Raw genomic sequence first — 114672 nt, 5'->3', positions numbered from 1 at the left:
CGCGCGCAACTCCGGCAGCCCGTTCAGCCCACCGTAGTTCCGCAGGTCGGTCCCATCGGCCGCGACCGGTTCCCCCTCCAGCCCCAGCACTCCATTCGCCGTATCCAGTTGCTTCGGCGAAGGCTTCCCGCGGGTGAGATCGAGCTTCAGCCCCTTCGCCACCAACGCCTCATAGTCCTGCCGGGCACGGTCACGCTGGGCGGTCAACTCTTCGACACTCACGGGGGAGTCCTTTCACGGTGCTAGGTGTTAGGCCCCAGCCTAGTGATCACCCGACCGCGTGCAGAAACAGGGAGTGGTCAGCGGCCGCCGCGGCCACACTTCGGGTACCTGGGGTCCCAGGGCGGGCAGGTCGGGAATCCGGGCGGCGGCTTGATCGTCGGCGGCGTACCCGGCGGTGGCGGGGTGATCGGCGGCGTGGGGACCGTCGGCGGCGCCTTGCTGCCGTTGGACAGCACCAGCGTCACCGTCGCACCCTCGGGCGCACCGTCCTCCTGCCGTGGCGTGGTGGACGCGACCGTGCCCGCCGGCGCGTCCGAGTCCACCGGGGTCGGAGAGATCGCGGCCTTGAAGCCCATCGACAGCAGCTTGGCCGTGGCGTCCACCGGGGTCATGCCCTTCAGGTACGGCAGGTCCTTCACGTTGCCGCGGATCGTCTTGTCGTCCGGCTGGACGAACTTGCTGCTCGGCAGTCCGTGCAGCGCCAGCTGCATCGCGGTCTCCCAGATCGGGCCGGCGGTGCCCGAACCGGACGCGTCACGCATCTTCTCGCCGTTGAGGGTCTGACCGATCAGATCCTTGTACGGCGGGTTGGCGTCGGCCACCACCGACGCGGCGGCCAGCTTGGACGAGTAGCCGGCGAACCAGACCGCGAAGTTGTTGTTGATCGTTCCGGTCTTGCCACCCAGGTCGCTCTTGCCGAACTTCAGCTTGCCGCCGGTGCCGCCCGGCTCCATCACCTTGTTCAGCACGTAGTTGACGCCGTCCGCGACCGTCGGCGAGAGCGCCCGGTGACAGTTCGGACCCGGCGTGGGAACGGGCTTGCCCTTGTTGGAGATCGAGGTGACGATCTGCGGCTTGCAGTACATCCCGCGGGCCGCGAACGTCGCGTACGCGTTCGAGAGCATCAGCGGCGTGATGTAGCCGACCGACCCGAGCGTGAACGAGACCACCTGCTCCAGCGGCTTCATCGTCTGGGCGTCGTACATGCCGAGCTTCGAGGCGATCGTGGCGATCGGGCAGAGACCGATCTGCTCGGACAGCTGCAGGAAGTAGGTGTTGGTCGAGGCTCGGGCCGCGTCGATCATCGACGGGTCGGCGATCGTCTTGGTGGAGTTCTTCGGGGTGTAGTCGTCATCGGAAGTGACCCCGGTGCAGGTGCTGAACTTCTTGCCGCTCAGGGGGAGAGTCTGCGGCGAGTTGATCCGGTAGGTGAGCGGCACGCCCTTGCCGATCGCGGCGGCGATCGTGAAGGCCTTCATCGTCGAGCCGTTCTGGAACCCGCCGTACCCACCGGCGTAGGACTTCTCGACGTTGTAGTTGTACGACGTCTGGCCCTTCTTGCTGCCGTAGCTCCGACTCTGCGCCATCGCCTTCACCAGGCCCGTGCCCGGCTCGACCATCGTGATCGCCGCGACCGCCTGGTCGCTGGGCTTGGAGTGCTTCTTGATCGAGGACTCGGCCGCCGCCTGGATCTTCGGGTCGAGCGAGGTGCGGATCACCAGGCCCGCGGTCTCGATGTAGTTCTCCGCGTCTTCCGGGGTCTTGCCGAAGGCCGGGTTGTCCTTGAGCTGGGCGACGACGTAGTCGCAGTAGAACGGGTACCTGGAGTTCGCGCAACCGCTCGGCACGTTGATGACCTTGGCCGGATTGATCACCGGCGTCTTGATCGCGTCCTGGGCCTGCTTGGCCGTGATGACGTTGAGCTCCTGCATCCGGCGCAGCACGACATCGCGACGTTCCTTGGCCCGCCCCGCGTGGTCGATCGGGTTGTAGCCGGTCGGGTTCTTCACCAGGCCGGCCAGCATCGCCGCCTGCGGCAGCGTCAGTTTGGCCGCGTGGACGCCGAAGTAGTGCATGGCCGCCGCGTCGATGCCGTAGGAGCGGTCGCCGAAGAAGGCCAGGTTCAGGTACCGGTTGAGGATCTCGTCCTTGGAGTACTGCTTCTCGACCGCGATGGCGTAGCGCAGTTCGGCGATCTTGCGCTCGTACGTCTCGGCGGTGGCCGCCTTGACCTCCTCCGGCGTGCGCGCCTTGTTGATCAGGGTCAGCTTCACGTACTGCTGGGTGATGCTGGAGCCACCTTGCTGGACGCCGCCGGACGACTGGTTGCGCAGCATGGCGCGCAGGGTGCCCTTCGCGTCCAGGGCGCCGTGCTGGTAGAACCGGTCGTCCTCGATCGCGACGATCGCCTGGAGCATGACCGGGCTGATCTGCTTCAGCGTGACCGGGGTCCGGTTCTCCTGGTACAGCGTGGCGATCGTCGTACCGTCGGCCGCCTGGATGATCGTCTTCTGCGCCAGCGGCTCCGTCTTCAGGTCCTGGGGCAGGTACTGCACGGTGTCGTGGGCCTTCGCTGTGGTCACCCCGGCCAGACCCGCCAGGGGGAGCGCCAGGCCGGCGACGAGAGCTCCCGCCAGCGCACTCACCACGAGGAAAACGAACACCGACTGAACGACGTTGGGCCGTCGAGCCCGCTCGCCTTTGTGCATGGTCCGGCAGATTACGGCAGGAGAGGGGTTTCCGGGACCCTTTTCGTTACGGAATTTACACATCCACGCGGCGATCTCACCAGCTGTGACGACGCGCTCACTCCGCGGCGATCACTCCGGGCCCTGCGGGCACCACGGCGTGGCGTGCGTCACGGCTCAGCCGGTGGGTCAGTAGCCGGTGGGTGGGCGGGGTGTGTAGGCCGACTCCAGGGTGGTGAGCTCCTCCGGGGTGAGGGTGATGTCGAGGGCGGCGACGGCGTCGGCGAGATGGTTCGGTTTGGTGGGGCCGACGATGGGAGCGGCGACGACCGGGTTGTGCAGGACCCAGGCGAGCGCGACCTGCGCCATCGGGACGCCGCGGGTCTCGGCGACCGCCTGGACGGCGTCGGCGATGGGCTCGTCGTTGGCGGCGACGAAGCGCTGTGCGACGAGCGGGTCGGTGTCGCCGCGACGAGTCTGGATGCCCCACGGCCGGGCGAGGCGGCCCTTGGCGAGTGGGCTCCACGGGATGCTGCCGACGCCCTGGTCGGCGAGCAGGCCGAACATCTCGCGTTCCTCTTCGCGCTGCATCAGGCTGTACTGGTTCTGCATCGAGACGAACCGGGTCCAGCCGTGCAGGTCGGCCGCGTGCTGCAGCTTCGCGAACTGCCAGGCCCACATGGACGACGCGCCGAGATACCGCGCCTTGCCGGCCCTGACGACGTCGTGCAGTGCCTCCATCGTCTCCTCGACCGGGACATCCGGGTCGAAACGGTGGATCTGGTACAGGTCGACGTACTCGGTCCCGAGCCGGGTGAGCGAAGCGTCGATCTGTTCGAGGATCGCCTTGCGGGACAGGCCGGATCCGCCCGGGCCGTCGTGCATCCGGAAGTGCACCTTGGTGGCCAGTACGACGTCCTCGCGCCGGCTGTACTTGGTGATCGCCCGGCCGACGATCTCCTCGGAGCTGCCGTACCCGTACACGTTGGCGGTGTCCCAGAACGTGATGCCGAGCTCGACCGCCTGCCGGAAGATCGGCTCAGCCGCGGCGTCGTCCAACGCCCACTCGCTGAACCCTCGCGAGGTGTCCCCGAAACTCATGCACCCCAAGGCGATCCGGCTGACCTTGAGCCCTGACTTGCCCAGACGTGTGTACTCCATCAGCTTGTTTCTTCCTTCAGTCGCGGGGGAGGAGGCGCAACGTCACCGGCGCGACGCCGGGACCGACCACGGCGCCCACGGGACCGGGGCCGTAGCGGTCGTACTTCGCGTGGTAGGCGTTGTCGATGCGCGCGTGGTCGTCCGCGGCGGCGTCGGCGAATGTCACATCCCGTTCGACACCACCGGCCTTGATGCGGCCGGTACCGCTGGCTTTCGCGCGCCGGTACCAGGGGGTGCCGGCACTTTCCATCGACCGGATGTAGATGTCGTCGCCGGCCCGGACCATCCAGATCGTCACGTAAGGCCGGAGTGTGCCGTCCGTGCGGTACGACGAGACGCGGAGCTCGGTCGCATCGCCGATGCGCTGCAGTTCCTCGGCTGTCCAGGTCGTCATGACTCGAACACCTCACGGGCGATGGTGATCGCGGACATAGCCTTGGGCCAGCCGGCGTAGAAGGCGAGGTGGATGATGACCTCCTTGAGTTCGGTCTCGGTCAGCCCGTTCTGCTTCGCCCGAGCCAGGTGGCCGCGGAGCTGTTCGGTGTTCCCGCCGCTGATGAGACTCGCGACGGTGATCAGGCTACGGTCGCGCGGGGACAGTTCGGTGCGCTCCCAGACATCACCGAACAGGACCTCGTCGGTGAGCGCGACGAGCTTCGGCGCGAAGTCGCCGATCATCCTCTGTGCAGGCGTGGGTTCGGTCATGAGCGGACCAGCACTTTCAGCGCCTTGCGGTCGTCCATGGCGCGGTAGCCGTCGGGGACGTCGGTGAGGTCGATGGTGCGGTCGAAGACCTTGCCGGGGTCGACCTTCCCCTCGAGTACGCCGGGCAGGAGAGGCTCGATGTATGCGCGCGCCGGGGCGGGGCCGCCGGTAAGGGTGATGTTGGGACCGAAGAGGCTGGGGAAGCCCACCGGTGCGTCGAGGTACTGCGGGACCCCGACGCGGCTGATCACGCCACCCGCACGGACGACGCCGATGGCCTGTTCGTACGCCGGCATGTGGCCGACGGCCTCCAGGACGACATGGGTGCCGTCGCCGCCGGTGAGCTCGCGGACCTTGGCGATGCCCTCCTCGCCGCGCTCGGCGACCACGTCGGTCGCGCCGAACTCGAGGCCGAGATCCGTGCGGACCTTGTGCCGGCCCATCAGAATGATGCGCTCGGCCCCGAGTTGCCTCGCCGACAGGACAGCCATCAGACCGACCGCTCCGTCACCGATCACGGTGACGGAGGTCCCTGCAGACACGCCACCCTTGAACGCCGCGTGGTAGCCGGTGCCGTAAACATCGGACAGGGTCAGCAGGGACGGGACCAACGCGGAGTCCTCACCCACTGGCACCTTCACCAGCGTGCCGTCGGCGAGCGGTACCCGGACGGCCTCGGCCTGGCCGCCGTACACGCCGTTCGCGTTCCAGAAGCCGCCGTGCCGGCAGGAGGTCTGCAGGCCCTCGCGGCAGAAGTCGCACGTGCCGTCGGACCAGGCGAACGGCGCGATGACGAAGTCGCCCGCGCGGACCGTCGTCACCTCACCGCCGACGTCCTCGACCACGCCGACGAACTCGTGGCCCATCGACTTCCCCTCCGGCGTCGCGGGCAGGTTGTGATACGGGTGCAGGTCGCTGCCACAGATGCAGGACCTGACCACCCGCACCAGGGCGTCCGTGGGTTGCTGGATCACCGGATCCGGTACGTCGATGACCCGCACGTCTCCGGCGCCGTACATGTAAGTCGCTCGCATGGTCTCAGTAAAGGTCACGTTCCAGCCGCGCGGGAGTCACTGCGGATCCAGGTAATGCCAGTGCCTCCCTCCTCCCGGCGACGGTCCGTAACCTTGGCGGCATGGACCACCGAGCCGAGATCAAGGAGTTCCTCAGCTCCCGGCGTGCACGCCTGACCCCGGAGCAGGCCGGCCTGCCCGTGTACGGCGGCAACCGCCGGGTGAAGGGGTTACGGCGGGAAGAGGTGGCGCTGCTGGCCGGTGTCTCGGTGGATTACTACGTCCGGATCGAGCGGGGGCACTTGGCCGGTGCGTCCGAGAGTGTTCTCGAGGCGCTCGCCCGCGCGCTGCAACTCGACGATGCCGAGCGAGCCCATCTGTTCACCCTCGCCCGCGAGTCCGACCCCAGTCCCACGGTCCGGCGGCGTGCGGCGACGAAGGGGGTGCGGCCGGCGATCCAGCAGGTCCTGGACGCGATCACCGACGCGCCGGCCTGGATCCGCAACGGACGCCACGACCTGCTGGCTGCGAACCCGATGGCGCAGGCCCTCTACGCGCCGATGCTCGCCGACCCACGCCGCCCGGCGAACACCGCCCGGTTCGTCTACCTCGACCCGGCGTCGAAGGAGTTCTTCGCCGACTGGGAGCGCGCGGCCGACGACATCGCGGCGATCCTGCGGTTGGAGGCCGGCCGTAACCCGCACGACAAGGCGCTGACCGAGCTCATCGGCGAGCTGTCGACCCGGAGCGAGACCTTCCGGACCCGGTGGGCCGCGCACAACGTCCGCTTCCACCGGACCGGCAAGAAGAAGCTGCACCATCCCGTCGTCGGTGACCTCGACCTCGACTTCGAGGCGATGGAGTTCCCGTCCGACCCGGGCCTGATCCTGCTCGTCTACACCGCGCCGGCCGGTACGCCGACCGCGGACGCGCTCAAGCTGCTGGCCAGCTGGGCCGCCACCCAGGATCGGCCCACCGAAATCGTTGCTCAAGACAAGGAATAGCTGTGCAGATCCTCCCCAAGACCCCCACCGCCAAAGGCCCCGCCGAGTGGTTCACCGGTGACGTCTGGTTCGACGTCGTGATCCGCGGCGAGGCGCCGTCCCGGGTGCGGGTCAACACCGTCCGGTTCGCGCCCTGTGCCCGGACCGCCTGGCACCGGCACACGAACGGCCAGACCCTCCACGTCACCGATGGCGTCGGCCTGATCCAGTCCCGCGGTGGCGAGGTCACCCTGATCCGCCCCGGTGACGTGATCTACACCCCGCCGGGAGAGTGGCACTGGCACGGCGGTGCCCCGGACAACTTCATGGTCCACACCGCTATCTGGGAAGGCACCGGCTCCGACGAACCGGAGACGGAGTGGGGCGACCACGTCACGGACGCGGAGTACGTCGTACCTGCGTGAGCACCTCCGGGAGGTCACCGGAGCTGAGGATGCCGAGGCGTTTGGTGGCGCGGCTGACCGCGACGTAGAGGTCGGAGAGGCCGCGGTCGGACTCGGTGATGATGCCGGCCGGGTCGGCGATCAGCACGGCGTCGAACTCGAGGCCCTTGGACTGGAGTACGTCGAGGAGCGCGACGTCCGCGTCGAGGACGGACGGATCGTGGCCGTGGGCAACATCCGTGAGTACGGCGGCCAACTCGTCGTACCGGGGCGCAGGCACGATGACGGCGAGACGGCCGTCGTGGATCGACTCGCGTTCGGCCTTGATCGCGGTGATCAGTGCATCGGTGAACTTCTCGGCAGACACGCTCCGGGTCCACGGCTCGATACCCGTCTCGCGCACCGAGGCCGGTGGCTGCAGGGACGGGTCGATCGCGGCGAGGACGTCGGCCGCGACGGTCATGATCTCCGCGGGCGTGCGGTAGTTGACGGTCAGCTCGGCGCTGCGCCACCGCCGCGGCGCGTACTTGTCGAGCAGGTCGGCCCACGACCGCACGCCCGCCGCCGACCCGGTCTGGGCGATGTCGCCGACCAGTGTCATCGAGCGACGCGGGCAACGGCGCATCAGCATCCGCCAGTCCAGCTCGGACAGCTCCTGCGCCTCGTCGACGATCACATGCCCGAACACCCAGGTGCGATCGGAGGCCGCGCGCTCCGCCAGGGTGACCGGGTTCTCGATCAGCTGGGTCCGGCGGGCGACCAGATCGGCGAACTGCTCGATCTCCCACGGCATGATCTCGATCCGCTCCGCGGTCAGCTCGATGGCGACGACGCCGCGGGCGTACTCCCGGTTGGCCGCCTCGGCAGCGTCCGCATCGGAAGCCTGACGGTTGCGTGCGGCAACAGTTGCGTCGGTGTCACCGAGCAGCTCGGCCGCTTCGTCGAGCAGCGCGACATCGGACGCCGTCCAGTCCGCGTCCAGCGGCCGGAGCACTGCGGCGCGTTCCTCGTCGGTGAGGTGCGGTGCCGCCGCGGCCAGTCGCTCGGGTGAGGAGAACAGCACCGAGACGAGGAGTTGCGGAGTGAGCTCGGGCCAGAGGCGGTCGAGCAGCGCCTGGACCCGGTCGTCCTCGGTCAGTTCCTTGCGGATGTCCTCGATGTCCTCCGCGCCGACGTACTGGCGTCCGAGCCGGTCGACGATCTGGTTGGTGAACGTCTTGAGGATCCGCCCGACGAAGATCCCGCGCGCCTGGTTGTACGGCTCGTCCGACTCCCGGGCCTTGGTCTGCGCCTTGCGTACGACGTCCGGCCGCAGCACGAGCTCGTGCTGGTCGACCTTGAGCCTGATCGGCGCGCCCGGGACCAGCTGGAAGCCGCGGACCGCCTGCGCGAGGACGTCGGCCAAGGCCACGCCACCTTTGATCCGGGCGGCCGCCGGCGACTCCGGCGCCGTCGCCACCACACCCGGGTACAGCTCACTGATCGTCGCCAGCACGACGCCGGTCTCGCCGAGTGAGGGCAGCACCTGGTCGATGTAGCGCAGGAAGGTGCTGTTCGGCCCGACCACCAGTACGCCGCTGCGCGCAAGCTGCTCGCGATACGTGTAGAGCAGGTACGCCGCCCGGTGCAGCGCGACCACGGTCTTGCCGGTGCCCGGACCACCTTGGACGACGAGGACGCCAGGGAGTCCGGAGCGGATGATTTCGTCCTGCTCGGACTGGATCGTCGCGACGATCTCGTTCATCCGGCCGGTGCGGCTCGCGCCGAGCGACGACAGCAGCGCGGCCTCGCCGATCAGGGTGCTGCGCTCGGCGTCACCGAGCGCAGCGAGGGCGAGGACGTCGTCGTCCACGCCGGCCACCGTCCGGCCGTGCAGCCGGATGTGCCGCCGCCGCTTGACGCCCAGCGGGTCGGCCGACGTGGCGCGGTAGAAGACCTGCGCGACCGGCGTCCGCCAGTCGATCAGGATCGGGTCGTAGTTCTCGTCGAACAATCCGATCCGGCCGATGTGGAACCGGTCGCCGGCGGTTTCGTCGATCCGCCCGAAACACAATCCGCGCTCCACCGACGACAATTGGGAGAGTCGGCCGGAGAACAAGTCCGTGAACGATTCGCGCTCCGTGTAGGCCTGATTGTTCTGCGTGGTTTCCTCGCCTTGGACGCGGTGCAGTTCCGCCCGGGCCCGCTCCCGCAGCACGTCGAGCCGGTCGTACATCGCCGTCACCAGGCCTTGTTCGGCGGCGATCTCGCGCCCCAGCACCTGATCCGTCATCCTGCCCCCGATTCGTGATTGCAGAATCCCCGAATTCCTGATAATCTGTTGCCAGATGCCTTTCCAGGGCATCTTTTTTGTTTTACGCCACAAAACACTCAACGGTAGCGAATTCCGTCGCCACGGGCAATGCCCGCCGATGTGGAACGACCGTTTCACAGCAGGCTCACAGGGAAGCCGAAGGTTGTGCTCAGACGGCCACTCGACACTGGGGTGGACCCGCCACATCCCAGGAGCCGCCATGATCGAGACACCCGTCCTCGTGCTGCCAGGACGACGGGCTCGCAACGACGGTGCGGTGCGGCTCGGCGCCCTCGCCGTGCTGTGGCTGAGCCTGTTGCTGGTCAGCTACTGGTGGGTGGCCGGCGGCGGGGTGCAGGAGCTGGGCGGCTGGGCCACCGGGCTCACCTCGCTGGGCCGGCTGACCGGGTTGGTGGCCGCGGTGCTGCTGCTGGCCCAGGTGGTCCTGATGGCCCGTGTGCCGATGCTCGAGGCCGCGTTCGGCCAGGACCGCCTGGCGCGCATTCACCGGCTGGTGGGATTCACGTCGTTCAATCTGATGCTGGCGCATCTTGTCACGATCACCTGGGGGTACGCCGCGGGGGAGTTGGGCAGGACACCCGCGATGCTGTGGGATCTGACCGTCGACTATCCCGGCATGCTGCTGGCGGTCGGTGGCACGGTCTGCCTGTGTCTGAGCGTGGTGACGAGTATCAAGGCCGCGCGACGGCGGATCCGCTACGAGTCATGGCACCTCCTGCACTTGTATGCCTATCTCGGGGTCGGACTCGCGCTTCCGCACCAGCTCTGGACGGGCCAGGAGTTCCTGTCGTCGACCGGCCGGACCGTGTTCTGGTGGACGGCCTGGGCGGTCGCGGCAGCGACGATCCTCGTCTACCGGGTCGGTGTGCCGATCCGGCGCAACGTACGGCACGGGTTGCGCGTGACAGCCGTCGTACCGGAGGCCGATCGCGTGGTTTCGGTGTACGTCGCGGGCCGGCGACTGGACCGGCTGCGAGCCGAGGCCGGGCAGTTCTTCCATTGGCGGTTCCTCGGCCGGCCCGGCTGGACGCGGGCCAACCCGTACTCCTTGTCGGCCGCGCCGGACGGGCGCGGTCTGCGCATCACCGTCCAGGAGGCAGGTGACGGCAGCGCGGCACTCCGCGCGGTGCGGCCCGGCACCCGCGTCTTTGTCGAGGGTCCGTACGGGCGTTTGAGTCCGCGAGCCCGGACCGAGCGGAAGATCGCCCTGATCGGCGCCGGCGTCGGCATCACGCCGCTGCGAGCTCTCGCCGAGGGTCTGAGCTACGCCCCGCGCGACGCGATCCTGGTCCAGCGGTACACCGACGAGCCGTTGTTCTCCTCTGAGTTCCAGGCACTGCGCCACCAGCGCGGTCTCGACCTGCTGACAGTGCCCGGCCATCGTCGGCGCACCGACTCGTGGCTTGGCCCGGGAATCGACGACCTCGACGACCTGCAGGCCCTGCTGTCCTGGATCCCCGACATCGCCGAACGCGACGTCTACCTGTGCGGCCCCGACAACTGGACCCAATTGGTGAAACGCACGCTCGCCGCCGCCGGCCTCCCGCCCGAACGCCTCCATCTCGAATCCTTCAGTTGGTGACCCTGTGAAACGCATCGTCTTCTGGTTCCTCGGTACGGCGTCTGTTGTCGTACTGCTGTTCGGCTACCACACCTCGACCTCCGGCCCGCAGGCCGTGGCGCGGCCGATCGGTAGCGGCTCGGTGAGCAGCACGCCGACGCCCAGCCCGGCGGCCGGTGCCGGGTCCGGCGGTGATGGGACCGACACCGGCGGCACGCCCTCGCCGTCGGCAACGCCTTCGTCGTCCTCGTCCACGGTCACCGGTGACGTCGCCTCGACGCAGTGGGGACCCGTCCAGGTCCAGCTCACTCTGCAGAGCGGGAAGATCACCGACGTCAGCGTCCTGCAGTACCCGAACGGGAATCACCGTGACGCCGAGATCAACGGGTATGCGTTGCCGATCCTGATCGACGAGACCAAGCAGGCGCAGAGCGCGCAGATCGACATGGTCAGCGGCGCGACGGTCACCAGTGACGGCTACATCCGTTCCCTGCAAAGCGCTTTGGACCAGGCGAAATGACCACCAGCCGGTACGTCGACCACGTGATGGGGATGCCGATCAGCCTGGCCTTGCGCGGCCGCCACACCGACGACGACTCGGCCGCGCGGGCGTGGTCCGGCGCGCTCGACATCCTCCACGCAGCCGACCGCATCTTCAGCACCTACCGCACGGACTCGTACATTTCCCGCCTCAACCGCGGCGAGCTGGCCGTCGCGGACTGTCCGCCCGAGGTCGCCGAAGTCCTCGAGCTGGGCGAACGCGCCCGACTGGAGTCCGGCGGTGCGTTCGACGTACGGCGCGAGCACGGATTGGACCCGAGTGGGGTGGTGAAGGGATGGGCGGTCGAACGCGCCGCGCACGCCTTCGACCAGTTGCCGGACACGGACTACTGCCTCTCCGCCGGCGGTGACATGACGTGTCACGTCGCCACGCCGGACGCGCCCGCTTGGCGGATCGGCATCGAGGATCCGCACGACCCGGACAAAGTGGCCGCTGTCGTCCCGATTCGCAACGGTGCGATCGCCACCTCCGCGCTGCACCGGCGCGGCGACCACATCACCGACGCTCGCACCGGCGCGACGCCGACCACGCTGGCCTCGGTCACCGTCATCTACCCGACCCTCACCCAAGCCGACATCGACGCCACCGCGGCCTTCGCCCTGGGGCCTGACGCACTGACCTGGCTCCGGTCCCGCCCCCGGCGTACTGGCCTGGTGATCCTCAGCGACGGCACGCGCCGGCTCTACGGCGACAGCACCCGGGAGATCACCTCGTCGACCATGCCGCGCGGAATAGGGCGGTGGGCAACGAAGCGACGGTAGAAGAACGGGCTGGTGAGCAGATCCGTAGTGAGCTCGGGATCGGTGTCGGCGCCGAGCTCACCGCGCTCGCGGCCGCGTTTCAGGACGGCGAGAAGTGGTTCGCGGCGGCGGTTGGTCAGGTCGGTGTGGAGGCGGGACAAGGCCGGATCGCGTTCGGCCGCGTCGATGAAGGCGGCGAGCAGTCGCGGGAATGCGGTGTGCTCGAGCATCGCGACGAATGCCGTCAGGATCTCGGCGACATCGCTCGTCACCCGGCCGGTGTCGGGCTGCGGGAACGGCCGGAAGGTGGCGTCCATCGCGTCGATCAGCAGCGCGCCGGTGGTCGGCCAGCGCCGGTACAGCGTCGCCTTGCTCGCCCCGGCCCGCCGCGCGACCGCCTCCATCGTGAAGCCGGCCAGGCCGGACTCGTCGAGCACCTCGAGCGCGGCCGCGAGCACCCGTTGCCGGGCGCCGTCGCCGCGGGACGCAGCTGCCATTGATCCACCTCCATCGAAACGCTATCGTATCGATAGATAAGAGTACGGGATCGTTTCGATAGCTGGTGATCCGATGAGGAGAACTGCGTACTGGGTCGCCACCGCGATCGTGGTGACGGAGAGCGCCGTCGGCGGCACGATGGACCTGCTGCGGCTGGCGCCGTTCTACCCGATGATGATCGATCTCGGGTATCCGAGCTACTTCGCCACCATTCTCGGGACGGCGAAGCTCGCCGCCGCGGTCGTGCTGCTCGCGCCCCGGCTGCCGCGGCTGAAGGAATGGGCGTACGCGGGCGTGATGATCAACATGACCGGCGCGGCGGCGTCGAACGCCGCCGTGCACCAGTTCACCGCGATGATCGCGCCTGCCGCGTTCGCCGTCCTGACGCTGACGTCCTGGGCCCTCCGGCCCAGGACGAGGCGGTTGTAGCTACTTGCTGAAGCCGGCGGTCAGGCCGCTGAGCAGTTGCCGACGGAAGACGGCGTACAGGATGACGATCGGCAGAGTGGTGAGCACGACCGAGGCGAGCACCGCCGGGACGTTCACGCTGAACTGGCCCTGGAAGGTCCACAGTGCGAGCGGAAGTGTCCGCTTCTCCGGGCTCTGGGTCAGGATCAGGGGAAGCAGGAAGCCGTTCCAGACCGCGAGGCCGTTGTAGATGCCGACGGTGACGAGGGCCGGCCGGGTGAGCGGCAGCGCGAGTGTCCGCAGCATTCCCCACTCGGTGGCGCCGTCGACCCGCATCGACTCGAACAGTTCCTTCGGTACGTCCCGGATGAAGTTGGTCAGCACCAGCACGGACAGCGGGATCGCGAACGCGATCGACGGCAGGATCAGCGCGATCAGGCTGTCGTAGAGGTGCATCTTGATGATCAGCAGGTAGACCGGGATGATGGTCGCCTGCAGCGGGATCGCGAGGCCCATCAGGAACAACCCGTTCGTCGCCCCCAGGAACCGGCTGCCCGCACCGCGGACGATCGCGTACGCCGCCATGAACGCGATCGCGCCCGCCGGGATCACGGTGCCGGCGGCAACGATCACGCTGTTCACGAAGTACCGCGGGAAATCGGACTCGATCACCAGTCGGTAGTTGGCGAGCGTCGGCTCCGTCGGCAGTGAGAGCGGGTTGTGGGTGAAGTACACGGTCTGGTCTTTGAAGCTGGTGACGACGATCCAGTACAGCGGGATCATCACGACCAGGAGCCACAGCCAGCCCGCGATCCCGCCGAGCCAGTTCATCTGGCGCAGCTTTCGCCCGGCCGGAGCGCCACCGCGCCCGGCCGGTCGCGCCGTCGCCCGCGTTTCCCCGATCACCACGGCCATGTCACATTCCTTCCAACTGGCTGGCCGTCGTGCTGCCGCCGAGTCTGCGGAGCAGCAGCGCCAGGAGCAGGCCCAGGACGACGATAACGACCGCGATCACGCTGGCCAGACCCATCTGGTTGGACATGAACCCCTGCTGGTACATGAGCAGCGCCAGTACCCGGGTCGAGTCGCCCGGTCCACCGGCGGTCAGCACGAAGATCAGGTCGAAGAAGGTCAGCGAACCGACCACCATCAGTGTCGACGACGTGATGATCGTGTACTTCAGCTGCGGCACGGTGATGCTGAAGAACTGCCGCACCCGCCCCGCGCCGTCGATCGCGGCCGCCTCGTACATCGAGACCGGGATCTGCCGGACGCCGCCTTGGTAGATGAGCGAGTGGAACGGGATGAACTGCCAGGACACGATGAAGATGATCACGGCGATGGCGAGGTTGGCCTGGCCGAGCCAGTCCTGGGTCAGGAAGCCGAGGTGCAGCCCCGGGCCGAGGCCGAAGTTCGGGTCGAGCAGCGCCTTGTAGGTGATCGCGATCGCCGCCGAGCTGAGCAGCAGCGGGATGAAGAACAGGACGGCGAGGAACGCGCGGTACCGCTGCCGGCCGGCCAGGAACACCCCGAGCAGCAGGCTCATCGGGGTCTGGACCAGCCAGGACAGGATCATGATCTCGAAGGTCACCCACAGCGCGTGGTACAGCCCCGGATCCCTGAGCGCGACCTGCCAGTTCGCCACGCCGGCGGGATGGATCGGGCCGAGTCCGTCCCACTTGGTGAAGCTCAGCACGAACACACCGACCAGGGGGACGACGCCGAACACCACGAACATCACCAGGGCCGGCAGCACCATCCAGGCGACCGGACCGCTCCGCCCGACGCGGGTCGAGCCGGAGTGAAACGACAGGCGGCGGCCAGTCGACGATGCGACGGGCGGAGCGGTCACGGTCATGGGATCTCCGAGCCTTGATCGAGGAGCGCAGGCGCGGTCAAGAGCACACTCACTGGCCGATCACCGCGTTCATGTTGTCGGCGAACTGCTGCGGGGAGATCGACAGCTGGAACAGCTTGGCGATGTTGTCGAGCAGCGTCTCGGCCTGGGTCGGGCTGAGCGCCTGGTCCCAGGACTGGGCGAAGGTCTTCGCGTTCGCCGAGGTGTCGTAGACGAAGTTCAGCCAGTCCTTGTCGTTCGTGTCGGTGATCGAGGCGAGCCTGTCCTTCGAGTTCTTCGCGACCGCGATGTTGCCCGACTTCACCCACGCGTCGACCGAGTCTTTGTCGAGGGTGTTGTTGGCCAGGAACTTCTTCGCGTTGTCCTTGTCGGCCTGGCTGGCCTTGGAGGAGATCGACAGGTACTGGCCCGGGTTGCCGACGGTGTCGGTCGGGTCGCCCTTGCCGCCGTCGTACGGCGGGAAGTTCATGTAGCCGAGGTGCCCACCGGTCACGAAGTCGCCACCAGAGGCCTTCATGTTCCCGTAGGTCCAGGCGCCGTGCAGCATCATCGCGGCCTTGCCGGTGTAGAGCAGGGCCTGGTCGGCGTTGGAGTCGGCGGTGATCGAGGAGAAGCCCTTGATGAAGCCGTTCGCCTTGATCAGGTTCTGCATCTCTTCGAGCGCCTTCAGCGCGGACGGGTCGGACCAGCCGTTCGCCTTGCCCTCGTAGATGCTCTGGAAGACCTCACTCCCGCCGATCCGGTCGAACAGGAACTCCAGCCACATCATGTTGGTCCAGCGCGACTGCCCGCCGAGCGAGAACGGCGCGATGCCCTTGTCGTTGAACTTGGGCACCAGGTTCATGATGTCCTGCCACGACTTCGGGGGCTCGGCGCCGACCTTCTCGAACGAGCGCTTGTCGTAGAACAGCACGATCGGTGTGACGGTCTCGACCGGCATCGCGTAGATCTTGCTGCCGACGGTGGCCGCGCCGAACGCGGACGGGAAGATCGAGTTCTTCAGGTCGGCGTTGTCACCGAACCAGCCGGTGAGGTCCTCGACCTGGTTGGCGTCGACGTAGGACTTCAGGCCGCCGCCGCCCCAGCCCCAGATCAGCGTCGGGCCCTGGCCGGCGCCGATGGCGGTCTTGATCTTCTGCTTGAAGGCGTCGTTCTGGAACTCGGTGGTCTTGATCGTGCTGCTCGAGTTCGCGTCGTTGAACCGCTTGACCTGAGCCTCCCGGATCGCCTGCTGCGGCTGACCGGTCAGGAACCAGTACGTCGTCGTCCCGCTGCCGGCGGCCGCGCCGCCGGTGGTCGAACCGGACGTGCTCTTCGGGCCGGAGCTGCCGCACGCGGCGAGACCGGCCGCCAGTGCGCCGCCACCGACCAGGCCGAGGAAGGTACGCCGAGATGTCGTCATGGGATCCACTGTGATCTCCGTACTCCGTGCTGCCCCCACAGGTTGCGGAAGCACCTGTCGATATGACTTGTTTTCGAAACATAGATTTCGGAGATACTGCTGTCAAGACTTGAACTAGTGGCACTCGGGGGTCACAGTGAGGTCACGGATTCGCTTGTGGTCACAGGAGAATCACGAAAGCCGCCGCGGACCGCAACCAGCAGCCGTAATCGTCGAAAGTTTTCGATACTTTGTCACCATGCCGAGTTCTGATTTAGGGAGAACTTCTTGTCCACCTCGAGTGATCGGCCGTGGCGCGATCCCGCGCTGTCCGCCGCCCGGCGCGCCGACCTGCTGCTGCAGGCGATGACGCTGGAGGAGAAGATCGCCCAGCTGGGGAGCCGCTGGGCCGGCAACGACATGGCCGACACCGAGCTGCCCGCGGACGAAACGATCAACGTCGCGCCGATGGAGGATGTGTTCGCCACCGGCGCCTCGCTGTCGCTGGCCGAGGCGAGCCGCGACGGCCTCGGTCACCTGACCCGGGTCTGGGGCAGCGTCCCGCTGTCCGTCGAGGAGGGTGTGGCCGAGCTGATCCGTCAGCATGAGGTCGTCCTGAAGGACTCCCGGCTCGGCGTCCCGGCCCTCGTCCACGAGGAGTGCCTGACCGGCTTCACGACGTACGGCGCGACCGTCTACCCGGCGTCGATCGCGTGGGGTGCGACTTTCGATCCCGGACTGGTCGAGCGGATGGCCGCCGCGATCGGGCGGGACATGGCCGCGGTCGGCGTACACCAAGGGTTGTCGCCGGTGCTGGACGTGGTCCGCGACTATCGCTGGGGTCGCGTGGAGGAGACGATCGGCGAGGATCCGTATCTGGTCGCGCTGCTGGGTTCGGCGTACGTCCGGGGCCTGCAGAGTGCGGGCGTGCTGGCGACGCTGAAGCACTTCGCCGGTTACTCTGCGTCCCGGGCCGGGCGCAACCACGGGCCGGTGTCGATGGGCCGGCGCGAGTTGCTCGACATCATCCTGCCGACGTTCGAGACCGCGATCGCGACCGCCGGCGCCGCCTCGGTGATGAGTTCGTACGCCGATGTCGACGGGCTGCCCGCGAGTGCGGATCCGTGGCTGTTCGGCGACGTACTGCGTGACGAGTGGGGGTTCGGCGGCACGGTCGTGTCGGACTACTGGGCGGTGCCGTTCCTCGCCTCGATGCATCGGGTCGCGGCCGACAACGCCGATGCGGGCGTGCTGGCGCTGACCACCGGCACCGATGTCGAACTGCCGGACACGATCGGCTTCGCCGGACTGCTCGACAAGGTGAAGTCGGGGGATGTGTCCGAGGACCTGATCGATCGCGCGGCGCGGCGACTGCTGCTGCAGAAGATCGAGCTGGGTCTGCTCGATCCGGGGTGGACTCCGGAGGGTTCGGTCCGTACCGGCGAGGTCGACCTCGACTCGGCGGAGAACCGGGCCATCGCGCGGGAGCTCGCGGAGAAGTCCGTCGTGCTGCTCGACGCCGGCTCGGCGTTGCCGCTGTCGCGCGAGCTGACGAAGGTCGCGGTGGTCGGTCCGTGCGCGGCCGACGCGCGCACGCTGATGGGGTGCTACGCGTTCCCGAACCATGTCCTGCCGCGGTATCCCGACCGCGATCTCGGCATCCAGGTGACCACCCCGTTCGATGCCCTGCGCAACGAACTGTCCGGCGTGGATCTCCTGCATGTGAAGGGCTGCGAGGTCATGGGCGAGGACCGCTCCGGCTTCACGGCGGCGGTCGAGGCGGCGCGTGCCGCGGACCTTTGCGTCGCGTACGTCGGCGACCTGTCCGGACTGTTCGGCCACGGCACCTCGGGCGAAGGGTGTGACGCCGAGGACCTGCGGCTGCCCGGGGTCCAGGCCGACATGCTCGACGCGCTGCTCGACAGCGGCACACCGGTCGTGGTCGTGGTGGTCTCGGGTCGTCCCTATTCGCTCGGCGGGATCGCGGATCGGGTCGCCGGCCTGGTGCAGGCGTTCATTCCCGGCCAGGAGGGTGCCGGCGCGATGGCCGGCGTCCTCAGTGGGCGGATCGTGCCGAGTGGCAAGCTGCCGGTGCAGATCCCACGGCACGTCGGTGGGCAGCCCGGTACCTACTTGCAGCCGGCTCTCGGCAGCGTGGAGAGTGCCGGCATCAGCGGCCTCGAGGTCCGGCCACTGTTCCCCTTCGGGTACGGCGCGTCGTACACGAGTTTCGCGGTGGACGATCTGCGGTTGAGTGCGACCGAGATCGGGAACGACGGCGAGTTCACCGCGACGGTGCGGGTGCGAAACACCGGTGAACGCGCCGGCGACGAGGTCGTCCAGCTGTATCTGCGCGATGTGGTGGCGCGGGTGGCGCGGCCGTTGAAGTTGCTGACCGGGTTCTCGCGGGTGTCGCTGGAGCCGGGGGCCGCGGCCGACGTGACGTTCCGGGTGCATGCCGATCGGACGGCGTACACGGGTCCCGACCTGCGGCGGATCGTCGAGCCCGGAGACTTCGAAGTGATGCTCGGCACGTCGTCTCTGGACCTGCCGTGTCGTGCCACGGTCCGGATCACCGGGGATGTGAGGGTGGTCGGGCACCAGCGTGTGCTGACGACGCCGGTGACGGTCCAGGATCCCGGAGGAGGGTGATGAGATGTCGCGGTTGAAGGGTCGCGTCACCCTGGCGACGGTGGCGGACACGGCCGGCGTCTCGGTGGCGACGGTCTCCAAGGTGCTGAACGGTCGCAGCGACGTCGCGCCGGCCACCCGGGCGCGGGTGCAGGAGATCCTGGAGCGGCACGGGTACGTCGGCCGCCGGCCGAACCCGGTCCAGCGCGACACCGTCGAGTTGTTCTACCAGGGCGTTGTCAACGCGTACTCGGTCGAGGTGATCCAGGGCGTGGTCGAGGCCGGTCAGGCGGCCGGTGTGGATGTCATCCTCAACGCACACCCGCGGCATCCGCGGACGTCGAACGTCGGCCGGGCGGCCCGGTGGATCCGGGAACTGATCGGCAACCGCCGCCGCGCCGCGATCGGCATCACCAGCGAACTGTCCGCCGCGGACCTGGCCGCGCTGTCGCGGGCCCGGCTGCCGCTCGTCGTGGTGGACCCGATGAACATCGCGCAGCCCGATGTGACCAGCGTCGGCTCGACCAACTTCGCCGGCGGCATGGCCGCGACGCAGTACCTGCTGTCGCTCGGGCACCGGCGGATCGGCTACGTCGGCGGTCCGCCGACCTCGGGCTGCAACCAAGCCCGGATGAGCGGCTTCCGCAGCGCCATGGAGGCGGTCGGCGCGTCCGTGCCGGCCGAGCACATCTGGTTGCAGGACTTCCTGTACGACGATGGCCTGGCCGGCGGCTGTGCGCTCCTCGATCTGCCGGACCGGCCGTCCGCGATCTTCGCGGGGAGCGACGAGGTGGCGCTCGGGATTCTGGAGGCGGCTCGAGCGCGCGGTCTGCGCGTCCCCGAGGATCTCAGCGTGGTGGGCTTCGACGACACCGAGGTAGCCCGCCTCGCGTCACCGCCGCTGACCACCGTGAAGCAGCCCCTCCGCGAGATGGGCGCCGTCGCCCTCCGCACCGCCCTCCAACTCGCCGCCGGCGAAAAGGTCGCCTCCCACCACGTAGAACTCGCCACCTCCCTGATCATCCGCGGCTCGGCCGCCCCCATCCACATCTCCTCCGTCGCCGCCTCCTGACTCATTCCCTCCGGTCGGCGAGCGCCTTCGTGGCGAACAGGGCAGCGATCAGGATGGCCACGGCCAAGCCGGTCAGGAGCGTGAGCGGTACGGCGGTGCCCCCCGGCGTGCGTCCATCCGACAGGAGGGTCATCAGGGGACGGATCGGGGAGATCCAGCGGAGCAGGAGGACGGCGAGGATTGCGGCGGCCGCGGTCAGCATCGCGATGCCGATGCGGGGGATGACCAGGCGCGAGCAGAGCAGTCCGATGGCGATCCCGATCATCGCCGCTGCGAGTTGGGCGGCCGCGCCGACCACGAGATCGCCGGCCGTGAAGACATGCTTCCCGGTGACGATCGGGTAGACGATGCCGACCACGAGCAGCGGGACGCACCAGGTCAGGACGACGGTGACAGTGATCACGAGGACGCGCAGGGAGCTGCCGATCATGACCAGGGTGATCTTGTGCTGGGTCGGGTCCTCGTGGTTGACGAGACTCACCGTCAGCCAGGTCGTGCAGACCAGCATCGCGAGCACGCAGAACGCGTACGACGACTGGAGTGGTCCGTTGTCGGACGTCGTACCGACGGCCATTGCGGCGAGGAAGATCAGCGTCGGGGGCAGGTAGCGCTGGGAGAGCAGGACGCTGGCCATGAGGTAGCGGTAGAGAGCGGTCACTCGGGCTTCACCTGCCGGACCGTGGTGACCGACCAGCCGTGGTTGAGCGCAGTCAGCAGGGCCGCGTCGTGGCGGCCGGTCGGCAGCATCAACGTGACGCCGGTGTCGTGGCGGCGTACCTCGAGGACGTCTGGCTGCCGGGTCCAGTCGAGCTCGGCCCCGGCGATCAGGGAGATCTCGGTCAGCATGGCCGGTGGCGCGCCTTCGGTGGCGTGAAGCTGTCCGTTGCGGAGTTCGCAGACTCGGGTCGCGGTGGAGCGGACGACCAGGTCGGAGTGCTCGGTGAAGGCGACCGCAGCACCCTGCTCGCCGGTCTCGGTGAGGAGCTCGCGCAGTGTCGCGTGAGCGGCGGAGTCGAGTCCGGACCAGGGTTCGTCGAGGACGAGGAGTTGCGGTGGGTCGAGCAGTGCCTGGGCCAGCGCGACCTTCTGCGCGTTGCCCTTGGACAACTTCCGCATCGGCGTGTCCGCGCCACCCGACAGCGCGAGCCGATCCAGCAGTTCGCCGGCCCGGTCCCGGGCCACCCGGTCGCTGAGGCCGCGGATCCGTCCCATGTGCCGCAGGTACGCCGAAGCCGACAAGCGATCGTGCGACGCGAACACGTCGGGCACGTAGCTCACGACCCGCGCAGTGCGCCGGACCGTGCCCGTCGATGGACGGGACAGGCCGACCATCAGCTTGAGCACGGTGGACTTCCCCGAGCCGTTGGCGCCGACCAGTGCGAGCAGCTCACCCGCGTTCACCCGCAGGTCGACGTCCGCCAGGATCTCCCGCCGGCCGTACCGCTTGGACACCTTCCGGAGCCGTACTACTTCCATGCGGCGAGCCTATCCATGCGTTGGGGGTCATCACGCGTGCCAGCGGGCGGGTGAGGACCGCGGAAGCCAGGAGCGAGGCGGCGGCGAAGGCGGTGATGGCCGGTGCCGCGGAGGTCAGGTCGGCGAGGGCGCCGGCCAGGATCGCGAAGACGCCGAAGGCGGTCATCCGGAGCGCGGACTCCAGGCCGAGGACCTGGCCACGGAGATCGGACGGGGTGAGGTCGACCAGCACCTCCTGCTGGGACAAGGACGCCGAATAGCCGCTGCTGCCGACCGCGACGAGCACAGCCAGGACCGCGATCGGCAGGTCGAAGGCGAAGCCGAGGAACGGCACGGCCAGCAGGAACCGCAGCCAGCGGCCTGCGAGCCGGCGGCCGGTGCGGGTGAGGAACCGCCCGGCGACGAGATCGCCGGTCATCATGCCGGCAGCGCCGGCCGCCAGCAGCCAGCCGGCGCGCGGACCGGCGTACGGGACGAAGAGGGCCTCGCAGCCGACCATCAGGCCGTTGGGGATGGACAGTGCCAGGAGCAGCGGGCGAGTTCTCGCCTGGCCGAGCAGACGACGGTTGCCGCGCCAGGTCTCGCCGAGGCCGGTCCGCGCGACTCGCCGGGGCGCGCGGTTGCGCAGCCCGAAGCGGAGCACCGGAACGGTCAGGGCGGAGAAGCCGGTCGCCAGCCAGAGCACCGCCGACGGACTGATTGCCTGAAGCAACAGTCCGGCGATGCCGAAGCCGGCGATCTGCATCGCGCCGACGGACAGGTTCATCGCCGAGCGACCGAGGATGAACTGGTCCTCGCCGACCACCTCGCCGAGCAGGCCCCAGCGGACGCCGGAGCCGATCGACAGTCCGTAGGCAACCGCGAGCGCGAGCAGGAGCCGGAGTCCCGGGGAGAGATCCAGGGCAGCCTGGGCGCAGATCGCGACCGTGGAGAGTCCGGCGAGCAGGGTGAGCACCCGGCGCGGCCGGGCGGTGTCGGCCGCCGACATCAGCGTGGAGACGCCGAGGACCTGGGCGAGCGACGGGCCGAACATGATCATCGCCGCCAGCAGCGCGGACCCGGTGGTGGCGTCGACCATGATCGCGAGCGTGAGGCTGGTCATCGTCGACGCCGCGTTGCCGAGGGCACTGCCGATCCACAGATTGCGGAACTCGCGATTGGCGAAGATCGCCGCATAGGTGCTCATCCACGTCCTCGCTTCGCTCCGGGCGCGGATGAGACACGAGATGCGCTGTGCTTGATGATGAACTCGCTTCGCTCCTTCATGTCCCGAAGCCTCGGCGTAGCCTTCTTCCAGGCCTACAGTTTCGGGTGGAGGCGAAACGTTGTCCGAGTTCCTGGTCGATGCCGACACGCTGGCGAACGCCCGGTTCGGCACCTCGCAGCTGACCGAGACGGTGTCGGCGCTGCAGATGCTGAGCACGCCCGCCGAGCCCTGGTACCGCGCGTGGAAGGACGCCCACGTCACCGCGTTCCAGCGCGAGCTGGCGGACAATCCGATCTGGGCGGCGATCCTCGGCAACGCCTTCGGCCGGAGCTGGCTCGCCGACTTCCTCACCGTGCCACCGCTCGAGCCGGACCTCGAGTTGTCCGACGAACTCGAGCTGCTCACCTCGCTCGACGACGACCACATCCGCGCGGACCTGAGCGTCGTACGGACGACGCTGCCATCCTTGCTGCTCGAGTCGCAGGGACTGGCCGAGCAGGCGGCCGGGTTGCTGCGGTGGGTGTGGACCACCACGGTCGAGCCTGACTGGCCGCGACGGCTGCGCGTGTTGCAGGCCGACATCGTGTCGCGTACGTCGCGGCTCAGCGAGCAGGGGTGGTCCGGCGTACTGCGGGGGCTCGGGCCGGATGTCCGCTGGCTCGGTGACGGGCGGATCCAGGTGAACCGCTGGGACTACCCGCGGACGGATGTGCGTGGCCGCGATCTGATGTTCATCGCGGCCCACACGAACCGGGGCCATGTCAGTTGGCGGCTGCCGGACCGGTTCGCGCTGACCTATCCGGTGACCGGGATCTTCGCCGGCACCGAGACGCCCGACGAGCCGCTGGTCGAGCTGCTGGGCCGCAACCGCGCGCGCATCCTCGTCGAGGCCGCCGGCCCGGTCAGTACGACGTTGCTCGTCGCAACGACCGGCCTGTCCCTGGCCACGGTGTCGGACCACCTTCGCGTGCTGACCGGCGCCGGACTGCTGGAGCGACGGCGGTCCGGACGCTCGGTCCTCTACTGGCAGTCCGACACCGGCCGTCGCGTCGCACGACGACCGGCGTCGAACCAGTCCGGGCCAGGCTCGGCCGGCCGGGCAGCTAGCGGATCCGCAGTTCGGTCGAGAGCGGCAGATCCGACACAGCCGAGCCGGCCCGGAGAGTGAAGGCACCGGGCTCGGTGGTCCAGCCGTTGTCCCAGTGCTCGAAGGTGCGGTCGTGCAGTTGGACCGTGATCTCGCGGGCCTGACCGGCCTCCAGGCGTACGACGGCGAACCCCGCCAGCCAGCGGACCGGGCGGTCCACGGTGCTTTCGGGGCGTTCGGCGTACACCTGGACGACGTGCTTGCCGTCGCGCTCGCCGGTGTTGCGAACGATCAAGGCGACGGACGACGGGTCGTTGGCGCGGAGATCGGAGAGCTCCCACGTGGTGTAGCCGAGGCCGTGACCGAAGCCGAACGCGGGCTCTGTGCCGGCCCGGAGCCACGCGCGGTAGCCGATGTGCACGCCTTCGTCGTACCGGACGACGCCGTCCTGCGGGGTGACGTCGATGACCGGTACGTCGTCCTGTTCGCGAGGCCACGTGGTCGGGAGGCGGCCGCCGGGCTCGACGACTCCGAGCAGTACGTCGGCCAGCGCGTTGCCGTACTCCTGGCCGCCGAAGTAGGTGACCAGCAAGGCCGCGACGTCGTCACGCCAGGGGAGGAGGACCGGTGAACCCGCGTTGACGACCACGACTGTGCGTGGGTTGACCGCGACCACGGCCCGGACCAGGTCGTCCTGGCGGCCCGGCAGGGCGAGCGTCGTACGGTCGTAGCCCTCGGACTCGACCTTCGAGTTGGTGCCGACCACCACGAGGGCGACGTCCGCCGCCCGGGCGGCAGCGACGGCCTCGTCGATCAGCGACTGGGGGTCCGAGCGGTCCGGCTCGACGCCGACGGTGATGCTCAGCGCGTTGCCCAGACCGCCCTCGCGATCGGGGAGATCGAGCTCCACGCGGACGTCGATCGGCTGGCCGGCGGTCACCGCGAGCGGAGCCGTGACCGACGGCGGCGACAGGAGCGCGGCGCCCAGGTCCGTGCCGACCGGTACGGCGGTCTCCTCGAGCAGAAGGTTGCCGTCGGCAAAGATCCGGCCGCGGCCGACGGAGGCGAAGCCGAGCAGGATGTCGCCGCTCTCGGCCGGGGTGTAGGTGGTGTGGAACTCGAAGACCGCGGTGTCGGTGATCGGTGCGTTGCCGCCGAGGTAGACGAGGGCGCTGGAGAACCGGTTCTCGGCGAACAGCTCCATGCCGTCTGCTTCGAGGAAGCGGACGCGCGCGCCCGGCTGGCCGTTCACCGGATTGGTCATCGTGGCGAGCGGGAGCTCGGCGACGCCTTCCTGGACCACGGCGCCGATCGAGTAAGTGATCTCGGCGTTCGGGAGGGCCTGTTGCAGTCCGGCGAGGGGCGAGACCACGGACGAAGGGATGACGGTCGCGCTGCCGCCGCCCTGGGTCCGGGCGTCGCGGGCGTTGTGACCGATCACCGCGACCCGCTGCAGCGCGTCGGCGGTCCACGGCAGCTCGCTCTTGTTGCTGAGCAGCACCGAGCCTTCAGCCGCGGCGGTGCGGGTGAATGCGACGCCATCGACCTGCGGTACGTCGGCCGGCTTCTCGAAGCCTTCGAGTGCGCCGACCCGGGCGGCCAGCGCGAGCAGGCGCAGCACCTTCCGGTCGATCGCGTCCTCCTTGACCTCGCCGGACCGCACGGCCTCGACGAGCGCGTCACCCCACGCGCCGACCGGGCCCGGCATCGCCAGGTCCTGTGAGTGCTTCGCGCTCTCCACGCTGCGTACGGCGGTCCAGTCGCTCACCACGACCCCGTCGAAACCCCAGTCCGTGTTGAGTGGTGTCTCGAGCAGATCGTTCTCCGAGGCGGTGGCGCCGTTGATCGAGTTGTACGCGCTCATCACCAGCCACGCCTTGGACTCGGTGACCGCCTTCTCGAAGGCCAGCAGGTACACCTCGCGGAGGGTGCGCTCGCTCACGACCACGTCCGCGGTGAAGCGCTCGGTCTCGAAGTCGTTGGCGACGTAGTGCTTCGGGGTGGCGCCGACGCCGAGCTCCTGGACGCCTGCGACGTACGCGGCGGCGAGCTCGGCGGTGAGGACCGGGTCCTCGCTGAACGCTTCGAAGTGCCGTCCGCCGAGGGGTGACCGGTGCAGGTTGATGGTCGGGCCGAGCACGACGTCCACGTTCTTGCGCCGGGCCTCGAGGGCCGAGACGACGCCGTACCGATGGGCGATGCCGAGGTCCCAGGACGACGAGAGCGCGGTCGCCGACGGGAGGTTGAGCGACGGGTCGCGCTCGTCCCAGACGGCGCCACGGACGCCGCTCGGGCCGTCGGACAGCACCATCGAGCGCAGGCCGATCCCGGGCAGGGGATGGGTGGACCAGAAGTCCTGTCCGGTCAGGAGCCGGACCTTCTCCTCGAGCGTCAGCTGCCCGAGCAGGTCGTCGAAGTCGGCGGGAATCATGGCGACGACTGTACGCGCGAAAACCGAGTAGTGCTAGGTTTTGGTCATGGCTTCCAGAGGTCCGTACGCGAAAGGTGTCGCAAAGCGGGAGGAGATCCTGCGGGCGGCGCTCGAGGTGATCGCCCGGCACGGCTACCGGAACACCTCGACGCGGGAGCTCGCGGCCGCGGTCGGGCTGAGCGAGGCCGGGCTGCTGCACTACTTCGGGTCCAAGGAGAAGCTGTTCGTGGCCGTCCTGCGGGCCCGGGACGAGGCGGATGTCGAGCGGTTCGAGCAGTCGGAGCTGATCGGCAAACTGATCGCGATCATCCGGCACAACCGCGACGTACCGGGTCTCGTCCAGCTCTATTCGACCTTCTCGGCCGAAGCCGGCGATCCCCAGCACCCCGCCCACGACTACTTCGTCGATCGGTACGCGCGTCTCCGCGAGTCCCTGGCCGAGTCCGTCCAGGCCCGTCAGGCTGCCGGCACCATCAACCCGTCCGCCGACCCCGGCACCATCGCCACTCTCGTGATCGCTCTCTCCGACGGCCTCCAGATCCAATCCCAGTTCGACCTGAACGCCGAGCCCGCCGACCTCCTCGACGACCTGATCCAGCTCCTCCACCCCTGATCGCGGGTGCCAGGTCAGAGTCCGATCAGGAAGAGTGCTCCGGCGGCGAGCAGGCCGAGTTCGACGAGCAGGACGAAGACGCGATCGCTGATGCGGCCGACGATCTGCTTGCCGGTCCAGGCGCCGAGCAGGGTCGCCGGGGTGAGAGCGACGCCGTAGAGCAGCACCTGGCGGGTGAGCAGGTCACCGGCTCCGTAGGTGGCGATCTTCGTGAGATGCATGGTGAGGGCGCTCGCGGCTTCGGTGCCGATGTAGGCGGCGCGGGTGAGGCCGTAGGCCAGGAAGAACGGTGCTGTGAGTGGGCCGACCGAGCCGAGCAGTGCCGAGCCGAGGCCGGACGCCGCGCCGACCACCGCAAAGGCCGGATCGGCGGGCTTGCGGGTACGCCGATTGAACCGCCGCCAGACCACCACGGCGATCAAGAACACCCCGAGCAGCCGTTGCAGTGCGGCGAGCGGCGCGTGGGTGAGCAGGATGCCGCCGGCGACCGCGCAGGGCACGGCGCCGAGGGCGAACCAGCCGATCAGCGGCCAACGGAGTTCATGCCGGTTCAGCCAGGCGCGGGAGGCGTTGCTGGACAGTTGGGTCAGGGTCAGCATCGGCACCGCGACACGCAGACCGAAGAGCGCGGTGAACACCGGCAGCAGGAGTACGCCGCCGCCGAATCCGGCGACTGCGGAGAGCGCTGCCAGTGCGAACGCGGCCGCCGACGCGGCGAGCAGGGTGGGCACGAAATCGGTGAGCATGTCTCAGCAGGCCGCGGGGAGGCCGGCGAGGCGTCGTACGGCGGCCAGGCCGTCCGGCGTACCGGGCCAGTGCCGGTCCAACGCGGCAGGACCGGCTCGGCGAGTGACCGAACGGAGTGCGAACGCGACGATCACCGCGTCATCGGCGTACCCGATCACGGGGATGAAGTCGGGCACGAGGTCGAACGGTAGGGCGAGGTAGACCAGCAGGAGCCATAGCCGGACCCGGACCCCGCGGGGCAGCGTTCGGTCAGCCGCCAGGCGCCGCAGCAGTCGCACCAGGTCAGGCAGGAGCCGCAGGGCGTCGCGGATCCGCAGTTCGTCGGGGCGGGCGAACCACAGGGCAACGATCAGCGCTATCCACAACAGCAAGATGCCGGCGGCGGCACCCGCCACGATCGACCACCACTCAGCTGTCACCCGGCCCATTCTGGCTCTGGGTGCTGAAGGGCGGTCCGTGGGCTGGCGGGGGGATAGTAGTCGCATGACGAGATCCGCCGACGAATCCGCCGATCCCGCCGAGCTCAACCCGCTCGGCCCGCCGACCTCGGCCGACCCGTCATCGTCCGCCCCGCCGACCCGGGTCGACTCGTCTTCGTCCGGCCCGCCGACTCGGGTCGACTCGTCTTCGTCCGGCCCGCCGACCCCGGTCGACTCGTCATCGTCCGGCACCCACGCCGGTGATCCGGCCTCCGACGCGGCGAGTCCCCGCGGTCCGTCAGCGACCCCTCCGGCCTCCCCAGCGCGCGCGGGTGCCGGCGATCCGTCTTCCGCCGCGACCCGTTCGGCGTCCCCAGCCCGCGCCGCTACCGGCGATCTGTCTTCCGCCGCGACTCCTCCCGCGTCCCCAGCGCGCGCAGGTTCCGACTCCGGCGATCCGTCGTCTGTCGCGATGCCGGTCGGGGTCAGTCGGCGATTGCTGACGCAGGAGGTTTGGTTGGTGCTGGCGTTGTCCCTGGGAGCTTCCGGGGTGTCGGCGCTGATTTCGTTTGTGGGGGTGCTGACGTCGGCGAAGCCCATCAGTGGGCAGACGGCCGTGATCGTGGGGTCGCGAGCCCCGGGGCGGCCTTGGCTGGATCTCTCCTGGCAGATCTTCGCGGTGGTGACCGCACTGGTGCCGGTCGCGCTCGTGGCGCATCTGTTCGCGCGCGGTGGTGAGTCGCTCCGGGCGATCGGATTCGATCTGAGGGATCGGTGGCGCGATCTCGGTCGGGGGACGGCGGTTGCCGCCTGTATCGGGGGAGCAGGCCTGCTCTTCTACATCGCTGCACACGCCTCCGGCGTGAACCTGACCGTCGACCCGTCCCAACTGCCCGACTACTGGTGGCGCATCCCGATCCTGGTCGCGGTCTCCGCGCAGAACGCCATCCTCGAGGAAGTCATCGTCCTCGGCTACCTGAACCACCGCCTGGACCAGCTGGGCTGGTCCGTCCGCAGCGCCACCGCCGCGAGCGCGCTCCTGCGCGGCTCCTACCACCTCTACCAGGGCCTCGGCGGCTTCGCCGGCAACGTGATCATGGGCGTGATCTTCACCTACCTGTACCGCCGCTGGGGCCGGATCATGCCGTTCGTCGTGGCCCATACGCTGATGGACACCACCGCTCTGATCGGCGCGACCTACCTCCTCGGCAAGGTGTCCTGGCTGCCGAGCTGAGCCTGGCGCGAGGTCACTGAAACGACTGACACGTAACCGACCGGGCCATTCGCGGGTTGATGGTGTCGTGACAGTTAACGGGGAAATCACCAGTCCGCCCGAAATCGACGCAGGTTTGGCCGCCGCCGCGCTGGCCGTGTTCGCACACCGGCACGAGGTCGTCCATCTCCTGTACGCCGCGACCGACGAGCCGGACGCGCTCACCCGGATCGGAGGCCTGCTCCGCGTCGACGAGGCAACCATCGCCCGCGTGCTCGACCAGCCGTTCCGATGGATGCTGCCCCAGTTCCGCACCGAGCTGGAGTCGATCGCCGCCGCCCCGGCCACCCTGACCACGCCCGCCACCCGGACCGCCCCAGTCGCGTCCGCCCCGCTCGCCGCGCCGGTCGCGCCCGCCCCACTCGCCGCGCCCCCCGCACCCGCGGAGCCCACCCCCACCCCGGCCACAACCTGACCAGTCACCAGCCGACCAGTCACGAGCCGACCGGCCACGAGCCGACCGGTCACAACCCGACCGGTCACAACCCGACCGGTCACAACCCGAGCAGCCACGAGCAGACCGGCGACGGCCTGACCGGCCACGGACTGACCGGCCGCGGACTGACCGGCCGCGGAGTGACGGCCGCCGGTCGGGCCGGTGTGCTCAGGTCTAGGTTGAGGTGATGCAGACGTATGGCGCGGACATCCTCGGGATCGCGGATGAACTGACGGACGCGTACGTCGAGGTGTTCACGGCACCGCCCTGGGACCACCGGGATCCCGAGCAGACCCGAACCGCGTTCCGGAAGCGCCTGGACAGCGATGCGCTCCGGAACGGGTTCCGCGCCTGGATCGAGCGGTCGGAGGACGGTCGGATCGCCGGGTTCGTGAGTGGCTGGACGACGCCGGCGCCGTTCCGCAGGGATCGCGCGTACGGGAGCGTGCTCGACCGGCTGGGTCCGGAGCAGGTCAGGGAGCTGCTGATCGGCGCGTTCGAGATCGACGAGCTCGGCGTGGCCGAGCGCGCCCGGGGGACCGGCCTCGGCCGGCGGCTCCTGTCGCTGGCCACCGCCGAACACCCGCGCGCCTGGCTGCTGACCTGGAACCAGGCTCACGACACGATCGCCTTCTACCGCCGCATCGGCTGGAAGGAACCCGAAACCCGCGGCCCCGAACACGACATCATCGTCTTCCTAGCTCCCAACCACCCAGGCGCCGCCTAATCCCTCCGCCCCCAACCAGCCAGGCGCCGCCTAATCCCTCCGCCCCCAACCAGCCAGGCGCCGCCTAATCCCTCCGCCCCCAACCAGCCAGGCGGCCTGACCCCTCCGCGCCTGCCCCCGCCCCGACCTCCGCCGACCTTCCTTGACCACCACCCCATCGCCCCACCCCGCCGGCCCCAGCCACTCCGCCCGAGCCACCCCTCAACCACTCCGCCTGAACACCACCCACCTGAACGCCACGTCCAACCGCGTGCCCATTCAGGGGATAACCGGATATCACCTGCTCCGGACGATTCCGTGGGTGTTGCCCGCACCGTCGACCAGATCGCCAGGCCATCACAACCAGGCGAGGACGACGGCCTCCCACCGGCGATCGCAGCGTCTCGGCGATTGTGATGGCCTGGGAGTCCACCCACGCCCCGGCGGCGGTGGCGGGTTTGGCGATGCCGCGCCGCTGACCGGACCTGCACCCCCCGGCGGCAACCGACAGAACACGGCCGACGGCCGGTCCGGCTGCGGAGGCTGCCGAGGGTGCGGCCGGAGGGTGGGCGTGCCGGCGCGACAGGAGGTGTCCACCCTGGCCCCGGCCTGGCCGGCCGGAGCCAGGCGTGAATGCCTCGTCCGACCGGCACCCCTGGACCGACACCACCTGTCGAGCTGGCACGCCCATCCGACCTCGCCCACACATCCAGCAGAAGAGCTGGTTATCCGCCCGAGTGGTGCCCTGTCTCCTCGTACACCATCAGAGAACCCAGCACGCGGATGGATATCCGTGTTGGCCGTCCGGGTGCCGTCTGGCGGGCGCGGGCGCGGACACCATGTCGGGGCCTAGGACACCTCATGACATGTCCCAGAGCCTGTTGCTTTTTGTGGTGACACGCCTGGCTGTTGTTTGGCCGGGTGTGTGGGTGTTGGAATGATCTGGGGATGGCGAGGACGTATCGGCTGGTTGATCGGGCGCAGGAGTTTTTGTTGCCGCCGTCGATGGTGGACTGGCTTGCTGGTGATCATCTGGTGTGGTTCGTGATCGCGGCGGTGGAGCGGTTGGACACGTCGCGGTTTCATGCGCGGGCGGGGCTGGGTGGGGTCGGCCGGAAGGGTTACGACCCGGACATGTTGTTGACGTTGTTGGTGTATGCGATGGCGCATGGGGAGTCGTCGTCGCGGCAGATCGAGCGGTTGTGTCAGACGGATGTGGCGTTCCGGGTGATCTGTGCGCAGGATGTGCCGGATCACACGGTGCTGGCGCGGTTTCGTCAGCGCCATGAGCAGGCGTTGACCGATCTGCTGGCCGAGTCGCTGGTACTGGCCGCGGAGTTGGGGATGGTGTCGTTGGGGGTGGTGGCCTTCGACGGGACCCGGATCGCGGCGAACGCGAGCAAGGACGCGAACCGGACCGAGGCGTGTCTGCGGGAGTTGGCCGAGGGGTTCGTCGCGGCGGTCACCCAGACCGACGCGGCCGAGGATGGCTTGTTCGGGGAGGCGGTTCGAGGCGACGAGTTGCCGGCGCGGGTGCGCGACCGCACCGGTCGGGGTGAGCGGATCACGGCCGCGCTCGGTCAGATTGAGGCGCGTCGCCGTGCCGCAGGGCAGGCCGAGCGTGAGCGGTCCGAGACCGATCGGGCGGCCGGGCGTGCCTACGAGCAGGCGATCCAGCAGGCCGCTGACAAGGGAGCGGCCCCGCCGCTGGGTCCCACACCCAAGAACGCGGACCCGGTCGTGGTGGCCAAGGCCCGCCTGGCCCGGGCCCGGGCCAAGGCCGAGGCCCGCCGGCAGGCCCGTCTCGACCGGATCCGCACTCAGCCGCCCAGGTCGGGCAGAGGACGGCAACCGGTGCCGATCGAGGACAACGTGCTGGTGCGCCGCGCCCGCGCCGCCTACGAGGCCGCCCTCGCCGAAGCCGAGACCGCGGCTGATGCCGACGGCGATGACGGCGATGACGGACCCGGTGGCAGCCCGGGCAGCGATGAGACCGCCACCTCGGGCCGGACCGGCACCGGCAACACCGGCAAGGGAACCGGCTTGCGGGCGAACACGACCGATCCGCAGTCGCGGCTGCTGAAAACCCGCAACGGCTGGATCCAGGGCTACAACTGCCAGACCGCGGTCAGCGACGACGCGTTCATCATCTCCGCCCGCGCGACCCAAGACCCCACCGACATGGCCCAGTTCGTACCGACCGTGCACGACATCACCGCCACCGCGGCCCGGCTGACCGAACGCACCGGCCGCGACGACCTCACCATCGGTGTGATGCTCGGCGACGCCGGCTACGACTCCGACGCCAACCTCACCGCCACCGGCCCCGACCGGCTCATCGCCGACGCCAAGGCTCACACCATCGACCAGCGCGCCACCGCCAACCCCGCCACCGGCGATCCCGCCGACGACGCCAGTGCCCGCGAGCAGATGAACCACCGGCTCCGCACTCCCCAAGGGCACGCCCTCTACCGCCGGCGTTCCCCGATCGTCGAACCACCCAACGGCTGGCTCAAAGACCGCCGCGGACTCCGCCGCTTCGCCCGCCGCGGACTCACCGCCGTCCAAGCCGAACTATCCCTGGCCTGCGCGGTCACCAACCTCCTCAAACTCCGCACCAACAACATCACCACCCACCAACTCCAGACCGGATAACCCCCACCCCCCGGGGCAGACCACCACCCCCCCACAGCCCCAACACCCAACAACCACAACCAGCCCCACCTCCCACACCCACCAACCCAAAAAGCAACAGGCTCCCCCAAGTCCCGACATACTGTTCCAGGCCCCTGCTCCTGTCCGAAGTCCCCGGCGTTGTGCGCCGGCAGTCGTTCCGCCTGCTGCGCGCCGACAGTCGTACCGGCCGCCGCACGGCGTCAGCCGCGGCTGCTGAGCGCCGCCAGTTGTCCCGGGTCCGACCTGGTACCTCCGCCGCGGCCTGCCCCTTGACCCGGAGGGTTGCCTCCTGAGATTTCCAAGGGGCAACCCAGGGGCAACCCTCCAGGTGAGGGGGTGCCCGCTCTGGTGGAGGGTTCGCGCGGAGGCGGAGGCGGAGGCGGAGGCGGAGGCGGAGGCGGGGCAGAGCAGGGCGGGGCAGGGCGGGCAGGGCGGGCGGGGCAGGGCCGGGACGGAGCCGGGGCCGGGACGGAGGCGGGTGGGGGCGCGGGGCGGGGTGGGGTGGGGTGAGGAGTCAGAGGGTGAAGAGGGTGGTGGCGTTTTGCCACATGATGGCTTCGTGTTCGGTGGGGGTGAGGTTGGCGGCTTCGAAGGCGCCGATGGCTACTGAGGGGTCGATCAGGGTGGCGTCGGTGCCGAACATCAGGCGGGACGGGCCGAGCTGGTCGAGGATCCAGCGGATGCGGTTGGCGTCGGGGGCCGACCAGCAGGGTTCGAACCAGATGCGGTCCGAGCGGGACGCGGCCTCGGGGACGAGCGGCCAGCCCGGGGCGCCCATGTGGCCGGCGATCACCCGGGCGTCCGGGACGCGGTCCGCGACGTCGGCCAGGTCGACGACGTTGCCCGCCCAGGTGTGGACGAGTGTCGGCAGTCCGTACTCGGTGGTGAGCTCGATGGCGGCCTGCATCGCGGGTGAGTCGATCGGCGTCCGGCTGTATTCGGTGTGGATTTTCGCGCCGACCCACCGCGTCCGGCCGTCCCCGGCCAGGAGTTCGCGCAGGTCGGCCTTCGCCTCGTCGAGCCGGCGCGGGTCGACCACGATCATCCCGCGCAGTCGTGGGTCGGCGGGCAGTTGTGCCGCGAGCGACCGGTTGCCGACGGGAGCGTCGTACACGATGGCCTCGATCGCGGAGACTAGTTGGATGTCGATGCCGAAGCGGTCCATCAGTTCGATGTTGACGTCGACCGGTCCGACGTCCATGGAGAAGAACCAGGGCCCCCAGTGGGCATGCACGTCGATCAGCACGATGGCTCCAAGAGACGGTTCGGGCACCAGTGGGCGGGTACGGCGATCAGCATGTCGGCTCCAGGAGGGTGGTCAGGTTCTGACTGCCGGTCTGGGCGATCTCCGCGGGGGTGAGCTTGGACGTGAGCAGCCGGCGTACGACGGAGTGGGTCTCGTGGAACGGCGTCCGGCAGCCGAGGACCAACCGGTCCGCGCCGACCTCGCCGGCGACGATCTCCAGCGAGTCCGGGCCGGTGAGCATCCGGGTCGAGGTGTGGAACCCGGGCTCCGAGCGGGCCAGGATCACGAAGTCGCCGAGGTAGTAGAAGTGCGTGTCGAGGAAGACCACCCGCGCCCCGAGTCCACGCAGCGCCGGGCCGACCCGCCGTACGTCGCCCTCGGCGAAGATCGTAAGACCGGCCTCCACCAGCAGCTTCACCACGTGGCCGAAGGAAGGGAACCCGGGCTCGACGCTCTGCGCGGTCGGCGCCAGCCGGATCGCCCGCGGCGGCGACGCCGCGGACAGCTGCCGCTCGAGCTCCCGTTCGGCACCGAGCGCATCACGCAGGTCCAGCACCGGGCACAGCGACCAGCCGTTGCTCTCGGCAACCTGCTGGGCCTCGTCGTTCCCGGACGGTACGTCGAAGTGCACCGCCCGCAACGCGGACACGACCCCACCCGAGATGCCGGTGGCCTTGAACACCTCCTGCACCGTCTGGGCCCGGCCCCAGCGGCCGGTCGTCACGTCGTGCCCGACCAGTACGTCGCAGTCGAGCAGCGGGGGGGCGTCGGTCATGGGGCCTCCCGGCCTGGACTGAGGAGCGCAGGGAGCGCGGTCGTGGGGCCTCCCGGCCTGGACTGAGGAGTGTAGGGAGCGAAGCGACTGGAGCGACGAGGGAAGGCTGGGAGTGAAAGCCCCATGACCCGCCGTGCCGGAGGCGCGGCCAAAGGCACAGCGACTGGAGCGACGAGGGAAGGGCGGGAGTTAAAGCCCCATGACCCCCGCGCCGGAGGCGCGGCATTCAACTCGGTCATCAGGCCTCCTGGGCCAGTGCGCTGTGGACCTTGCGGATCGCGTCGACGATGTCGTCGACGTCGGCCTCGGTGTAGTTCTCGTTCCAGGGCAGGACGAGCAGCCGGCTGTTGATCAGCTCCTCGGCGTTCGGACACAGACCGACCGGGTACGAGACGTCCTGCAGCGGGAAGCCGGACTGTCCGTAGGTGATCCGCTCCCGGACCGCGGGCGCGGCGTACAGCGGGCCGGTCAGATATCCGCCGTTCGCCGGCACACCCTCAGCGGTGAGTGCGGCAGCCCACTCATGCAGCTCGCCGGCCGCAGGCGAGAGGATCAACGGGTACTGCCAATAGACGTGATCGCCACCGTCCGGGGGAGTCGTGATCCCGGCCAGGTCCGCGATCCCCGCCGACGCCCGGGCAGCCGCCGTACGACGATCTGCCACGACGCCACGCAGTCGCGTCAGTTGCGCGCGGGTCACCGACGCGACCAGCTCCGTCATCCGATAGTTGAGGGCGAGGAACAGATACGTCCGCTCGTCGGTGTCGCGCGGCCAGCCCTTGTCCGCGAACAACCGCATCCGCCGGGCCCGCGCCGCGTCGTCAGTGACCGCCAGCCCGCCGTCACCCGCGCTGATGTGCTTGGTCTGCTGCAGGCTGAAGCAGCCGATGTGCCCGATCCGACCGACGAATGTGTCGCCGACCGGCGCGAGGTAGGCCTGTGCGCAGTCCTCGATCAGCAGGATCCCGTGCCGATCGCAGAGCTCGCGCAACTCCCGCACGGGCGCCGGTTTGCCGAACAGGTGGACGACGATCACGGCCTTGGTCCGCGGCGTGATGGCGGCCTCGACCGCGGCCGGGTCGAGGTTCCCCGTGATGGGGTCCACGTCGGCGAACACCGGTACGGCGTTCTGCATCATGATCGGAAACACCGTGCCTATGTCGCTGATCGGCGTGGTGATGATCTCGTCGCCGGGCTCGGGGTCGACCGCGGCCACGGCCAGGTGCAGGGCCGCCGTGCCTGAACTGCACGCGACCGCGTACCCGGCGCCGAGCAGGTCGGCGAACTCCAGCTCGAGCGCAGGCGCTTCGGTGCCCCAGGTCGCGGACAGCATGCCACTGCGGAGGACCCGCTCCACTGCCTTGACCTCGTCGTCGCCGAAGCGTCGCCCGCTGGCGTCCATCACCGACGGCAGCGGGGACGTGCGCACCGCGGTGCCGCCGTCCCGGGCGAGCACGGTCTTCTCCATCGCTGCGAACCTCCTGGAGTTGATGTTGCTCACGGCAACGGTAGGCGGACGAGATCGCGGTCGGCGAGACCCCACACGCCGTGCCGCTCGCCGCGGACCGGCGTCAGCTGGGGCACGGTGTACCACCCGTCGCCGAGTTTGTTCACCAGCAGCTTCGCCTCGGTGAGCCCCGGCCCGAGCTGGTACAGGTTCCCGCCGAAGTTCGTCTCACAGTAGACCCCGGTGCGGTCAGTGTGGAGCTGGCCGTAACCGGAGAGCTTGTTCGTGCCGCGGACGACGGTCTTGGTCCGGAGGTCGTACGTGAACCAGCCGCCGCTGGTCCGCTTCAGCACGCCGTACAAGACCCCGTCGCGAACCGCGACACTCTGGATGGACCGCTCACCGGCGAGTGGTTCGACTGTCCACAGCAGCTTCCGCTTGCACAGGTCGAAGGCGGCGATCGCGGCCGACGTGCGGATCGGGGTGATGCCGCCCCCGCCGACCACGTCGCCGCCGAGGTAGGCGATGCCGTCGACGATCGAGACCGTCATCACGCTCTGGTCGGGCAGGATGCCGTAGTGCACGTCCAGCTCGCCGGTTCGCACGTCGAGCAGTGTCAGCGCTCCGGTGAGCTTCCCCGTTCCGGGTGCCGAGGCGATCGCGAGCAGCTTCGACTTCGCGTCGTACGCCGCCTGCCAAGGCCGGAGCTGGTCATGGCCGATCGTGCCGAAGCTGTGCACCTCCGTGGTGCGCGGATTCACCCGGACCACCTCGGTGCTCGGGTAGAGCGCCGAGTACAGCTCGCCACGCAGCCAGGTGAGCGTCTTCGCCTCGCCCGCGACGCGCATCCGCCGCGTGGCGCCGGATGCGACGGCGTGCTCGCTGATGACCCAGTGGCCGCCGACGTAAAGGTGCGGGTCGCCAAGCAGGATCGATTGCGGCTTGTCGGCCTCGGGGATGAAGCCCGCGTCGATGAGATCGAGCAGCTCGAACTCACCAGTTCCCAGGTCGAGCCACCACAGCACGCCCGACCCGGTCGAGCCGAGCAGGGTGTTCGCATCGAGCAGCTCCAGCTTGCGATGTTCATCGGCAGGCGCCGGCGTGGCGATCGCGGTCAGGCTCGTGTCGCCCGGCCCACACGACCAGACGGTCCCCGAGCCCCGCGTCGTCGCGTACGCCGTACCGTCCGGAGCGACCGTGAGCGCGTCGATACTCGTCTCGCCGGCCGGCAGCGGCACGATCCGTACGTCGCTGCCGTCGAGCGCCATGCTCACCAACGAGCCATCGGTGCCCGCGTAGATCCGGTCGGAAGCGGCGAACGGCCCGAACTTCTGTCCGCGGATCGCCTCCGGCGTCAGGTCGCGGAAGCTGCCGTCCGTCCGGTCGTAGCAGACCAGCTGCGACGGGGTGTAGATCCCGGCGTAGACGAAGTTGCCTGCGGCACCGACGTACCGCCCGTACTGCGCGCCCGCCACCGGAGTCCCGATTCGGGTGAGGGCGTTGGTGGCCGGGTCGATCTGCCAGATCGTGCCGTTCGGGTAGCTGACCGCGAAGACCTGCCCGTCGGGTGAGGTCACCAGGTCCCAGACGAAGCCGCCGGCTCCGGCCAGGCTGCCGACCCGGGTGAGTTCAGCGGTGATCGGGTCGAAGCAGTAGACGTCGGCGACCGGATAGAGGCCGACGTAGACCTTGCCGGCGGCGACCGTGATACCCCAGCCGCCTTCACCGACCGGGAGCTCGACCGTCCTGGTGACTCGCCTCGTGGTGAGGTCGATCTCGGTCAGTCGCGGTGGCACGATGCCCCGGCTGATGACGTACGCGCGGCCGTCGTGGACCGCCATCGCGACCACGGCCGCGGTCAGGCAGGCGGGCCCGAAGCTGGGCAGCGTAGTGCCGTCGATCGGAGCGTCCTCGGCCTGAGCGGCCGTCGTGGGCAGCGCGGTGGCGGCGGTGGTCACGAGCGCGCCGGCCAGCACCGTACGGCGGGAGACAGTCATCGCAGCCCCTCGATCCGGACCAGGTCGCGGCCCTTGATCGTGTAGAGCGCGTCACCCGTGGGCGACGCAGTGATCAGTGGATAGCTGTAGATCTGCGCACCCAGCCCGTCGACGACCGTCGTCACCGTCGGCGCGCCCGTCTTGCTCGGGACGACCTGGAACACGCGCTGGCTGTCGGTCCCGAACAGCCCGGCTCGCGCCACCGTCAGCCGGCTCTGCGCGGCCCCGATGACGGCGGTGGCGAGCACCTTGCCGGTGCGGGGATCCAGGACGGCGAGCCGCCCGTCGTCGGTGGTCGCATAGAGCCGACCGCGATACATCAGCACATCGCTGTAGCTCTGCGCACCCGGGAGCGGAGCGACTTCCCACAACGTGCGGTTGCGGCGCAGGTCGAAGGCGACGACAGTTGCCTCCGGCAAGATCGGGTCCGTCCCCAGACTGTTCCGGGTCGCGCCACCGAGATAGGCGATGCCGTCGTCTGTGGCCACGGATCGGACGGACTGCTGCGGTACGACGCCCCGGTGCACCTCTCGTACGCCGGTGTCCAGGTGTTGCTCGGTGAGAGTCCCGTCGTACTTGCCGTAGTCGGGCTCTGTCGAGATCAGCCAGGTCCGCGACCGCGCGTCGTAGGCGTCGTCGGTCGGCCGGGTCTGCTCGTTGCCGATCTGGCCGAGCTCCTGCAGGGCGGTGCCGTCCGGTTTCATCGACCACAGCCGGGCTAGCGTGTAGACGCCGAGGTAGACGTCCCGGCCGACCGGGGTCAGCGTCTTCGCCTCGCCCGGCAGGAAGGTTCGCGTGCTCGTGCCGGTCGCCAGGTCGTGGACCTGGACGCCGGCCTTGCCACTGACCAGCACCGAGGTCGCGGTGGCGGCGATCGCCATCGCCTGCTCCGGTGCGGGCGGCAGTCCGGCCTGACCGAGATCGGTGCCGGTGAACGTCCCGGACGCCTGGTCGAGGTCGACGACCTGGCTGGTCAACTCGGCACGGATGGCCGGGCCGTCGACGAAGATCCGGTTGAAGTAGGCGCCGTCGTACGGCGAACCGAGTCGAGTGAGCGTGGTGTCGCGGTATCGGTACAAGGTGCCCGACGGCCGGGTGCCGAGGTAGATGTCGCCGGTCGGTGCGTCGATGGTGATCGCGGTGACGTATTGATCGCCGCCCGGGGCCTGGACCTCGACCGGGTTGCTCAGGTCGGCGGTGTCGAACAGCAGCATCGTGCCAGTCGGAGAGAGGCCGGCGGCGAGCGTCGTACCTTCCAGGGTCAGCGTGGCGACGAAGGTGCGATCGGCGTATTTCGCAGGCAGGACGTCGCGGCGCTCGCCGGTGGTGCGGTCGATGGCGATCAGGTGGGCCTCGGTGCCGACGCCGGCGTAGATCGTGGTCGCGTCGGCGGCGATGCTGCGGACGTACTGCTCACCGGCGATGGCGGCGCCGTACTCCTTGGTGGCGCCGGTGGCCGGGTCGTACTCGTGCACGGCACCGTCCGGGTACGTGCCGGCCACGATCTTGCCGTCGGGTGTCGCGGCGATCGACCAGATGAACGAGCCGAACCGAGCCACCTTGGTGGCGATCCCGGTCGTGGTGTCGATCCGGTAGACGTCGCCGGGGGTGTAGAGGCCGACGTACAGATCGGTGCCGATATGGGTCATCGCCCAAGCGCCGGCGCCGGTGGGCAGGGAGAGCTTGCGGTCGATCGTTCGGCCGGCCGGGTCGAAGGCGCCGACCTGGACCGGCGAGACGCCGGACGTGATGGTCCAGATCCGGTCGCCGACCTGCTCGGCGACGCTGGTCGAGGTCACCGCGGAGGCGGGTCCCAGGTTGGTGACGGTGGTTTCGGCCAAGTCCGGAATTGCTGCCTGGGCCGGCGCCGAAACGCTCACCAGGCCTACACATATGACGACGAGACTGCTCAATCCCCGTGTGAATCGCTTGTCCACAAGGCCTCCCGGGACGCGGCGCACCGAATTACGGTCATGGCTGAAATTAGCCGGACGTGCGTTAGTGCGTCAACAGGCCGGGGAAAGATCAGAGATGAACGCGGTAGACGACCAGCGGGCGGCCGCTGCCGTTGCCGAGCTGGGTGCCGGTGGCGTCGGCGAGCCCGGCGCGCTCCAGCCGGTTGAGAACCCGGCGGGCGGTGCGGGGCTGGATGCCGAGGTAGTCGGCGACGGTCCGGGTCGTCAGTCCGTCCTCCGGCGTGGCGTGCACGAGCTCCTGCAGGCGCTCGAGCGTCGCCTTGGACAGCCCTGCTCGCTGGGCGAGAAGTTGCAGCTTCGAGCGCTGCTGCGCTCGCGGTGCCGCGCCGCCGACCAGGATGAGATCGATGTCGTTGCGCAACGAGACCACAGCCGCGGTCCGGCCGGCTGTCTTCGCGCGGCCGAGCGCCCGCCGGGCGAGCGCCTCCGTCTCGGTCCCGGAGCCGCCGATACCGAATCCGATCCGCACCGGACCGAACTGCTCCTTCAGCCTGGTCAGCATGCCGAGCTCGGTGAACGCAGCCGTCGCCTGCTCGAGCGGTCCGCGCGTGGTCACGACCAGATACCGCTTGTCGTCGTACCGGATGACGCTGCCCCCGAGCGAGCCGGCCTCGCGCCTGAGCGCACTCTCGCCGTCGGCGGCGATCTCGACCAGACCCAGCGCGATCTGCGCATCGTCACTGCGCAAAGCGTCATGGACGAGCAGCAGACTGTTCACGGCCGCCCGCACCGAGTGGACCGACGGCGCCAGCCGGAGGGTGGTCTGCTCGGTCCGGAGCTTCTCGTACGCCGATCGCAGGCAGGTGATCGCGACTGTGGCGCCGGCCTTGCGGTGGAACGCGATCACGTCGTCGGAGCTCAGCCCCTGGCGATACGGCAGCACGCGGATCCCGCGGGTCGGCAACCCGACCTCGTCGAGCGTCTCGCGGACCTGGGCCTCGTCGAGCACGTCGATGCTCATCGAGGTGACGTCGCGGCCCTCCCGGAGCAGCTGGACCAACGCCCGCATCAGCGTGGCGCCGGTGTACTCGACGTAGGCCGCCGGGCGGTCGAGCAGGCCGTGCGCGGCCGCGAGTTGATAGGGGACCACGCCGGTGAACAGCCACGCGTCGACGCTCGGCGGCGCCGCGGCCATCACCTTCGGAGTGTCGGTCTCGCGCCGGTACCGCAGCGGGACGACCTCCACCCCGCGCAGCGCCCCGACGATCCGGCTGCTGGAGGTGACCAGATCAGACGGCCCGACCACCCCGATCGTCGTCACCATGGAGCCCCCTCTTTCGTTCGGCTCAGTTTCACCAGATCGCCGCACCGCCGCAAGAACCCGCGCCGTACGCCGGACCCGGAGGTTGGCCTGGTCCGCTACGTTTCGACCATGAGCAGGCTGATGCGATCGCACGAGTGGGTTGCCGCGGGTACGGCGCTGTGCCGGGGAGCGCTCGTGGAGCTGGACGGACCATCGCTGCTGCCGGGATGGACCCGCAAGCATGTCGCGGCTCATCTGTCGCTCAACGCGGAGGCGATCGGCAACCTCGTGCACTGGGCGAGGACCGGCGAGGAGCGCCGGATGTACGCGTCGCCCGAGCAGCGTGGCGCGGATATCGAGGCGGCCGCGGTGCGGCCGGCCGACGAGTTGCTCGCCTGGTTCGAGGAGTCCGCGCAGGTGCTCGCGGACGCGATGGCCCAGCTGACCGACGAGCAGTGGCAGCGGCCGTTGGTCAATGCCCAAGGACGAGACATCCCTGCGTCCGATACCCCGTGGATGCGCAGCCGGGAGGTGATGATCCACGCCGTCGACCTCGGCACGGGCGTGACCTTCGCCGATCTGCCGGCGGACTTCCTCGAAGCTCTGTCCGTGGACATCCGGGCCAAGCGTGGCGACGTACCCGAGGTGACAGGCCCGCTGCCGGAGGTGGCCGCGTATCTCGCCGGGCGGTCGTACGACGGTGTGCTCGCAGCGGACGGGAAACCGGCCGAGCCGCTGCCGCCCTGGCTCTAGTTGCACTCGCTCGTGAGATCGGTGGGACCCCAGGCGATCTCCGGAAACAAGAGTGCGCCATGTGACCGCGAAGTTCCGGAAAGCGTCAAAACCCGCACATTGTGTCGCGGAGCCGAGAGTTGGCCCATTGCGCCAGACAGCCGGCTCTGGAGGGGCCGTACAGCTGGTCGGCTCTCGGAGGATGGGACACGTTCTGGTGGGTGGGGACAAGAAATAGCCTGTAGGCAGCCCACCAGTTCCTGTCTCAGGCCCCAGCACCTTGCCCAGTCCATCACCTCGGCCGCCGCTCCTCAGGCCCGCCCGCACTGACGGAGATCGCGTTGAGAGGTGACAGGTCGAGGACGAGACCGTCGGTCGACGACCGCCCGGCGAAGCAGTGGCCGCCGCCGCGCGGTTCGACGTGCACCCCGGAATGCCTGGCGTACGCGAGCGCCTCGACCACGTCCTCGACCGACGCACACCGGGCGATCGCCTGCGGCGCTTGGACGAATCGTGCGCCTTACACCTCGATGTGGGATCCGATGATGACGGTGCGATCGCGCGGGAGGTTGAAGAACTCGGCCGCGTCGGCGGTGATATGAGAGGTCGCGATGAACAGTTGCTTGCGCCAGGGGGCCATCGTCTTGGCCTCGCCCCGGCGGAGTTCGATCTTGGACAGGAAGTAGGAAGCCTTGTCCAGGTCGAGAGGGCCCTCGGTGGCGTCCGGGGCGAGCGTGGCCAGGGCGGCCGGTACGTCGGGGGTTTCCATGTAGCCGAACTTCGCGGTGACATAGGTGATCCCGTCGTCGCCGTACCCGAGGTCGTCGACGACGGCCCGCTGGTCCGCGCTGACGCGGGGGACGGGCTGGGTCTCGATCGACAGGATCACCACGTGCTCGTGCCGGACCTGGTTGTGCTGGACGTTGGCCCGCAGCGCCAGCGGAGTGGTCACGTTGCCCCGGTTGAGGAAGATCGCCGTACCGGGGACCGTTCGGGCGGTCAGCTCACCGGAGCGGAGCTGGTCGACGAACTTCCGCAGCGGGCCCTCGGTGCGTTCGCGTTCGGCGGTGACGACCTCGCGGCCGCGTTGCCAGGTGGTCATGATCGTGAACGCGGTGATCGCGATCAGCAGCGGTAGCCAGGCGCCGTGCAGGAGCTTGGTGAGGTTCGCGGCGACGAACAGCAGATCGACCGCGAGCAGTGGAACGGCTCCGAGGGCGATCAGCCACTTCGGGACGTTCCACCGATACCGCGCGACGTAGAAGAACAGCAGCGTCGTGATCGTGATCGTGCCGGTGACCGTCATGCCGTACGCGTAGGCCAGTGCGGCCGAACTGCGGAAGGCGAAGATCAACGTGAGCACCGAGGCGAACAGCAGCCAGTTGATCCACGGGACGTAGATCTGGCCGATCGTGGACGCGGACGTGTGCGCGACCCGCAGCCGGGGCAGATAACCGAGCTGTGCCGCCTGTGAGGCGACCGAATAGGCACCGGTGATCACGGCCTGGGAGGCGATCACCGTGGCCGTGGTCGCGAGGAGCACGAGTGGCAACCGGCCCCAGTCGGGGACGAGCAGGAAGAACGGGCTGCTGATGTTGGCCCGATCCTTCAGGATCAGCGCACCCTGGCCCATGTAGCTGAGCACGAGGGCCGGGAGGACGAGCCCCAGCCAACCGCGGGTGATCGCGCGGCGCCCGAAGTGACCCAGGTCGGCGTACAGCGCCTCGGCGCCGGTGACCGCGAGTACGATCGCGGCCAGCGCGAAGAACGCGACCTCGAAATGGCCGGCCAGGAAACCGATCGCGTACGTCGGCGACAGCGCCTTGAGGATCCCCGGGTGCTCGACGATCCCACCGACGCCGCACGCGCCGATGACCCCGAACCAGACGACCATGACCGGCCCGAACACCCGGCCGATCGTCTCGGTGCCGCGGCGCTGGACCAGGAACAGCACGATGATGATCACCGCGGTGATCGGTATGACGTAGTCCGCCAGTGACGGCTCGACGACCTTGAGCCCCTCGACCGCGGAGAGGACCGAGATGGCCGGAGTGATCATGCTGTCGCCGAAGAACAGCGACGCGCCGAAGAGTCCCACCGACGCCAGCACGATCGCCCCTCGGCGGCCCGGGTGCGTGATGCTCCACCTGCGCAGCAGCGTGATCAGCGCGGTGACGCCGCCCTCGCCCTCGTTGTCGGCGCGCAGTGTCAGCAGCACGTAGCTGACCGTGACGATGATCATCACGGACCAGAAGATGAGCGACACCACCCCGAAGATGTTCGAATCGCTGACCGGCACCGGGTGCGGGTCCTTGGGGTTGAAGACCGTCTGCAGCGCGTAGATCGGGCTGGTTCCGATGTCTCCGAACACCACGCCGAGCGCGCCGACCACGACCGCGAGCTTGGCCGTGTTGTGGGCGGTCGGGCCATGGGCCACGTCCGTCTGCTGATGATCCGTCACGGGACCGGACGATACAGCGCCGCGGAGGCAGACATGTCGAGACCCGGCGGCCGGTTCCGACGTACCCCGGTGACTACGGAGGAGGTGCTGGGGATGACACCGGAGCGGGTACTACGGACCTACATCACGCTGGTTGTGGTGTCGACGGGTGCGTCGTCGATGATCTGGGGGATCAACACCCTGTTCCTGCTCGACGCGGGGCTGAGCATCGGGCAGGCGTTCGCCGCGAACGCGTTCTTCACCGCGGGGATGGTGCTGTTCGAGATCCCCACCGGCGTCGTGGCGGACACGGTCGGACGGCGTACGTCGTACCTGCTCGGGACGGCCACTTTGATCGCGTCCACGGTGCTCTACTTGCTGTTGTGGCAGACGCACGCGCCGTTCGCGGCCTGGGCGGTGGTGTCGGCGTTGCTCGGGCTCGGGTTCACGTTCTTCAGCGGTGCGACCGAGGCGTGGCTGGTGGACGGACTGCACGCGACCGGCTATCGCGGATCGCTCGACGAGGCCTTCGCCAAAGGGCAGGTGGCCGGCGGGATCGCGATGATGGCCGGCTCGATCGGCGGCGGCCTGCTCGCCCAGGTGACGAACCTCGGCGTCCCGTACGTCGCTCGCGCGGTGCTGCTCGTGATCACCTTCGCCGTGGCGTGGCGGGCGATGCACGACATCGGTTTCACGCCGAAGCCGCGGGTCTCGGTGCGCGCCGAGATGGGCGGGATCCTGCGGGCCTCGCTGCGGCACGGCCTGCTGAACCCGTCGGTCCGGTGGGTGATGCTCGCCGGCCCGTTCACTGCGGGAGCGAGCGTGTACGGCTTCTACGCCGCGCAGCCGTATCTCCTTCAGCTGTACGGCCACGCCGACTCCTATGCGATCGCGGGCCTGTCCGCCGGGATCGTCGCCGGCGCCCAGATCGCGGGTGGCGCCTCGGCGTCGTACATCGCCCGGATCTTCCGGGACCGGATCCTGACCCTTGTCGTGGCCATCGCCACCTCCGGTGTTGTGATCGCGCTGATCGGTCTGGTGACCTCGTTCTGGGCCGCTCTCGGGCTGCTGATGGTGTGGGGCACGATGTTCGCCGCCATGAGCCCGGTCCGGCAGGCATACCTGAACAGCCACATCCCGTCGGCGCAGCGCGCGACCGTGCTGTCGTCGGACAACCTGCTCGGCTCCGCCGGCGGCGTGGTGATCCAGCCCGCCCTCGGCCGCGCCGCGGACGTCTGGGGCTACGGCCCGGCGTACCTGCTGACGGCCGTCATCCAGTTGTTCGCGCTGCCGTTCCTCGCGCTGGAGATCCGCCGCGGGCGCAAGCACAGCGGACCCGCCGCTGACGGCAACCATGCTGCGGTCACATTCCAGGGTGCTGCCTCGTCTTAGGTGTAGCCAATTACCGACGAAGGAGTCTTCGTGAGGAAGAAAATTACCAAGTCCCTGGGAACCGCGATGGTGGCGGGCTCCCTGGCCCTGGTGGGCGCGGCGACCGTGGGAGTCGCACCGGCCAATGCCGCGGAGCAGTGCAACACGAACGCCAGGAGTCTGGACCTGCCCGGCAAGCCGGACATCACCCTGAACATCACGTTGTGCGTGAGTGGGTCAGGTTCCTACCGGCAGGCCATGGCCTACTTCAGTTGGTCCGGCCACTACGGCTACATCGGCGGGACACGCCTGAACTCGATGTGGCTGCAGATCCGCCTCGAGCGCTACGACGTCGTACAGGCCAGTGACAGCAGCTACTACACCTCATCGGTGGACGCCCAGTACTCGGGCAGCGTTTCCATCGGCGCGCAGAAGACGGGCAGCCTGGCCGCCGGCGGGTGGAGCGCCGATGCAACCGTCGGGTACGACATCACCGACGACGGACTGGGCTCGACGACCTGGCAGCTGACCGGCTCGCCTTTGATCAGCTGATCCGCTGATCGCGGTCGACCCCGGACAGCGGGCTACCAGCCGTTGTTCGGAGTCGCCGGCCGGCGCAAATCCGTCGAAGAGACCACCGATGAACAGCTAGCCTTGCCGCCGTGGCAGCTCGTTTGGTGATCATCAACGGTGGATCCAGCTCCGGGAAGACCGGGATCGTGCGGTGTCTTCAGGCGGTGCTGGACGAGCCGTGGCTGGCCTTCAGCGTGGACGACTTCGTCGATGCGATGCCGGCCGCGATGGAAGGTGCGGCGGACGGGATCGAGATCGGCCCGGACGGGGCGGTCTCGGTCGGGCCGGCGTTCCGGGAGCTGGAGGCGGCGTGGGTGACCGGGATGGTCGCGATCTGCCGGGCGGGTGGCCGGGTGATCATCGACGACGTCTTCCTGGGCGGCGCGGCCTCACAGCAGCGGTGGCGCGACGCGATCGGTGACCTGGAGACGCTCTGGGTCGGCGTACGGTGCGCGCCCGAGGTCGTGGCGGGTCGCGAGCTCGCCCGGGGCGACCGGGCCGTCGGCATGGGCGCGCAGCAGGCGCTGATCGTCCACGAGGGCGTGAAGTACGACGTCGAGGTCGACAGTGCGCACGCCGAGTCGATCGACTGCGCCCGTACCATCGCCGGCTACCTCAGGTAGTCCACCCGCCCGAGTGCGGTGCCGATGCGCCGGCGGTGATCGGCGGCGACCTCGTCGGCGTCGTCGCCGGCCAGGATTCGCCGTACCGACTCGAGGTGCACGGTGCGGTAGGCGGCGACCGTGAGGGCCGCGGTGAGCCGCGCGTCGGGGACCTCGGTGCGATCCATCGCGTCGGCGATCGCCTGCTCGAGGTGGTCGAGCAGCTCGCGGGCCCGGGACTGCAGAGCCCGTGACGACGCGACAACCTCCCAGAAGCGGGCGAACTGGCCGCGGATCGCGGCCAGCGGATGCCCCGCGTCGGCCAGGTCGACCAGCAGGGTGGAGAGCGCCGCCACCGCGGACGTGCCGGGCGCGCGGTCGGTGACCGCTGCAACCACCAGGGACTCCGCCTCTGGATAGCGATCGAACAGCATGTCCTCCTTGCGCGCGAAATGCGCGAAGACGGTCGGGCGGGCCACGTCGGCGGCCTCGGCGATCTCCGACACCGAGACGTCGTCGAAGCCACGCTCCAGGAAGAGCGTGGTGGCGACCTCGGAGATCCGCGTCCGGAGCTCGGCCTTCTTCCGCTCCCGGCGGCCGGGCGGTGCGTGCTGGTCCACAGGCGTCAGGATAGGTGGAGTCATACCCGATAAAAAGATGTACTGAGTATGAGATTGGTTGCTACGCTGCTGACCATGCTTCCTGTTGGGGTGAACTACGACACCGGCCTGCGGTACGACGGCCGCAGCACGCGCACGCGGTTCGACGCCGGAACGGTCCGGGACGAGCTGCGGGTGATCGCGAACGACCTGCACGCCCCGGCGGTGCGGGTGTCGGGCAACGACCCGGACCGGCTGGTGATCGCGGGGGAGGCGGCCCTGGAGGCCCGGCTCGACCTGTGGTTCTCGCCGGTTCCGATGGATCTGGAGCCGGACGACTTCATCGCGTTCCTGACCGACTGCGCCGCCCGGGCGGAGACACTGCGGCAGTCCGGCCGGGGCGACGTCGTACTGGTGCTCGGGTGCGAGCTGTCCGTGTTCTGCAAGGGCTTCGTGCCGGGCGAGACCTCGGGGGAGCGGCTGGCGACGATGGCCGACCCCGCCACCTGGACCGATCAGGAGAAGATGGCGCAGTTGTTCGCCGGGCTGGCGCGCTGGGGCGAGGTCCAGCAGCAGTTGGTCGCGGCGGCCCGAGGGGTGTTCGGCGGCCGGATCACCTACGCCGCGGGAATGTGGGAGGACGTGAACTGGGAGCTGTTCGACATCGTCAGTGTCGACGCCTACCGCGACGCCGCCAACGCGGCGAACTTCCGGGACGAACTGCAGGCCCGGCTGAAGTGGGGCAAGCCGGTGGCGGTCACCGAGTTCGGCTGCTGCGCCTACCGCGGTGCGGGCGATCGCGGCGGTTCGGGCTGGATGATCGTGGACCGGAGTGCCGACCCGCCGGCGATCAAAGGGACCTTCGAGCGCGACGAGGAGGAACAAGTGGACTACCTGCTGGAGCTCGTCGAGGAGTTCGACCGGATCGAGCTCGCGGCCGCGTTCTGGTTCAGCTTCGCAGGCTACGAACTGCAGCACCGTCCCGACGATCCACAGCACGACCTCGATCTGTCGTCGTACGGGCTGGTCGCGGTCGGCGACGACGGCCGGTGGACGCCGAAGCGGGTGTTCGGGAAGCTCGCCGAGCTGAACGACGGGCGGCGCTGAGATGGAGCAGGTCCGGCTCGGGGCGACCGGTCTGCGGGTGTCGCGGATCTGCCTGGGGATGATGAGCTTCGGCACCGGCGGGGCGCGGGAGTGGCATCTCGGTGAGGACGCCGCCGAGCCGATCGTCCGGCGGGCGGTCGAGGGCGGCGTGACGTTCTTCGACACCGCCGACGCCTACTCCAAGGGGACCGGGGAAGAGCTGACCGGGCGGCTGCTGGGCAAGTTCTTCGGCCGGCGCGAGGACTACGTGCTGGCCACCAAGGTGTACTACCCGACCGGCCCGGGCCCGAACGATCGCGGCCTGTCCCGCAAGCACATCCTGGACGCGATCGACGCGTCGCTGCGCCGGCTCGGCACGGAGTACGTCGACCTCTACCAGATCCACCGGTGGGACGACGAGACGCCGATCGAGGAGACGATGGACGCGCTCGCGGACGTCGTCCGCGCGGGCAAGGTCCGGTATCTCGGCGCGTCGAGCATGTTCGCCTGGCAGTTCGCGAAGGCGCAGCAGGTGGCGCCGATCCCGTTCGTCTCGATGCAGAACCACTACAACCTGGTCTACCGCGAGGAAGAGCGCGAGATGATCCCGCTCTGCACCGACCAGGGTGTCGGCGTCATCCCCTACAGCCCGCTGGCCCGCGGCCTGCTCGCGCGCACCGGAGGTACGGCGCGATCCGGCGCGGATCCGGTCGCCGACGACCTGTACGGCGAGAGCGACCTGGCTGTGGTGGAGGCCGCCCGTGCGGTCGCGGCCGAGCGCGAAGTAGCTCCCGCACAGGTCGCGCTCGCCTGGCTGATGGGCGCTCCCGGCGTGACCGCGCCGATCGTCGGAGCCACGAAGCTCCAGCACGTCGAGGACGCGGTCGCCGCGGCTGACCTCACCCTGACCTCCGACGAGCGCGCTCGCGTGGAGGCGCCGTACCGTCCACATCCAGTCACGACGTAGGACGGTGGTCGAGCCAAGCCTTCGCCCGCGCTTGACGGCCGGCGTTTGACGGCCCGCGCCTGACCGGCCCGGCTTGCCTACCGAACTGGAGGGTTGCCCCCTCGGATTCTCAGTGGGCAACCCTCCAACTGGTGGGATGCCCATCACGGTGGAGGGTTCGCCGAGTCCGGAGGGGTGTCGCTTATTGGACTAGAGGGTACAGTCGGTGGCATGCTGACGGCGAAGGGTGTGGCGACGCGGGAGCGGATCGTGGCGGCGGCCGCGGCCGAGATCCGGGAGCGCGGGGTCTCCGCGGTGACTCTGGACGACGTCGGGCGGCGGAGCCGGACCGGCAAGAGCCAGCTGTTCCATTACTTCCCGGACGGCAAGGAGCACTTGCTGCTGGCCGTGGCGGAGCGCGAGGCCGATCAGGTGCTGGAGGATCAGCAGCCGCACCTCGGGCAGTTGACCTCGTGGGACGCCTGGCACGAGTGGCGTGACGCCGTCGTCGAGAAGTACCGGCGTCAAGGGGTGAACTGCCCACTCGGCGTACTGATCACCGAGATCGGCCGGCACACCCCGGCGGCGCAGGCGGTCACCGCCAAGCTGCTCTCGCAGTGGCAGCGCCGGATCCAGGCCGGCATCGAGGACATGAAGGCCGCGGGCGAGATCCGGTCCGACGTGGATCCCGCCCGCGCCTCCGCGGCGCTAGTCGCAGCGATCCAGGGCGGCGTCGCCATCCTGATGTCGAGCGGCTCGGCCCAGCATCTCGAGTACGCCTTGGATCTGTGCCTGGACTACCTGCGCGCTAGTTCCAATTGAGCACCGGCGGGCGGTAGCCGGCCGGCTTGTCGGCGACCTTCGCATCCGGGTTGACCAGCCAGCCCTGGTACGCCGGCGTGAACATCCGGTAGACCGACTCTGGCGGTACGGCGCTGGCTTCGTCGAGTGCGGTCCGGAGCTCGTCCGGCAGCTCGAAGTCGAGGGCCTTCATGCTGGCCCGCAGCTGCTCCGGGCTGCTCGCACCGACGATCGCGGAAGCGATCCCGGGCTGCGTCGCGACCCAGTTGATGGCGACCTGGGCCATCGTCACGCCGAGCTTGTCCGCCACCGACTCCAGCGTCTTCAACAGGTCCCAGTGCCGATCGGACCACGCCCGCACCGGCGCGCCATCGCCGGTGAGACGCCCGTCGCCGGCCACGCCTTGTGCGTCGTCCCGCCGGTACTTGCCGGTCAGGAACCCGCTGCCGAGCGGACTCCACGCCGTGATCCCGAGCCCGAGCTGCTGCCCGACCGGGACATGCTCGGTCTCGATCGTCCGCTCGACCAACGAGTACGGCAGTTGCAGGTTGACCATCGGCGTCATCGCGTGCGCGTCCGCGAGGGTCTGCGCGCGAGCGGCGTACCAGGCCGGGACGTCGGACAGCCCGGCGTACCGGATCTTGCCGGCCCGGGTGAGGTCGTCGAGCGTGCGCAGGACCTCCTCGACCGGGGTGATCCGGTCCCAGGTGTGCAGCAGGAAGAGGTCGAGGTAGTCGGTGCCGAGGCGGCGCAGGGACGCCTCGACCGCACGGATCAGATGCTTGCGGCCGTTGCCGCCCGCGTTCGGGTCGCCGGGGTCGACACTGTTGGTCGCCTTGGTGGTGAGCACCATCCGCTCGCGGATCCCGGACTCCGCGATCAGCTTGCCGAGGATCCGCTCGCTCTCGCCCGCGGTGTAGAAGTCGGCCGTGTCGAGAAAGTTGCCGCCGGCATCGACGTACGCGCGGAAGATCGCCCGTGCCTCGTCCTCGGTCTTCCCGTACGGCGCGTGGAAGCCGGCCGTGCCGAAGTTCATCGTGCCCAGGGCCAGCCGGCTGACGCGGAGTCCCGACCGGCCGAGCAGGTAATAGTCATCAAGTGCCATGCCCACAGAGTGGCTCGGCGAAAATGGACCGGCAAGTACAAACTTGTCCGGACGAAGAGATCGCCCACGACAGCTGAGGCTACGTCTGATTGGGTTGGTCCGTGCGATTGTCTGAGCAGCAGCGGATGGTGCTCGAGCGGCTGGCGGAGGTCGCCGTACCGAGGGACGATTTCCCGTCGGCGGCGGAGGCCGGGGCGGTGGAGTTCATCGAGCGGGTGCTGACGCTCGATCGGCCGGACTGGCGTGCGCGAGTGGAGCGGGCGCTGGAGGTGGCCGGGCCGGAGCCCGATCTCGAGGCGGTACTCGCGGACGACGACGGTGCTTGGCTCGTGCGGCTGGTGCAGCAGGGGTACTACGCGGATCCGGCGGCGTGGGCGATGGTCGGCTGGCAGACAGGCGACTTTCCGGCAGTTGAGACCGAGCTGACGATCACACTGCGGTCGGCGCTGGCGGATCGGTACGACTGTGTCGTGATCGGCTCGGGTGCGGGCGGGGGAGCGGCGGCGCAGGTGCTGGCCGAGTCCGGACGGTCCGTGCTGGTGGTGGAGACCGGGCGCTACCCGACCACGGCATCGCTGGCGCACGACCATCTGCGGAACCCACGCTCGGTGGCCGGGCTGCCGGCCGTGACCGACCCCGATCCGCACGGTCGACCACGGATCGCCGTGGTCGACGGCGTACCGAGTCAGGTGCTGCCGCCGGATGGTGGTTGGGGCAACAACGCCTTCACGGTCGGCGGTGGAACCCGGGTGTACGGCGCGCAGGCGTGGCGGTTCGTTCCGCGCGACTTCGCGATGGCCACGACGTACGGCGTACCCGAGGGGAGCGCGCTGGTGGACTGGCCGATCACGTACGACGACCTGGAGCCGTACTACTCGTTGGCCGAGCAACGGTTCGGCGTGAGCGGCGGTGGAACGGATCCGTGGCACGAGCCACGGTCGATCCCGCTGCCGATGCCGCCCCTGCCGCGGACCGGTCCGGCTGACCGCCTCGCCGCGGCCGCTGACCGGTTGGGTTGGGGGATTCTCGACGTACCGCTGCTGATCAACTCGGTCGACTACCAAGGGCGGGCCGGCTGCGTCCGATGCGGGCAGTGCGTCGGCTTCGCTTGCCCGGTTGAGGCGAAGGCTGGCACTCACAACACCGCGCTGCCGGCCGCACTGGCGACTGGTCGCTGCACGCTGGTCACCGAGACGACAGCCGAGCGTCTGGTCACCGACCAGTCCGGCCGGGTCACCGGAGTCGCACTGGTCGCCGATGACGGGTACGGCGGGATCTGGCGACGGACTGTGCAGTGCGCGGAGGTTGTGGTCGCCGCGGGTGCGTCCGAGACGCCTCGGCTGTTGCTGAACAGCGCCCACGAGCACGAGCCGAACGGCCTCGGAAACAACCAGGATCAGGTCGGCAGGCACCTCCAGGCCCACGTGTACGCCGGAGCGGCCGGACTGTTCGACGACGAGGTCATGGACCTGGTCGGGCCCGGGGCGTCGATCGCGACCTGCGACTTCCGGCATGGCAACGACGGGATCATCGGTGGCGGGATGCTGGCCAACGAGTTCGTGCCGACGCCGGCCGCGACGTACGACTATCTGGCCGGTGCCGGGCTGATCCCGCGCGCCGGGGCGGCGGGGAAGGCGGCGATGCGGCGCGAGTTGCGGCGGATGCTGCGCGTGGTCGGGCCGATCCAGGAGGTGTCGTCGGCGGAGTCGCGGGTCCGGGTCGATCCCCGGGTCCTCGATCGCTTCGGGAACCCGGTGGTCGTGATCAGTGGATCGATCCATCCGGAGGATGTGCGGGCGCACGGCTTCATGAGCGCGAAGGCCCGGCAGTGGCTGGAGGAGGCCGGTGCGGTGCGGACGGCCGTTGGTCAGGTCGGCACGCTGGGACGGGCGAGCAGCGGGCAGCACCAAGCCGGGACGTGCCGGATGGGCGACGATCCGGCCCGGTCGGTCACCGATCCGTACGGGCGGGTGTGGGGACATGACAACGTCTGGATCGCCGACGCGTCGCTGCACGTGACGAACGGAGGAGTGAACCCGGTCCTGACGGTCCTGGCCGGCTCACTCCGGATCGCCCACCATCTCACCGAAATCCCGTTACGTCCGAAGAAGTGAGGGTCCTGACCCTCGGATCTTCGGACGCAACGACGGGAGACGCAACGACGGGAGACGCCGCGACGGGAGACGCCGCGACGGGAGACGCGGCGACGGGAGACGGCTGGGGGGTCAGCCGAGGATGCGGGAGATGCCGACGCCACTGCGGGCGTCGCGGCCGTACTTGGCGACCTCGGCGGGCAGGTCCAGCCGCGCGACGCCGGCCTTCTGCCGGTCCTCGTCGGTGAGCAGGTCCGCCGGGATGATCCAGACGATCTCGAATTCGAGTCCGTTCGGGTCCTTGCCGTACAGCGACTTCGTCGTACCGTGGTCCGACGCGCCGACCAGGGCGCCGTGCTCGCTCAGCGTCGTGGCCAGATCCTCGAGGTCGCCGAGGGTGTCCACCTCCCAGGCGAGGTGGTAGAGGCCGACCGTCGACCGGCCGGCACCGGACGGACCGGCCTCCGATCCGATCTGGAACAGCCCGAGATCGTGGTCGTTGGTCGACCCCGGCGCCCGGAGGAAGGCCGCGCCCTGCATCGCGTCACCGCCCTCGGTGTAGCCGAAGCCGAGCACGTCCCGGTAGAACGCGACGCTCTCGGCCACGTCCCGGACGTACAGCACCGCGTGATTCAACCGGAAGATCGCCATGAGGCGATGGTAGTTGAGAACTCAACCGGATACTAGCGTCGGCGTGACGGCTTGCGCCGGCCGCCGGCGGGAGCCTGCTTGCCGGTCTTCTGCCCGCTCTTCTGCGCACTCTTCTGGGCCGACTTCTTCGCCGCGGCCTTGGCCGGCTTCTCGGCCGGAGCCGGGCCGCGGGTGCTGTTGACCGTCCGGCCGCGGACGATGCCGATGAACTGCTCCACCAGCTCCGAGGTGTCGTCGTCGCGCCAGGACAACGCGACCTGTGACTCCGGTGCGTCTGTGAGCGGCCGGTAGGTGAGGTCCTTGCGGTGGTGCAGCCGGGCCAGCGACTGCGGTACGACGAGCAACCCGGTGCCCATGGCAACCAACGCGACCGCGTCCGCGGTGCCGGCCGGACGTTCGCCGATAATCCGCCCCGGTGGGCGGTCCCAGCCGAGGACGTCGTCCAGCGGGTGCAGCATGAGTTCGTCGGCGAGATCCGCGCTGGTCACCTCGTCGGCCGCCGTGACCACGTGGTCCTTCGGGACCACGACCACCGTCTGCTCGACGTACAAGGGAATGGCGTGCAGTCCGTTGCGGTCGATCGGCAGCCGGAGCAGGACGGCGTCGGCCTCGCTGCCGCGGACCAGCGCGGGCGCGTCGGCGGCGGCGACCTGGATCAGTTCCAGCGGGACCCGGGGCAACCGCTCCGTCCAGATCCGCACCCACTTGGTGGGTGTCACGCCGGGCACGTAGCCCAGCCGGAAGGAGGATTGTCCGGTCACGGCAGTCAGGTTACCGGGCGTGATCAGGGCACGGACTACGCTGCTGCCATGACAGCGCGTAAGACACCCCAGACGATGAAGCCCGCGACGGCGGCGAAGAAGCTGGACGTGTACCTCCCGGCCACCCCTGCCGAGTTCCAGGAGGGCGTCGTGTCGCGCGACGAGCTGAATGCGCTGCAGGCTGACCCGCCCGAATGGCTGCGCGAACTCCGGCGGACCGGACCGCACCCGCGCTCGGTGATGGCGGCCAGGCTCGGAGTCTCGATCAGCGGCCTGGCTCGCGCCGGGATCACCGAGGCGCTGACCACGGACGACATCGAGGCCATCCGGGCCGAGAACCCTGACTGGCTGGAGCACGAACGTGCAACGCAGGCCGAGGTCCGCCGGCAAGAAGCCGAGCTGAAGAAGAAGACGCGCTCCTGACCAACCTCCGTTAGCAGGCGGCGACGAGGCAGTGTCTCGTCGTACGCGGGTCAGCTGAGGCGGACGCGGAGGCGGCGGAAACCCCGGCCCTTGCTCTCCATCTTGACCACGTCCATCCGGCCGATCAGCGCGGTCGAGGCGACATGCGTCCCGCCGTCGGCCTGGGTGTCCAGACCGTCGATGTCGACGATGCGCACGACCTCGATGTCGGGTGGCAAGAGGTTCGTGGCGGTGCGGATGATGTCCGGGATCGCGAACGCCTCGTCCCGGGGCAGGTTGCTCACCGTGATCCGGCGATCGGTCCGGATCTCCGCGTTCACCGCCTCGGCGACGAGGTCCTTGAAGTCCGGCGGCACCTCGGACAGGTCGAAGTCCATCCGGGCGGTGAGCGGCTCCATGTTCCCGCCCGTGACCAGCGCGCCGTAGTCGCGGAACACCACGCCCGTCAGCACGTGCAGACCGGAATGCGTCCGCATCAACGCCGTACGACGCTCGTCGTCCAGCGCCCCGCGGACGGCGGTCCCGACCGGCGGCACCGGGTCACCCTCCTGCGGCACCAGGTAGAGATCGTCCCCCTTGACCGTCCCCACGATCCGGGTCCGCACCCCGCCCCACAACAGCACACCCTCATCCGGCGGCTGCCCGCCGCCACCCGGATAGAAGGCAGACCGGTCGAGCACGATCCCACGCTCCGGATCGACCCCGACCACCGTCGCATCCCACTCCCGCACCGAAGCATCCTCGAGGTCCAGCCGATGCGTATGCCCATGCAGCTCCATGACCGCACTCTGCCACAGCCGGATCCGCGTGAAGGGTTGACGTGACCTCCCGTCGGCGCGGTAGTTTCGGTCATGGCCGTAAAGCGAACCCGGGAGGTCCGATGAAGGTCAGACGGTTGGTGGGCGTGCTCGGGGTGCTGGCGGTGGCCGCGGTGAGTGCGTGTGGCGGTTCGGGGGAGTCGTCGGGCAAGGCGGTTGTGACGGTGTGGATGTATCCGGTGATCGCCGACGAGCAGGCGGCGACGGCGTACTGGGGGCAGGTCGAGAAGGACTTCGAGGCGGCCAACGCGACCATCGACCTGCGGATCGAGCAGCAGCCGTGGGCGAACCGGGACCAGAAACTCGCGACCGCGTTCTCCGGTGGCAAGGGGCCGGACGTGCTGCTGCTCGGTCCCGATCAGATCCCGCAGTTCGTCACGAGTGATTCGCTCAAGCCGATCGACAAGGTGCTGGAGGCGGACAAGGCGAAGTTCCTGCCGGGTGCGCTGGACGCGCTGACCGTCGACGGCAAGCTCTACGCTGCGCCGATCTACCACACCGTCACGACGACGATCTACAACAAGAAGCTGCTCGCCAAGGCCGGGATCACGAAGCCGCCGGAGACCTGGGATGAGATCAAGGCGGCCGCGCCGAAGCTCAAGCAGGCGGGCGTCGCGACGCTGGACTACTCCGCCTCGCCGGAGACTTCGCTCAACCTCAGCTTCTACCCGCTGCTCTGGCAAGCCGGCGGCTCGGTGTTCGCCTCGGATGACAAGAAGGTGGCATTCAACGAAGCGCCGGGCGTCGAGGCGCTCACGTTCCTCAAGACCTTGTACGACGCGGGCGCGATCCCGAAGAGTGCCTTGAGCAACACCAATGTGGTCGCCGACCAGGCGCTCGGCAAGCAGCAGGTGGCGATGGGCTTCACCAACACCCTGATCGACGCCAAGACGGTGACCGCGAGCTGGGGTGCCGCGAACGTGATCGTCGGCGTACCGCTGGAGAACAAGAAGCGCGTCGGCTTCGGCCTGCCCGGTGGGCTCGCCGTGAACGCCGGGTCGAAGGACATCGAGGCGGCGGAGAAGTTCCTCACCTTCATGACGCAGCCGAAGCAGGTCATCAGCCTCGGGACCGCGGCGAACTTCCTGTCCCCGCGAACCGACGCGCCGGTGCCGGCCAACGACGAGCAGGCGAAGAAGTTCGAGGAGGCCCTGCAGTACGCGTACTCCGGCGAGGTCAACCCGGCGGCCCGTCAGGTGATGGCGTTGCTCGCGGTCGAGATCCAGGCAGTCCTGACCGGTAAGAAGACGCCGCAGCAGGCCCTGGACGCCGCAGCCAAGCAGTCCGACGATCTGCTGTCCAGACAGCGCTGACCGCATGAGAGTGATCGACGTCAACCGCATCGTCGGTCCGGTGCCGACGGGTGACGTGCCGAGCACCGACGCTGCGGGACTGCTGGCCGAGCTCGACCGGCTGGCGATCGATGCCGCGTGCGTCGTGCATTCCCGTGACCTGTACTACGACCCGACGACAGCGGCTGAGCTACCGGACGATCCACGCTTGGTCCGCGTGCCAGTCGTCGTACCTGGGCCGCTGGGCACGGCCGTGCCGGAGACGGCGAAGCTGGTGCGGATGTGTCCGGCCGAGCACCGGTTCAGGCTGACCGGCCCGCACGGGATCGAGGCGGCGCGCGGGCTGGCGGAGCGTGGCATCACGGTGCTGGTCACGTTGGAGGATCCGGGGGAGATCCATCGGCTCGCGAGTGAGGTGCCGGCGTTGCGGATCGTGCTGATCAACACCGGCTACCGTGCGCTCCGCGAGCTCGCGGATCTGCTGGAGGTCCATCCTGAGCTGAACGTGGACACCGCGACGCTGTGCGGGCACTTGTCGGTCGAGTGGGTGGTACGGCGGTACGGCGCGCACCGGGTGCTGTTCGGCACCGGGGCACCGCTGACCGACGACGCCGGGCCGCGGTTCCAGCTCGACCATCTCGAGCTGCCCGTGGACGACGTCGCGTTGATTGCCAGCGGCAACGTTCTGGAGCTGCTCCGATGATCATCGACGCACATGGGCATCTCGGGTCGTGGTTCGCGTTCGCGATCCCCGACAGCTCGACCGCGAGCCTGGTCCGGGTGATGGACCGCTGCGGCGTGGCGACGATGTGCGTCTCGCATCTCCTCGCGATCGGCCCCGACTCTCGGGCCGGGAACGCCTTGCTGCTCGAGGAGATGGCGCAGCACCCCGGCCGCTTCCTCGGGTACGCCGTCTTCGACCCGCACGACTCGGAGGCGGTGGAGCGAACGGCCGACCTGCTGGCGACATCGGGAGTCGTCGGCCTCAAGCTGCACCCAGACACGCACGAGCATCCGGTGGACGGGCCGGGATACGAGCCTGCGTTCAAGCTCGCGGCTGAGCATGGCTGCATCGTCCTCGCGCACGGGATGTTCGGGTCGCCGTGGTGTGGTCCCGAGCGGTTCGCGGTCGTCGCAACGCGGCACCCGTCGGTCGAGGTGCTGATGGGACACGCCGGGCTCCTCCCGGCCGGCTTCCCCGCAGCGGCCGAGGTGGCGTCGCAGTACCCGAACGTGACGCTGGAGGTCTGCGGCTCCAGGATGACCGCACGCCACCTCGCCTGGTTGGTCGGCAAGGTCGGCGCGGACCGGATGGTCTTCGGCTCCGACGCGCTGTTCCTCGATCTCCGCGTCGGCCTCGGCCGGGTACAGCTCGCGCCGATCTCTCAGCCCGATCGCGACCAGCTGCTCTTCGGCACGATGACTCGGCTCCTGGAGGGACGTCCGTGACACTCGCAATCGATGGCGGTACGCCGGTTCGCACGGACGGCTGGCCGTCGTGGCCGCCGCCCGCGACCGCCGAGCAGCGGGAACTCCTGCTCGAGGTGCTGGACAGTGGCGCGTGGGGTGCGACGTCCGGCACGAAGGTCGGCGAGTTCACCAAGGCGTTCGCCGCGTCGATCGGAGCGCCGTACGGCGTCTCGGTCGTGAACGGCACGGTCGCGCTCTTCCTCGCGCTCCGGGCGCTCGGGGTCGGACGGGACGACGAGGTGATCGTGCCCGCGTACACGTTCGTCGCCAGCGCGACCGCGGTTGTGCTGGCCGGTGCGCGCCCGGTGATCGCCGACGTCACGCCGGAGACACTGCATCTCGATCCGGCCGCAGTGGAGCGACTGATCAGGCCGCGCACGAAGGCGATCATGCCGGTGCATCTCGCCGGCGCCCCGGCGGATGTCGATGCGTTGAAGGGGTACGGCGCACCGATCGTAGAGGACGCGGCGCAGGCGCATGGGGCGACGTGGCATGGCCGGCCGGTCGGGACGCTGGGTGATGCGGCATGCTTCAGTTTCCAGTCCAGCAAGGCGATGACGGCCGGCGAGGGTGGGCTGGTCGTGACGGCCGACGAGGCCGTGTACCGCAAGCTGTGGGCGTTGCACAACGTCGGCCGGAGCATCGAGGGCGGGTGGTACGAGCATCCGGATGTCGGGTGGAACCTGCGGATGACCGAGTTCCAGGCCGCGGTCCTCTTCCCGCAGCTCGCTGTGCTCGACGAGCAGGTCAGGGCCAGGGAGCGCGCGGTCGACTACCTGCGCCAGGAACTCGAAATCCTTCCGGCACCTGCGGGTACGACCAGAAGCAGTCATCACCTCGCGTTGGTGCGCTACGACCCGCGAGCCTTCGGTGGCCGCAGCAAAGCCGACTTCATCGCCGCGATGGCGGCCGAGGGCATCCCCCTCGACACCGGCTACCGCTCGCTGTCTCGCGAGGGCGCTCTCTCGGCGTACACCGACCTGCAGCCGTGCCCAGTGGCCGAGGCGGCGGCGGACTCGGTGGTCTGGATCCGGCAGAGCATGCTGATGGCCGGCGAGGAAGCGCTGGCCGATATCGGCACCGCGGCCCGAAAGGTTAGGCAAGCGTTCTCCGGCAGCTGAGAATGGCCCGCATGCCTTCCCGTCCGAACGTCGTCGTCTTCCTCACCGATCAGCAGCGCTGGGACACCACCGGCCTGCACGGCAATCCACTGGACCTCACCCCGAACCTGGACCGCATCGGCCGGGCCGGGACATACTTCGCCAACTCGTTCACTTGCCAACCGCTGTGCACACCGGCCCGCGCGACGCTGCAGACCGGCCTCTATCCGACGACGGCCGGGCCATGGCGCAACGGGATCCCGCTGCCGGAGGACTCGACGACGATCGCGCACCACTTCGGTGCCGCCGGCTACGAAACGGCGTACATCGGCAAGTGGCATCTGGGTGACCCGGCGTCGCGTGGACCGGTCGACCCGCGCTACCGCGGCGGCTACGACTACTGGCTCGCGGCCAACGCCCTCGAGCACACGTCGGACGCCTACGACACGATCGTGTACGACGGAACCGGGGCGCGGGTGAAGCTGCCCGGGTACCGGGTGGACGCGGTGACGGACGCGGCCATCCGGTACGTCGCCGTACCGCGGGAGCAACCGTTCTTCCTGTTCGTGTCGTTGCTCGAACCGCATCACCAGAACCGGCGGGACGACTATCCCGCGCCCGAGGGGTACGCCGAGCGCTACCGTGGGGCGTGGACACCGCCGGACCTCGCGACCCTCGGTGGGACGGCGCACCGGCAGTTGCCCGGGTACTACGGGATGATCAAGCGGATCGACGAAGCGTACGGACGGTTGCTGGAGGCAATGACAAGTCTCGGGCTGCGCGACGACACGATCGTGCTGTTCACCTCCGATCACGGGAATCATTTCAAGACGCGCAACGACGAGTACAAGCGGTCGGTCCACGACGCGTCGATCCGGGTGCCGACGGTGGCGACCGGCGGGGTCTTCACCGGCGGCGGTCAGGTGAACCACCTGATCAGCCACATCGATCTCGTGCCGACGCTGCTCGACGCGGCCGGCCTAGCGGTGCCGGACGAGCTGCAGGGCAGGTCCGTGGTGCCGCTGCTGCACGATCGCACCGCCGACTGGCCCGACGACATCTTCGTGCAGGTCAGTGAGTCGGAGACGGCTCGCGCCGTACGCACCCAGCGGTGGAAGTACGGCGTGACCGCGGCGGACGACGGTCCCGGCGCCGACCGGTACGACGAGGCGTATCTCTACGACCTGATGGCGGATCCGGACGAGCTCGACAACCTGATCGGCTACCAGTCGCACGTGCACGTCGCCGAGCGGCTGCGCGAGCGGCTCGCGCGGCGGATGACCGAGGCGGGAGAGAGCGTCCCGGCCATCACGCCCAGCCCTGAGCGTCCGTCGGGACAACGGCTCATCCACCCGGAGGAGGCTTTCAGCTGACGAGTGCCGTGAAGGCGTCGAGAGCGCGGCGGATGTTGTCGACCGAGTTCGCGTAGGAGAAGCGCAGGTGGTTCTCGCCGTACCCGCCGAACGACGTACCGGGGAGGCAGGCCACGCCGGCTTCGTCGAGCAGGCGGTCGGCCAGGGTCGCCGCGGACACGCCGAGCTCGCTGATGTTGGGGAAGGCGTAGAACGCGCCGCCGGGCTCGACGCAGGAAACGCCTGGTACGGCGTTCAGGCCGGAGACGATGACCTCGCGGCGTTCGCGGAAGGCCGCGAGCATCCGGTCGACGTCGTCCCACGGGCCTTCCAACGCGGCAATGGCGGCGTACTGGCTGAAGGCCGACGTACAGGACACCGAGTTGATCAGCAGGCGGGTCACCGGCTCGACCAGGGGTTGCGGGAAGACGCCGAAGCCGAGCCGCCAGCCGGTCATCGCGAACGTCTTCGACCAGCCGTCGAGGAGGATGGTCCGCTCGGCCATCCCGTCGAGGTCGAGGACGCTGTGGTGATCGCCGTCGTAGCGCAGCGCCCAGTAGACCTCGTCGCTGAGGACGACGAGGTCGTGCTCGATCGCGATCTCGGCGATCGCCCGCAGCTGCTCGGGGGTCGACGCGCTGCCGCACGGGTTGTGCGGGGAGTTGAGGATCAGCAGCTTGGTCCGGTCGGTGACGAGCGACCGCAGTTCGTCGGGGTCGATGACGAACCCGTTCTCCTCGCGCAGCGGCACCGGCACCGGCTTCGCGCCGGCGAACGCGGCGATCGACGCGTACATCGGGAAGCCGGGGTCGGGGTAGAGGACCTCGTCGCCCTCCTCGCACAACGCCATGATCGTGAAGAACATGATGGGCTTGGCACCCGGCGTGATCAGCACCCGATCCGGGCTGGTCGTCATCCGGCCGGTGCGCTCGAGGAACTCCGTGACGGCGGTCCGCAACTCCGGGATCCCGGGCGCCGGCACGTAGTGCGTGAAGCCTTTGTCCAGGGCCTGCTGCGCGGCGGCGATCACGTGCTCCGGGGTGTCGAAGTCCGGCTCCCCGATCTCGAGATGCACGACCTCCCGCCCACTCGCCTCCAGCGCCTTCGCCTTGGCCAGCACCTCGAACGCAGACTCGGTCCCGAGACGTTCCATCCGCCCAGCAAGCTTCACAGGTTCCACCCTAGTCTGAACGCATGACACGAGTAGCGGTGACCGGGAGCAGCGGCAAGCTCGGCCGGGCGGTGGTGGACCACCTCACGGACCACGGCTGGGACGTGGTCGCCCTCGACCAGGCCGCGCCGGCGCGGGCCGATGTGGTGTCGACGCGGCTCGACCTGACCGATTTCGGTCAGACCTACGAGGCGATCGCCGGGATCGACGACCGGCACGACGGGGTCGACGCGGTGGTGCACCTGGCCGCGATCCCGGCGCCCGGGCTGCGGCCGAACGCGGCGACGTTCCAGAACAACATGACCGCCACCTACAACGTGTTCTCCGCGGCGCTGCGGGCCGGCGTCCGGAACATCGTGTGGGCGTCCAGCGAGACCGTGCTCGGACTGCCGTTCGACGAGTTCCCGCCGTACGTGCCGGTGGACGAGGACTACCCGCCGCGGCCGAACAGCACGTACTCGCTGGTGAAGACGCTCGAGGAGGAGCTGGCCCGGCAGCTGTGCCGGTGGCATCCGGACCTCAAGCTGATCGGCCTGCGGTTCTCGAACGTGATGTATCCCGAGGACTACGTCCGCTTCCCGTCCTTCAACGCCGACGCGCACGCCCGCAAGTGGAACCTCTGGGGCTACATCGACGCCCGCGACGGCGCCCAGGCGGTCCGCAAGGCGCTCGAGTACGGCGTGACCGGGACGGACGTGTTCATCGTGGCGAACGCGGACACGGTGATGTCCCGGCCCAACGAGCAACTGCTCGCCGAGGTGTTCCCCGGCGTACCGGTGAAGCGGCCGTTCGCCCCGAACGAGACGCTCCTCTCCATCGACAAGGCACGCCGGCTCCTCGGCTACGAACCGCAACACTCTTGGCGGGAGTGACCCCGGATCCGCAGACGCACCGCATGTGCAGATCGACAGGACGTATACGTCCACTAAGGAGCCGGCGGCGGGTCGGGTGAGCCTATTTCCGCCGGCCCGACGCGGACACGTCCTGTCGAGTTGTCCCAGCCCCCGTGCACACCCGCCGCCCGAGTCCCAGCCGAGCCTGATCCCGCGGGCGCCGCCGCCCGAGTCCGACCAGAGCCTGATCCCGTGGACGCCGCCGCCCGAGTCCCAGCCGAGCCGCTGCCCCGGACGCCGCCGCAATCCCCGCCCTGAGTGACCCGCCGTACCTGCCCTGCACGCCATTGACGGGATATCCGGCGCTTTGGTCGGTTCCGTGGGTGTTGCGCGCCGTCGACCGGATCGCCAGGCCATCACAACGAGGCCAGGACGAAGGCCTGCCACGGGCGGTCGCGGCGTCTCGGTGATTGTGATGGCCTGGAAGTCCGCCACACTCCGCCCCGCCCGGTGGCGGTGGCGGGTGTGGCGATGCTGCGCCGCTGACCGGACCTGCACCACTCACAGCAACGCGATGCCACAGATGCGCCGCACGGCCACGACCACTCGACAGCTGACCGACCGGGTTAGTGAGTGCCCCACGTCCGCACAGGCCGAGACCCACGGGGCGACCTTGTCCCAGTAGTCGCGGTCGCGGATGTCGGCGGTCGGGACCGAGCACCAGGACTCCGGCCAGCCGCCCGGGCCAGGGCGGGGAGGATCTTCCACCCGATCCGGGATGTGATCCGATCCGGGACGAGATCCTCCCCACCCCGGCGACAACCAACAGAACACGGCCAACGTCCCGGGATGCGAAGGAGGCGAACGAACCACCCCACGGATACGTCAGACGAGCCGGATATCCCATGATCTTGTCCCTTCTCCCGTGAAGATTCGGCGGGAGAACGGGCAATTCGGCGGGAGAACCCATCAAATGGCCCCGGTGGGCGGGGAGCAGCGGGTGAGGGTGGCGGCGGGTGCGGCTACGGCGGAGATGGCGGCGGGTGCGGCCGCGGCTGGGAGTGACCGGGGGTGGCTGCGGCTACGGCGGAGATGGCGGCGGGTGCGGCCGCGGCTGGGAGTGACCGGGGGTGGCTGCGGCTGGGGTGCGCGGAGTGGCTGCGGTTGAGGGTGCGCGGGGTGGCCGCGGTTGGGGTTGCGCGGGGGGTGGCTACGGGTGGGGTTGCGCGGGGGGTGGCTACGGCTGGGGGTGCGCGGGGTGGCTACGGTTGGGGTTGCGCGGGGGCGGGACCGTAGGGGAAGAGCTTCTCCGGGTCGTAGGTCGCGCGGATCTCGGCGAGCCGGGTGAACGTCTCGGCCGGCCAGGACGCCTGGTAGGAACCAGGTACGGCGAAGGCGCCGGCGAAGTTGACCGTGGTCTCGGCGGAGATCCAGGGACCTAGCTTGGCCAGGACGCCGTCGGCCGTTGCCGGCAGCACCTGCTCGAACAGGCCCGGATCGGGTACGCCGATCATCGTCAGTGTGCCGGCCCCACCACGACCGCCGACCGCACTGCCTTCCGGTACGTCGCGCTGTGTCGCTCCACCGAGATGCCGGAGCTCGACCGCGACCAGGGGCAGTTGCTGGTCCGGACCGGCAGCGTCGAGGAACGCCTCGACGAAGCCCGAGCCGAACTCGGTCAGCATCACACCGCGATCCCACGACGCGGTCGGGTCCTTCGGGTCGTTGTGGATGACTGCGATATCACTGGCCGGCATCTCGCCGACGGCGTCGATCAGCGTCGTACCGGCGTCCCGGATCGGCTGGAACAGTCGCTTGCCCTCGGCAACATCACCGACGAAGGCGAAGCGGACACTGAGAACGGTCTTGCCACGCAGCGGTTCGGGGATGAAGTCGAGCGGGGGCAGCCGGAGGACCACCACCGACGAATTCGCTGCCTCGGGCAACGTCTTGGTCCAGTCGGCCCACGCGGTCAGTACTGGAGCGATGTGCTCGGCGTCGAAGAACACCGATCCGCCGTACAGCGTGGTCAGCTCGACCAGACCGAAGTCCATCGACGTGACGATGCCGAAGCCGCCCTTGCCGCCGCGCAGGGCCCAGAACAGATCGGGATGCTCGGTCGCCGTTGCCGTCACGACCTCGCCCGCCGCGGTGACCACGCGGAAGCCGCGAGCCCAGTCGGACGAGAAGCCGTAGGTCCGCGCCAGCGGGCCGAGGCCACCGCCGAGCGTGTAGCCGATGCAGCCGACCACGTCGGACGCGCCGGTGATCGGGGCGAGCCCGTGCTCGGCAGCGGCCGTGACGACATCGGCCCAGACACAGCCCGCGTTGATCCGCGCCACCTTCTCGTCCGGGTCGACAGTCACGCCGGCCAGCCGGGACGTGGTGACCAGGATGCCGTCGGTGACGGGAATCGGTACCCCGTGCCCGGTCGCCAGCACGCGGATCGGCGTACCGGTCTCGGCTGCGGCCCGAACCACTGCCACGGCGTCGGCCTCACTGGTGATGCCGACCGCTACGTCCGGACTGTGCACCACCGCTGTGTTGAATCCGGCCAGTTCCTCGGTGAAGCCTTCATCCCCCGGCTCCAGAACCGGTCCGGTTACCTCGGCCCGAAGCCGCTCGGCCAATCCACCCACGATGTCCTCCCCAAAGTCGCCCACCGGCGTCAGTTTTCCTGCCGCGAGGGTCATCAGGGGGACCCGACTCGACGGTAATGCCTCCGGACTGAAAACCTGTGCCAGCGGTTGGCGATCCCAACCGTACAAGGCAGGGTGAGACACGGAGGCGGTCGATGTTCAAGCGTATCGCAGTAGTGAACCGGGGCGAGGCCGCGATGCGGCTGATCAACGCGGTTCGTGAGGTGAACGCCGAAGGTGGTGAGCAGCTCGAGACCGTTGCCCTGTTCACGGATGGTGAGCGGACGGCGACGTTCGTTCGCGAGGCGGACCTGACCTACCCGCTCGGCCCGGCGTCCGCGCGTCCGTACCTCGACCTGGCCGTGCTGGAGCGTGCGCTGCGGGAGACCGAGGCCGATGCGGCCTGGGTCGGCTGGGGGTTCGTGGCCGAGGACCCGGCGTTCGCGGAGCTGTGCGAGCGGATCGGCGTCACGTTCATCGGGCCGTCGCCGGAGGCGATGCGCAAGCTGGGCGACAAGATCGGGTCCAAGCTGATCGCCGAGGAGGTCGGCGTACCGGTCGCGCCGTGGAGCCGCGGGCCGGTCGAGTCGCTGGAGGCGGCCCTGCAGGCGGCCGGGACGATCGGCTACCCATTGATGCTCAAGGCAACGGCCGGCGGTGGTGGCCGCGGCATCCGGGTGGTCCGGTCCGCCGACGAGCTGACCGACGCGTACGCGCGCACCAGTGACGAGGCCGCCCGTGCGTTCGGCAGCGGCGTGGTCTTCCTGGAGCGTCTCGTCACCGGAGCCCGGCACGTCGAGGTGCAGGTCATCGCCGACGGCCAGGGGACCGCGTGGGCGCTCGGCGTCCGGGACTGCTCGGTGCAGCGCCGCAACCAGAAGGTCATCGAGGAGTCCGCCTCCCCGCTGCTGTCCGCGTCCCAGGTCGACGATCTGAAGGCGTCGGCCGAGCGGCTGGCGCTCGCGGTCGGCTACCGCGGCGCGGCGACCGTGGAGTTCCTCTACCACCCGGGCGAGAAGACCTTCGCGTTCCTCGAGGTGAACACCCGGCTCCAGGTCGAGCACCCGATCACGGAGCTGACCACCGGGATGGACCTGGTGAAGGCCCAGTTGCACGTCGCGAACGGCGGCCGGCTGGAGGGCACGAAGCCGGCCGAGAGCGGTCACGCCGTCGAGGCCCGGCTGAACGCCGAGGATCCGGACCGTGACTTCGCGCCGTCGCCGGGGCGGATCGCCGTCCTCGATCTGCCCGCCGGCCCCGGCATCCGGGTGGACACCGGCGTGAGCGCGGGCGACAGTATCCCGGCCGACTTCGACTCGATGATCGCGAAGATCATCGGCTACGGCCGGACCCGCGAGGAGGCGCTGGCGCGGCTGCGCCGGGCGGTCCGCGCGACCACGGTGCTGATCGAGGGCGGCGCGACCAACAAGAGCTTCATCCTCGACCTGCTCGACCAGCCCGAGGTGATCGACGGCAGCGCCGACACCGGCTGGATCGACCGGGTCCGCGGTGAGGGCCGGCTGGTGTCGCACCGGCACTCCGGGGTCGCGCTGGTCGCGGCCGCGATCGAGGGGTACGAGGACGCCGAGCAGGTCGAGCGGACGCGGTTGCTGGAGACCGCGCACGGCGGCCGGCCGCAGGTGCAGCACGAGGTGGGCCGGGCGATCGACCTCAAGTTGCGCGGCGCGAGCTATCGGGTGACCGTGGCGCGGATCGGGCCGGACCGGTTCCGGGTCGGCGTCGGCACCGGCAACGACCACCTCAAGGTCGTCGACGCCGAGCTGGAGCGGCTGGACGACTACACGAGCCGGCTCGTCGTCGGCGGGCAGCGGTTCCGGCTGGTGACCGCGACGCACGGCCCGGTTCACCTGGTCGAGGTGGACGGTGTGACGCATCGCGTCAGCCGGGACGAGGGCGGCGTACTGCGTTCTCCCGCGCCTGCGCTCGTGGTCGCGACGCCGGTGCAGAGCGGCGCCGAGGTCGAGGCCGGTGCGCCGGTGCTCGTGCTGGAGAGCATGAAGATGGAGACGGTGCTGTACGCGCCGTTCAAGGCGACCGTGAAGGAGTTGCTGGTCGCCACCGGCAGCCAGGTGGAGACCGGCGCGCCGCTGCTTCGGCTGGAGCCGGTGGCCGACGACGCCGGTGCCGAGGAGGCCGCTCCGGCGGAGAACGGCGTACAGCTGGATCTGCCGAACGGGTCGGGGGAGAAGTCCGCGGCCGAGCGGGTCGAGCGGGGACTGGACGACCTGCGCAGCATGCTACTCGGGTTCGACATCGACCCGCAGGACCAAGGCGGAACTCTGGCCGGTTACCTGGCCGCGCGGTCGGAGCTGCCGGAGGCGCCTGTCGTCGCCGAGATCGAGCTGCTGAAGGTGTTCGCGGACTTCGCCGAGCTGAGCCGCAACCGGCCGGCCGGAGCGGATACCACGATCGAGAACCGTGTGCACAGCCCGCGCGAGCACTTCCACACCTACTTGCAGAGCCTCGACCCTGACCGGGGTGGGCTGCCGGCCGAGTTCCGCGCCCGCCTGGCCAGGGTGCTCGGTCACTACGGCGTGAGCGATCTGGAGCGCAGCACCGAGCTGGAAGAGGCGGTCTTCCGGATCTTCCTGGCGCAGCAGCGCTCGGCTCCCGACGTCGTGCTGGTGACGTCGATGCTGCAGCGCTGGATCGCCGAGCCGCGCCCGGAGGCGCCGCTGGACGAGTCGGCGCACGACCTGCTGGACCGGCTGGTGCTGGCCACTCAGCTGCGCTTCCCGGTGGTCGGCGACCTGGCCCGGAGCGTGCGGTTCCGGTGGTTCGACCAGCCGCTGGTCGACGCCGAGCGGGCGTCGATCCTGGCCGGGGTCGGTGACGAGGTCGCGGACCTCACCGCGCACCCGGAGGCGCCGGACCGGCAGGAGCGGGTCGACGCGCTGGCCGCCATCCCGGAGCCGATCGTCCGGTTCCTGGCGCAGCGGCTGGAGCGCGGCTGGGGGGACCGCGAGCCGATGCTCGAGGTGCTGATCCGCCGGCACTACCGCGAGTACGAACTGCACGACCTGCGCGAGTTCGCCGTCGACGGGCGGCCGTTCGCGACCGCCGACTACACGATCGACGACCGGCCCAGCCACCTGGTCACCACGGTCGGCACGGTGGCCGAGGTCGCCAACCCGGACAGCGGGCTGGCCCGGGCGCTGACCGCCCAGATCGACGCCCGCCCGGCCGGGCACGAGGCCGTGGTCGAGCTCTACCTCTACGGCCCGGACCTGGCGGAGTCGCAGCAGGAGGCGTCCGACCGGTTCCGCCGGATCGTCGCCGACCTGCCGATCGCCCAGCGGGTACGCCGGTTCTCGGTCGCGATCGCGCCGGGTCAGGACCGGCCGGTCTCGTATTTCACCTACCGCCCGGCCGGTGGCTCGGTGACCGAGGACGACAACGTCCGCGGCGTCCACCCGATGGTCGGCCGGCGGCTGAACCTGTGGCGGCTGCGCGACTTCCGGATCACCCGGCTGGAAGGGCCCGAAGACGTCCTGCTCTACTACTGCGTCGCGCGCGACAACGAGGCCGACCAGCGCCTGGTCGCGCTGGCCCAGGTGCGCCAGTTCGCCGTGGTCCGCGACGAGGACGGGCAGGTGACCTCGCTGCCGCACGCGGAGCGGGCGATCGCGAACTGCCTGGAGGCGATCCGCCGGGCCCGCACCGATCGGGGCGCGGCCGGGGCGAAGCTCGACATGAACCACGTCTGGGTGCACATCTGGCCGGTGGTCGACGCCCAGGTCGACGAGGTCACCGCCCTGCAGCGCAACATCGCCCCGCTGACCGCGGGGGCCGGGATCGAGGAGGTCCTCGTCCAGGGCCGGGTCGCGGCCCCGGACGGCAGCATCAACCCGGTCGCGGCGCGGTTCTACTACCAGCCCGGTGCGGGCGTCGTCACCTCGGTGGAGCAGCCGCCGACCGGTCGGCTGATGCCGCTCGACGACTACGCCCAGAAGGTGCAGCGGTCGCGCCGCCGCAACACCATCTACCCGTACGAGGTCAGCGGCATGGTCGCCGGTGCGGGCGGCTCCTTCGTCGAGTACGACCTCGACGACACCGGCGCCCTGGTCCCGGTCGACCGCCCCCGCGGCCTGAACAAGGCCGGCATCATCCTCGGCGTCGTCAGTACGCCGACGTCGCGGCACCCTGAAGGAGTCACCCGGGTCGCGCTCAGCGGCGACCCGACGAAAGCGCTCGGCGCGGTCGCGGAGCGGGAGTGCTCCCGGATCATCGCGGCCCTCGACCTGGCCGAGCGGATGCGGGCGCCGGTCGAGTGGTACTCGCTGTCTGCCGGCGCCCGGATCTCGATGGACTCCGGCACCGAGAACATGGACTGGGTCGCCAAGGCGCTGAAGCGGATCGTCGAATTCACCCAGGACGGCGGGGAGATCAACGTCGTCGTGGCCGGCATCAACGTCGGCGCGCAGCCGTACTGGAACGCCGAGGCGACGATGCTGATGCACACCAAGGGCATCCTGGTGATGACCCCGGACAGCGCGATGGTCCTGACCGGCAAACAAACGCTGGACTTCGCCGGTGGCGTCTCCGCCGAGGACAACTTCGGCATCGGCGGCTACGACCGGGTGATGGGCCCCAACGGCGAGGCGCAGTACTGGGCGCCCGACCTCAAGGGCGCCCGGGACGTGCTGATGGCGCACTACGACCACTCGTACGTCGTCCCCGGGGAGAGCGGCCCGCGCCGGGCCGAGACGTCGGACCCGGTCGACCGCGATGTCACGGCGTACCCGCACAGCGTGCCGGACAGCGACTTCAAGACGGTCGGCGAGATCTTCTCCGCGGCGACGAACCCGGACCGCAAGAAGGCGTTCGACATCCGCACGCTGATGCGGTCCGTGACCGACCTGGACCACCCGGTGCTCGAGCGCTGGGCGGGGATGGCCGACGCGGACACCGCGGTGGTGCAGGACGCGCGGCTCGGCGGGTTCCCGGTCTGCCTGGTCGGGATCGAGTCCAAGACGGTCCCGCGGCGTGGTTTCCCACCGGCCGACGGCCCGGACACCTACACGGCCGGCACGTTGTTCCCGCGGTCGTCGAAGAAGGTGGCGCGCGCGATCAACGCGGCCAGCGGCAACCGCCCGCTCGTCGTACTGGCGAATCTGTCCGGTTTCGACGGCTCGCCCGACTCGATGCGGAACCTGCAGCTCGAATACGGCGCGGAGATCGGCCGGGCGATCGTGAACTTCGAGGGACCGATCGTTTTCTGCGTCGTGTCGCGCTATCACGGTGGCGCGTTCGTCGTCTTCTCGAAGGCGCTGAACCCGTCGATGACCGTGCTCGCGGTGGAGGGTTCGTACGCCTCGGTGATCGGTGGCGCGCCGGCGGCGGCGGTCGTGTTCGCCGGTGAGGTCGACGCCCGGACCGCGGCCGACGTGCGGGTTTCTTCGCTGGCAGAGCGAGTTCGGGACGCGAGCGGCGCCGAGCGGGCCGCGCTCGCGACCGAGCTGGCCGAGGTGCGAACCGCTGTCCGGGCTGAGAAGCTCGGCGAGGTGGCGGCCGGGTTCGATCGGGTGCACGACATCCGGCGTGCGGTCGAGGTCGGGTCGGTCGATGCGGTGATCAGCGCGCCGGAACTGCGGCCAAAGTTGATCGAGGCAATCATCTCCGGGGTATCGGGAGTTTGATCGCTGGCTTAGCCTGGAGGTATGCGTACCGAGAGGGGCGGTCGCAACAAGGCTCGTTCGTTGATCACATTCATCGGGGTCAGCGCGCTGGCGGGCGCGCTGGCCGCGGGGCTGGCGATTCCGTTCGCCGGCTTCGCCGGGGTCGGCTCCCGAGCGGTGGTCGAGTCCGTGCAGGATCTGCCGCGGGAGCTCGACGTCGATCCGGTGGCCATCCGCAGCCGGATCCTCGCGTCGGACGGGACGCTGATCGCGACCCTGTACGAGCAGAACCGCGTGCCGGTGCCGCTGTCCGACATCAGCCCGATCATGCAGACCGCGATCGTGGCGATCGAGGACTCCCGGTTCTACGACCACGGCGCCCTGGACCTGAAGGGCACCCTGCGGGCGATGATCCGCAACCAGACCGAGGGTGAGGTGCAGCAGGGCGGCTCGAGCATCACCCAGCAGTACGTGAAGCTCAGCCTGGTCGAGAAGGCCAAGACCGCCGCGGAACGCGCCGACGCGACCGCGGTCACCTACCAGCGCAAGCTGACCGAGTTGCGCTACGCGATCGCGATCGAGGACCAGCTGTCCAAGGACGAGATCCTCGAGCGGTACCTGAACCTGGTGAACTTCGGCGACGGCTCGTACGGCGTCCAGGCCGCCGCCCAGCACTACTTCCGGACCACGGCCGCCAAGCTCACGCTGCCGCAGGCCGCGCTGCTGGCGGGCTTGGTGAAGAACCCGACCGGCTACGACCCGACCAACGACCTGGCCCGGTCCACGGCGCGGCGGGACGTGGTGATCCGGCGGATGCTCGAGCTCGGCGTGATCTCGCTGCACCAGGCCAACCAGGCGCTGAGGACCCCGGTGATCGACCTGGCCAGGGTCGAACCGGTGCCGAACGGCTGCGCCAACTCGCGCTACCCCTTCTACTGCGACTACGTCGTCTCGAAACTGCTGGAGAATCCGGCGCTCGGGGCGACCGTGAAGGACCGCGACCACTACTTGAAGACCGGCGGCCTGACCATCCGGACCTCGATCGACCCGCGGATCCAGGCGGCCGCGCAGGCGTCGATCAAGGAGCACAGCAAACGCACCGACACCGCGATCGCGGCGATCACGATGGTCGAGCCGGGCACCGGCGTGGTGAAGGCGATGGTGCAGAGCAAGCCGTACGGCAACGGCCGCAACCACACGAACTACAACTACAACGTCGAGAAGTCCTACGCCGGCGGGTTCGGCGGGTTCCAGAACGGCTCGACGATGAAGGCGTTCACGATCGCGGCAGCCCTGCAGAAGGGCTTCGCGATGGACTACCGGATCAACTCACCGGCGCAGATCGATCTGAGCGGGAAGAAGTTCACGACCTGCACGGGCTGGACCCGGGACCGGGACTACCGGCCGAAGAACTCGACGCACAGCGGCGACCTGACCATGGTCGACGCGGCCCGGTTCTCGACCAACACCTATTTCCTGCAACTGTCCCAGCGGACCGGCCTGTGCCCGATCGCGCGGATCGCGTCCCGGCTCGGGATGTACAACGCGCAGACCGGCGGGCCGCTCGACCAGGTCGTGTCGATGACGCTGGGGGTCGGCTATGTGACGCCGTTGATGCTGTCGAACGCCTACGCGACCTTCGCGGCCCGTGGCAAGTACTGCAAGCCGCTCCTCGTCGTGGCCGTGCGGGACAACGGCGGCCGGCCGATCGACACCCCGGGCGTCGAGTGCAAGCAGGCCATTCCCCGCGCTGTCGCCGACGGGGTCAACCGGGTGCTCAGTGCCGTGATGATGCCCGGCGGGACGGGCGGCCGGCTGCGGTTCGGCACCCGGGACATGGGCGGCAAGACCGGCACCATCCAGCAGAACCTGGCCGTCTGGTTCTGCGGCTACACCCCGAACCTGGCCGCGGCCGCAGTGGTCGCCGACGCGAGCATCCCGTATACGAACCTGATGTTCCGGCACACCCTGGACGGCGTGGACATCGCCGATCCGACCGGCTCGGGAACGGCGGGACCGCTCTGGGAGACCGCGATGCAGGGCGCGCTGGACGGCATGCCGGTGAAGCATTTCGTCACCCCACCGGCAAAGATGATCCAGGGCCCGGCCTCGGCCAGTTCCGGCCAACCGAACCAGAGCCAGCCGAACCAGAACCAGAACCAGAACCAGCCGAACCAGAACCAGCCGACCCCGAACTAGCCGCGCTGAGCCTAGCCCCCGTGCTCGTTGGTGTCCCTGAGCTTGCGCCCGGCGACGCTCCCGATCACCTTCCCCTTCGGGTCGACGATCTTGCCGTCGCCGCGCACACCGCCACCGGAGCCGGTGGCGGTCTTGGCCTGCCGCCCCTTCATCTTGTCGCCGTGCGGAATGTCGCGCCCACTCTTCCGGCCGAATGCCATGACCTCACCCCTTGTCCTCGGAACGGCTGAGTGCCGACAAGCTAGCGTCACGACAGGGTTCATCAAACGCTTCAGTGGCACACCTCGCCGTCGGTCTTCGTCGTGGGCGCCACGTCGATCGACGGGTTCTGGTCGAAGAAGCCGAACGGCTTGAGCCAGAAGGCGATCGTGTCGACCGGCATCACCGGCCAGTCCTCGACCCGGGTGACGTGGTGGATGCCGAACACGTACCAGAGCACGATGTCGGTGTTCTCCAGCAGTTCGTCGTCCGCGATCCACCGCGTCATCCCGTCGTCGACCGTCGACTGGGTCGGGTAGTCGCCGCACGGCCAGCGCTCCTCCTCGTGCTGCCGGGTCACCCAGACCGTGTGCCCGATCACCGGTGCGCGCAGATACTGCGGCGTCTCCGGGTCCATCAACGGCGGGATCGACGCGCTCGGGACGAGCTTGTACGCCGGGTTCGTGCCGACGGCGTTGACCCGGTTCGGGTTGACCACCTTCCAGGATCGTTGGGTCGCCCAATTGAAATCGCGGGCGGCCTCGGACTCGGAGCGGATCGGCGTCGCCTCGGTGACGACCGCGAGTCCGTAGGGGTTCTCGGCCGAGACCGGCAGCGCCCGGGAGTCCACCTCCTGCACGGTGTTCCCCTCACCGTCCACGTCGAGATCGAGCCGCGCGACCAGGAAGTGCTGGTGGAACGGCGCATATGTTTGCGTGTCCACCACGGTCCCGGTCGGTGGCGGCGTACCGTCCGCCGCGAACGGCGTGGTCACCATCAGCCCGGTCGCGCGGACCTCGCACTCGATGTTGCCGTCCTGGTAGAAGCGCCAGTAGATCAGGTACTCGTAGTTCGCCACGGTCGCGTGACACGACACGACCATCCGGCGCATCCGCCGTACCTCGGCGCCGGTCGTGTGATCGACGTGCTTCCAGAGGACGCCGTTGTCCTCCTCGTGCAGGCAGATCGCGTTCTTGATCGGGTACGGCTCGCCGCGCGTGTCATGCAGCACGGCGTCCAGGTACACGATCTCGCCGAGACAGTCGCAGCCCAGCTCGAGCGAGGTCGTCATGAACCCGAGACCCCATTCACCGATGTCGAACGCCGTACGCCGGTAGTGGTCGAACGACGCGTCGCGGTAGGGGACCACCATCTCGGTGAACGACATCCGATAGGCGATGTCGCGGGTCGTGCCGTGATCGTCGTACGTGACCTGGTAGATGACCGGACCCTCGCGGTGGTTGAAGCCGAGCCGCATCGTCCAGTTCTGCCACTTCAGCTCGGTGCCGTCGACGGTGAACGAGACGCCCTCCGGCTGGGTGACCTCGAGCGGTTTGAGGTCGGTGCGCAGCTCGCCCGTCCACGGGCCGGGGGCGTACTCCGCGTTGACGTCCGGCTGACCGTGGTTGTGGTCGTTCTCGAGTTCGAGCAGCTCCAGGGTGTTCATGTCGACGACGACCTTCAGGCCGGACACCGGGTGTGCGTACGGGTTGCCGTCGGGAGTCTCGCGGTACCAGATGTCACACCAGCCGAGCCGCCGGTCGCGGTACCTCTCCGGCATCAACGCCTTGCCGTAGGTCCACACCTCGATCAGCACCAGCGACAGGTCGGTGATGCCACGCTCGGCCAGGGCGGCGATCACGTCGGGATGAGCCCGCATCGCGTCGTCGACCTCGTGGTACTCGTCGACGGTGAAGTTGGGGGTGACGCCGGCTACCTCGGTCCACGAGACGACGCGGTCGCCGGTCAGGTCGACGACACCTTCCCAGGTCTGGTTGTCGGCCCGGTTCCACAGGACGGCGAACGCGGCCCGGGGAATCGGATCACCGGGACGCCAGGCCTTCACCGCGGCCTTGTCGGGCTCGAGCAGTTCGATCGCGGCGAAGCGCCAGGATCCGCCGAGCTCCTCGTCGCGGCGCAGGATCGCCGTGGTGTGCCGGAACTCGTGCTCGTCCAGCGGATCGAGTGGATGCGTCGCCATGGCCTTCTCCTGGTTGGTAGCTGAGCCTAGATTGAGGGAACGGGGACGGGATCGTGCGCCGCGAGGGAGCTGTCATGCCGGACAAGCAGGTCTTCCACAACGTCATCGGCGGCACGATCCAGGCCGCCGCGTCGGGGGCGATGATGGACATCGTCAACCCGTCCACCGGCGAGGTCTACGCGTCCGCGCCGAACTCCGACGAGCATGATGTCGACCTGGCCTTCCAGGCCGCGGCGAGCGCGTTCGAGACCTGGCGCTGGTCGACGCCGAGCGAGCGGCAGCACGCGCTGCTGAAGCTTGCCGACCTGATCGAGGACGGCGCCGAGGAACTGATCGCGATCGAGAGCGAGAACACCGGCAAGCCGGTGGCGCTGACCCGCTCCGAGGAGATCCCGCCGATGGTCGACCAGATCCGGTTCTTCGCCGGTGCGGCGCGGGTGCTGGAGGGCAAGTCGTCCGGTGAGTACATGCGCGGATTCACCTCGTCGATCCGGCGTGAACCGATCGGCCCGGTCGCCCAGGTCGCGCCCTGGAACTACCCGATGATGATGTCGGTCTGGAAGTTCGCCCCGGCACTGGCCGCCGGGAACACGGTCGTCCTGAAGCCGTCCGACACTACGCCGGCGTCGTCGTACTGGATGGTCGAGCGGATGCAGGAGATCTTTCCGCCCGGCGTCTGCAACCTGGTCTGCGGCGACCGTGACACCGGCGCCGCGCTGACCAGGCACAAGGTCCCGCAGCTGGTCTCGATCACCGGATCGACGCGAGCCGGCATGGCTGTGGCGATGGCCGCCGCGGCCGATGTGAAGCGGGCCCATCTCGAGCTCGGCGGCAAGGCGCCGGTGGTGGTGTTCGACGACGCCGGCATCACGGCCGCGATCGAGGGCATCTCGGTGGCCGGCCTGTTCAACGGCGGCCAGGACTGTACGGCGGCCACCCGGGTGCTCGTGCAGCAAGGCATCTACGACGAGTTCGTGCAGGAGCTCACCGACGCGGCCCAGCAGACGCGGACCGGATACGACCCCACCGACGAGGACATCCTGTACGGGCCGATCAACAACGCCAACCAGCTCGGACATGTGTCCGGCCTGGTCGACCGGGTGCCCGACCATGCCCGGGTGACGACCGGTGGCCACCGGATCGGGGAGACCGGGTACTTCTACGAGCCGACGATCGTCGCGGACCTGCAGCAGGACGACGAGCTGATCCGGACCGAGATCTTCGGCCCGGTCCTGACCGTACAGAAGTTCGCGGACGAGGACGAAGGACTCCGGATGGCGAACGACAGCGAGTACGGTCTGGCCTCCTCGGTGTGGACCACCAACGTCAACACCGCGGCCCGGATGTCCGCGCGGCTCGACTTCGGTTGCGTCTGGGTGAACACACACATCCCGCTGATCGCCGAGATGCCCCACGGCGGCTTCAAGCACTCGGGCTACGGCAAGGATCTGTCGATGTACGGACTCGAGGACTACACGCGGATCAAGCACGTCATGCTCCATCACGGCTTCGAGGGCTGATCAGACGTCCCGGGCCATCAGGTCGTCCCAGGTCTCCCGGCGTACGACGAGGCGCGCGGCGCCCTGGTCCGCGAACACAACCGGGATCCGGCGGTTGCCGTTGTAGTTGTTCGCCATCGTGTAGCAGTAGGCGCCCGTGGCGGGCACGGCCAGCAGATCACCCACGCGCGGATCGGCCAGCGGTACGCCGTCGACCAGGACGTCGCCGCTCTCGCAGTGCCGGCCGACCACGGTCACCGTTTCCACGGGACCGTCGAAGCGCCCGACGATGCCCGCCTCGAACCGCTGCTCGAACAACGCGACCTCCAGGTTGTCGCCCATCCCGCCGTCCACCGCGACGAACGTGATCACACCCCGCTTCACCGTCGTGACCCGGTAGATCGTGGTCGCCGCCGTACAGACCATGCTGCGTCCAGGCTCGATGATCAGTTGGGCGGAGGCGGGGAGGTGCTGCCTCGCCGCGCCGATCAGGGCGTCCAGGTACGCCGCCACCGTGGGCGGCTCGTCGGCCCAGGTGTACCGGGCGCCGAGCCCACCGCCCAGGTCGTACACCTCGAACTCGCCGAGCCGGGCGACCGGCGCGACCGACTCCGCGAACGGTTCGACATCGAGGATCTGTGAACCGACATGGACGTGCAGTCCGCGCATCCGCAGCCGTGGGCTGTGCTCGATCCGCTGGATCAGCCGGGCCGCGTCAGCCGGCGCCAGACCGAACTTCGAGCCCTCGTGCCCGGTCAGCACATGGCTGTGGGTGTCCGCGGTGACGCCCGGAATGATGCGCACCAGCACGTCCTGCGAGCGGCCGGTCGCTTCCAGCCGGTCCACGTCGTCTGCGTTGTCCACCACGACCAGGCCGATGCCGTGGTCGACCGCGAGCGCGATCTCCTCGTCGCTCTTCGCGTTGCCGTGCAGCACGATCAGCGCCGGATCGACACCGGCCTTCAATGCGGTGAGGATCTCGCCGCCGCCCGCGACATCCAGGCCGAGTCCTTCCTCGACCATCACCCGCTGGACCGCCGTACACGGGAAGGCCTTGGACGCGAAGACGACACGGGAGTTCGGCCGGCGGGCGGTGAGTTCGTCGCGGTACTCGCGGGCGCGGGCTCGGAGTGCTTCCTCGGCGACGACGAGGACCGGCGTACCGAAGTCGGTGGCGAGGTCGTCCGCGCGGCAGCCGCCGACCACCAGGGTGCCGTCCGCGTCGAGCCGGCTCCCGGCCGGGAAGAGCGAGAGCAGGTCGCTCATGGCTCGGTCCGGGCCAGCACCTCGCGAACAACGTCGAGGCTGGTGCCGGGATGGAGGAACGCGAACCGGCCGATCGTCTCGCCTTCCCACTTGCTCGGGGGGATGAACGCGACCTCGTCCTCGTGGAGTTGCCGCGCCCACTTGTCGTAGTCCTCACCCGACCAGCCCAGCCGCCGGAACAGGACGACGCCGAGGTCGGGCTCCCGGATCAGTTCGAGGTGCGGCCTGGCCTTGATCAGCCCGGCCGTCTCCCGGGCCAGGCGTGCCGCGGTCTCGATCGCCTCGCGGTACGCGTCCACGCCGTACACCGCGAGCGAGAACCACAGCGGCAGACCGCGGGCCCGGCGGGTCAGGTGGTAGGCGTAGTCGGTCGGATTCCACTCGCCGTCGGACACATGGATGACGTCCAGGTACGACGCGTCCTGGGTGTGCGTCGCCCGCGCGAGCTCGGGATCGCGATAGATCAGGGCGCAGCAGTCGAACGGGGTGAACAGCCACTTGTGCGGGTCGAGGATGAACGAGTCGGCCTGCTCGATCCCGGCGTACTTCGGCCGGAGTGAGCGCGCGAAGATGCCGGAGCCGCCGTACGCGCCGTCGACGTGGAACCACCAGCCGTGCTCGTGGGCGAGCGCGCCGCAGCCGGCCAGGTCGTCGATGATGCCGGCGTTGGTGGTGCCCGACGTACAGACGAGGGCCGCGATGTTCGACGGATCCGGATCGGCGGCGACCGCGGCCCGGACGGTGTCGGCGGTGAGCCGATGGTCGGGCGTGTCGACGACGAGCGCGTCCAGCTCCAGCAGACGCAGGGTGTTGACGATCGAGGAGTGCGCGTCGGTGCCGACGATGACGCGCAGCCGACGATCGGTCCCGAGCCGCTTCTTCGCGGTTTCCCGGGCGACCGCCAGCGAGGAGAGATTGCCGGCCGAACCGCCGGAGACGAAACAGCCACCCGCGCCCGGCGGCAGCCCGGCTTCGTCGGCGATCAGCCGGAGCACGGTGTTCTCGGCCGCGATCGCGCCGGCGGCCTCCAGCCACGAGATGCCCTGGATCGACGCGCAGGACACCAGCATGTCGAACAGCAGGCTCGCCTTCGTCGGCGCCGCCGGGATGAACCCGAGGAAGCGCGGGCTGTCGGCCGAGATCACGCTGGGCGCGATGACGGACGAGTAGACCCCGAGCACCTCGTCCGGGTGCCGCGGTGCGTCGCGGATCAGCCCGTCGAGCCGTTCGTACAGCTCGTGCGCGGGGAGCGTGTTGCGGTCGAGCGGCACGGGATCCATCCGCAGCCGGTTCTCGGCGTACGCGAGGACGCTGCGCACCATCTGCTCGGTCGTCTGGTCGACTTCGTGCATGGTCAGTCCTCGGTGGCCTGGCCGGCCAGCTCCTCGGCCCGGCTACGCGGGACGACCAGGACCGGGACGGGGGAGTGCCGGAGGATCTTGGTCGCCCGGGAGCCGAGGAACACCCGCGCGACCGGCCCGAGGTCGCTGGATCCGACCACCAGTACGTCACCGGGATCCCAGCCGACGTCCTCGATCGCCTCGGCCCAGGTCGGGCCGGACCCGACCACCGTCTCGACGGCGCGCGGCTGCTCGGGCAGGTGCTTCACCTGCGCGAGCGTGGCGGTCACGGACTTGTCCAGCTCGGCCCGCCACTCGTCCATCACCAGATCTTCGGAGTCGGTGCCCAGCCTGGTCGTGTACGCCGGCCGGGACCACACGGCGAACGTCGCGATCCGCAGCGATGCGCTCAGGTCAGTGCTGATCGTGGCGGCCGCGAGTACCAGGTCTTCGGCGCTTTCTGTGCCGCCGAAGGCCGCGGTCACCCGCGCCACGGTCTGGTCGCCCGGACACCGGAATCCCCGCGTTGCCAGGGCGAGCGAGACATGCGAGCTGTGCAGGAGCCGGTCCGTCACACTGCCGAGCGCGATGTGACCGAACACGCCGGCCGACGACGAACCGAGCACGATCAGCCGGGCGTCGTGCTCTTCGGCGATCTCGAGCAGACCGGCCGGCGCGGACCGCGCGCTGTGCCGGATGTACGCCGTCGGCGCGTCACCCGGCAGGAAGCTCCGGGCCCGCTCGAGGGCCTGGTCCGCGCCCTGCGCAAGGTGGTCCTGGTACTCGGCGTCCACGCGCGCCAGCCCCGGCACCCACGGCGCCGGTACGACGCTGCAGACAATCAGATTGTCGTGCGCCGATCGGGCCAGCATGGCCGCCAGATGCAGGGACGCGTTGCCGCGCTCGTCGGAGCCGTAGCCGACGATCATCGTCATGGCTGCGGCCCGTCCTCGTCGTGGATCAGCCCGACGTGCTCGTGCCGGCCGAGGTGCGAGTGCTTGAAGCCGTAGAAGAAGTAGAAGGTCAGGGCCACCGCGAGCCAGATCAGGAACACCCAGATCGTCACCGCGCGCAGGTCCTTGATGATCCACAGGCAGCCGGCGATCGACAGGATCGGCGTCACCGGATACCCCGGCACCTTGAAGCCGCGCGGCAACTCCGGATGGGTACGGCGCAACACGATCACGCCGATCGACACCACCAGGAACGCGACCAGCGTGCCGATACTCGTCATCTCGGCGAGGAAGTTGATCGGGATCAACCCGGCCAGCAGGCAGATCAGCACCGCGACGATCACGGTGTTCGGCACCGGCGTGTGGGTGCGCGGGTTCACCCTGTGGAACAGCTCCGGAATCATCCCGTCGCGGGCCATCGCGAACAGGATGCGGGTCTGCCCGTAGATGACGATCAGCGTGACGCTGAAGATCGAGATCACCGCGCCCGCGGCCAGCACCGTGGCCGGCCAGGTCGACCCGGTGACGTTCTCCAGGATCGCCGACAGACCGGCCTCCTGGTTCTCGAACTGGCCGGACGGCTGGGCGGCGACCGCGACCAGCGTGACCACGATGTAGAGCCCGGTGACCGTGACGAGTGCGATCAGGATCGCCATCGGCATCGTCCGCCGCGGGTTCTTCACTTCCTCACCGGCCGTGGAGACCGCGTCCAGGCCGATGTAGGAGAAGAAGATGATGCCGGCCGCGGAGGTGATTCCGCTGAGGCCGAACGGGGCGAAGTTCGCCAGGTTGTCGGAGTTCCAGCCCTTCAGCCCGAGGACGACGAACAGCAGCAGGACGCCGATCTTGATGCACACCATCACCGCGTTGGTCTTGGCCGACTCGCTCGCGCCGCGGATCAGCAGCAGCGTGCAGAGCGTGACCAGGATGACCGCGGGCAGGTTGAACACGCCACCCTGCTCGGGCGCCTGCGAGAGGTTGTCGGGAATGGTGAAGCCGAAGATGTTGTCGAGCAGTTCGTTCAGGTACTGCGACCAGCCGACCGCGACGGCGGCAGCGGACACGCCGTACTCCAGCAGCAGGCACGCAGCCACTCCGATCGCCGGCAGCTCGCCGAGCGTCGCGTAGGCATACGAGTACGACGAACCCGAGACGGGGACCGCACTCGCCAGTTCGGCGTAGCAGATCGCGGTCAGCCCGGCCACCACACCGGCGATCACGAACGACCAGATCACCGCTGGTCCCGCGACCGGCACGGCCTGCGCGAGAACGAAGAAGATTCCGGTGCCGATGGTGGCGCCGATGCCGAACATGGACAGCTGGAACAACCCGATCGAGCGGACCAGTTCGCTCTGGCCGGTGTCCGAGCCGCTCTCCTGCGCCATCTCCGGGACCGGCTTGCGGCGGAACAGTTGCTGCATGGTCATCGCCATGGTGCCTCCCCTCGACGGAGGTGCCCACCCGTCCCCCGCCACCGCCACCTTCTTCGGAGTGTGGCACCCGCGTTCCGCGCAGGGAACAGGTCAGCTCGGCCCGGGGCGATCGCGGAGCAGGGGGTGAGCGGGGCCCCACCGGGTGCCGTCGCGTTCGTCCTGGCGCTTGCGGGCGATCGCCGACACCGCTTCCAGTACGACGCGATTCGCCAGCGCGGCCGTGATGTCGGCGTGGTCGTACGGCGGACTCACCTCCACCACGTCCATCCCGACCACGGGCAGTTCGAGGCAGATCCGCCGTACGGCGTCCAGCAACTGGCGCGCGGTCAGGCCACCGGGCTCGGGCGTCCCGGTGCCGGGGGCGTGGCCGGGATCGCAGACGTCGATGTCGACGGACAGGAAGACGCCGTCGCAGTCGTCGGTCGCGATCGTGAACGCCTCGGTCAGGCACTCGTCCAGGCCGCGGTGCACGATCTCGGTCATCTCGTAGGACCGCATCCGCTGCTGGGCCATCCAGTCCAGCGTGTCCGGCGGCGGCCAGTACCCGCGCAGCCCGATCTGCAGGAAACGGTCGCCGCGCAGCGCGCCGGACTCGATCAGCCGGCGCATCGGCTGCCCGTGTCCCCACAGCGAGCCGAACTCGATGTCGCCGGTGTCCGCGTGCGCGTCGAAGTGCAGCATCGACACCCGGCCGTGGCCGAGCACGTTCGCGACGCCCTTCGCGTCCGGGAACGCGATCGAGTGGTCGCCGCCGAGCACGATCGGGATGGCACCCGAGCGGGTCACCCGCTCGACCGCTGCCTCGAGTGCAGGCAGCGCGACCTCGATGTCGCCCGAGTACATCTCGACGTCGCCGGCGTCGACGACGTGCAGGTCGACCAGTCCGTCGGTGCGCAGCGCCAGGCTCGGCCGCGATCCGTCATGGCCGAGGTAGTCCCGCATCCGGATCGCCATCGGCCCGAACCGGGCGCCCGGCCGGTGCGAGGTCCCGCCGTCGAACGGCGCCCCGAGGATGACCACCTGCGCATCCGCGTACGACGCCGGGTCGTCCAGATCGCAGACCGGAACTCCGAGAAAGGTGAAGTCCGGGCCGAACTGCTGGCCGTAGCGGCTCATCTTCGGAGTCTCGCACCCCGGCCATCAAGCGTCCAGGCGCGCGCCGATCGCTCCGAACGCCCGCAACGTGTCGATCAGGTACGCCGTGTTCTGCGGGTCCGGCCACGACGAAAGCTTCACGCCGACAGTCCTGGTTGCGCGCTGGACGTAGACCATCTGGCCGTGAATCCCCAAGCAGACAAGGGCTGTCCCGCGTTGGGTCGGCACGAACCAGAACTGGTTGCGATACCACCCACCGGGCAGCACGGCCTCGTTGTCCGTGCCCGCGAACGCGTCCCGCACAGCGAGGGGCGGCTGCCAGGCATCCGTGAGCCACTGGGCCGGCACCACCTGAGCACCATCGTCGAGCAGCAACTGACCGAAGCGGACGAGATCACGGGCGATCGCCGAGATGCCACCGTCGTGCACCGCGGAACCGACCGGATCACAGGTGATGTCGGCGTCCTGCTCGGCGCCCATCGGGATCCACACCAGACTCGACACGAGGTCCGCCATCCGGGTCCCGGCCGCGCGCTCACACACCCAGCCGAGCATGTCGGTGTCGGCCGAGCGGTACGTGAACGGTCCGCCATGGTCGGCCGCCGTACCCAGCGTGGTGAGGTAGCGGTACGTGCCGACCGGATCGCCGTCGAGGCTGGGTCGCCAGCCCATCGACCGCTCCATCACGCGGACCTCGGCGTCGACGGCCTGGTAGGTCTCGCTGAATGCCACCCCGGTGCGCATGTCCAGGAGATCCCGGACGGTAGCGCCGTCGTACCCGGACCTGGCGACCTCGGGCACGTACGTCGTCACCGGAGCCATGGGATCGAGTACGCCGCGATCCGCGAGGATCCCCGCGACACAGCCGACGATCGACTTCGACACCGACATCAGGAGATGTGGGGTGTGTGCTGTCATCCCGGCCAGGTACTGCTCCTCCACGATGACGCCGTCGTGCAGGACGATCAGCGCGTCGGTCCAGGTGTCGGCGAACACTCCGCCGGCGCGCGTAGTCGATCCGTCGAGGCGGGTGACCGGAGTCGCCTCCACAGTCGGATCGAGTGCGGTGGTGAGTGGGCTGACAGTGGCCGGATTGGCCGGGATCGCGTGCGTCGGCATCAGTTCGCGCATGTGGCGGAAGGCCCAGCGCACGTTCGGCGGGTCCTGCCAGCCGGCCAGGTCGACGAGAGTGTCGTCCGGCGGCGGAAAGCCTGTCATCCGGTCGTCGGTGGCTTCCATGCGACTACCATCGCACCATGCTCTCGCCGGGCACACTGCCGACCCAGGGTGTTTACCACAGCTCGCTTATCTGAGCCGGTCGAGGATCAGCTCGTGGATCGCATCGAGCAGGGCTACCTCTGCCTCCGAGTGTGCGGTGACCGTGACGGTGGTTCGTGTCTCGGGACAAACGAGAGCGTATTGGCCGTAGCGGCCGTCCATCCGGTAGATGCCGGCCCGGTCGATCCAGACGCCCAGGCCGTAGCCGAGGGTGAACCGCTCGCCCCAGTCGAGAGCGCTGGTGTCGACGCGTTCGACCGGCATCCGCCGGACATAGGCCGCCGGCAGAACCTGTGCGCCGTTCCACTCACCTTCTTGCAGCAGCAACCTGGCAAAGCGGGCGAGCTCCTCGGTGCGAAGGAAGAGGTCGCTTTCGGCGAACGGATAGCCACCTGGACAGGTGTGCCACGGCGGGTTGTGCAGGTCGAGCGGTGCGAACAGGCGGGGCAGGAGGTAGGAGCGCACGTCGGCGCCGGTGACCCGCTCGACGACTCGGCTGACTGCGTAAACGCCCGAGCCGGTGTAGGCGAACCGGCTCCCGGGGACCGCGTCGAGCGGCGCGGCGACGATCTCCTGGAGCAGATCCAGGGCCTCGATCCGCTCGTCGGCGTACCACTCGTGGCTCGTGCCGCTGGTCATGGTCATCAGTTGGCGCAGGGTGACGTCCTCGACCCCGTCCGCGGCGATCGGCCGGAGTTCGGGGAGGTGATCGAGGAGCCGGTCGTCGAGAGTGAGGCGTCCCTCGGCCTCGGCGAGCCCTACCGCGACCGAGGTGAACGTCTTCGCGATGGAGTAGAGGTTGACCCGGTCGTCGGAGCGGACCCGGCGCTCGACCGGCGGGCCGCCTTCGCGGTACAGGTGGATCCCGTACACGCCCAAGCCCCGCTCGCGATCGGCGCGGAGGAAGTCGTCGAGCACATCGTCGCGCACGGTCGAACCGTACCTCTCACCGGCAGTCGACGCGATGACAGGGCGTTCCCCACGGACCTACTGTGAAAGGATCAGGGGAGGGGTGGGGCGATGAACCCGAAGCTGCACGGAATCGCCGAGATCCGTACGTTCTTCCGGACCAACACCCAGCCGATCTACTTCTTCGGCCCGACCGCGTTCAACCTGCTCGGCATCGACCGCTGGGTGCGCAACTTCCAGTACGTCGTCTACTACGACTCCTGGGACGGCGCCCACCCGCGGGTGTTCGCGCCGAAGAACCAGCCGTACGTCGAGTTCGAGTCGAGCGAGCAGATCAACAACTACCTGCTCCGCGATCCCGAGGTGCGGACCCATCTGCAACGGCGCGGCGGTACGCCGATGATCGTGATGGTGTTCTTCGACGAGGAGACCGAGGAGATCTGCCGCGAGCTCGGGTACGAGTTGATCATGCCCTCGGACGAGCTGCGCCGCCGGCTCGACTCCAAGATCGTCACCACCCAGCTCGGCAACGAGGCCGGCGCCCCCTCGGTCCCCAACGTGATCGGCACGGCCTCGTCCTGGAAGGAACTCGAGGAGCTCGCCGCGCTGAACGAGCTCGGCCGCGACCTGGTCGTGCAGACGCCGTACGGCGACTCCGGCAAGACCACGTTCTTCATCGCCGGCACGAAGGACTGGGAGAAGTACGCCGAGGACATCGTCGGTGAGCAGCTCAAGGTGATGAAGCGGATCGACAACAAGGCGGCTGCGGTCGAGGCCTGCATCACCCGGCACGGCACCATCGTCGGGCCGTTCATGACCGACCTGACCGGCTATCCCGAACTCACGCCGTACAAGGGCGGCTGGTGCGGGAACGACCTCTTCCCCGAGGCGCTGCCGCCGGTGCAGCGGGCGCTCGCGATCGACCATGTCCAGCGGCTCGGCGACCGGCTCGCGCGGGAGGGCTACCGCGGGTTCCTCGAGATCGACGTCCTGGTCGACCTGGCCACCGACGAGGTGTACCTGGGGGAGCTGAACCCGCGGATCTCCGGCGCCTCCTCGATGACGAACGTGACCGCGGGCGCGTATGCCGACGTACCGCTCTTCCTGTTCCATCTGCTCGAGTTCATGGACGCGGACTATGTCGTCGACGTGACCGAGATCAACGATCGGTGGCGTGACCTGGCCGCGGTGGACGTGTGGGCGCAGCTGATCATGAAGGAGCCGGCCGACCGGGTCGAGCGCATCCTGCAGGCGCCCCGGACCGGGACCTGGCACCTCGACGAGGACGGCCGGTTCGAGTTCGTTGGTGTGAGCAACGACTGGCACGACGTCACGCACGAGGACGAGGCCTTCTTCCTCCGCGTCTACGGCCCCGGCGACTACCGCTTCAAGGGCGCCGACCTAGGCATCCTCGTCACCAAGGGCCGGATGCAGAACGCGGAAGGGCTGACCAGGCGGAGCCGCCTCTACATCGCCGGCATCCGCTCCCAGTACGTCTCCGAGACCCTGCCCGAGCCGCCGGCCCTGGTGCCGATCGGCTACGTGAAATAGCCGCGGCTACAGGGGCCTGAGGTCCGAGCCGGGGATCCAGGCGACGCGGCCGTCCTTGTCGCAGAAGCGGCCGAGCCACTCGCCGTTGTCGCGGATCCAGACGTCGAGCTCGCCGTTGGTCCACTCGGCCCGCTGGACCGGCTGGGCCGGGTCCACCTTCCGGACGGCGTCGGCCGGTCGCGGACCGTGAGCGTCGTACTGGACATCGAGATCACTGGCTATCCGATGGGCCTCCGTCTCGTCGTCGATATCGATCGCACGCCACCCGTTGACCGCACCGTCCCAGACGCCGAATCTGTTCGATCCGTCGTCGGACGGGCGCACCGTGAACCGACCAAGCATGTTTTCAGATTACCGCCTCTTCGAACACATGTTCTAGTCTTGATGTCGACGGGACATGTGTGCGATGGCGATCAGGGGCGCCGGCCGGCCAGCACGCAGAACTCGTTCCCCTCCGGGTCGGCCAGGGTGACCCAGCTCTCCTCGCCGGTCTGGCCGACGTCGGCGTGCCGGGCGCCCAGGTCGAGCAGGCGGCTGATCTCTTCGTCCTGCTCCCGGTCGGTCGGGTTGACGTCGAGGTGGAGCCTGTTCTTGATCGTCTTGCCCTCGGGCACGCGTGCGAAGGTCAACGTCGGTGGCACCGGGCCCAGGCGGTCCTTGCCCTCCGGCACCAGAGGCGAGCCGATGGTGATCACTCCGCCCTCTTCGTTCTGCACCTCGTAGCCGAGGACCGAGCACCAGAACCGGGCGAGACCGCCGGGATCGGCGCAGTCGATCGCGAGCTCGGTGAACTTACTGGTCATATCAGGACTCCCGCTCGAAACTGTCGTATCCGGGCCGTGTTGTTCGTAGCCAGGGTGAGAGGCCGCCCAGGAGGGCGCGGTCGCGACCACAGGAGATGCCGACGATGCCGCACCCACAGGCCAAGGTCCACCGTATGTTCGAGCTCGTCGAGCCGATCGCCACCGTCACCTTTTCCGAGGTGCCGACCGAGGCGTTCCTGGCCATCGGCATGCGCAACTACTGGGACGGGTACTTCGCGGGCCGGGCCGCGCCACTGGGGCTGGCACCGGCCGAGGTGGTGCACGCGGTCTTCTACAACTTCGCCGACGGCGAGGTGGCGCGCCACATCCCGTGGGTCTGGGGGAAGACCACCCCCGAGGAGGCGATCGCCGTGCGCGAGCGGGGCAGCGCCGCCGCGCTTTGGCAGATGATCGGGGAGCTCGCCGACGCCCCCGGTCTGGTGCGGGTCGCAGACCTCGCGACCCGCGCAGCGGTCAGCGCGCCGACCGAGGGTCGAGTGCTGTACGCCGGGCTCCGGGCGCTCGACGTACCCGAGGAGCCGGTGGCCAGGCTCTGGCACGCGGCGACTCTGCTGCGGGAGCACCGCGGGGACGGCCACAACGCCGCCCTCGTCGCCCACGGCATCGGCGGCACGGAAGCCCACGTCCTCCTGGCTCTCTCCGTCGGAATGAGGCCAGAGGAGTTCGGCCGGATCCACCACCTACCCAAGGCACAGCTGGCCGCTGTCGTCGACGGGCTGCGCGGCCGCGGCCTCGTGGACGCCGCCGGTGAGTTCACCGACGCGGGCCGGAAGACCAAGGAGCGGATCGAGGCTCTCACCGACGAGCTGGCGGCGCCGGCGTACGACGTGCTCAGCGGGGACGAGCTCGACGAGCTGGTTGCGGGGCTCGAGCCGATCGCCGCCGCGGTAGAGGCCGCCGACGACTGAGTTTCCCCAGTCGACCTCCACCTCGGGGATGAGGGGAACATATGTTCTATTCTGGTGGGAGGAGGTGCTGCGATGGGCTACAACAATCCGCCGATCAAGTGGTCGGAGCTGGAGCGGAAGCTGTCGGACCGATCCCGGCCGGGCAGCCACGGCGACCGGCCGGTGACGGCCGACGGCGGCGACAGCCCGGCGTGGTCGCAGCACCGCGGGCCGTACGTGCCGCCGAAGGCTCTCACGGTCCGGCCGGAGAACGCGGTGCCGTACGCCGAGTTGCATGTGCATTCGAACTTCTCCTTTCTCGACGGCGCCTCCCAGCCGGAGGACCTGGTCGAGGGCGCGGTCCGGCAGGGGCTGCACGCGCTGGCGCTGACCGATCACGACGGGTTCTACGGCGCGGCCCGGTTCGCCGAGGCTGCGGCGGCGTACAAGATGCCGACGGTGTTCGGCGCGGAGCTGTCGCTCGGGCTGACCGGCCCGCAGAACGGCGTGGCCGATCCCGAGGGCAGTCACCTGCTGATTCTGGCGGAGGGGCAGGAGGGGTATCACAAGCTGGCCGGCGAGATCACCGAGGGACAGTTGGCCGGCGGTGAGAAAGGGCGCCCGGTCTACGACCTGGAGCGGCTGGCCGACGAGGGCCGCGACCATTGGGTGATCCTGACCGGCTGCCGCAAGGGCCTGGTCCGGCAGGCGCTGGAGCTCGCCGGGCATGCCGACGGTCCGGCCGCCGCGGGCCGTGAGCTGGACCGGCTGACCGGGTTGTTCGGCAAGGACCGGGTGGTGGTCGAGCTGATCGACCACCACCTGCCCGCCGACACCAGCCGGAACCGGATCCTGGCCGGCCTGGCCGCCGACCGCGGCCTCCCGATAGTTGCCACGAACAACGTTCACTACGCCGCCCCGGCACAGCACAGACTGGCCGCCGCGCTGGCCGCCGTCCGGGCCCGGCGCGACCTGGACACGATGGACGGCTGGCTGCCGCCGAGCGGGATGGCGTTCCTGCGGTCTGGCGCGGAGATGACGGCCCGGTTCCGCCGGTACGACGGGGCCGTGGCGCGCTCGGTGACACTGGCCGACCAGCTGGCCTTCGACCTGGCCCGGGCGAAGCCGAAGCTGCCGTTGCGCGACGTGCCGGACGGGGAGACCCCGATGTCGTGGCTGCGGCATCTGACCTTGAAGGGCGCCGGGCTGCGGTACGGCACGCCCACCGAGCGGCCCGACGCGTACGAGCGGCTGGAGCGTGAGCTGGCCGTCATCGACGAGAAGGGCTTCCCGGGATACTTCCTGATCGTCGAGGACATCGTCCGGTTCGCGCACACCAACGGCATCCTCTGCCAGGGCCGGGGATCGGCGGCGAACTCGGCGGTCTGTTACGCGCTCGGGATCACTGCCGTGGACAGCATCCTCTACAAGCTGCCGTTCGAGCGGTTCCTCGCCACGACCCGGACCGAGGAGCCGGACATCGACGTCGACTTCGACTCCGACCGCCGCGAGGAGGTGATCCAGTACGTCTACGGCAAGTACGGCCGCCACAACGCCGCCCAGGTGGCGAACGTGATCTCCTACCGCCCGAAGTCCGCGGTCCGGGACATGGCCAAGGCGCTCGGGTATTCGGTCGGCCAGCAGGACGCGTGGTCGAAGCAGGTCGACGGGTGGAGTCCGGAGATCACCTCGACCGAGCACGACATCCCGCCGCAGGTGGTGTCGATGGCGAGCGAGCTGCTGAAGTTCCCCCGGCACCTGGGGATCCACTCCGGCGGGATGGTGCTGACCGAGCGCCCGGTGGGGGAGGTGGTGCCGATCGAGCACGCCCGGATGGAGGACCGCACGGTGCTCCAGTGGGACAAGGACGACTGTGCCTGGATGGGGCTGGTGAAGTTCGACCTGCTCGGGCTCGGCATGCTGGCCGCGTTGCAGTACTGCATGGAGATGGTCCGCGAGCAGATAGGGGAGTCGTGGCTGCTGCACACGATCCCGAAGGAGGAGGCCGGGGTCTACGACCAGCTGTGCCGGGCGGATTCGGTCGGGGTGTTCCAGGTCGAGTCGCGGGCCCAGATGGCGACCCTGCCACGGCTGAAACCGCGGCGGTTCTACGACCTGGTCACCGAGATCGCGCTGATCCGGCCCGGCCCGATCCAGGGTGGCGCGGTCCATCCGTACATCCGCCGCCGGACCGGGGAGGAGCCGATCACCTACCTGCACCCGAAGTTGCGGCCGGTGCTGGAGCGGACCATGGGGGTGCCGCTGTTCCAGGAGCAGCTGATGCAGATGGCGATGGCGGTCGGCGAGATCGACGGTGACGAGGCCGACCTGCTGCGCCGGGCGATGGGGTCCAAGCGCGGCATCGAGAAGATCTCGTCGCTGAAGGAGAAGCTGTACGCCGGGATGGCGCGCAACGGGATCACCGGCGACCTGGCCGACGAGATCTACGCCAAGATCGAAGCCTTCGCGAACTTCGGCTTCGCCGAGTCGCACTCGATCAGCTTCGCCCTGCTCGTCTACTCCAGCACGTGGCTGCGGCTGCACTACCCGGCCGCGTTCCTGGCGGCGCTGTTGCGCGCCCAGCCGATGGGGTTCTATTCACCGCAGTCCCTGGTCGCCGACGCCCGCCGCCACGGCGTGGAGGTGCGGCGTCCACACCTGCATCTGTCCGGAGTCGACGCCGGGCTCGAGGTGTTGGTGGACGGGCAGGAGCTGTCCGGGCCGACCGGGTCGCCGGAGTGCCTGAAGGATCCGCAGCCGCTGGTCGGTCCGTTCGACCCCAAGGCGCCGTACGACACCACCCTGCATCGCCGTGATGGTGCGTTCGCGGTTCGGCTCGGGCTGTCCGAGGTGCGCACGATCGGGGACAAGGGCGCGAAGCTGATCGTCGAGGAGCGGGAGCGCGGTGGGCCGTTCACCGAGATGGCCGACCTCGTCCGCCGGACCGGGATCACCGCCGCGCAGGTCGAGGCGCTCGCGACCGCGGGGGCCTTCGACTGCTTCGGCCTCGATCGGCGGCAGGCGTTGTGGGAGGCCGGACGGGCGGCCGAGGAGCGGCCCGGTCAGCTGGCCGGGATCACCGCGGCCGGCCCGCCGCCGACGCTGCCCGGGATGAGCGACATCGAGGCCGACATGGCCGACCTGTGGTCCACCTCGATCACCACCACCAGTCACCCGATGCAGCGCGTCCGCGAGCAACTCCGCGCCGAGGGCATCCTGTCCGCGGCCCAGCTTCGCGAGGTCCCGAACGGCGCCCGTGTCCGCGTCGCCGGGGTGGTCACCCATCGGCAGCGCCCCGCCACCGCCTCCGGCGTCACCTTCATGAACCTCGAGGACGAGACCGGCATGGCCAACATTGTGATCACCGTCGGCTGCTGGCACCGTCACGCCGCCGTCGCCCGCAACGCCGGCGCCCTCATCATCCGCGGCCGCGTCGAACGCGCCGGCGAAGTCACCAACCTCTCCGCCGACCACCTCCAACGCCTTCCCCTAACCGCCCGCACCCAATCCCGCGACTTCCGCTAGCCCTCAATCACTCAGCTTTCCGGCAGGTCTTCCACCAGGCGGTGGTGCGCCGCAGCTGTCTGAGGGTTGGGGTTGGGGTTTGGGTTTGGGGTTAGGACATCCCGTCGGGGGCTGGGACATGGCACGGACTGTCCCAGGTCCCTAGCTCCTGTCCCAGGTCCCGGCAGCTGTCTGAGGGTTGGGGATTGGGGCACTCTGTCGGGGGTTTGGGGTTAGGACATCCCGTCGGGGGCTGGGACATGGCACGGACTGTCCCAGGTCCCCAGCTCCTGTCCCAGGTCCCCGCGCGTCTCCCGTCCCAGGTCCCGGCGCGTCTCCCGTCCCGGGACCCCAGTTCCTGTCTAAGCTCCCGCGCTCCTCCTGGCTCAGGTCCCGCCGTTCGCTTACGTGGGTGGGCCGGCGGTTAGGCGGGTGCGGACGTCTTGCATGCGGGCGGGGGAGTGATGGGGCATTTGCCAGCGGGTTTCGAGCCACCAGGTGGCGCCTGCGTCTGACCAGGGTTTGACGAGAGCGGAGGCGGCGGCCGGGTCGTCGGCGGGGGTCTCGCCCTCGGCGATCACGTCCAGCTCGGGGGAGCCGCCCTGGGCGGTCAGCCACGCGCGGAGCCTGCGGAGCTCGTCAGGTGTGTCCTGGCCCGGTGGGTACTGCGGCAGTACGCCGTCGCAGCGCAAGACGCGCCGCATCGACTTCGGCCGCGGCCAGGCGCCGACCACCCAGATCGGGATCCGCTCCTGCACCGGCCGACCCACCTGGGCGAGATCGTCGCGGGCGCACTCGTAGTCGTAGTGCTCGCCGTGGTAGCTGGACCGTCCGGCCCACAGCTCACGGATCAGGTCGATGCCCTCGTCCATCATCGCCGCCCGGGTCCGCAGCTCCAGCTCCTCACCGGTCCGCGGCAGATCCGTCTCGATCGCACCGACCCCGACCGCCAAGGTCGCCCGGCCGGACGAGAGCTGATCCAGCGTCACGACCTGGCTGGCGACCTTCCACGGTCGCCGCCACGGCAGCGGTGTCAGCATTGTCCCGAGCCGGATCCGCTCCGTCCGGGCGGCGATCGCCGTCAGCAGCCCCCACGCGTCGACGCCGTACGCCGCCTCCCAAACGAACACGCCGTCCCATCCGGCCTCCTCGGCGAGCACTGCCTGCTCGAGCTGCTCGACCGCCGTCCCACCCGGAAGAATCACTCCGTATCTCATCCCTCCTTCCTACCGGCCCCGACCGACAGAACGGCGTACGGTCGGCTGAGAGGAGGTGCGATGACTGTCGACGTGCTGACCGAGATCGTGATCGATCGGCCGGTGCGTGTCGTCGCGGAGTACGTCGCGGATCCGACCCATGCGCCGAAGTGGTACGCGAACATCGAGTCGGTCCGGTGGCGGACCCGGCCGCCAGTCGTAGTCGGGTCGCGGCTGGACTTCGTCGCGCACTTCCTGGGGCGCCGGCTCGCCTACACCTACGAGATCACCGAGCTGATTCCGTACCAGCGGCTGGTGATGCGGACCGCGGAGGGGCCGTTCCCGATGGAGACCAGCTACGAGTGGTCACCCGTGGTCGGTGCCGCTACCCGGATGACACTGCGCAACCATGGCGAGCCCTCGGGATTCGCCGGCGTCGCCGCGCCGATCATGGCGGCCGCGATGCGCCGCGCCAACGTCAAGGACCTCGCCCGCCTCAAGTCGCTCCTCGAATCCCCCTGACCCTCAGCCGGCGGTCACGTGTGGCGTGACGAGCTCCAACAGTCGCTGGTGGGCTTCGGGGGTGGCGGCGGCGATGAGGCCGGGGGCGGTGTGGAGGGGATCGCCGTGGAAGTCGGTGATGGTGGCGCCGGCCGCTCGGCAGAGGATGATGCCGGCGGTGTAATGGACGCTGTCGCGAAGCGAGCCGTCGGTGATGTAGCCGGCCTGTCGGCCGACGGCGACCCACGCAAGGGCAAGAGTCGTCGAGAAGACGCGGAGCGCGAAGGCCTCGCGGAGCTTCTCGTCGGTCAGCAGTTGCGCGCCGAGGAAGTGCGCGCCGTTCGGTGCGTCGATGTCGATGTCGACCATGCGCGAGGTCGCGGAGGGTACGGCGGGGGTGTCGACACCGTCACGGCGGATGAAGACCGCGGTCCCGTCGGTCCAGAAGATCTCACCGCTGAGCGGTTGAGCGACCGCGGCGACGTCCCCGGCCGGGCTCCGCAGCGCGACGTTCACGGAGAACATCGGGTTCTGGGCGGCGAAGTTGAGGGTGCCGCAGAGCGGGTCCACCAACCAGGTGCGCTCCGCCTGACCACTGGCGCCGTACTCCTCACCGATCACCGCGTCGTCGCGACGTTCGGCGCGGATGACTGCGAGAATGGCCCGCTCCGCCTCGAGATCAGCCTCGGTAGCGAAGTCCGTCGAGGACTTGGCATACCGCTCCAGCACGCCCCCGAACTTCTCCCGCACCACATCCGCCCCCGCCGCAGCCGCATTGATCGCTATCTCGGCATCACCCAGTTCGCTCATGAAGCCATCCAACACGGTGCCGGCTGTATCACTGCGGACGGGCGGGTCTCCTAAAGTCATGGAGAATCTCTTTCGCTTGATGCTCCTGCGTCCGGCGGTGAGCCAGGACCCGGAGCAGCCGTCGATCGAACTCGATCAGGAGTCCGCGTACCAGGACGCCCTGCGAGCTGCGGTCGCGGCAGGGGGTGGGCGGAAGGGTGTGGAAGCCGGGTCGGCTGAGTTCGCCGCCTCGGCCGACTTCGTCCAAGGCCTCGGTGACACACCGCTCGGACAGCGGCAGAAGCTTCTCGACGACCGCCGCAAGTGCGTCGACGAGTTGCCGGCCGAACACGAGGCGTTGCGCGGCGCGGCGACGTACACCCGGGTGCTCCGGGCACAGCACTTGAAGGGCCAACTGGCCCGTGAGGGAGAAGAGGGGGGCGAGCCTGATGAGAGGGCTGGGGCGCTGCAGATCAGCACACCGTACGCCGAACTCGCGCAGACTCTCGTGGCAGCACCGGATGTGGTGCTGTCCGCTCGCGCGGGGTTCACACCGGTCGCACTCGCCGAGCTTGGGTTCGTGCTCAAGCCGACCGCTGCCGACCGGTTGTCGCAGTCGACGCAGACTGTCCTGAAACAGCGCGGCATCGATCTCGGCACCCGCGCCGACGACGCCCTGCCGGTCTGGGAACAGAACGAGGACGGCGACTGGGTCAAGGCCTGATGGGCGACATCTTGAGGCATCGGGACATCGACGAGGACTTCCTCGAGCGGTTCGTCAGCGACGTCGCCAAGCACCGCCCCGAGTTCGTCGCCGCGGACGCGACCGAGCGGATCCGGCTGCAGCGCAAGCTCTACCGACGGCTGCGGTATCCGGCGTACGACGCGGGCACCAAGACGCAGAGCGCTGGGCGAGTGAGCACCAGCCGGATGTCCACGCCGAGTTTGCGCCATGCCTATCCGGCGTACGACGCGGGCACCAAGACGCAGAGCGCTGGGCGAGTGAGCACCAGCCGGATGTCCACGCCGAGTTTGCGCCATGCCTATCCGGCGTTCCCATCGGCGCAGGACACCGCGCACACGCTGCTGCATGCGCTGGAGAACCTCGAACACAAGGTGACCGGTGAGCCCGGCGAACTGCCGCCCGCGATCAAGGACGTGCTCGAGCAGCGTGGCCTGGAATCCCTTGGAATATTGGCCAAACCGGTCGTCATCGCGCGCGCCGCGCGCCAGCTCCGGGACTGGGTGCCGTTGATCCTGACGCTGCTCAGCGCGGACGAGCGACGCAGACTGGCCGCCAACGTTGCGCCAGAGGACTGGCCGTTGGCTCCGGGAGCGGCGAAGCCGGAGCGTAAGAACAAGGAGACCGAGGTCGACCTGCAGCTCGAACGGCACGCCGCCGCTCTCGAACCCCGGAAGCGAGACGACGGCCGGACCGAGAGCAACTACGACCGGGTGCCGTTCTTCGAGGACGCGCGGGTACTCGCGAGCGCTGCATCACCTCATCCGGTTCCCGCCATCGAACGGTGGGTGGGAGCGCCGGGCCCTGGCCATGTTCGCCGCGAACCAGCAGATCCCGCGGTACGCCGACCTGCCCGAGTTCGCCCGGCTCGTCGAAGGGGCGATGCGGCCGGTGGTCAAGGCGCCGAAGCCGGTGCAGTCCGAGCGCGAGGACATGGAAGAGCGTTACCGCCGGCTCGAAAGCGAGCTGGCGAACTATCGGTACCCGTGATGGAGGAGACACCATGCCGTTGACGTCGTACGGCGTACTGGTCGGCCGAGCGGTCGACGCACGCCGGGAAACTGGGCTGGACACGCCGCACTACCAGGTCCGGCTGGAGGATCCGGACGGGGTGAACTACCGGATCGCGGTGAACGTGAAGTCGCAGGAGTACCCGTCGGAGTTGCTCTTCCGGGTCGACGAGGACTTCCGGCATCCGGTCACCGCGCAGCTGTCCGGTCTCGCGCCGGGGTGGCACCGGCTCGACGCGGGGCCGGCCGGGGTGAACCTGGACTACGTGCGGCAGACGCTGTTCGATCGAACGCTGCTGCGGCCGCTGCCCGCTGATGTGGCGGGACCGGGCAACGACCTGGCCGATCTGCTCGACGACCAGGTGCAGCGGGCGATCCGGGAGCCGGCCGCGATCGTGTACGCGTTCGGCGAGCGATGGGGGCCGGAGGACGGCGTACCGGACAAGATCTTCGGCTTCAATCCTGGCAACGGGGTGCACGACATCCACATGAACCAGGGGAACGTCGGCACGTTCCGCAAGGACGACGGGGTCTGGCAGGACGGTGCGGTGATCATCGCGCTGCCGGATCAGCAGCGCTGGGTGGGCATCTTCCTGGCGTTCCAGAGCCAGTCATGGCACACCGACGACAAGACCGGTCACACCCTGGTCGATGGGCCGGTCGAGGAGTTCGGGGCCGAGGCGGTCCGGATCGTCGCCGCGCTGATCAATCCGGTCGGTCCCGCGCCCGAAGCCGAGACGGTCACCCTGCTGAACGCCTCACCCGATCCGGTCGACCTCAGCGGCTGGCATCTGGTCGATCGCGCGCTGCACGTCGGCCCGGTCCCGGCCGGCGTCCTCGATCCCGGCGCCACGCTCCTCGTGCACCTGCCGCCGACCGTCCAGCTGGGCAACAAGGGCGGCGAGATCACCCTGCTCGACAACGCCGGTCTCAAGATCCACGGCGTCGCCTACACCGCGAGCCAGGCCGAGGCCTCCGGCTGGACGGTCGTCTTTTGACCGCGGTCAGCGCAGTAGGGCCAGGCGGACGCCGAGCCCGATGAAGATGCCGCCAGTGGCGGTGTCGACGGTGCGTCGCGCCAGGGGGCTGACCACATGCTGGCAAGCGCTTGCCAGTCAGGTATGGATGTCTGCCAAACTGTCGGCCCATGAGCCTGCCTCGGGTGATCAATGACAACGGCGCGTGGTGCTGGTTCCAGGACGAGCGGGCGGTGGTGGATCCGGTCGGCCAGGTGCTGGTCGTCGGGTCGATCGCGGCACCGGAAGGTCCCGGCGGAGCCGAGCGGGCCGGCAATGTCGAGTTGACCGTCGTCGACCTGCGGTCCGGGTCGAGTGAGGTCGTCGTACTGCATGAGCGGTTCGAGGCGGACGACCACGATGTGCCGGCGTTGTGGCGTCGTCCGGACGGCCGATGGCTGGCGGTGTACACGAAGCACAAGACCGACGACCTGACCCGGTGGCGGGTGAGCGAACCCGGTGACCCGCGGACGTGGGGACCGGAGCGGACGTTCGACTGGAGCGAGTTCACCGGCGGTCGCGGGGTCACCTACTCGAACCTGCACGAGCTGGACGGACGGCTGTACTGCTTCGCGCGAGCGGTCAACGACGACCCGTGCGCCCTGGTCTCCGACGACGACGGCGATACCTGGGCCTACGCGGGCAAGCTGTTCACCCGGCCGAAGGTCGGTTACGTCAACGGCTACACGCGCTACGTCTCCACGCCGTCCCGCGTCGACCTGGTGACGACGGACCACCATCCGCGCGACTACGACAACTCGATCTACCACGGCTACCTCGAAGCCGGCGCGCTGCACCGAACCGACGGAACCGTGGTCGACCCGGTCGCACTCGACGGTGAGGCGCCGTCGCAGGTGGAGCTGACCACGGTGCTCGCGGCTGGGTCGAAGTGGGACGGCGAGCCGATGACGCATTGCTGGACGATCGACATCCGGCGCGGATCCGACGGGTCGCTGGCGGCCGTTCTGCTGGCTCGCCACGACACTCCGGAGGACCCTGCGGACGCGTTCGCGCGGCAGCATCCGGTGCCGGATCACCGCTTCTTCTACGGTCGTCTCGCCCCCGGCGGCACATGGCAGGTCCATCAACTGGCCAAGGCCGGACCAGGCCTGCTGCCCCACGAGAACGACTACACCGGCCTGGTCGCCATCGATCCCTACGACCTGGACTCGCTCTACGTCTCCACGCCGATCGACCCTCGCGACGGAATGCCGCTGGCGCATCACGAGATCTTCCACGCGCGTACGCCGGACGCCGGCGCGACCTGGGCGTGGACACCGGTGACGGCGGACTCCGCGGCCGACAACCTCCGCCCGATCGTCGCGCCCGGTGCTCCCACCCGGATCCCGCTGCTCTGGTTCCGCGGCGACATGACCGCGTCCCAGCACTACGACTGCGAGGTCGTCCTCCTGGACACTCCGCGACAGAGATAGTACCAAGCGGTACCATCACGTCCATGGATGTTCCGGTACGGCGGTTGTGGGTGGCGGTGCTGGCGGGGTACCTCGCGTTCGGGGCGACGTTGCAGGCGTTGCCGTCGTACGTGCCGGAGAAGTTCGGCGGGGGCGCGCTGGCGAGTGGGACCGCGGTCGGGATCGCGTTCCTGGCGACGGCTTGTGCGCGGCCGTTCGCGGGGTGGCTGGCGGATGCGGGGTGGTCGCGTCCCATCGTACTGAGTGGCGGAGTGCTGGCGGCTGTTGGTGGCTTCGGGCAACTGGTGGCTCCGAATCTGGCGGTGTTGCTCGCGGCTCGGCTGGTGATGGGAGCGGGGGAGGCGGCGCTGTTCTCGGGCGCGTTGCCGTGGGTGTTGGCCGGGACCCGGGTGTCACAGCGCGGGCGGTTGGCGGGATGGTTCGGACTGTCGATGTGGGGTGGGCTGGCAGTTGGGCCGGTGCTTGCGTCGCTGGTGGGGGACCGCCGGGTCTGGTGGGTCGTCGTCGGCCTCGCGGTGTTGTCGGCGATCCTGGTGTCGACGACGCGCTCCGATCCTCGTCGGGCCGAGCCACTGGTCCGGATCCGGCGGGTCCGCGATCTGGTGCCGGCCGGCGTACCGTTGCCAGGAGCAACCATCGGGCTGGCGGCGTACTGCTACGGCACGGTCGCGGCGTTGCTGGTCCTGCGCCTGCGGGCCGACGGCATCGCGGTCGACCATGTCGCGCTCACGGTGTTCGCGGCGGCCTTCCTGGTGGTGCGGCTCGCGGGCAGTCCGTTGGTCGATCGGTACGGCGGTCGCACGGTGGCCCTGTCAACAGTCTCGCTGGAGATCATCGCCCTGGTCGGTCTTGCGGTCGCTCGCGGTCCGGTGAGTGCGGTGGTGTTCATTGTGTTGGCCGGCTGCGGCATGGCGCTGGTCTATCCGGCGTGTGTGTCGATGACTCTGGATCGTGTGCGGGGACTGCGCCCCGGGGTGTCGATGGGCGTGATGACGTCGTTCTGGGATCTCGGCGTGATGGCCGCGGGTCCGCTCGGCGGGTTCGTGGCGGAGCAGGCCGGGTTCGCGGCCGCGTTCTTCGTGGCGGCCGGCTTCGCGATGGCGTGTGTGGTCGTGTGTGGGGTGTTCCTCAGGCCGCGTCGAGCAGTGTCTCGACGATGACGCGGGCCTCCGCGCCGAGACCTGGGTCCCGATCGACCGCACTGATCAGGGTTGCGCCTTCCAGCACGATGAGCAGCTGCCGGGCCGTGGTCTCGGGATCGCGCGCACCGGCCTCGGTGAGCAGTCGGCGGAACAGGTCGCGGTAGAAGGTGAGGTGGTCCTGGGCGAGTCGCCGCGGCGCTCCGTCCTGGTCGCGGTCCTCGGTGGCCGCGTTCATCATCGCGCAGCCGCGGAACCCGGCTTCGGCGTACCAGTTCGCCATCAGGTCGAAGACGGCCAGGATCTTCTCCCGGCCGGTGCCGGCCTGTTCGACCGCGTGGTTCTGCCATGCGCGGACCCTGTGGGTGCGGTCGGTCAGCACTGCCTCGACCAGACCGTCCTTGGAGCCGAAGTTCTTGTAGACGGTGAGTTTCGACGCACCGGCCGCCTCGACGATCTCGTTGATCCCGGCCGCGTGGATGCCGCGGCGGGTGAACACCTCCGCCGCCGCCTTGAGGATCCGCGCCTTCGTAGCCTCGGGATCCAGTCGCTGTCCGGCCTTGACCGGCATGCCGCACCACCTCCTGCCGACCAGAATACCGATCGGTGTTATCTCCGGCTGGCGCTAGATAAGAACGATCGGTACTATCAGCCACATGATCAATGGCTGGACAGCGGCAGGATTCGAGGATGTGGCCGGGGTGTTCGAGCGGAACTTCGCCGACGGCGGCGAGCTGGGCGCGGCCTTCGCGGCGTACCAGCACGGGCAATTGGTGGTCGACCTGTGGGGCGGGACGGCCGACCGCGAGACCGGCCGGGCCTGGGATCGCGACACGATCCAGCTGATGTTCTCCGGGACGAAGGGCCTCGCGTCCGCAGGCGTCCTGCTGCTGGTGCAACGCGGTCAGGTGTCGCTCGACGATCCGCTCAGCCGCTACTGGCCGGCGTTCGCTGCCGAGGGCAAGGATGCCGTCACGATCGCCGAGGTGCTGTCCCATCAGGCCCGCCTGCCCTGGGTCGAGGCCGGGTACGCCGATCTCCTCGACCACGACGTGATGAGCGCGCACCTGGCCGCGCAGGCGCCGGCGGCGGATCCACGGGCCGCGTTCATGTACCACGCGATCACGTGGGGCTGGCTGGTCGACGAGCTGGTACGACGCGTGGACGGCCGGACCGTGAGCCGGTTCTTCGCCGAGGAGTTCGCCGTACCGCTCGGGTTGGAGGTGTGGATCGGGCTGCCGGAGGAGCTCCAGTGGCGGGCGGCCACGATGGTCGCGCCGGACGGTGTCCTCGTCGACGGACCGTGGACGGAGCTGAATCGGCCCAATCCGCTGTGGGTGCCGGGTGCGGAGAAGATCTGGAACAGCTTCGAGTACGCCAGTGCCGGCCTGGCCGCGGTCGGTGGTTTCGCGACGGCTCGCGGGATGGCGCGGTTCTACGCGTCACTCCTCGGCGAGGTGGACGGTGTGCGCGTCCTGACACCGGAGACGGTCGAGCTCGGGCGCCGGGAGATCCGGCGCGGGATCGAGCCGACGTGGGGGAGCGAGATCGCCTACGGCGCGGGCTTCGAGCTCCAGACGCCGGACGCCCGGCTCGGCGCCCCCGCCGACACCTTCGGCCACGCCGGAGCGGGCGGCTCCCGGCACGCCGCGTGGCCGAGCCGGGAGACCGCCTATTCCTATCTGATGAACGAGGTGCGCGTCGGTCCCGACGACCGTTCGCTCACCTTGCTGTCGGCACTCAGCCGAGGTAGTCGCGCCACGGCCCGGTGATCGCGAGCGTGATGCCGGGCGTCTGGATGTTGACGAAGAGCACCTTGCCGTCGGCGGAGAACGTCGGGCCGGTGAGCTCGGAGTCGTTCAGCATGTTCCGGGCGATCGCGTACGTCGGGCCACCTGGCGTCGCGCTGAGCACGTGGCTGCTGGCCTGGCCGTCCTCGGCCAGGATCAGCGAACCCCACGGGGTGACGGTGACGTTGTCCGGGCCGTCGAAGTTGAGGTCCTGGTACTTCGACGCGAGCGAGTTCGCGGCGGCGTTCTCCGGGAAGTAGGTGACCAGCTGGATGGTCTTGGCGTCGTAGTTGTAGAACCAGACCATCCCGTCGTGCGGTACGGCGTCGGCCGGCAGGTCGGCGGTGCCGGACTCGGCGTACGAGTTCACGACGTACACGCCCTCGCTGGTGCCGTAGACGCCTTCGAACTTCTTGCCCCGGGTGACCTGGCCGTCGGTGAACTGCTTGCGGACCGACACCGTGGCGCCGTCGCGGTCGGGCACCGGCACCCACGCGACCCGGAACGGCCGGAGCAACTGCGCCGAGGTCAGGTACGCGACGTCCGGGATCGGCTTGCCGTCGTCGCCGAGGATGGCAAGCGCCTCGAGGGTGCCGAAGTCCTTGTCCTGCAGGTCCTTCCAGCTGCGCGAGCTGAGCTTGTAGCCGCGCGGTGCGGACCAGCGGTAGAAGGTGCCGTTCGGGCCGGAGGCGTCCTCGGACAGGTAGATGTGGGTGCGGTCCGCGTCGATCGCGAGCGCCTCGTGGGCGTAGCGGCCGAGGGCCTTCAGCGGCACCGGGTGCGCGGTCTCGCCGTCGGCCCAGACCTCGAAGACGTAGCCGTGGTCCTTCAGCCGGGTAGTCCCGTTGGCCTTGTTCTCGGTCTCCTCACACGTCATCCAGGTGCCCCACGGCGTCGGGCCGCCGGCGCAGTTGGTGATGGTGCCGGAGATGCCGACCCACTCGCCGAGGTTGTTGCCGTCGCGGTCCACCGAGATGACCGTGCAGCCACCGGCCGAGCCGACGCCGGAGTCGTAGACGGTGCCCTCGACCTGCGGTACGCCGAGCGGGTCGTTGGCGCCGATCTCGTGGTTCTGGATCAGCGTGTAGGTGTTGTGCCGGCTGCCGTCGAAGACCGCGGTGCCGTCGTGCAAGGCCGGCGTCGGCTGGCCGCTCGTCAGCTTGGTCTGGCCGGCCTGGGTGACGATCCGGTACTTGAACCCCGGGGGCAGCGCGAGGACACCCTTCGGGTCGTCCAGCAGCGGCGGGAACGGGCGGTGCTCCGGGAACGGCCCGTGGTGTGGCGAGGGGGCGGCGTCGGCGAGGGACGGTACGGTGCCGACAGTGGCGAAACCGACCCCTGCGGCACCGGCGGCGGCACCCCGTAGGACGGAACGTCGTGCAACTGACATGGCTTGCTCCTTGATGCGTGATGTGAGCGTGATCCTGCCGTCGGCGGACTGACACCCGGCAAACACCACCTGAACAACAAGGCATGCAACGAACAGCTTCGGTACGGCGTCTACTGTGGGAGGTGATCATGATGCACAGAGTGAGCGCGATGATGGCAGCTGCCGCCGCAACTGTCCTGTTGGTTGCGTGCGGCAACGAATCGCAGGAAGCAGGAGGGGGACCGTCGATGACGCCCAGCAGTGCGCAGACGCCCGGGCCGACGCCGCGACCGACGGATCCGCCGACACTGCCGGCGGATCCGGTCGAGCAGGCAAAGGCCGCGCTGGCAAGCCACCTCGGCGTCGATCAGAGCCAGGTGACCGTGGTCAGTTCGGACGAGGTGACCTGGCGCGACGGCAGCCTCGGCTGCCCGGAGCCCGGCATGTTCTACACCCAGGCCCTGATCCCCGGTACTCGCACCATCCTCGAGGTGGCCGGCAAGCAATACCACTACCACTCCGGCGGCAACCGGGCCCCGTTCCTCTGCGAGAACCCTCAGCCCCCCGTCGGCGGCTGAGGGTCGATCGGTTCGGTACTCGTCGGCCCGCCGAGGATCGGCCGGAGCCGTCGCAGGGCCTGGTTGGTGAACAGACCGGCCAACGCCCCCATGGTGACCAGGACCGTAACGCCCGCGGTCGACGGGGTCTCGTCGCCGATGCTGATCAGCCCGGTGTTGACGGCGACCACCACCACCGCGCCCAGCAGCGCGGCCCACACCGGGAACAGCACGTACCACCAGACCTGCCCATTCCGGAGCCGGTCGTAGCGGGCGTACTGCGCGAACGCCAGCCCCTGCTGGACGACGCTGCCGACCGCACCGGCCGCCGCGCCGACGATGAGCAGGCTCATGTTCAGCGTGAGCGGGATGTCCAGCCCCCACCAGCGCAGCGACCGCGTCGCGACCGTGCCGACCGGCGCCGCCTCCTGCGCGGCGACCAGCCGTTCGGCCAGTCCGTACGACGCGACCAGCCAGACGAAGGCGATCAGTCCTTCGAGCGCGTTCACCATGCCGGTCATTCGCCGCAGCGTCGGTGTCATCGGGGACGTGGCGGGTTTGTCGCGCCGTCGCGCCTTGGCCGGCTTCGTAGGCCGGACGGTGTCCGCGGTCTGCGCGGACGTCAGATCCATGGTGGCCACTGTGATCTCCCCCGAGAAGTTGCTCTTACCTAGCGGAGTCGCGAGCACCGGCTCGAGATACGGCCGGAAATTTCCGGAAAGGGATGTATCAGCAGCGCACGTCCCTGACTCCGCACAAATGTGGGGGGAAGCCTTCGAGTTGTTCCAGGGGGGAGAACAACCGGGGGCGCTGCAGGGGGAGGGCTGACGCGGTGCGGGAGGAAATCCGGTGGTCAGGCCGGCTGTCCGCACCGCGTCAGCGCAGTTTCCAGCTGTCAGCCGAGTGAGGCCAGTGCGTCGCCGGCGCGCAGTACGCCGCCTACGCCGGGCTCCGGCTGAGTCATGGCGAAGGCCAGCAACGCGTCAGCGGCCTGCTTGGCGTTCTCACCCGTCACCGACATCCGTCCCGCGATCAGTGCGGCGACCAGCGGTGTCGCGAACGACGTACCGCTCCAGCGGGCCATTCCGGTGAAGTCGCGCAACTGGCCCGCGTTCGGCGGCTCGGTGCACTCGTACGTGCCGGTCAGGTACGCGTTGACCAGGTCCACGCCCGGGGCGTAGACGTCGACCCAGCCGCCGAAGTTGCTGAACGACGCGCGATCCCGCCCGTTGACCGCCAGCGCTCCGACGCCCACGGCCTCGGGGAACGCGGCCGGCCAGAAGTAGTCCCGGGTGCCTTCGTTGCCGGCCGCGGCGACCAGGGCCAGGCCGTTGACGCGATTCAGCCGGGTCTGGATGAACACGTCCAGACCAAGGGCCGGCAGATCGAAGCGCGTCCGCGTGCCGGCCGACAAACTGATGATGTCCGGCGCCAGATCGAGCACCTCGTCGAGGGCCTGGGCCAGATCGAACTCCCACATCGCGCCCGCGGCGGTGAAATAGCTCTTCACCACGATCTCGACATTGCGCGCGATCGCCCGCATCACACCGGCGATGAAGGTGCCGTGACCCGCGTACGGGCGGATCCGCCCGGCTCCGTCGAACGCGTTCTCCGGGTCGCCGGTCACCCCGTTCAGCCAGTACGCCCCCGGCGCGTCGGACCAACCGACATCAAGGACGACGACCTTCACGCCACGCCCGTCCGCCGCGCCGGCGGACAGGAACGGCGTCGGCAGCACCGGGTCCGGCGGAATGCCGGGCGGCACCTCCTCGGGCTCGGTGGCCGGACACGGACTGACGCTCGGACACACGTAGAACAAGTGCTCCGGCGTGACCACGCCGCGGCCGAGGCGCAGATCGGCGTACTTGATGAACCGCAAGGTGATCGATGGGTCCTCCGGTGCGTCCGGTGGCGGCTTGTCCGGCAGTTGCAGCCGGGTGACGCCACCGATGCCGCCCTCGGCCGGAGTGCCGCCGCCGAAGAGTTCGACGACCCGGGTGAGGTCTTCGTCGCGCACCAGGACGGTCCCGGCGCGGCACAGATAGTCGACGCCGTCCGGTTGTTTCTCCCAGTCCGCCGGATGGACCTCGACCTCCCGGCCGAATGCTTCGAGAATCAACCTGATCTGGGCGGCGTACTTTCGCTCGTTCGTTTGACTTCCCCCGGTGCCGTTCCCATCCTGGGCCATTTCCTGCCTTCCCCCTGAATCGATGAAATGGTGCAACCGGCCGTTATCATTTCAGAGTGCCGACGGCCGGGGGGAGTGTCGAGACGGCGGTTGCACCGGAATCTTTGCTGCCGCTGGCACTGTCACGCCCGCACGACGCGATCGCGGCGGCGCGATCCCTGCTGTCCGATGATCCGTCGGCGGCAGTCGCATCCCTGGCCCACCAGGCTGCCGGCATCGGTTCGCGGCAGCTCGGCGACATCACCACGGCGATCCGCGAGCTCCGGATCGCGCTGCGGCTCGCCGAGCGATCCGGTCGGCCCGATCGCGAAGCGGACGTGCTGGCCACGCTCGGCGCGACCCTGGGCCGGGCCGGCCGGAGCCGGGAGGCGTTGACCAACCTCGACCGGGCCGTCGACCTCAGCCGGGGTGCGCTGAGCGGGCGCGTGTTGTTGCGGCGGGCCGACGTACTGCTCGTCCTGGGCCGGCATCGCGAGGCCTTGGACGATCTGCGGTCGGCGATCACGCGCTTGCGTCGCTCCGGCGATCAGGTCTGGGAGGCACGGTCGCGGAACTACCGCGGCTTCATCCAGCTGGCCCTCGGCGGGACCAAGCGGGCCGACGCGGACTTCGCGGTCGCCGAGCACCTGTACGCCGCCACCGGCCAGGAGTTCGAGTACGCCGAAGCCCGCCAGAACCGGGGACTGGTCGCGTTCGCCCGGGGCGACCTGCCGGCGGCGCTGAGGTATCTGGACGAAGCCGGACGGCGGTTCGCGGCGGTCGGCGTGGCGTGGCCCGATCTCGCCATCGACCGGTGCGGCGTACTGCTCGCGGCCGGTCTCAGCACCGAAGCGCTGGCCGAGATGGATCAGGCGATCGTGCAGATGGAAGCCGAAGGCGGTACGGCGACGAAGCGCGGCGAGCTGTGGTTCGCGGCGGCCACCGCTGCGCTCGCGACCGGTGACCTGGATGCCGCGCGGGAGCGAGCCGATCGGGCTCGGCGGCTGTTCTCCGCGCAAGGTCGCGAGTGGTGGTCGGTGCGCTCCTCGATGGTTCAGCTCGAGGCTCGCTACCAGTCAGGTGAGACCGGTCCGCGATTGCAGCGTCGGGTGAATGAAGTGGCTCGCCGCCTCGATGCGTTCGGTGCATCGGAGGCGTCGGCCGCGCATCTGCTGGCCGGTCGGCTCGCGCTGGCCGAGGGACGTGCGCGGATCGCGGATCATCAGCTGGAGTTGGCCGCGCGCCGCAGCAAGGACGCGCCGCCACTCGCTCGGAGCGCGGCCTGGCTCGGCAAGGCGTTGCGCTCCGAGGCTCGCGCCGATGTCCGCGGCATGCTGACCGCCTGTGCGCGCGGCCTCGACGCCCTGGACGAGCATCGGCTGACGATGGGTGCCACCGAGCTGCGCGCGCTGGCGACCGGTCATGGTGCGGAGTTGGCGGAGTTGGCGTTGCGCGACGCATTGCGGCGTGACGATGCGAGAAGCCTGCTGGTCTGGGGCGAACGGTGGCGAGCCACGGCGCTCACCGTTCCGCCGGTCCGACCGCCGGATGACGAGCACTTGATCGGCGACCTCGCCGCCTTGCGCGACGTCGTACGGCGGCTGGATCTCGAGGGACGCACAGTCGCGTTGGACCGCGAGCGGCGACGACTCGAGAAGGCTGTTCGCGAGCGGACTCACCGGGCGGACGGCCAGCCGTTGCGGGGGTCCACGGCGCGCTTCGATCTCGACGAGCTGATCGGGGCACTGGGCGAGACGGTGCTGGTCGAGTTGATCGAGGTCGACGACGTGCTGCATGCCGTCGTGGTCCGGGACGGCAAGGTCAGCCGGCACACCGTCGGGCCGGTGTCCACAGCGGCGATCGAGGTCGAGCGTTCGCGGTTCCGGTTGCGTTGGCTGGCGCACGGCCGGTCGCAGCGTGGTCCTTCGCTCGACCTACTCGGGTCCCGGCTCGCCGATGCGATCCTCGGGTCCGCGCAGGAGCTGCTCGGTGACCGGCCGGCGGTGATGGTGCCGCCGGGTCGGCTCCAGGCACTGCCGTGGGGACTGTTGCCGTCGCTGGCCGATCGTCCGGTCAACGTGGTCCCTTCGGCCGCGACCTGGTTGCGGGCGCGCCGGCTGCGGCCGCCGTCCGATCGACGCGTGGTGCTCGTGCTCGGCCCTGGGCTCTCGGCGGGCAAGGCCGAGGTGATGCGGCTGGCCGAGTGCTATCCGGACGCGACCGTGCTGGCGAACGGCGACGCGACCGCGGAGAAGGTGTTGCGTGCGCTCGACGGAGCGTGGATCGCGCACATCGCCGCACACGGCACGTTCCGGTCGGACAGCCCGCTGTTCTCGTCACTGCGGCTGGATGACGGGCCGTTGACCGTGTACGACTTCGAGCGGTTGCGGCGAGCGCCGTACCGGCTGGTGTTGTCCAGTTGCGACTCCGGGCTGGCGAAGCCTGTCGGTGCCGATGAGCTGCTCGGGCTGAGCAGCAGTCTGATTCCCCTGGGAGCGGCCGGCATTCTGGCCAGCGTCGTACCGGTGAACGATCCGGCGACCGTGCCGTTGATGACCGCGCTGCACGACAATCTGCAAGCCGGTCAGTCGCTCGCCGCTGCGTTCGCCGCGGCCCGGACCACGGCTGCCGACGACCCGGTGGCGGTGGCCGCCGGGCGGTCGTTCGTCGCGCTCGGGGCCTGAGCATGATGTATCAACGCGCGCCGGATCTGCTCCGTAAGGTAAGCGATCCGGTGTGGAAAGGGGGATGACATGCGGGACGACCCGACTGTCGTCGCTCTGGTCACCCGGGCCAGGGACGGCGACAAGGATGCCTGGGACGAACTCGTGGAGCGCTACGCGCCACTCGTCTGGTCCGTCTGCCGCCGCTACCGGTTGGCAGCCGCGGACTCCGACGACGTGGGGCAGAGCGTCTGGCTGCGGCTGATCGAGCACCTGCCAGGACTGCGGGAACCCGCGGCCCTGCCGGGCTGGATCGCCACTACGACCCAGCGCGAGTGCTACCGGCTGCTGCGCGCGACGAGCCGAGTCGAGCCCGTTGACCCGGCCGAGTCGACCGACGTCGTCGAAGAGGCGATCGCGGAGGAGGAAGTGCTTCGGCACGAACGCCGGGCGGTGATCCGGGCTGCGTTCCGCGAGCTGTCGCAACGCTGCCAGGCGCTGCTGGCCCTGCTCACGCAGGACCCGCCGGCGGCGTACGACGAGATCAGCCGGCAACTGCACGTCCCGATCGGCAGCATCGGCCCGAACCGGGCCCGGTGCCTGGACCGGTTACGCCGTACCCCCGCGCTGGCGCTGCTGGTCGCCGGGGGACCTGACGAGAACTCGAGGAGGTGAGCGCGTGATGAATCTCGACTGGAACGACGACGAGTTGCTCGATGCCCTGCGGGACGCATTGACCACTGCCGACGAAGTGCCGCGGACGTTCGTCGAGGCCGGCAAGGCCGCTTTCGTCTGGCGCACCATCGACGCCGAACTGGCCGCGCTCACCTACGACTCGGCCTGGGAGTCCCTGGCGCCGGCCGCGGTCCGGTCGGAGAGTGCGACGCTGCGGTCGCTGACGTTCGCCTCGGACGGCTGGACGATCGAGATCGAGCTGACCCCGGACGGGGTCCTCGGCCAACTCGACCCGCCGGAGGCCGGTTCGGTCAGCGCGCGTGGTGACGGCGGCAAGTTCGCGACCGCCGACATCGACGAGCTGGGTTTCTTCACCCTGCGCCCGGTGCCGACCGCGCCCTACCGGCTGGTCTGCACGACCGAGTCCGGTACGACGATCCTGACCGGCTGGATCACGCCGTAGCGGGTCAGGCCGAGGTTTCGCGACCGGGCTGGTCGAGCTCGACGTGCGGGCGGGACTGCCAGAGCGCCCACTCGGCGCTGACGTCTCCCGCCGTACGGAGAAGCACCGGCAGGTGGTCGTGGAGGAGCTTCTCGGTGGACGTCTCCGCGGCGTGGACGGTGACATTCATCGCGGCGCGCACTGTGCCGGTGCCGTCCCGGACCGGGGCCGCCACCGAACGGACTCCGGGCGCCAGCTCCTCGTCGGCCAGGGCCCAGCCGCGAGCGCGGATCTCGGTGAGCTCGTTGCACAGCTGCGCCGCGGTCCGTCCGATGTACGGCGGGAGTCCGGCCCGGCTCGGCTGCGCGAGGACGCCGGCCAGGTCGTCGGGGGAGAGAGCCGCGAGCAGGACCTTGCCCTGTGAGGTCTGGGCGGCCGGGAAGCGGGTGCCGATGTCGACCCGGAGCGCGATGATCTTCGGCACCGACACCCGTGCGATGTAGACGATGTCGGAGCCGTCGAGCTGGGCCATCGAGGACGACTCGCCGGTCCGGCCGACGAGGGCTTCGAGATGCGGCTTCGCGATGTCCCACAGGCCGAGGGATCCGACGTACGCCATGCCGAGGGTCAGCACCTTCGGCGTGAGCTGGAAGGAGCCGTCGACCGTGCGGACGAAGCCGAGCTCCTCCAGCGTCAGCAGCAGCCGGCGCGCGGTCGGCCGGGCCAGGCCGGCCGCGGCCGCCACCTCGGACAACGACATGGTGCGGTGGTCCGCGTCGAAGCAGGCGAGCACGTCCAGCCCGCGAGCCAAGGACTCGACGAAGTCTGGGCCCGCCCCACGTCCTGCCATCGGTTCCTTGCCTCCACGTCGTCGGGCGAACTGGTCCGACCGAGCCTACGACCCCGGCTCGCCGAAGATGGTGCCGCGGGCCTCGCGGGTCGAGTCGGACTTGTACTCGGTGTACTGGTACGGGTTGTCGAACACCTCGCCCTTCGGCAGCTCCGGGTTCATCCCGCTCGTCCAGGCTTCCTCCCCGAGCGACGAGCGCAGGTAGTCGACCGTCGCCTCGACACCGCTGCGTACGGCGGCCAGGTCGCAACCAACCAGTTGGTTGGCGAACTTCACCACCCGGCCGTCGACGATCACGGTGTGCACGTCACCTCGCTGGGCCTGGAAAGCCACGTGACCATAGGGATTGATCAGCGGGAACGAAACTGGTGACGAGTCGTTCTTGATCAGTACGACGTCCGCCTTCTTCCCGGGTTCGAGACTGCCGAGGTCGTCCCGGCCGAGCGCCTTCGCGCCGCCGCGGGTGGCCCAGTCGACGACATGCTCGGCCCGCAGGTGGCTGTGGGTCACCGTGGCGCCCTTCATGTGGGCCTCGAGGTGCTCGCGGGCCCGATCGGCGCCGAGCGTCGTCCGCATGGCACTGAACAGATCACCGCTCCACCACACGCTGGTGTCCATCGACAGCGACACCGGGATGCCGTAGCGGCGGACCTGCCAGGTGGGCGGGTAGCCCTGGCCGGCGCTCTGCTCGGACTCCGTGGAGACCGAGACCGATCCGCCGGTGGCCGCGATCCGCTGGTAGGAGTCGGTGGCCAGCGTCGCGGCGTGCACGTAGATGTTCTGCGGCGTCATGAAGCCGTTCTCGTGCATCAACCGGATGCCGTCGTCGTTGGTCGCACCCCACACGCCGGCATGGGTGGTCACGCCGAGCCCGAGCTCACGCGCCACCTCGAAGGCGGCCCGCTCCGGGAACGCCGGATCACCGGTGACGTCGAAGGCGAGCTGGAGCCCGATGGTGGAGTCGTCCCGCATCCGGGTCAGGAACGCCTTGACGGCCGGATCGGCGGTCCACTCCCACGGCCCGGCCTGAATGTTGCCATAGGCAAGGACGAACCGCCCGGGTACGGCGCGCAACGCGTCGACGGCCGCCTCGGCATGGTCGACGCTCTGCAGCCCGTGGGACCAGTCGACCGTGGTGGTGACCCCGGCCTCGAGCGACTCCCAGGCCGACGTCAGGTTGCCGGCGTAGATGTCCTCCGGCCGGAACGTCTTGCCGTGCTCGAGGTAGTACCAGACGAAGTACTGCGTCAGCGTCCAGTCGGCGCCGTACGCGCGCATCGCGGTCTGCCACATGTGCCGATGGGTGTCGATCATGCCGGGCATCACGATGCCGCCGGTCGCGTCGATCTCCTGAGTGCCCTCGGGCGCGTCGAGCGCCCGGCCGACGGCGGCGATCTGATTGTCGACAATCAGCACGTCTCCATCGGTGACGACCGTGTGGTCGTCGTCCATGGTCAGCACGGTCCCCCCGCGCAGCAGCACCGGCCGGCCCGCCACCGGTGTCTCGGCTGTGGTCATGTTCCCCTCCAGAAGAGTGCCCGGACACGCGTCCGTATGACGGTCAACGGGGCGATACGGTCACTATCGAAGCGTCCGCGAGGACTGTCAAGGGTTCGCTCCGGGTGGTTGACAGAGGCTCGGAGGCCGATCGAGACTGAGGCGATCAGAGTGTGCGGACAAGTGTCCGTAATAGCCGCGGGAGGTTGGTGCGTGAACGGTCCGCTCTCCGGCTTGCTGGTCGCCGACTTCTCCCGGATCCTGGCCGGTCCGTACGCGACCATGCTGCTGGCCGACCTGGGCGCCGACGTGGTCAAGGTCGAGGCGCCCGGCGGCGACGACACCCGGTCCTGGCAGCCACCGGTCCGCGACGGCATCTCGACGTACTACCTCGCGGTGAACCGGAACAAGCGGTCGATCGCGCTCGACCTGAAGGACCCGGGCGACCAGGCTACGGCCCGGGAGCTGGCCCGGCGCGCGGACGTCCTGGTCGAGAACTTCCGGCCCAACGGGCTGGCCCGATTCGGGCTGGACTACGAGACCGTTGCTGCCGGCAACCCCGGGCTGATCTATGCCTCGATCAGCGGCTTCGGTTCCGGCCCGAAGGGTGCGGAGCTGCCCGGATACGACCTGATCGTGCAGGCGATCTCCGGGCTGATGAGCCTGACCGGCTCCCCGGACGGCGAGCCGTACCGGGCCGGGATCTCGGTCTTCGACGTGATGGCCGGCCTGCACGCCACGATCGGTGTGCTGTCCGCGCTCAACGCCCGGCACGAGACCGGACGCGGTCAGCACGTCGAGGTCAACCTGCTGTCGTCGGCGCTGTCCGGTCTGGTCAACCAGTCGAGCGCGTACGTCGCGGGTGGCGTGGTACCGCTGCGGATGGGGAACAGCCATCCCAGCCTGTTCCCGTACGAGCCGTTGCCGTGTTCCGATGGCGAGCTGATCATCACGGCCGGGAACAACGGCCAGTTCCGCAAGCTGGTCGAGGTCCTCGGCGTGCCGGAGCTGGCGGACGACCCGCGCTTCGACCGGAACGAGAAGCGCACCGCGAATCGCGAGGAACTGCGGCCGCTGCTGGTCGAGCGGCTGGAGACCCGGACCCGGATGGAGTGGTTCCGCGACATCATCGCCGCCGGTGTGCCGTGCGGCCCGATCAACACCGTCGACGGCGGCGTGGCCTTCGCCGAGGACATCGGTCTCGACCCGGTGGTCACAGTGGGATCGATCCCGACCGTGCGCAACCCGATCACGTTCTCGGACGACGCGGCGTCGTACCGGCTGCCACCGCCGGAGCTGGACGAACACGGCGCCGAACTCCGCCGTTGGCTGAAGGAGCCGCTCACATGAACGAGCGAAGCGAGTTCATCATCAAGCACAGCGCGGTCCGTGCCTCATCCGCGCCCGGAGCGAAGCGAGGACGTGGATGAGCTTCCCGACCTCACTTGGGACGTCGAGTGCCGACGAGATTCGTCTGCTCGGTCAGGACCTCACGGCTGACCTGATGGGCAAGGTCGGTTTCGGTGAGCTGGCGTTCTGGCTGGTCGCGCTGCGTCGGCCGACTCCGTCCGAGACCCGCGTGTTCGAGGCGGTGCTGGTCGCTCTCGCCGATCACGGATTCACGCCGACGGCCATCGCGGCCCGGCTCACCTATCTCTCCGCCCCGGACTCGCTGCAAGGCGCCCT

The 114672-nt window shown here is 69.3% G+C and carries 99 protein-coding genes and 1 pseudogene (2 of these 100 cut by a window edge); 48 read left to right on the top strand and 52 right to left on the bottom strand.

Features of this window, described 5'->3' with window-relative positions:
- The 6 genes from OG558_RS37825 to OG558_RS37800 all read right to left on the bottom strand — a co-directional run.
- Positions 1-222, bottom strand: the 5' end (the start) of a protein-coding gene (locus tag OG558_RS37825) for an aminotransferase class I/II-fold pyridoxal phosphate-dependent enzyme (protein WP_405067307.1). Its footprint begins 1041 nt before the window's first position; only the first 222 of its 1263 coding nucleotides appear in the window; it begins with the start codon at positions 220-222; its stop codon lies beyond the left edge, outside the window.
- A 77-nt stretch (positions 223-299) separates the two neighbouring features.
- Entirely contained in the window at positions 300-2666 is a 2367-nt protein-coding gene (locus OG558_RS37820; protein ID WP_405067306.1) for a transglycosylase domain-containing protein, read from the bottom strand.
- A gap of 213 nt (positions 2667-2879) precedes the next feature.
- A complete protein-coding gene (locus tag OG558_RS37815) occupies positions 2880-3851 on the bottom strand; it encodes an aldo/keto reductase (RefSeq protein WP_405067305.1) in 972 nt (323 codons plus the stop codon).
- A gap of 16 nt (positions 3852-3867) precedes the next feature.
- The gene (locus OG558_RS37810) at positions 3868-4245 is read right to left on the bottom strand and encodes a DUF2255 family protein (RefSeq protein ID WP_329476311.1); all 378 of its coding nucleotides are present in this window, start codon (positions 4243-4245) and stop codon (positions 3868-3870) included.
- Positions 4242-4556, bottom strand: a complete 315-nt coding sequence (locus OG558_RS37805; RefSeq protein ID WP_329476312.1) for a carboxymuconolactone decarboxylase family protein — start codon at positions 4554-4556, stop codon at positions 4242-4244. Before OG558_RS37805 ends, OG558_RS37810 begins: the two co-directional genes overlap by 4 nt.
- A complete protein-coding gene (locus OG558_RS37800; RefSeq protein ID WP_405067304.1) occupies positions 4553-5590 on the bottom strand; it encodes a zinc-dependent alcohol dehydrogenase family protein in 1038 nt (345 codons plus the stop codon). Before OG558_RS37800 ends, OG558_RS37805 begins: the two co-directional genes overlap by 4 nt.
- Positions 5591-5691: 101 nt before the next feature.
- Between OG558_RS37800 and OG558_RS37795 the strand changes: the two genes are divergently transcribed.
- Positions 5692-6573 (top strand): helix-turn-helix transcriptional regulator, encoded by an 882-nt coding sequence (locus OG558_RS37795; RefSeq protein ID WP_329476314.1) that lies wholly within the window; start codon positions 5692-5694, stop codon positions 6571-6573.
- A 2-nt stretch (positions 6574-6575) separates the two neighbouring features.
- Positions 6576-6977 (top strand): cupin domain-containing protein, encoded by a 402-nt coding sequence (locus OG558_RS37790; RefSeq protein ID WP_405067303.1) that lies wholly within the window; start codon positions 6576-6578, stop codon positions 6975-6977.
- Here the strand turns inward: OG558_RS37790 and OG558_RS37785 are convergent.
- Positions 6946-9228: a HelD family protein gene (locus OG558_RS37785; RefSeq protein ID WP_405067302.1), complete on the bottom strand. Its 2283-nt coding sequence runs from the start codon at positions 9226-9228 to the stop codon at positions 6946-6948. The two genes, OG558_RS37790 and OG558_RS37785, sit on opposite strands and share 32 nt — an antisense overlap.
- A gap of 241 nt (positions 9229-9469) precedes the next feature.
- Between OG558_RS37785 and OG558_RS37780 the strand changes: the two genes are divergently transcribed.
- From OG558_RS37780 to OG558_RS37770, 3 genes are read left to right on the top strand one after another with little or no spacing between them, the layout of a single operon-like run.
- Entirely contained in the window at positions 9470-10852 is a 1383-nt protein-coding gene (locus tag OG558_RS37780; RefSeq protein WP_405067301.1) for a ferric reductase-like transmembrane domain-containing protein, read from the top strand.
- A gap of 4 nt (positions 10853-10856) precedes the next feature.
- Entirely contained in the window at positions 10857-11351 is a 495-nt protein-coding gene (locus tag OG558_RS37775) for an FMN-binding protein (protein WP_405067300.1), read from the top strand.
- Entirely contained in the window at positions 11348-12154 is an 807-nt protein-coding gene (locus OG558_RS37770) for an FAD:protein FMN transferase (RefSeq protein ID WP_405067299.1), read from the top strand. Before OG558_RS37775 ends, OG558_RS37770 begins: the two co-directional genes overlap by 4 nt.
- Here OG558_RS37770 and OG558_RS37765 read toward each other — a convergent pair.
- Positions 12076-12630 (bottom strand): TetR/AcrR family transcriptional regulator, encoded by a 555-nt coding sequence (locus OG558_RS37765; RefSeq protein ID WP_405067298.1) that lies wholly within the window; start codon positions 12628-12630, stop codon positions 12076-12078. The two genes, OG558_RS37770 and OG558_RS37765, sit on opposite strands and share 79 nt — an antisense overlap.
- Positions 12631-12703: 73 nt before the next feature.
- On the opposite strand from OG558_RS37765, the gene OG558_RS37760 reads away from it, so the two are divergent.
- The gene (locus OG558_RS37760) at positions 12704-13060 is read left to right on the top strand and encodes a DoxX family protein (protein ID WP_329476321.1); all 357 of its coding nucleotides are present in this window, start codon (positions 12704-12706) and stop codon (positions 13058-13060) included.
- Here the strand turns inward: OG558_RS37760 and OG558_RS37755 are convergent, their stop codons facing one another.
- The 3 genes from OG558_RS37755 to OG558_RS37745 are packed head-to-tail and all read right to left on the bottom strand — an operon-like array spanning position 13061 to position 16299.
- Positions 13061-13954: a carbohydrate ABC transporter permease gene (locus tag OG558_RS37755; protein WP_405067297.1), complete on the bottom strand. Its 894-nt coding sequence runs from the start codon at positions 13952-13954 to the stop codon at positions 13061-13063.
- Between the two features lies 1 nt (position 13955).
- Entirely contained in the window at positions 13956-14897 is a 942-nt protein-coding gene (locus OG558_RS37750) for a carbohydrate ABC transporter permease (RefSeq protein WP_405067296.1), read from the bottom strand.
- 49 nt (positions 14898-14946) lie between these two features.
- Positions 14947-16299, bottom strand: a complete 1353-nt coding sequence (locus OG558_RS37745) for an extracellular solute-binding protein (protein ID WP_405067295.1) — start codon at positions 16297-16299, stop codon at positions 14947-14949.
- A 267-nt stretch (positions 16300-16566) separates the two neighbouring features.
- On the opposite strand from OG558_RS37745, the gene OG558_RS37740 reads away from it, so the two are divergent.
- Positions 16567-18930 (top strand): glycoside hydrolase family 3 N-terminal domain-containing protein, encoded by a 2364-nt coding sequence (locus OG558_RS37740; RefSeq protein WP_405067294.1) that lies wholly within the window; start codon positions 16567-16569, stop codon positions 18928-18930.
- A gap of 4 nt (positions 18931-18934) precedes the next feature.
- Positions 18935-19981: a LacI family DNA-binding transcriptional regulator gene (locus OG558_RS37735; protein ID WP_405067293.1), complete on the top strand. Its 1047-nt coding sequence runs from the start codon at positions 18935-18937 to the stop codon at positions 19979-19981.
- A 1-nt stretch (position 19982) separates the two neighbouring features.
- Here OG558_RS37735 and OG558_RS37730 read toward each other — a convergent pair whose 3' ends face one another.
- The 3 genes from OG558_RS37730 to OG558_RS37720 are packed head-to-tail and all read right to left on the bottom strand — an operon-like array spanning position 19983 to position 22643.
- Complete coding sequence (locus tag OG558_RS37730) at positions 19983-20639, bottom strand: hypothetical protein (RefSeq protein WP_405067292.1); 657 nt, start codon at positions 20637-20639, stop codon at positions 19983-19985.
- Positions 20636-21457, bottom strand: coding sequence for an ATP-binding cassette domain-containing protein (locus tag OG558_RS37725; protein ID WP_405067291.1), 822 nt, complete (start codon positions 21455-21457; stop codon positions 20636-20638). The genes OG558_RS37730 and OG558_RS37725 overlap by 4 nt, the downstream gene beginning before the upstream one ends.
- The gene (locus OG558_RS37720) at positions 21369-22643 is read right to left on the bottom strand and encodes a hypothetical protein (RefSeq protein WP_405067290.1); all 1275 of its coding nucleotides are present in this window, start codon (positions 22641-22643) and stop codon (positions 21369-21371) included. The genes OG558_RS37725 and OG558_RS37720 overlap by 89 nt, the downstream gene beginning before the upstream one ends.
- Positions 22644-22782: 139 nt before the next feature.
- Here OG558_RS37720 and OG558_RS37715 point away from each other — a divergent pair, with 139 nt between their 5' ends.
- Positions 22783-23832 (top strand): ArsR/SmtB family transcription factor, encoded by a 1050-nt coding sequence (locus OG558_RS37715; protein WP_405067289.1) that lies wholly within the window; start codon positions 22783-22785, stop codon positions 23830-23832.
- Here the strand turns inward: OG558_RS37715 and OG558_RS37710 are convergent.
- Entirely contained in the window at positions 23768-26182 is a 2415-nt protein-coding gene (locus OG558_RS37710) for a beta-glucosidase (RefSeq protein ID WP_405067288.1), read from the bottom strand. The genes OG558_RS37715 and OG558_RS37710 overlap by 65 nt on opposite strands.
- Before the next feature lie 46 nt (positions 26183-26228).
- Here OG558_RS37710 and OG558_RS37705 point away from each other — a divergent pair, with 46 nt between their 5' ends.
- On the top strand, positions 26229-26795 hold the full coding sequence (locus OG558_RS37705; RefSeq protein ID WP_405067287.1) for a TetR/AcrR family transcriptional regulator: 567 nt from the start codon (positions 26229-26231) through the stop codon (positions 26793-26795).
- Positions 26796-26809: 14 nt separating this feature from the next.
- Here the strand turns inward: OG558_RS37705 and OG558_RS37700 are convergent, their stop codons facing one another.
- Entirely contained in the window at positions 26810-27541 is a 732-nt protein-coding gene (locus tag OG558_RS37700; RefSeq protein WP_405067286.1) for a sulfite exporter TauE/SafE family protein, read from the bottom strand.
- A 3-nt stretch (positions 27542-27544) separates the two neighbouring features.
- A complete protein-coding gene (locus OG558_RS37695) occupies positions 27545-27961 on the bottom strand; it encodes a YkvA family protein (protein WP_405067285.1) in 417 nt (138 codons plus the stop codon).
- A gap of 64 nt (positions 27962-28025) precedes the next feature.
- Between OG558_RS37695 and OG558_RS37690 the strand changes: the two genes are divergently transcribed.
- From OG558_RS37690 to OG558_RS37675, 4 genes are all read left to right on the top strand, one after another.
- Positions 28026-29195: a type II CAAX prenyl endopeptidase Rce1 family protein gene (locus OG558_RS37690; RefSeq protein ID WP_405067284.1), complete on the top strand. Its 1170-nt coding sequence runs from the start codon at positions 28026-28028 to the stop codon at positions 29193-29195.
- A gap of 67 nt (positions 29196-29262) precedes the next feature.
- The gene (locus OG558_RS37685) at positions 29263-29649 is read left to right on the top strand and encodes a hypothetical protein (RefSeq protein ID WP_405067283.1); all 387 of its coding nucleotides are present in this window, start codon (positions 29263-29265) and stop codon (positions 29647-29649) included.
- A gap of 208 nt (positions 29650-29857) precedes the next feature.
- Positions 29858-30397: a GNAT family N-acetyltransferase gene (locus OG558_RS37680; RefSeq protein ID WP_405067282.1), complete on the top strand. Its 540-nt coding sequence runs from the start codon at positions 29858-29860 to the stop codon at positions 30395-30397.
- Between the two features lie 927 nt (positions 30398-31324).
- Positions 31325-33031 carry a transposase gene (locus tag OG558_RS37675; protein WP_405067281.1) on the top strand — a complete coding sequence of 569 codons (1707 nt, stop codon included), beginning with the start codon at positions 31325-31327 and terminating at the stop codon, positions 33029-33031.
- A gap of 535 nt (positions 33032-33566) precedes the next feature.
- Here OG558_RS37675 and OG558_RS37670 read toward each other — a convergent pair.
- From OG558_RS37670 to OG558_RS37645, 6 genes are all read right to left on the bottom strand, one after another.
- Entirely contained in the window at positions 33567-34325 is a 759-nt protein-coding gene (locus OG558_RS37670) for an amidohydrolase family protein (RefSeq protein ID WP_405067280.1), read from the bottom strand.
- A gap of 19 nt (positions 34326-34344) precedes the next feature.
- The gene (locus OG558_RS37665; protein ID WP_405067279.1) at positions 34345-35073 is read right to left on the bottom strand and encodes a hypothetical protein; all 729 of its coding nucleotides are present in this window, start codon (positions 35071-35073) and stop codon (positions 34345-34347) included.
- A 238-nt stretch (positions 35074-35311) separates the two neighbouring features.
- A complete protein-coding gene (locus OG558_RS37660) occupies positions 35312-36541 on the bottom strand; it encodes a DegT/DnrJ/EryC1/StrS family aminotransferase (protein WP_405067278.1) in 1230 nt (409 codons plus the stop codon).
- A gap of 29 nt (positions 36542-36570) precedes the next feature.
- Entirely contained in the window at positions 36571-38517 is a 1947-nt protein-coding gene (locus tag OG558_RS37655; protein ID WP_405067277.1) for a hypothetical protein, read from the bottom strand.
- Positions 38514-40397, bottom strand: coding sequence for a PQQ-binding-like beta-propeller repeat protein (locus OG558_RS37650; protein ID WP_405067276.1), 1884 nt, complete (start codon positions 40395-40397; stop codon positions 38514-38516). The genes OG558_RS37655 and OG558_RS37650 overlap by 4 nt, the downstream gene beginning before the upstream one ends.
- 145 nt (positions 40398-40542) lie before the next feature.
- Positions 40543-41757 carry a helix-turn-helix domain-containing protein gene (locus tag OG558_RS37645; protein WP_405067275.1) on the bottom strand — a complete coding sequence of 405 codons (1215 nt, stop codon included), beginning with the start codon at positions 41755-41757 and terminating at the stop codon, positions 40543-40545.
- A 108-nt stretch (positions 41758-41865) separates the two neighbouring features.
- Between OG558_RS37645 and OG558_RS37640 the strand changes: the two genes are divergently transcribed.
- Positions 41866-42489: a maleylpyruvate isomerase family mycothiol-dependent enzyme gene (locus OG558_RS37640; RefSeq protein ID WP_405067274.1), complete on the top strand. Its 624-nt coding sequence runs from the start codon at positions 41866-41868 to the stop codon at positions 42487-42489.
- 271 nt (positions 42490-42760) lie between these two features.
- Here OG558_RS37640 and OG558_RS37635 read toward each other — a convergent pair whose 3' ends face one another.
- Positions 42761-42958, bottom strand: a complete 198-nt coding sequence (locus OG558_RS37635; protein WP_405072268.1) for an FAD-binding protein — start codon at positions 42956-42958, stop codon at positions 42761-42763.
- A 30-nt stretch (positions 42959-42988) separates the two neighbouring features.
- Complete coding sequence (locus tag OG558_RS37630; RefSeq protein ID WP_405067273.1) at positions 42989-44929, bottom strand: potassium transporter Kup; 1941 nt, start codon at positions 44927-44929, stop codon at positions 42989-42991.
- A 93-nt stretch (positions 44930-45022) separates the two neighbouring features.
- On the opposite strand from OG558_RS37630, the gene OG558_RS37625 reads away from it, so the two are divergent.
- From OG558_RS37625 to cpt, 3 genes are all read left to right on the top strand, one after another.
- Entirely contained in the window at positions 45023-46300 is a 1278-nt protein-coding gene (locus tag OG558_RS37625; RefSeq protein WP_405067272.1) for an MFS transporter, read from the top strand.
- 30 nt (positions 46301-46330) lie between these two features.
- A complete protein-coding gene (locus OG558_RS37620) occupies positions 46331-46831 on the top strand; it encodes a hypothetical protein (protein WP_329476347.1) in 501 nt (166 codons plus the stop codon).
- A gap of 110 nt (positions 46832-46941) precedes the next feature.
- The gene (gene cpt / locus OG558_RS37615; RefSeq protein WP_329476348.1) at positions 46942-47475 is read left to right on the top strand and encodes a chloramphenicol phosphotransferase CPT; all 534 of its coding nucleotides are present in this window, start codon (positions 46942-46944) and stop codon (positions 47473-47475) included.
- Here the strand turns inward: cpt and OG558_RS37610 are convergent.
- Positions 47463-48074, bottom strand: coding sequence for a TetR/AcrR family transcriptional regulator (locus tag OG558_RS37610; RefSeq protein ID WP_405067271.1), 612 nt, complete (start codon positions 48072-48074; stop codon positions 47463-47465). The genes cpt and OG558_RS37610 overlap by 13 nt on opposite strands.
- Before the next feature lie 75 nt (positions 48075-48149).
- On the opposite strand from OG558_RS37610, the gene OG558_RS37605 reads away from it, so the two are divergent.
- From OG558_RS37605 to OG558_RS37595, 3 genes are all read left to right on the top strand, one after another.
- Positions 48150-49160, top strand: coding sequence for a hypothetical protein (locus tag OG558_RS37605; protein ID WP_405067270.1), 1011 nt, complete (start codon positions 48150-48152; stop codon positions 49158-49160).
- A 1-nt stretch (position 49161) separates the two neighbouring features.
- Positions 49162-50106 carry an aldo/keto reductase gene (locus tag OG558_RS37600; RefSeq protein WP_405067269.1) on the top strand — a complete coding sequence of 315 codons (945 nt, stop codon included), beginning with the start codon at positions 49162-49164 and terminating at the stop codon, positions 50104-50106.
- 210 nt (positions 50107-50316) lie between these two features.
- A complete protein-coding gene (locus tag OG558_RS37595) occupies positions 50317-50907 on the top strand; it encodes a TetR/AcrR family transcriptional regulator (protein WP_405067268.1) in 591 nt (196 codons plus the stop codon).
- Here OG558_RS37595 and OG558_RS37590 read toward each other — a convergent pair.
- Positions 50894-51991: an aldo/keto reductase gene (locus OG558_RS37590; RefSeq protein ID WP_405067267.1), complete on the bottom strand. Its 1098-nt coding sequence runs from the start codon at positions 51989-51991 to the stop codon at positions 50894-50896. The two genes, OG558_RS37595 and OG558_RS37590, sit on opposite strands and share 14 nt — an antisense overlap.
- A gap of 101 nt (positions 51992-52092) precedes the next feature.
- On the opposite strand from OG558_RS37590, the gene OG558_RS37585 reads away from it, so the two are divergent.
- Positions 52093-54105, top strand: coding sequence for a GMC oxidoreductase (locus OG558_RS37585; RefSeq protein WP_405067266.1), 2013 nt, complete (start codon positions 52093-52095; stop codon positions 54103-54105).
- 111 nt (positions 54106-54216) lie between these two features.
- On the opposite strand, the gene OG558_RS37580 is transcribed toward OG558_RS37585, so the two are convergent.
- Together OG558_RS37580 and OG558_RS37575 are read right to left on the bottom strand one after the other, a co-directional pair.
- Positions 54217-54735 carry a VOC family protein gene (locus OG558_RS37580; RefSeq protein ID WP_329476355.1) on the bottom strand — a complete coding sequence of 173 codons (519 nt, stop codon included), beginning with the start codon at positions 54733-54735 and terminating at the stop codon, positions 54217-54219.
- Positions 54736-54767: 32 nt separating this feature from the next.
- The gene (locus OG558_RS37575) at positions 54768-55496 is read right to left on the bottom strand and encodes a LysR substrate-binding domain-containing protein (RefSeq protein WP_405067265.1); all 729 of its coding nucleotides are present in this window, start codon (positions 55494-55496) and stop codon (positions 54768-54770) included.
- A 48-nt stretch (positions 55497-55544) separates the two neighbouring features.
- Between OG558_RS37575 and OG558_RS37570 the strand changes: the two genes are divergently transcribed.
- Positions 55545-55919: a DUF5997 family protein gene (locus OG558_RS37570; RefSeq protein ID WP_405067263.1), complete on the top strand. Its 375-nt coding sequence runs from the start codon at positions 55545-55547 to the stop codon at positions 55917-55919.
- Positions 55920-55969: 50 nt separating this feature from the next.
- On the opposite strand, the gene OG558_RS37565 is transcribed toward OG558_RS37570, so the two are convergent.
- Complete coding sequence (locus OG558_RS37565; RefSeq protein ID WP_405067262.1) at positions 55970-56698, bottom strand: alanyl-tRNA editing protein; 729 nt, start codon at positions 56696-56698, stop codon at positions 55970-55972.
- Between the two features lie 101 nt (positions 56699-56799).
- Between OG558_RS37565 and OG558_RS37560 the strand changes: the two genes are divergently transcribed.
- Genes OG558_RS37560 through OG558_RS37540 form a run of 5 tightly spaced genes read left to right on the top strand, consistent with a single transcriptional unit; the run spans position 56800 to position 61972 of the window.
- The gene (locus OG558_RS37560; protein WP_405067261.1) at positions 56800-58050 is read left to right on the top strand and encodes an ABC transporter substrate-binding protein; all 1251 of its coding nucleotides are present in this window, start codon (positions 56800-56802) and stop codon (positions 58048-58050) included.
- Between the two features lie 4 nt (positions 58051-58054).
- Positions 58055-58732, top strand: coding sequence for an amidohydrolase family protein (locus OG558_RS37555; protein WP_405067260.1), 678 nt, complete (start codon positions 58055-58057; stop codon positions 58730-58732).
- A complete protein-coding gene (locus OG558_RS37550; protein ID WP_329476361.1) occupies positions 58729-59478 on the top strand; it encodes an amidohydrolase family protein in 750 nt (249 codons plus the stop codon). Before OG558_RS37555 ends, OG558_RS37550 begins: the two co-directional genes overlap by 4 nt.
- Positions 59475-60620 (top strand): DegT/DnrJ/EryC1/StrS family aminotransferase, encoded by a 1146-nt coding sequence (locus OG558_RS37545; protein ID WP_405067259.1) that lies wholly within the window; start codon positions 59475-59477, stop codon positions 60618-60620. Before OG558_RS37550 ends, OG558_RS37545 begins: the two co-directional genes overlap by 4 nt.
- 11 nt (positions 60621-60631) lie before the next feature.
- Positions 60632-61972 (top strand): sulfatase-like hydrolase/transferase, encoded by a 1341-nt coding sequence (locus tag OG558_RS37540; protein ID WP_405067258.1) that lies wholly within the window; start codon positions 60632-60634, stop codon positions 61970-61972.
- Here the strand turns inward: OG558_RS37540 and OG558_RS37535 are convergent.
- Positions 61965-63122 (bottom strand): pyridoxal phosphate-dependent aminotransferase, encoded by a 1158-nt coding sequence (locus OG558_RS37535; protein WP_405067257.1) that lies wholly within the window; start codon positions 63120-63122, stop codon positions 61965-61967. The two genes, OG558_RS37540 and OG558_RS37535, sit on opposite strands and share 8 nt — an antisense overlap.
- A 23-nt stretch (positions 63123-63145) precedes the next feature.
- Between OG558_RS37535 and OG558_RS37530 the strand changes: the two genes are divergently transcribed.
- Entirely contained in the window at positions 63146-63994 is an 849-nt protein-coding gene (locus OG558_RS37530) for an NAD-dependent epimerase/dehydratase family protein (RefSeq protein WP_405067256.1), read from the top strand.
- Positions 63995-64516: 522 nt separating this feature from the next.
- On the opposite strand, the gene OG558_RS37525 is transcribed toward OG558_RS37530, so the two are convergent.
- Positions 64517-64723, bottom strand: a complete 207-nt coding sequence (locus OG558_RS37525; protein ID WP_405067255.1) for a hypothetical protein — start codon at positions 64721-64723, stop codon at positions 64517-64519.
- A 494-nt stretch (positions 64724-65217) separates the two neighbouring features.
- A complete protein-coding gene (locus tag OG558_RS37520) occupies positions 65218-66618 on the bottom strand; it encodes an FAD-binding oxidoreductase (RefSeq protein WP_405067254.1) in 1401 nt (466 codons plus the stop codon).
- 131 nt (positions 66619-66749) lie between these two features.
- Here OG558_RS37520 and OG558_RS37515 point away from each other — a divergent pair, with 131 nt between their 5' ends.
- A complete protein-coding gene (locus OG558_RS37515; RefSeq protein ID WP_405067253.1) occupies positions 66750-72254 on the top strand; it encodes a carboxyl transferase domain-containing protein in 5505 nt (1834 codons plus the stop codon).
- A gap of 21 nt (positions 72255-72275) precedes the next feature.
- Positions 72276-74432, top strand: a complete 2157-nt coding sequence (locus OG558_RS37510; RefSeq protein WP_405067252.1) for a transglycosylase domain-containing protein — start codon at positions 72276-72278, stop codon at positions 74430-74432.
- Between the two features lie 11 nt (positions 74433-74443).
- Here the strand turns inward: OG558_RS37510 and OG558_RS37505 are convergent, their stop codons facing one another.
- Both OG558_RS37505 and OG558_RS37500 read right to left on the bottom strand, forming a co-directional pair.
- Entirely contained in the window at positions 74444-74632 is a 189-nt protein-coding gene (locus tag OG558_RS37505; RefSeq protein WP_329476369.1) for a hypothetical protein, read from the bottom strand.
- A gap of 71 nt (positions 74633-74703) precedes the next feature.
- Positions 74704-76617, bottom strand: a pseudogene (locus OG558_RS37500) (primary-amine oxidase); the annotation flags it as partial.
- A 68-nt stretch (positions 76618-76685) separates the two neighbouring features.
- Here OG558_RS37500 and OG558_RS37495 point away from each other — a divergent pair.
- A complete protein-coding gene (locus OG558_RS37495; RefSeq protein ID WP_405067251.1) occupies positions 76686-78131 on the top strand; it encodes a gamma-aminobutyraldehyde dehydrogenase in 1446 nt (481 codons plus the stop codon).
- On the opposite strand, the gene lysA is transcribed toward OG558_RS37495, so the two are convergent.
- The 7 genes from lysA to OG558_RS37460 all read right to left on the bottom strand — a co-directional run bounded on the left by lysA (position 78132) and on the right by OG558_RS37460 (position 86405).
- A complete protein-coding gene (gene lysA / locus OG558_RS37490; RefSeq protein ID WP_405067250.1) occupies positions 78132-79376 on the bottom strand; it encodes a diaminopimelate decarboxylase in 1245 nt (414 codons plus the stop codon). It lies immediately after the preceding gene.
- Positions 79373-80728 carry a pyridoxal phosphate-dependent decarboxylase family protein gene (locus OG558_RS37485; protein WP_405067249.1) on the bottom strand — a complete coding sequence of 452 codons (1356 nt, stop codon included), beginning with the start codon at positions 80726-80728 and terminating at the stop codon, positions 79373-79375. Before OG558_RS37485 ends, lysA begins: the two co-directional genes overlap by 4 nt.
- 2 nt (positions 80729-80730) lie before the next feature.
- Complete coding sequence (locus tag OG558_RS37480) at positions 80731-81651, bottom strand: universal stress protein (RefSeq protein WP_405067248.1); 921 nt, start codon at positions 81649-81651, stop codon at positions 80731-80733.
- Positions 81648-83102 (bottom strand): amino acid permease, encoded by a 1455-nt coding sequence (locus OG558_RS37475; protein ID WP_405067247.1) that lies wholly within the window; start codon positions 83100-83102, stop codon positions 81648-81650. Before OG558_RS37475 ends, OG558_RS37480 begins: the two co-directional genes overlap by 4 nt.
- A gap of 90 nt (positions 83103-83192) precedes the next feature.
- The gene (gene speB / locus OG558_RS37470) at positions 83193-84218 is read right to left on the bottom strand and encodes an agmatinase (RefSeq protein WP_405067246.1); all 1026 of its coding nucleotides are present in this window, start codon (positions 84216-84218) and stop codon (positions 83193-83195) included.
- Between the two features lie 24 nt (positions 84219-84242).
- Positions 84243-85436, bottom strand: a complete 1194-nt coding sequence (locus OG558_RS37465) for a serine hydrolase domain-containing protein (protein WP_405067245.1) — start codon at positions 85434-85436, stop codon at positions 84243-84245.
- Positions 85437-85502: 66 nt separating this feature from the next.
- Positions 85503-86405: a serine hydrolase domain-containing protein gene (locus OG558_RS37460; RefSeq protein WP_405067244.1), complete on the bottom strand. Its 903-nt coding sequence runs from the start codon at positions 86403-86405 to the stop codon at positions 85503-85505.
- Positions 86406-86495: 90 nt separating this feature from the next.
- Between OG558_RS37460 and OG558_RS37455 the strand changes: the two genes are divergently transcribed.
- Positions 86496-87935: a biotin carboxylase gene (locus OG558_RS37455; protein WP_405067243.1), complete on the top strand. Its 1440-nt coding sequence runs from the start codon at positions 86496-86498 to the stop codon at positions 87933-87935.
- Between the two features lie 6 nt (positions 87936-87941).
- On the opposite strand, the gene OG558_RS37450 is transcribed toward OG558_RS37455, so the two are convergent.
- A complete protein-coding gene (locus OG558_RS37450) occupies positions 87942-88277 on the bottom strand; it encodes a hypothetical protein (protein WP_329476379.1) in 336 nt (111 codons plus the stop codon).
- A 71-nt stretch (positions 88278-88348) separates the two neighbouring features.
- Positions 88349-88738, bottom strand: a complete 390-nt coding sequence (locus tag OG558_RS37445; protein ID WP_405067242.1) for a VOC family protein — start codon at positions 88736-88738, stop codon at positions 88349-88351.
- A 134-nt stretch (positions 88739-88872) separates the two neighbouring features.
- On the opposite strand from OG558_RS37445, the gene OG558_RS37440 reads away from it, so the two are divergent.
- Both OG558_RS37440 and OG558_RS37435 read left to right on the top strand, forming a co-directional pair.
- Positions 88873-89667 (top strand): MarR family winged helix-turn-helix transcriptional regulator, encoded by a 795-nt coding sequence (locus tag OG558_RS37440; RefSeq protein ID WP_405067241.1) that lies wholly within the window; start codon positions 88873-88875, stop codon positions 89665-89667.
- 72 nt (positions 89668-89739) lie between these two features.
- Complete coding sequence (locus OG558_RS37435) at positions 89740-93171, top strand: error-prone DNA polymerase (RefSeq protein WP_405067240.1); 3432 nt, start codon at positions 89740-89742, stop codon at positions 93169-93171.
- Between the two features lie 383 nt (positions 93172-93554).
- On the opposite strand, the gene OG558_RS37430 is transcribed toward OG558_RS37435, so the two are convergent.
- Positions 93555-94367 carry an LLM class flavin-dependent oxidoreductase gene (locus tag OG558_RS37430; RefSeq protein ID WP_405067239.1) on the bottom strand — a complete coding sequence of 271 codons (813 nt, stop codon included), beginning with the start codon at positions 94365-94367 and terminating at the stop codon, positions 93555-93557.
- A 60-nt stretch (positions 94368-94427) separates the two neighbouring features.
- On the opposite strand from OG558_RS37430, the gene OG558_RS37425 reads away from it, so the two are divergent.
- Positions 94428-94868, top strand: a complete 441-nt coding sequence (locus OG558_RS37425; protein ID WP_405067238.1) for an SRPBCC family protein — start codon at positions 94428-94430, stop codon at positions 94866-94868.
- Positions 94869-94871: 3 nt separating this feature from the next.
- On the opposite strand, the gene OG558_RS37420 is transcribed toward OG558_RS37425, so the two are convergent.
- Positions 94872-95657 (bottom strand): inositol monophosphatase family protein, encoded by a 786-nt coding sequence (locus OG558_RS37420; protein ID WP_405067237.1) that lies wholly within the window; start codon positions 95655-95657, stop codon positions 94872-94874.
- 58 nt (positions 95658-95715) lie between these two features.
- Between OG558_RS37420 and OG558_RS37415 the strand changes: the two genes are divergently transcribed.
- The 5 genes from OG558_RS37415 (at position 95716) to OG558_RS37395 (ending at position 100997) form a co-directional block, all read left to right on the top strand.
- Positions 95716-96360 (top strand): hypothetical protein, encoded by a 645-nt coding sequence (locus OG558_RS37415; RefSeq protein WP_405067236.1) that lies wholly within the window; start codon positions 95716-95718, stop codon positions 96358-96360.
- The gene (locus OG558_RS37410) at positions 96360-97391 is read left to right on the top strand and encodes a hypothetical protein (protein WP_405067235.1); all 1032 of its coding nucleotides are present in this window, start codon (positions 96360-96362) and stop codon (positions 97389-97391) included. Before OG558_RS37415 ends, OG558_RS37410 begins: the two co-directional genes overlap by 1 nt.
- Entirely contained in the window at positions 97382-98386 is a 1005-nt protein-coding gene (locus tag OG558_RS37405; protein ID WP_405067234.1) for a DUF2278 family protein, read from the top strand. Before OG558_RS37410 ends, OG558_RS37405 begins: the two co-directional genes overlap by 10 nt.
- Positions 98387-98535: 149 nt before the next feature.
- Positions 98536-99837, top strand: a complete 1302-nt coding sequence (locus tag OG558_RS37400) for a BNR-4 repeat-containing protein (protein WP_405067233.1) — start codon at positions 98536-98538, stop codon at positions 99835-99837.
- A 23-nt stretch (positions 99838-99860) separates the two neighbouring features.
- Positions 99861-100997 (top strand): MFS transporter, encoded by a 1137-nt coding sequence (locus tag OG558_RS37395; RefSeq protein WP_405067232.1) that lies wholly within the window; start codon positions 99861-99863, stop codon positions 100995-100997.
- Here the strand turns inward: OG558_RS37395 and OG558_RS37390 are convergent.
- Positions 100966-101547 (bottom strand): TetR/AcrR family transcriptional regulator, encoded by a 582-nt coding sequence (locus OG558_RS37390; protein ID WP_405067231.1) that lies wholly within the window; start codon positions 101545-101547, stop codon positions 100966-100968. The two genes, OG558_RS37395 and OG558_RS37390, sit on opposite strands and share 32 nt — an antisense overlap.
- Positions 101548-101632: 85 nt before the next feature.
- On the opposite strand from OG558_RS37390, the gene OG558_RS37385 reads away from it, so the two are divergent.
- Entirely contained in the window at positions 101633-102748 is a 1116-nt protein-coding gene (locus tag OG558_RS37385; RefSeq protein WP_405067230.1) for a serine hydrolase domain-containing protein, read from the top strand.
- Here the strand turns inward: OG558_RS37385 and OG558_RS37380 are convergent.
- Positions 102717-104156, bottom strand: a complete 1440-nt coding sequence (locus tag OG558_RS37380; RefSeq protein WP_405067229.1) for an alkaline phosphatase PhoX — start codon at positions 104154-104156, stop codon at positions 102717-102719. The genes OG558_RS37385 and OG558_RS37380 overlap by 32 nt on opposite strands.
- Positions 104157-104383: 227 nt before the next feature.
- Between OG558_RS37380 and OG558_RS37375 the strand changes: the two genes are divergently transcribed.
- Complete coding sequence (locus OG558_RS37375) at positions 104384-104713, top strand: hypothetical protein (protein ID WP_405067228.1); 330 nt, start codon at positions 104384-104386, stop codon at positions 104711-104713.
- Here the strand turns inward: OG558_RS37375 and OG558_RS37370 are convergent.
- The gene (locus tag OG558_RS37370) at positions 104692-105324 is read right to left on the bottom strand and encodes a hypothetical protein (RefSeq protein WP_329476394.1); all 633 of its coding nucleotides are present in this window, start codon (positions 105322-105324) and stop codon (positions 104692-104694) included. The two genes, OG558_RS37375 and OG558_RS37370, sit on opposite strands and share 22 nt — an antisense overlap.
- Positions 105325-105587: 263 nt before the next feature.
- On the bottom strand, positions 105588-106880 hold the full coding sequence (locus OG558_RS37365; RefSeq protein WP_405067227.1) for a S8 family peptidase: 1293 nt from the start codon (positions 106878-106880) through the stop codon (positions 105588-105590).
- 56 nt (positions 106881-106936) lie between these two features.
- Here OG558_RS37365 and OG558_RS37360 point away from each other — a divergent pair, with 56 nt between their 5' ends.
- The 3 genes from OG558_RS37360 (at position 106937) to OG558_RS37350 (ending at position 110660) form a co-directional block, all read left to right on the top strand.
- Positions 106937-109543, top strand: coding sequence for a CHAT domain-containing protein (locus OG558_RS37360; protein ID WP_405067226.1), 2607 nt, complete (start codon positions 106937-106939; stop codon positions 109541-109543).
- Between the two features lie 69 nt (positions 109544-109612).
- A complete protein-coding gene (locus OG558_RS37355) occupies positions 109613-110197 on the top strand; it encodes a sigma-70 family RNA polymerase sigma factor (protein ID WP_329476397.1) in 585 nt (194 codons plus the stop codon).
- Between the two features lie 7 nt (positions 110198-110204).
- Positions 110205-110660, top strand: a complete 456-nt coding sequence (locus OG558_RS37350) for a hypothetical protein (RefSeq protein ID WP_329476398.1) — start codon at positions 110205-110207, stop codon at positions 110658-110660.
- Positions 110661-110664: 4 nt separating this feature from the next.
- On the opposite strand, the gene OG558_RS37345 is transcribed toward OG558_RS37350, so the two are convergent.
- Complete coding sequence (locus OG558_RS37345) at positions 110665-111489, bottom strand: IclR family transcriptional regulator C-terminal domain-containing protein (protein ID WP_405067225.1); 825 nt, start codon at positions 111487-111489, stop codon at positions 110665-110667.
- A 45-nt stretch (positions 111490-111534) separates the two neighbouring features.
- Positions 111535-113007, bottom strand: coding sequence for an amidohydrolase family protein (locus tag OG558_RS37340; RefSeq protein WP_405067224.1), 1473 nt, complete (start codon positions 113005-113007; stop codon positions 111535-111537).
- 192 nt (positions 113008-113199) lie between these two features.
- Here OG558_RS37340 and OG558_RS37335 point away from each other — a divergent pair, with 192 nt between their 5' ends.
- Positions 113200-114336, top strand: coding sequence for a CaiB/BaiF CoA transferase family protein (locus tag OG558_RS37335; protein WP_405067223.1), 1137 nt, complete (start codon positions 113200-113202; stop codon positions 114334-114336).
- Positions 114337-114412: 76 nt separating this feature from the next.
- Positions 114413-114672, top strand: the start of a protein-coding gene (locus OG558_RS37330; protein WP_405067222.1) for a citryl-CoA lyase. 517 nt of this gene lie beyond the right edge of the window; 260 of the gene's 777 nt are visible here — the first part of the coding sequence; its start codon is at positions 114413-114415; the stop codon falls past the right edge of the window.

It is taken from the genome of Kribbella sp. NBC_01510, assembly GCF_045040325.1.
Taxonomy (GTDB): domain Bacteria; phylum Actinomycetota; class Actinomycetes; order Propionibacteriales; family Kribbellaceae; genus Kribbella.
This window is presented reverse-complemented; position numbering and strand designations above follow the sequence as displayed.

What these genes read in the sequence shown, in the direction of transcription:
- OG558_RS37480 (WP_405067248.1), bottom strand. Translation starts at nt 81,651, where the DNA reads ATGACGATGATCGTCGGCTACGGCTCCGACGAGCGCGGCAACGCGTCC.
- OG558_RS37580 (WP_329476355.1), bottom strand. Translation starts at nt 54,735, where the DNA reads ATGGCGATCTTCCGGTTGAATCACGCGGTGCTGTACGTCCGGGACGTG.
- OG558_RS37560 (WP_405067261.1), top strand. Translation starts at nt 56,800, where the DNA reads ATGAAGGTCAGACGGTTGGTGGGCGTGCTCGGGGTGCTGGCGGTGGCC.
- OG558_RS37745 (WP_405067295.1), bottom strand. Translation starts at nt 16,299, where the DNA reads ATGACGACATCTCGGCGTACCTTCCTCGGCCTGGTCGGTGGCGGCGCA.
- OG558_RS37385 (WP_405067230.1), top strand. Translation starts at nt 101,633, where the DNA reads ATGATCAATGGCTGGACAGCGGCAGGATTCGAGGATGTGGCCGGGGTG.
- OG558_RS37400 (WP_405067233.1), top strand. Translation starts at nt 98,536, where the DNA reads ATGAGCCTGCCTCGGGTGATCAATGACAACGGCGCGTGGTGCTGGTTC.
- OG558_RS37765 (WP_405067298.1), bottom strand. Translation starts at nt 12,630, where the DNA reads ATGGCAGCTGCGTCCCGCGGCGACGGCGCCCGGCAACGGGTGCTCGCG.
- OG558_RS37510 (WP_405067252.1), top strand. Translation starts at nt 72,276, where the DNA reads ATGCGTACCGAGAGGGGCGGTCGCAACAAGGCTCGTTCGTTGATCACA.
- OG558_RS37475 (WP_405067247.1), bottom strand. Translation starts at nt 83,102, where the DNA reads ATGGCGATGACCATGCAGCAACTGTTCCGCCGCAAGCCGGTCCCGGAG.
- OG558_RS37805 (WP_329476312.1), bottom strand. Translation starts at nt 4,556, where the DNA reads ATGACCGAACCCACGCCTGCACAGAGGATGATCGGCGACTTCGCGCCG.
- OG558_RS37705 (WP_405067287.1), top strand. Translation starts at nt 26,229, where the DNA reads ATGGCTTCCAGAGGTCCGTACGCGAAAGGTGTCGCAAAGCGGGAGGAG.
- OG558_RS37515 (WP_405067253.1), top strand. Translation starts at nt 66,750, where the DNA reads ATGTTCAAGCGTATCGCAGTAGTGAACCGGGGCGAGGCCGCGATGCGG.
- OG558_RS37660 (WP_405067278.1), bottom strand. Translation starts at nt 36,541, where the DNA reads ATGGAGAAGACCGTGCTCGCCCGGGACGGCGGCACCGCGGTGCGCACG.
- OG558_RS37450 (WP_329476379.1), bottom strand. Translation starts at nt 88,277, where the DNA reads ATGCTTGGTCGGTTCACGGTGCGCCCGTCCGACGACGGATCGAACAGA.
- OG558_RS37550 (WP_329476361.1), top strand. Translation starts at nt 58,729, where the DNA reads ATGATCATCGACGCACATGGGCATCTCGGGTCGTGGTTCGCGTTCGCG.
- OG558_RS37760 (WP_329476321.1), top strand. Translation starts at nt 12,704, where the DNA reads ATGAGGAGAACTGCGTACTGGGTCGCCACCGCGATCGTGGTGACGGAG.
- OG558_RS37350 (WP_329476398.1), top strand. Translation starts at nt 110,205, where the DNA reads ATGAATCTCGACTGGAACGACGACGAGTTGCTCGATGCCCTGCGGGAC.
- OG558_RS37435 (WP_405067240.1), top strand. Translation starts at nt 89,740, where the DNA reads ATGGGCTACAACAATCCGCCGATCAAGTGGTCGGAGCTGGAGCGGAAG.
- OG558_RS37375 (WP_405067228.1), top strand. Translation starts at nt 104,384, where the DNA reads ATGACGCCCAGCAGTGCGCAGACGCCCGGGCCGACGCCGCGACCGACG.
- OG558_RS37795 (WP_329476314.1), top strand. Translation starts at nt 5,692, where the DNA reads ATGGACCACCGAGCCGAGATCAAGGAGTTCCTCAGCTCCCGGCGTGCA.
- OG558_RS37600 (WP_405067269.1), top strand. Translation starts at nt 49,162, where the DNA reads ATGGAGCAGGTCCGGCTCGGGGCGACCGGTCTGCGGGTGTCGCGGATC.
- lysA (WP_405067250.1), bottom strand. Translation starts at nt 79,376, where the DNA reads ATGAGCGACCTGCTCTCGCTCTTCCCGGCCGGGAGCCGGCTCGACGCG.
- OG558_RS37355 (WP_329476397.1), top strand. Translation starts at nt 109,613, where the DNA reads ATGCGGGACGACCCGACTGTCGTCGCTCTGGTCACCCGGGCCAGGGAC.
- OG558_RS37565 (WP_405067262.1), bottom strand. Translation starts at nt 56,698, where the DNA reads ATGGAGCTGCATGGGCATACGCATCGGCTGGACCTCGAGGATGCTTCG.
- OG558_RS37810 (WP_329476311.1), bottom strand. Translation starts at nt 4,245, where the DNA reads ATGACGACCTGGACAGCCGAGGAACTGCAGCGCATCGGCGATGCGACC.
- OG558_RS37590 (WP_405067267.1), bottom strand. Translation starts at nt 51,991, where the DNA reads ATGGCACTTGATGACTATTACCTGCTCGGCCGGTCGGGACTCCGCGTC.
- OG558_RS37380 (WP_405067229.1), bottom strand. Translation starts at nt 104,156, where the DNA reads ATGTCAGTTGCACGACGTTCCGTCCTACGGGGTGCCGCCGCCGGTGCC.
- OG558_RS37410 (WP_405067235.1), top strand. Translation starts at nt 96,360, where the DNA reads ATGGGCGACATCTTGAGGCATCGGGACATCGACGAGGACTTCCTCGAG.
- OG558_RS37365 (WP_405067227.1), bottom strand. Translation starts at nt 106,880, where the DNA reads ATGGCCCAGGATGGGAACGGCACCGGGGGAAGTCAAACGAACGAGCGA.
- OG558_RS37455 (WP_405067243.1), top strand. Translation starts at nt 86,496, where the DNA reads ATGAACCCGAAGCTGCACGGAATCGCCGAGATCCGTACGTTCTTCCGG.
- OG558_RS37755 (WP_405067297.1), bottom strand. Translation starts at nt 13,954, where the DNA reads ATGGCCGTGGTGATCGGGGAAACGCGGGCGACGGCGCGACCGGCCGGG.
- OG558_RS37485 (WP_405067249.1), bottom strand. Translation starts at nt 80,728, where the DNA reads ATGCACGAAGTCGACCAGACGACCGAGCAGATGGTGCGCAGCGTCCTC.
- OG558_RS37465 (WP_405067245.1), bottom strand. Translation starts at nt 85,436, where the DNA reads ATGGAAGCCACCGACGACCGGATGACAGGCTTTCCGCCGCCGGACGAC.
- OG558_RS37655 (WP_405067277.1), bottom strand. Translation starts at nt 38,517, where the DNA reads ATGACTGTCTCCCGCCGTACGGTGCTGGCCGGCGCGCTCGTGACCACC.
- OG558_RS37555 (WP_405067260.1), top strand. Translation starts at nt 58,055, where the DNA reads ATGAGAGTGATCGACGTCAACCGCATCGTCGGTCCGGTGCCGACGGGT.
- speB (WP_405067246.1), bottom strand. Translation starts at nt 84,218, where the DNA reads ATGAGCCGCTACGGCCAGCAGTTCGGCCCGGACTTCACCTTTCTCGGA.
- OG558_RS37425 (WP_405067238.1), top strand. Translation starts at nt 94,428, where the DNA reads ATGACTGTCGACGTGCTGACCGAGATCGTGATCGATCGGCCGGTGCGT.
- OG558_RS37780 (WP_405067301.1), top strand. Translation starts at nt 9,470, where the DNA reads ATGATCGAGACACCCGTCCTCGTGCTGCCAGGACGACGGGCTCGCAAC.
- OG558_RS37725 (WP_405067291.1), bottom strand. Translation starts at nt 21,457, where the DNA reads ATGGAAGTAGTACGGCTCCGGAAGGTGTCCAAGCGGTACGGCCGGCGG.
- OG558_RS37370 (WP_329476394.1), bottom strand. Translation starts at nt 105,324, where the DNA reads ATGGATCTGACGTCCGCGCAGACCGCGGACACCGTCCGGCCTACGAAG.
- OG558_RS37445 (WP_405067242.1), bottom strand. Translation starts at nt 88,738, where the DNA reads ATGACCAGTAAGTTCACCGAGCTCGCGATCGACTGCGCCGATCCCGGC.
- OG558_RS37770 (WP_405067299.1), top strand. Translation starts at nt 11,348, where the DNA reads ATGACCACCAGCCGGTACGTCGACCACGTGATGGGGATGCCGATCAGC.
- OG558_RS37430 (WP_405067239.1), bottom strand. Translation starts at nt 94,367, where the DNA reads ATGAGATACGGAGTGATTCTTCCGGGTGGGACGGCGGTCGAGCAGCTC.
- OG558_RS37625 (WP_405067272.1), top strand. Translation starts at nt 45,023, where the DNA reads ATGACACCGGAGCGGGTACTACGGACCTACATCACGCTGGTTGTGGTG.
- OG558_RS37495 (WP_405067251.1), top strand. Translation starts at nt 76,686, where the DNA reads ATGCCGGACAAGCAGGTCTTCCACAACGTCATCGGCGGCACGATCCAG.
- OG558_RS37595 (WP_405067268.1), top strand. Translation starts at nt 50,317, where the DNA reads ATGCTGACGGCGAAGGGTGTGGCGACGCGGGAGCGGATCGTGGCGGCG.
- OG558_RS37750 (WP_405067296.1), bottom strand. Translation starts at nt 14,897, where the DNA reads ATGACCGTGACCGCTCCGCCCGTCGCATCGTCGACTGGCCGCCGCCTG.
- OG558_RS37540 (WP_405067258.1), top strand. Translation starts at nt 60,632, where the DNA reads ATGCCTTCCCGTCCGAACGTCGTCGTCTTCCTCACCGATCAGCAGCGC.
- OG558_RS37710 (WP_405067288.1), bottom strand. Translation starts at nt 26,182, where the DNA reads ATGATTCCCGCCGACTTCGACGACCTGCTCGGGCAGCTGACGCTCGAG.
- OG558_RS37415 (WP_405067236.1), top strand. Translation starts at nt 95,716, where the DNA reads ATGGAGAATCTCTTTCGCTTGATGCTCCTGCGTCCGGCGGTGAGCCAG.
- OG558_RS37440 (WP_405067241.1), top strand. Translation starts at nt 88,873, where the DNA reads ATGTTCGAGCTCGTCGAGCCGATCGCCACCGTCACCTTTTCCGAGGTG.
- OG558_RS37395 (WP_405067232.1), top strand. Translation starts at nt 99,861, where the DNA reads ATGGATGTTCCGGTACGGCGGTTGTGGGTGGCGGTGCTGGCGGGGTAC.
- OG558_RS37390 (WP_405067231.1), bottom strand. Translation starts at nt 101,547, where the DNA reads ATGCCGGTCAAGGCCGGACAGCGACTGGATCCCGAGGCTACGAAGGCG.
- OG558_RS37420 (WP_405067237.1), bottom strand. Translation starts at nt 95,657, where the DNA reads ATGAGCGAACTGGGTGATGCCGAGATAGCGATCAATGCGGCTGCGGCG.
- OG558_RS37530 (WP_405067256.1), top strand. Translation starts at nt 63,146, where the DNA reads ATGACACGAGTAGCGGTGACCGGGAGCAGCGGCAAGCTCGGCCGGGCG.
- OG558_RS37665 (WP_405067279.1), bottom strand. Translation starts at nt 35,073, where the DNA reads ATGACCGACGCCCCCCCGCTGCTCGACTGCGACGTACTGGTCGGGCAC.
- OG558_RS37645 (WP_405067275.1), bottom strand. Translation starts at nt 41,757, where the DNA reads ATGGTGACGACGATCGGGGTGGTCGGGCCGTCTGATCTGGTCACCTCC.
- OG558_RS37345 (WP_405067225.1), bottom strand. Translation starts at nt 111,489, where the DNA reads ATGGCAGGACGTGGGGCGGGCCCAGACTTCGTCGAGTCCTTGGCTCGC.
- OG558_RS37505 (WP_329476369.1), bottom strand. Translation starts at nt 74,632, where the DNA reads ATGGCATTCGGCCGGAAGAGTGGGCGCGACATTCCGCACGGCGACAAG.
- OG558_RS37675 (WP_405067281.1), top strand. Translation starts at nt 31,325, where the DNA reads ATGGCGAGGACGTATCGGCTGGTTGATCGGGCGCAGGAGTTTTTGTTG.
- OG558_RS37605 (WP_405067270.1), top strand. Translation starts at nt 48,150, where the DNA reads ATGCTTCCTGTTGGGGTGAACTACGACACCGGCCTGCGGTACGACGGC.
- OG558_RS37680 (WP_405067282.1), top strand. Translation starts at nt 29,858, where the DNA reads ATGCAGACGTATGGCGCGGACATCCTCGGGATCGCGGATGAACTGACG.
- OG558_RS37700 (WP_405067286.1), bottom strand. Translation starts at nt 27,541, where the DNA reads ATGCTCACCGATTTCGTGCCCACCCTGCTCGCCGCGTCGGCGGCCGCG.
- OG558_RS37720 (WP_405067290.1), bottom strand. Translation starts at nt 22,643, where the DNA reads ATGAGCACCTATGCGGCGATCTTCGCCAATCGCGAGTTCCGCAATCTG.
- OG558_RS37815 (WP_405067305.1), bottom strand. Translation starts at nt 3,851, where the DNA reads ATGGAGTACACACGTCTGGGCAAGTCAGGGCTCAAGGTCAGCCGGATC.
- OG558_RS37735 (WP_405067293.1), top strand. Translation starts at nt 18,935, where the DNA reads ATGTCGCGGTTGAAGGGTCGCGTCACCCTGGCGACGGTGGCGGACACG.
- OG558_RS37340 (WP_405067224.1), bottom strand. Translation starts at nt 113,007, where the DNA reads ATGACCACAGCCGAGACACCGGTGGCGGGCCGGCCGGTGCTGCTGCGC.
- OG558_RS37785 (WP_405067302.1), bottom strand. Translation starts at nt 9,228, where the DNA reads ATGACGGATCAGGTGCTGGGGCGCGAGATCGCCGCCGAACAAGGCCTG.
- OG558_RS37405 (WP_405067234.1), top strand. Translation starts at nt 97,382, where the DNA reads ATGCCGTTGACGTCGTACGGCGTACTGGTCGGCCGAGCGGTCGACGCA.
- OG558_RS37800 (WP_405067304.1), bottom strand. Translation starts at nt 5,590, where the DNA reads ATGCGAGCGACTTACATGTACGGCGCCGGAGACGTGCGGGTCATCGAC.
- OG558_RS37690 (WP_405067284.1), top strand. Translation starts at nt 28,026, where the DNA reads ATGACGAGATCCGCCGACGAATCCGCCGATCCCGCCGAGCTCAACCCG.
- OG558_RS37640 (WP_405067274.1), top strand. Translation starts at nt 41,866, where the DNA reads ATGAGCAGGCTGATGCGATCGCACGAGTGGGTTGCCGCGGGTACGGCG.
- OG558_RS37570 (WP_405067263.1), top strand. Translation starts at nt 55,545, where the DNA reads ATGACAGCGCGTAAGACACCCCAGACGATGAAGCCCGCGACGGCGGCG.